This is a genomic window from Streptomyces sp. NRRL S-1813, assembly GCF_000719605.1.
Classification (GTDB): Bacteria; Actinomycetota; Actinomycetes; order Streptomycetales; family Streptomycetaceae; genus Streptomyces; species Streptomyces decoyicus.
In genome coordinates this window covers 57,672-170,473 of the sequence record NZ_JOHB01000003.1, presented here as the reverse complement: position 1 = coordinate 170,473, position 112,802 = coordinate 57,672, and the positions used below count along the sequence as shown (strand labels likewise).

General features: G+C 71.6%; 98 protein-coding genes, 4 pseudogenes and 1 riboswitch (1 of these 103 only partly in view). Of the genes and pseudogenes, 56 read left to right on the top strand and 46 right to left on the bottom strand.

The window, feature by feature from the left end; genetic code table 11:
* Window positions 1-985 precede the first annotated feature (985 nt).
* From IF67_RS0107880 to IF67_RS0107870, 3 genes are all read left to right on the top strand, one after another.
* The gene (locus IF67_RS0107880) at window positions 986-1,942 is read left to right on the top strand and encodes a hypothetical protein (RefSeq protein WP_030983504.1); all 957 of its coding nucleotides are present in this window, start codon (window positions 986-988) and stop codon (window positions 1,940-1,942) included.
* A 211-nt stretch (window positions 1,943-2,153) separates the two neighbouring features.
* Entirely contained in the window at window positions 2,154-3,605 is a 1,452-nt protein-coding gene (locus IF67_RS0107875) for an amino acid permease (RefSeq protein ID WP_030983502.1), read from the top strand.
* 135 nt (window positions 3,606-3,740) lie between these two features.
* The gene (locus IF67_RS0107870) at window positions 3,741-4,628 is read left to right on the top strand and encodes a GNAT family N-acetyltransferase (RefSeq protein ID WP_030983500.1); all 888 of its coding nucleotides are present in this window, start codon (window positions 3,741-3,743) and stop codon (window positions 4,626-4,628) included.
* A 72-nt stretch (window positions 4,629-4,700) separates the two neighbouring features.
* On the opposite strand, the gene IF67_RS0107865 is transcribed toward IF67_RS0107870, so the two are convergent.
* The 3 genes from IF67_RS0107865 to IF67_RS0107855 all read right to left on the bottom strand — a co-directional run bounded on the left by IF67_RS0107865 (window position 4,701) and on the right by IF67_RS0107855 (window position 8,357).
* Complete coding sequence (locus IF67_RS0107865) at window positions 4,701-5,207, bottom strand: DinB family protein (RefSeq protein WP_030983498.1); 507 nt, start codon at window positions 5,205-5,207, stop codon at window positions 4,701-4,703.
* A gap of 431 nt (window positions 5,208-5,638) precedes the next feature.
* Window positions 5,639-5,833, bottom strand: a complete 195-nt coding sequence (locus IF67_RS0107860; RefSeq protein WP_030983496.1) for a hypothetical protein — start codon at window positions 5,831-5,833, stop codon at window positions 5,639-5,641.
* Window positions 5,834-5,954: 121 nt separating this feature from the next.
* Window positions 5,955-8,357: a SpoIIE family protein phosphatase gene (locus tag IF67_RS0107855; RefSeq protein WP_030983494.1), complete on the bottom strand. Its 2,403-nt coding sequence runs from the start codon at window positions 8,355-8,357 to the stop codon at window positions 5,955-5,957.
* 151 nt (window positions 8,358-8,508) lie between these two features.
* Here IF67_RS0107855 and IF67_RS0107850 point away from each other — a divergent pair, with 151 nt between their 5' ends.
* The gene (locus IF67_RS0107850) at window positions 8,509-9,294 is read left to right on the top strand and encodes a VOC family protein (protein WP_030983492.1); all 786 of its coding nucleotides are present in this window, start codon (window positions 8,509-8,511) and stop codon (window positions 9,292-9,294) included.
* Between the two features lie 89 nt (window positions 9,295-9,383).
* On the opposite strand, the gene IF67_RS0107845 is transcribed toward IF67_RS0107850, so the two are convergent.
* Entirely contained in the window at window positions 9,384-10,988 is a 1,605-nt protein-coding gene (locus tag IF67_RS0107845) for a S1 family peptidase (protein ID WP_051817773.1), read from the bottom strand.
* Between the two features lie 487 nt (window positions 10,989-11,475).
* Between IF67_RS0107845 and tdh the strand changes: the two genes are divergently transcribed.
* The 3 genes from tdh to IF67_RS0107830 all read left to right on the top strand — a co-directional run bounded on the left by tdh (window position 11,476) and on the right by IF67_RS0107830 (window position 14,747).
* A complete protein-coding gene (gene tdh / locus IF67_RS0107840) occupies window positions 11,476-12,504 on the top strand; it encodes an L-threonine 3-dehydrogenase (RefSeq protein ID WP_030983488.1) in 1,029 nt (342 codons plus the stop codon).
* A 66-nt stretch (window positions 12,505-12,570) separates the two neighbouring features.
* Window positions 12,571-13,803, top strand: a complete 1,233-nt coding sequence (locus IF67_RS0107835) for a glycine C-acetyltransferase (protein WP_030983486.1) — start codon at window positions 12,571-12,573, stop codon at window positions 13,801-13,803.
* Between the two features lie 35 nt (window positions 13,804-13,838).
* Window positions 13,839-14,747, top strand: a complete 909-nt coding sequence (locus tag IF67_RS0107830) for a LysR family transcriptional regulator (protein WP_030983481.1) — start codon at window positions 13,839-13,841, stop codon at window positions 14,745-14,747.
* A gap of 10 nt (window positions 14,748-14,757) precedes the next feature.
* Here the strand turns inward: IF67_RS0107830 and IF67_RS0107825 are convergent, their stop codons facing one another.
* Window positions 14,758-14,964 carry a PaaI family thioesterase gene (locus IF67_RS0107825; RefSeq protein ID WP_051817771.1) on the bottom strand — a complete coding sequence of 69 codons (207 nt, stop codon included), beginning with the start codon at window positions 14,962-14,964 and terminating at the stop codon, window positions 14,758-14,760.
* 174 nt (window positions 14,965-15,138) lie between these two features.
* On the opposite strand from IF67_RS0107825, the gene IF67_RS0107820 reads away from it, so the two are divergent.
* A complete protein-coding gene (locus IF67_RS0107820) occupies window positions 15,139-16,500 on the top strand; it encodes a chloride channel protein (protein ID WP_037838980.1) in 1,362 nt (453 codons plus the stop codon).
* Between the two features lie 8 nt (window positions 16,501-16,508).
* Here the strand turns inward: IF67_RS0107820 and IF67_RS0107815 are convergent, their stop codons facing one another.
* The gene (locus IF67_RS0107815; protein WP_030983473.1) at window positions 16,509-17,540 is read right to left on the bottom strand and encodes a PHP domain-containing protein; all 1,032 of its coding nucleotides are present in this window, start codon (window positions 17,538-17,540) and stop codon (window positions 16,509-16,511) included.
* A gap of 757 nt (window positions 17,541-18,297) precedes the next feature.
* On the opposite strand from IF67_RS0107815, the gene IF67_RS0107810 reads away from it, so the two are divergent.
* From IF67_RS0107810 to IF67_RS0107785, 8 genes and pseudogenes are all read left to right on the top strand, one after another.
* Window positions 18,298-18,525, top strand: a complete 228-nt coding sequence (locus IF67_RS0107810) for a hypothetical protein (protein ID WP_030983471.1) — start codon at window positions 18,298-18,300, stop codon at window positions 18,523-18,525.
* A 180-nt stretch (window positions 18,526-18,705) separates the two neighbouring features.
* Entirely contained in the window at window positions 18,706-19,512 is an 807-nt protein-coding gene (locus IF67_RS0107805) for an HlyD family efflux transporter periplasmic adaptor subunit (protein WP_030983469.1), read from the top strand.
* Window positions 19,509-21,794: an NHLP family bacteriocin export ABC transporter peptidase/permease/ATPase subunit gene (locus tag IF67_RS0107800; protein WP_030983467.1), complete on the top strand. Its 2,286-nt coding sequence runs from the start codon at window positions 19,509-19,511 to the stop codon at window positions 21,792-21,794. Before IF67_RS0107805 ends, IF67_RS0107800 begins: the two co-directional genes overlap by 4 nt.
* Window position 21,795: 1 nt before the next feature.
* Window positions 21,796-24,690, top strand: a complete 2,895-nt coding sequence (locus IF67_RS0107795; RefSeq protein ID WP_030983465.1) for an NHLP bacteriocin export ABC transporter permease/ATPase subunit — start codon at window positions 21,796-21,798, stop codon at window positions 24,688-24,690.
* Window positions 24,691-24,786: 96 nt separating this feature from the next.
* Entirely contained in the window at window positions 24,787-25,245 is a 459-nt protein-coding gene (locus tag IF67_RS0107790) for a cyclic nucleotide-binding domain-containing protein (RefSeq protein ID WP_030983463.1), read from the top strand.
* 266 nt (window positions 25,246-25,511) lie between these two features.
* Window positions 25,512-25,712, top strand: a pseudogene (locus tag IF67_RS44690) (iron chelate uptake ABC transporter family permease subunit); the annotation flags it as partial.
* Between the two features lie 55 nt (window positions 25,713-25,767).
* On the top strand, window positions 25,768-25,971 hold the full coding sequence (locus IF67_RS44685) for an iron chelate uptake ABC transporter family permease subunit (RefSeq protein WP_324608872.1): 204 nt from the start codon (window positions 25,768-25,770) through the stop codon (window positions 25,969-25,971).
* On the top strand, window positions 25,887-26,486 hold the full coding sequence (locus tag IF67_RS0107785; protein ID WP_324608871.1) for an ABC transporter ATP-binding protein: 600 nt from the start codon (window positions 25,887-25,889) through the stop codon (window positions 26,484-26,486). The genes IF67_RS44685 and IF67_RS0107785 overlap by 85 nt, the downstream gene beginning before the upstream one ends.
* A 63-nt stretch (window positions 26,487-26,549) precedes the next feature.
* Here the strand turns inward: IF67_RS0107785 and IF67_RS0107780 are convergent, their stop codons facing one another.
* Window positions 26,550-27,500: an L-tyrosine/L-tryptophan isonitrile synthase family protein gene (locus tag IF67_RS0107780; protein WP_078889343.1), complete on the bottom strand. Its 951-nt coding sequence runs from the start codon at window positions 27,498-27,500 to the stop codon at window positions 26,550-26,552.
* The gene (locus IF67_RS0107775) at window positions 27,497-28,762 is read right to left on the bottom strand and encodes a cytochrome P450 family protein (RefSeq protein WP_030983457.1); all 1,266 of its coding nucleotides are present in this window, start codon (window positions 28,760-28,762) and stop codon (window positions 27,497-27,499) included. Before IF67_RS0107775 ends, IF67_RS0107780 begins: the two co-directional genes overlap by 4 nt.
* A 290-nt stretch (window positions 28,763-29,052) precedes the next feature.
* Here IF67_RS0107775 and IF67_RS40235 point away from each other — a divergent pair, with 290 nt between their 5' ends.
* Genes IF67_RS40235 through IF67_RS0107760 form a run of 3 tightly spaced genes read left to right on the top strand, consistent with a single transcriptional unit; the run spans window position 29,053 to window position 32,158 of the window.
* A complete protein-coding gene (locus IF67_RS40235) occupies window positions 29,053-29,334 on the top strand; it encodes a hypothetical protein (protein WP_051817769.1) in 282 nt (93 codons plus the stop codon).
* Window positions 29,331-31,691, top strand: coding sequence for a heavy metal translocating P-type ATPase (locus tag IF67_RS0107765; RefSeq protein ID WP_030983453.1), 2,361 nt, complete (start codon window positions 29,331-29,333; stop codon window positions 31,689-31,691). The genes IF67_RS40235 and IF67_RS0107765 overlap by 4 nt, the downstream gene beginning before the upstream one ends.
* Window positions 31,688-32,158: a copper chaperone PCu(A)C gene (locus IF67_RS0107760; RefSeq protein ID WP_030983452.1), complete on the top strand. Its 471-nt coding sequence runs from the start codon at window positions 31,688-31,690 to the stop codon at window positions 32,156-32,158. Before IF67_RS0107765 ends, IF67_RS0107760 begins: the two co-directional genes overlap by 4 nt.
* 83 nt (window positions 32,159-32,241) lie before the next feature.
* On the opposite strand, the gene IF67_RS0107755 is transcribed toward IF67_RS0107760, so the two are convergent.
* Entirely contained in the window at window positions 32,242-32,835 is a 594-nt protein-coding gene (locus IF67_RS0107755) for a sigma-70 family RNA polymerase sigma factor (RefSeq protein ID WP_030983449.1), read from the bottom strand.
* A gap of 49 nt (window positions 32,836-32,884) precedes the next feature.
* Between IF67_RS0107755 and IF67_RS0107750 the strand changes: the two genes are divergently transcribed.
* Window positions 32,885-33,175, top strand: coding sequence for a zf-HC2 domain-containing protein (locus tag IF67_RS0107750; RefSeq protein WP_030983448.1), 291 nt, complete (start codon window positions 32,885-32,887; stop codon window positions 33,173-33,175).
* A gap of 213 nt (window positions 33,176-33,388) precedes the next feature.
* Here the strand turns inward: IF67_RS0107750 and IF67_RS0107745 are convergent, their stop codons facing one another.
* The 3 genes from IF67_RS0107745 to IF67_RS0107735 form a co-directional block, all read right to left on the bottom strand.
* Entirely contained in the window at window positions 33,389-34,144 is a 756-nt protein-coding gene (locus IF67_RS0107745) for a hypothetical protein (protein WP_030983446.1), read from the bottom strand.
* 279 nt (window positions 34,145-34,423) lie between these two features.
* Complete coding sequence (locus IF67_RS0107740; RefSeq protein ID WP_030983445.1) at window positions 34,424-34,639, bottom strand: ferredoxin; 216 nt, start codon at window positions 34,637-34,639, stop codon at window positions 34,424-34,426.
* Window positions 34,640-34,643: 4 nt separating this feature from the next.
* Window positions 34,644-35,837, bottom strand: coding sequence for a cytochrome P450 (locus tag IF67_RS0107735; protein WP_030983443.1), 1,194 nt, complete (start codon window positions 35,835-35,837; stop codon window positions 34,644-34,646).
* Between the two features lie 110 nt (window positions 35,838-35,947).
* On the opposite strand from IF67_RS0107735, the gene IF67_RS0107730 reads away from it, so the two are divergent.
* The 7 genes from IF67_RS0107730 (at window position 35,948) to IF67_RS0107700 (ending at window position 43,917) form a co-directional block, all read left to right on the top strand.
* The gene (locus IF67_RS0107730) at window positions 35,948-36,574 is read left to right on the top strand and encodes a TetR/AcrR family transcriptional regulator (RefSeq protein WP_051817767.1); all 627 of its coding nucleotides are present in this window, start codon (window positions 35,948-35,950) and stop codon (window positions 36,572-36,574) included.
* 159 nt (window positions 36,575-36,733) lie between these two features.
* Window positions 36,734-37,219, top strand: a complete 486-nt coding sequence (locus IF67_RS43595) for a hypothetical protein (protein ID WP_030983439.1) — start codon at window positions 36,734-36,736, stop codon at window positions 37,217-37,219.
* A 383-nt stretch (window positions 37,220-37,602) separates the two neighbouring features.
* Window positions 37,603-38,550: a 2,3-diaminopropionate biosynthesis protein SbnA gene (gene sbnA, locus IF67_RS42870; RefSeq protein WP_037838979.1), complete on the top strand. Its 948-nt coding sequence runs from the start codon at window positions 37,603-37,605 to the stop codon at window positions 38,548-38,550.
* A gap of 15 nt (window positions 38,551-38,565) precedes the next feature.
* On the top strand, window positions 38,566-39,567 hold the full coding sequence (gene sbnB, locus IF67_RS42865) for a 2,3-diaminopropionate biosynthesis protein SbnB (RefSeq protein ID WP_030983436.1): 1,002 nt from the start codon (window positions 38,566-38,568) through the stop codon (window positions 39,565-39,567).
* The gene (locus IF67_RS0107710; protein ID WP_234341012.1) at window positions 39,564-41,414 is read left to right on the top strand and encodes an FAD/NAD(P)-binding protein; all 1,851 of its coding nucleotides are present in this window, start codon (window positions 39,564-39,566) and stop codon (window positions 41,412-41,414) included. The genes sbnB and IF67_RS0107710 overlap by 4 nt, the downstream gene beginning before the upstream one ends.
* Complete coding sequence (locus tag IF67_RS0107705; protein WP_030983432.1) at window positions 41,411-42,613, top strand: trans-sulfuration enzyme family protein; 1,203 nt, start codon at window positions 41,411-41,413, stop codon at window positions 42,611-42,613. Before IF67_RS0107710 ends, IF67_RS0107705 begins: the two co-directional genes overlap by 4 nt.
* Entirely contained in the window at window positions 42,610-43,917 is a 1,308-nt protein-coding gene (locus tag IF67_RS0107700) for a benzoate/H(+) symporter BenE family transporter (RefSeq protein ID WP_030983430.1), read from the top strand. Before IF67_RS0107705 ends, IF67_RS0107700 begins: the two co-directional genes overlap by 4 nt.
* Before the next feature lie 139 nt (window positions 43,918-44,056).
* Here IF67_RS0107700 and IF67_RS0107695 read toward each other — a convergent pair whose 3' ends face one another.
* Window positions 44,057-45,193, bottom strand: coding sequence for an alkene reductase (locus IF67_RS0107695; protein WP_051817805.1), 1,137 nt, complete (start codon window positions 45,191-45,193; stop codon window positions 44,057-44,059).
* Between the two features lie 135 nt (window positions 45,194-45,328).
* Between IF67_RS0107695 and IF67_RS0107690 the strand changes: the two genes are divergently transcribed.
* On the top strand, window positions 45,329-46,213 hold the full coding sequence (locus tag IF67_RS0107690) for a sigma-70 family RNA polymerase sigma factor (RefSeq protein WP_030983427.1): 885 nt from the start codon (window positions 45,329-45,331) through the stop codon (window positions 46,211-46,213).
* 54 nt (window positions 46,214-46,267) lie between these two features.
* Here IF67_RS0107690 and IF67_RS0107685 read toward each other — a convergent pair whose 3' ends face one another.
* The 3 genes from IF67_RS0107685 to IF67_RS40230 form a co-directional block, all read right to left on the bottom strand.
* Complete coding sequence (locus tag IF67_RS0107685) at window positions 46,268-47,509, bottom strand: SPFH domain-containing protein (protein ID WP_030983425.1); 1,242 nt, start codon at window positions 47,507-47,509, stop codon at window positions 46,268-46,270.
* Between the two features lie 101 nt (window positions 47,510-47,610).
* Window positions 47,611-47,832, bottom strand: coding sequence for a hypothetical protein (locus tag IF67_RS0107680; RefSeq protein ID WP_030983423.1), 222 nt, complete (start codon window positions 47,830-47,832; stop codon window positions 47,611-47,613).
* A 133-nt stretch (window positions 47,833-47,965) separates the two neighbouring features.
* Entirely contained in the window at window positions 47,966-48,283 is a 318-nt protein-coding gene (locus IF67_RS40230; protein WP_030983421.1) for a hypothetical protein, read from the bottom strand.
* Between the two features lie 162 nt (window positions 48,284-48,445).
* Here IF67_RS40230 and IF67_RS40225 point away from each other — a divergent pair, with 162 nt between their 5' ends.
* Both IF67_RS40225 and IF67_RS0107665 read left to right on the top strand, forming a co-directional pair.
* Window positions 48,446-49,426, top strand: a complete 981-nt coding sequence (locus tag IF67_RS40225; RefSeq protein WP_051817764.1) for a hypothetical protein — start codon at window positions 48,446-48,448, stop codon at window positions 49,424-49,426.
* A 97-nt stretch (window positions 49,427-49,523) separates the two neighbouring features.
* Window positions 49,524-49,612: riboswitch (ZMP/ZTP riboswitch) on the top strand.
* A gap of 21 nt (window positions 49,613-49,633) precedes the next feature.
* Window positions 49,634-50,488, top strand: coding sequence for a bifunctional 5,10-methylenetetrahydrofolate dehydrogenase/5,10-methenyltetrahydrofolate cyclohydrolase (locus tag IF67_RS0107665; RefSeq protein WP_030983417.1), 855 nt, complete (start codon window positions 49,634-49,636; stop codon window positions 50,486-50,488).
* A 115-nt stretch (window positions 50,489-50,603) separates the two neighbouring features.
* On the opposite strand, the gene IF67_RS0107660 is transcribed toward IF67_RS0107665, so the two are convergent.
* On the bottom strand, window positions 50,604-51,773 hold the full coding sequence (locus tag IF67_RS0107660; RefSeq protein ID WP_030983415.1) for an NAD(P)/FAD-dependent oxidoreductase: 1,170 nt from the start codon (window positions 51,771-51,773) through the stop codon (window positions 50,604-50,606).
* A complete protein-coding gene (locus IF67_RS0107655) occupies window positions 51,770-52,090 on the bottom strand; it encodes a bifunctional 3-phenylpropionate/cinnamic acid dioxygenase ferredoxin subunit (protein WP_030983413.1) in 321 nt (106 codons plus the stop codon). Before IF67_RS0107655 ends, IF67_RS0107660 begins: the two co-directional genes overlap by 4 nt.
* Before the next feature lie 457 nt (window positions 52,091-52,547).
* Here IF67_RS0107655 and IF67_RS0107650 point away from each other — a divergent pair, with 457 nt between their 5' ends.
* The 5 genes from IF67_RS0107650 to IF67_RS0107630 all read left to right on the top strand — a co-directional run bounded on the left by IF67_RS0107650 (window position 52,548) and on the right by IF67_RS0107630 (window position 59,484).
* Window positions 52,548-53,633 (top strand): S-(hydroxymethyl)mycothiol dehydrogenase, encoded by a 1,086-nt coding sequence (locus IF67_RS0107650; protein WP_030983410.1) that lies wholly within the window; start codon window positions 52,548-52,550, stop codon window positions 53,631-53,633.
* Window positions 53,634-53,677: 44 nt separating this feature from the next.
* Window positions 53,678-56,137, top strand: coding sequence for a GcvT family protein (locus tag IF67_RS0107645; protein ID WP_030983407.1), 2,460 nt, complete (start codon window positions 53,678-53,680; stop codon window positions 56,135-56,137).
* A 66-nt stretch (window positions 56,138-56,203) separates the two neighbouring features.
* On the top strand, window positions 56,204-57,364 hold the full coding sequence (gene solA, locus IF67_RS0107640; protein ID WP_030983406.1) for an N-methyl-L-tryptophan oxidase: 1,161 nt from the start codon (window positions 56,204-56,206) through the stop codon (window positions 57,362-57,364).
* 10 nt (window positions 57,365-57,374) lie between these two features.
* Entirely contained in the window at window positions 57,375-58,562 is a 1,188-nt protein-coding gene (locus IF67_RS0107635) for an aromatic ring-hydroxylating oxygenase subunit alpha (protein WP_030983404.1), read from the top strand.
* A 142-nt stretch (window positions 58,563-58,704) separates the two neighbouring features.
* Window positions 58,705-59,484, top strand: a complete 780-nt coding sequence (locus tag IF67_RS0107630) for a FadR/GntR family transcriptional regulator (protein ID WP_030983401.1) — start codon at window positions 58,705-58,707, stop codon at window positions 59,482-59,484.
* A gap of 96 nt (window positions 59,485-59,580) precedes the next feature.
* Here the strand turns inward: IF67_RS0107630 and IF67_RS0107625 are convergent, their stop codons facing one another.
* Entirely contained in the window at window positions 59,581-61,254 is a 1,674-nt protein-coding gene (locus tag IF67_RS0107625) for an L-lactate permease (protein ID WP_030983399.1), read from the bottom strand.
* A 214-nt stretch (window positions 61,255-61,468) separates the two neighbouring features.
* Here IF67_RS0107625 and IF67_RS0107620 point away from each other — a divergent pair, with 214 nt between their 5' ends.
* The 4 genes from IF67_RS0107620 to IF67_RS0107605 all read left to right on the top strand — a co-directional run bounded on the left by IF67_RS0107620 (window position 61,469) and on the right by IF67_RS0107605 (window position 65,275).
* Entirely contained in the window at window positions 61,469-62,236 is a 768-nt protein-coding gene (locus tag IF67_RS0107620) for a (Fe-S)-binding protein (protein WP_030983398.1), read from the top strand.
* Window positions 62,233-63,804, top strand: a complete 1,572-nt coding sequence (locus tag IF67_RS0107615; RefSeq protein WP_234341011.1) for a lactate utilization protein B — start codon at window positions 62,233-62,235, stop codon at window positions 63,802-63,804. The genes IF67_RS0107620 and IF67_RS0107615 overlap by 4 nt, the downstream gene beginning before the upstream one ends.
* Window positions 63,801-64,439: a LutC/YkgG family protein gene (locus IF67_RS0107610; protein ID WP_030983394.1), complete on the top strand. Its 639-nt coding sequence runs from the start codon at window positions 63,801-63,803 to the stop codon at window positions 64,437-64,439. The genes IF67_RS0107615 and IF67_RS0107610 overlap by 4 nt, the downstream gene beginning before the upstream one ends.
* A 209-nt stretch (window positions 64,440-64,648) precedes the next feature.
* Window positions 64,649-65,275, top strand: a complete 627-nt coding sequence (locus tag IF67_RS0107605; RefSeq protein ID WP_030983392.1) for a GntR family transcriptional regulator — start codon at window positions 64,649-64,651, stop codon at window positions 65,273-65,275.
* 15 nt (window positions 65,276-65,290) lie between these two features.
* Here the strand turns inward: IF67_RS0107605 and IF67_RS0107600 are convergent, their stop codons facing one another.
* Together IF67_RS0107600 and IF67_RS0107595 are read right to left on the bottom strand one after the other, a co-directional pair.
* A complete protein-coding gene (locus IF67_RS0107600) occupies window positions 65,291-66,085 on the bottom strand; it encodes a carbon-nitrogen hydrolase family protein (protein ID WP_030983391.1) in 795 nt (264 codons plus the stop codon).
* A gap of 107 nt (window positions 66,086-66,192) precedes the next feature.
* Window positions 66,193-67,302 (bottom strand): annotated as a pseudogene (locus tag IF67_RS0107595) (MFS transporter); the annotation flags it as partial.
* On the opposite strand from IF67_RS0107595, the gene IF67_RS0107590 reads away from it, so the two are divergent.
* Window positions 67,299-67,937, top strand: a complete 639-nt coding sequence (locus IF67_RS0107590) for a DUF2848 domain-containing protein (protein ID WP_234341010.1) — start codon at window positions 67,299-67,301, stop codon at window positions 67,935-67,937. The pseudogene IF67_RS0107595 and the gene IF67_RS0107590 overlap by 4 nt on opposite strands.
* A gap of 112 nt (window positions 67,938-68,049) precedes the next feature.
* On the opposite strand, the gene aspA is transcribed toward IF67_RS0107590, so the two are convergent.
* The 7 genes from aspA to IF67_RS0107555 all read right to left on the bottom strand — a co-directional run bounded on the left by aspA (window position 68,050) and on the right by IF67_RS0107555 (window position 76,240).
* Window positions 68,050-69,471, bottom strand: coding sequence for an aspartate ammonia-lyase (gene aspA, locus IF67_RS0107585; RefSeq protein ID WP_030983386.1), 1,422 nt, complete (start codon window positions 69,469-69,471; stop codon window positions 68,050-68,052).
* Window positions 69,472-69,530: 59 nt separating this feature from the next.
* Window positions 69,531-70,562: an asparaginase gene (locus IF67_RS0107580; protein ID WP_030983385.1), complete on the bottom strand. Its 1,032-nt coding sequence runs from the start codon at window positions 70,560-70,562 to the stop codon at window positions 69,531-69,533.
* Window positions 70,559-72,181, bottom strand: coding sequence for an amino acid permease (locus IF67_RS0107575; protein ID WP_420708617.1), 1,623 nt, complete (start codon window positions 72,179-72,181; stop codon window positions 70,559-70,561). The genes IF67_RS0107580 and IF67_RS0107575 overlap by 4 nt, the downstream gene beginning before the upstream one ends.
* The gene (locus IF67_RS0107570) at window positions 72,178-72,915 is read right to left on the bottom strand and encodes a FadR/GntR family transcriptional regulator (protein ID WP_030983383.1); all 738 of its coding nucleotides are present in this window, start codon (window positions 72,913-72,915) and stop codon (window positions 72,178-72,180) included. Before IF67_RS0107570 ends, IF67_RS0107575 begins: the two co-directional genes overlap by 4 nt.
* A gap of 95 nt (window positions 72,916-73,010) precedes the next feature.
* Complete coding sequence (locus tag IF67_RS0107565; protein ID WP_051817760.1) at window positions 73,011-73,616, bottom strand: GNAT family N-acetyltransferase; 606 nt, start codon at window positions 73,614-73,616, stop codon at window positions 73,011-73,013.
* 140 nt (window positions 73,617-73,756) lie between these two features.
* On the bottom strand, window positions 73,757-74,449 hold the full coding sequence (locus IF67_RS0107560; RefSeq protein WP_030983381.1) for a response regulator: 693 nt from the start codon (window positions 74,447-74,449) through the stop codon (window positions 73,757-73,759).
* Window positions 74,450-74,563: 114 nt separating this feature from the next.
* Window positions 74,564-76,240, bottom strand: coding sequence for a sensor histidine kinase (locus tag IF67_RS0107555; protein ID WP_030983380.1), 1,677 nt, complete (start codon window positions 76,238-76,240; stop codon window positions 74,564-74,566).
* A 227-nt stretch (window positions 76,241-76,467) separates the two neighbouring features.
* Here IF67_RS0107555 and IF67_RS0107550 point away from each other — a divergent pair, with 227 nt between their 5' ends.
* Genes IF67_RS0107550 through IF67_RS0107540 form a run of 3 tightly spaced genes read left to right on the top strand, consistent with a single transcriptional unit; the run spans window position 76,468 to window position 79,234 of the window.
* Window positions 76,468-77,283, top strand: coding sequence for an ABC transporter ATP-binding protein (locus tag IF67_RS0107550; RefSeq protein WP_030983379.1), 816 nt, complete (start codon window positions 76,468-76,470; stop codon window positions 77,281-77,283).
* A complete protein-coding gene (locus IF67_RS0107545; RefSeq protein ID WP_030983378.1) occupies window positions 77,273-78,145 on the top strand; it encodes an ABC transporter permease in 873 nt (290 codons plus the stop codon). The genes IF67_RS0107550 and IF67_RS0107545 overlap by 11 nt, the downstream gene beginning before the upstream one ends.
* A gap of 60 nt (window positions 78,146-78,205) precedes the next feature.
* Complete coding sequence (locus IF67_RS0107540; RefSeq protein WP_030983377.1) at window positions 78,206-79,234, top strand: ABC transporter substrate-binding protein; 1,029 nt, start codon at window positions 78,206-78,208, stop codon at window positions 79,232-79,234.
* 39 nt (window positions 79,235-79,273) lie between these two features.
* Here the strand turns inward: IF67_RS0107540 and IF67_RS0107535 are convergent, their stop codons facing one another.
* Both IF67_RS0107535 and IF67_RS0107525 read right to left on the bottom strand, forming a co-directional pair.
* Entirely contained in the window at window positions 79,274-79,480 is a 207-nt protein-coding gene (locus IF67_RS0107535; protein ID WP_030983375.1) for a hypothetical protein, read from the bottom strand.
* Window positions 79,481-79,945: 465 nt separating this feature from the next.
* On the bottom strand, window positions 79,946-80,137 hold the full coding sequence (locus IF67_RS0107525) for a DUF6381 family protein (protein ID WP_030983374.1): 192 nt from the start codon (window positions 80,135-80,137) through the stop codon (window positions 79,946-79,948).
* Between the two features lie 478 nt (window positions 80,138-80,615).
* Here IF67_RS0107525 and IF67_RS0107520 point away from each other — a divergent pair, with 478 nt between their 5' ends.
* On the top strand, window positions 80,616-81,617 hold the full coding sequence (locus IF67_RS0107520) for a hypothetical protein (protein ID WP_234341009.1): 1,002 nt from the start codon (window positions 80,616-80,618) through the stop codon (window positions 81,615-81,617).
* Between the two features lie 211 nt (window positions 81,618-81,828).
* Here the strand turns inward: IF67_RS0107520 and IF67_RS0107515 are convergent, their stop codons facing one another.
* The gene (locus IF67_RS0107515) at window positions 81,829-82,326 is read right to left on the bottom strand and encodes a DUF6328 family protein (protein WP_030983370.1); all 498 of its coding nucleotides are present in this window, start codon (window positions 82,324-82,326) and stop codon (window positions 81,829-81,831) included.
* Window positions 82,327-82,334: 8 nt separating this feature from the next.
* Window positions 82,335-84,881, bottom strand: coding sequence for an ATP-dependent Clp protease ATP-binding subunit (locus IF67_RS0107510; RefSeq protein ID WP_030983368.1), 2,547 nt, complete (start codon window positions 84,879-84,881; stop codon window positions 82,335-82,337).
* A gap of 310 nt (window positions 84,882-85,191) precedes the next feature.
* Here IF67_RS0107510 and IF67_RS0107505 point away from each other — a divergent pair, with 310 nt between their 5' ends.
* Entirely contained in the window at window positions 85,192-86,388 is a 1,197-nt protein-coding gene (locus IF67_RS0107505; RefSeq protein ID WP_030983367.1) for a PP2C family protein-serine/threonine phosphatase, read from the top strand.
* A 29-nt stretch (window positions 86,389-86,417) separates the two neighbouring features.
* Here the strand turns inward: IF67_RS0107505 and IF67_RS0107500 are convergent, their stop codons facing one another.
* On the bottom strand, window positions 86,418-88,649 hold the full coding sequence (locus IF67_RS0107500) for an FUSC family protein (protein ID WP_158713054.1): 2,232 nt from the start codon (window positions 88,647-88,649) through the stop codon (window positions 86,418-86,420).
* Window positions 88,650-88,917: 268 nt separating this feature from the next.
* On the opposite strand from IF67_RS0107500, the gene IF67_RS0107495 reads away from it, so the two are divergent.
* A complete protein-coding gene (locus tag IF67_RS0107495; RefSeq protein WP_051817756.1) occupies window positions 88,918-89,523 on the top strand; it encodes a PadR family transcriptional regulator in 606 nt (201 codons plus the stop codon).
* A gap of 112 nt (window positions 89,524-89,635) precedes the next feature.
* Here IF67_RS0107495 and IF67_RS0107490 read toward each other — a convergent pair whose 3' ends face one another.
* Both IF67_RS0107490 and IF67_RS0107485 read right to left on the bottom strand, forming a co-directional pair.
* On the bottom strand, window positions 89,636-90,616 hold the full coding sequence (locus IF67_RS0107490; RefSeq protein WP_030983362.1) for an acyl-CoA dehydrogenase family protein: 981 nt from the start codon (window positions 90,614-90,616) through the stop codon (window positions 89,636-89,638).
* Window positions 90,616-91,785: an acyl-CoA dehydrogenase family protein gene (locus tag IF67_RS0107485; RefSeq protein ID WP_030983360.1), complete on the bottom strand. Its 1,170-nt coding sequence runs from the start codon at window positions 91,783-91,785 to the stop codon at window positions 90,616-90,618. The genes IF67_RS0107490 and IF67_RS0107485 overlap by 1 nt, the downstream gene beginning before the upstream one ends.
* A 211-nt stretch (window positions 91,786-91,996) precedes the next feature.
* Between IF67_RS0107485 and IF67_RS0107475 the strand changes: the two genes are divergently transcribed.
* Together IF67_RS0107475 and IF67_RS0107470 are read left to right on the top strand one after the other, a co-directional pair.
* The gene (locus IF67_RS0107475) at window positions 91,997-92,779 is read left to right on the top strand and encodes an SDR family oxidoreductase (protein WP_030983358.1); all 783 of its coding nucleotides are present in this window, start codon (window positions 91,997-91,999) and stop codon (window positions 92,777-92,779) included.
* Between the two features lie 135 nt (window positions 92,780-92,914).
* Window positions 92,915-94,072, top strand: coding sequence for an acetyl-CoA C-acetyltransferase (locus IF67_RS0107470; protein ID WP_030983357.1), 1,158 nt, complete (start codon window positions 92,915-92,917; stop codon window positions 94,070-94,072).
* Between the two features lie 13 nt (window positions 94,073-94,085).
* Here IF67_RS0107470 and IF67_RS0107465 read toward each other — a convergent pair whose 3' ends face one another.
* Genes IF67_RS0107465 through IF67_RS0107450 form a run of 4 tightly spaced genes read right to left on the bottom strand, consistent with a single transcriptional unit; the run spans window position 94,086 to window position 97,503 of the window.
* Window positions 94,086-95,147 (bottom strand): NAD(P)H-dependent flavin oxidoreductase, encoded by a 1,062-nt coding sequence (locus IF67_RS0107465; protein ID WP_051817754.1) that lies wholly within the window; start codon window positions 95,145-95,147, stop codon window positions 94,086-94,088.
* Window positions 95,144-95,890 carry a CoA-transferase subunit beta gene (locus IF67_RS0107460; protein WP_030983353.1) on the bottom strand — a complete coding sequence of 249 codons (747 nt, stop codon included), beginning with the start codon at window positions 95,888-95,890 and terminating at the stop codon, window positions 95,144-95,146. The genes IF67_RS0107465 and IF67_RS0107460 overlap by 4 nt, the downstream gene beginning before the upstream one ends.
* Window positions 95,887-96,726 (bottom strand): CoA transferase subunit A, encoded by an 840-nt coding sequence (locus IF67_RS0107455; RefSeq protein WP_030983351.1) that lies wholly within the window; start codon window positions 96,724-96,726, stop codon window positions 95,887-95,889. Before IF67_RS0107455 ends, IF67_RS0107460 begins: the two co-directional genes overlap by 4 nt.
* 3 nt (window positions 96,727-96,729) lie before the next feature.
* Window positions 96,730-97,503: an enoyl-CoA hydratase family protein gene (locus IF67_RS0107450; RefSeq protein WP_030983349.1), complete on the bottom strand. Its 774-nt coding sequence runs from the start codon at window positions 97,501-97,503 to the stop codon at window positions 96,730-96,732.
* An 82-nt stretch (window positions 97,504-97,585) separates the two neighbouring features.
* Here IF67_RS0107450 and IF67_RS0107445 point away from each other — a divergent pair, with 82 nt between their 5' ends.
* Complete coding sequence (locus tag IF67_RS0107445; protein ID WP_030983348.1) at window positions 97,586-98,392, top strand: SDR family oxidoreductase; 807 nt, start codon at window positions 97,586-97,588, stop codon at window positions 98,390-98,392.
* A 24-nt stretch (window positions 98,393-98,416) separates the two neighbouring features.
* Complete coding sequence (locus tag IF67_RS0107440) at window positions 98,417-99,334, top strand: SDR family oxidoreductase (protein ID WP_030983346.1); 918 nt, start codon at window positions 98,417-98,419, stop codon at window positions 99,332-99,334.
* Between the two features lie 9 nt (window positions 99,335-99,343).
* Here IF67_RS0107440 and IF67_RS0107435 read toward each other — a convergent pair whose 3' ends face one another.
* Window positions 99,344-99,958, bottom strand: a complete 615-nt coding sequence (locus IF67_RS0107435; RefSeq protein WP_158713053.1) for a hypothetical protein — start codon at window positions 99,956-99,958, stop codon at window positions 99,344-99,346.
* A 116-nt stretch (window positions 99,959-100,074) separates the two neighbouring features.
* Window positions 100,075-100,866, bottom strand: coding sequence for a uracil-DNA glycosylase (locus tag IF67_RS0107430; RefSeq protein ID WP_030983342.1), 792 nt, complete (start codon window positions 100,864-100,866; stop codon window positions 100,075-100,077).
* A 500-nt stretch (window positions 100,867-101,366) separates the two neighbouring features.
* On the opposite strand from IF67_RS0107430, the pseudogene IF67_RS46160 reads away from it, so the two are divergent.
* A pseudogene (locus IF67_RS46160) lies at window positions 101,367-101,600 on the top strand (MFS transporter); the annotation flags it as partial.
* Window positions 101,601-101,817: 217 nt separating this feature from the next.
* Here the strand turns inward: IF67_RS46160 and IF67_RS0107420 are convergent.
* From IF67_RS0107420 to IF67_RS0107410, 3 genes are all read right to left on the bottom strand, one after another.
* Window positions 101,818-102,516, bottom strand: coding sequence for a pyridoxamine 5'-phosphate oxidase family protein (locus tag IF67_RS0107420; protein ID WP_030983337.1), 699 nt, complete (start codon window positions 102,514-102,516; stop codon window positions 101,818-101,820).
* A gap of 233 nt (window positions 102,517-102,749) precedes the next feature.
* The gene (locus IF67_RS0107415; protein ID WP_234341008.1) at window positions 102,750-103,496 is read right to left on the bottom strand and encodes an MOSC domain-containing protein; all 747 of its coding nucleotides are present in this window, start codon (window positions 103,494-103,496) and stop codon (window positions 102,750-102,752) included.
* A 5-nt stretch (window positions 103,497-103,501) separates the two neighbouring features.
* On the bottom strand, window positions 103,502-104,119 hold the full coding sequence (locus IF67_RS0107410) for a LysE family translocator (protein ID WP_030983332.1): 618 nt from the start codon (window positions 104,117-104,119) through the stop codon (window positions 103,502-103,504).
* 238 nt (window positions 104,120-104,357) lie between these two features.
* On the opposite strand from IF67_RS0107410, the pseudogene IF67_RS41195 reads away from it, so the two are divergent.
* The 4 genes and pseudogenes from IF67_RS41195 to IF67_RS0107395 all read left to right on the top strand — a co-directional run.
* A pseudogene (locus tag IF67_RS41195) lies at window positions 104,358-104,543 on the top strand (FAD-dependent oxidoreductase); the annotation flags it as partial.
* Window positions 104,544-104,639: 96 nt separating this feature from the next.
* Window positions 104,640-104,885 (top strand): (2Fe-2S)-binding protein, encoded by a 246-nt coding sequence (locus IF67_RS38880; protein ID WP_037839010.1) that lies wholly within the window; start codon window positions 104,640-104,642, stop codon window positions 104,883-104,885.
* A gap of 39 nt (window positions 104,886-104,924) precedes the next feature.
* The gene (locus tag IF67_RS0107400; RefSeq protein WP_030983328.1) at window positions 104,925-105,926 is read left to right on the top strand and encodes a proline racemase family protein; all 1,002 of its coding nucleotides are present in this window, start codon (window positions 104,925-104,927) and stop codon (window positions 105,924-105,926) included.
* A 94-nt stretch (window positions 105,927-106,020) separates the two neighbouring features.
* On the top strand, window positions 106,021-106,737 hold the full coding sequence (locus IF67_RS0107395) for a GntR family transcriptional regulator (RefSeq protein WP_048828799.1): 717 nt from the start codon (window positions 106,021-106,023) through the stop codon (window positions 106,735-106,737).
* Window positions 106,738-106,754: 17 nt separating this feature from the next.
* Here the strand turns inward: IF67_RS0107395 and IF67_RS0107390 are convergent, their stop codons facing one another.
* On the bottom strand, window positions 106,755-108,140 hold the full coding sequence (locus IF67_RS0107390; protein WP_030983326.1) for an aminopeptidase P family protein: 1,386 nt from the start codon (window positions 108,138-108,140) through the stop codon (window positions 106,755-106,757).
* 156 nt (window positions 108,141-108,296) lie between these two features.
* On the opposite strand from IF67_RS0107390, the gene IF67_RS0107385 reads away from it, so the two are divergent.
* Window positions 108,297-110,624 carry a collagenase gene (locus IF67_RS0107385; protein WP_037838972.1) on the top strand — a complete coding sequence of 776 codons (2,328 nt, stop codon included), beginning with the start codon at window positions 108,297-108,299 and terminating at the stop codon, window positions 110,622-110,624.
* 129 nt (window positions 110,625-110,753) lie between these two features.
* Here IF67_RS0107385 and IF67_RS0107380 read toward each other — a convergent pair whose 3' ends face one another.
* A protein-coding gene (locus IF67_RS0107380; RefSeq protein WP_030983322.1) for a glycoside hydrolase family 65 protein crosses the window boundary here: on the bottom strand, window positions 110,754-112,802 show its 3' portion. It continues 354 nt past the right edge of the window; the window shows 2,049 of its 2,403 coding nt (coding positions 355-2,403); its start codon lies off the right edge, out of view; it ends in the stop codon at window positions 110,754-110,756.

Here is a 112,802-nt window from a genome sequence, read left to right as displayed (position 1 = left end):
GGCGGTGCTCGACGTTCAAGGGTGCTGAGTGCTGCGCAGCGATCGCGGCGCAGTGCGGTGGTGAGGCGGGGTGGCGACCACGCACTTGTGGTGCAGGTGCGCCCATCGGGGGCGATCGCTCCGCTCGTACCGCAAGAACGCTCGCGCCCATGCCCGTACCCAGCCGTGACGTGGTGTGAAGTCACGGCCTCCGGTCCAGACGAACGCTACATGTGATCGCGCGGTTCCGGAAAGTAGCATCCGCTAATTCGGTTGCTCTTGAGCCGATTTCATGTTTGCGCGTCGTCGACTCCGGTGGCGGATCGGCCTGTTGGGTCGGGCGGCCGCCGTTTCCCGCGACAAGTGCCTTGAGAATTCATTGAATGTTGTCGGTCCGGGTGCCCGCGGTGCTGTGGCGGGGCGGTGAAGGCCCCACTGGCGGGTCGGGGTCGGCCGCGCGGGGCGGCGCACGTCCCTCGGGGTGCACGGTTGCGGTCGCTGCGGGCGGCGCGCCCGCTCGTCCGGGCCCTGTGCCGCGATCCGACCGGCATGGCCGGAAAGCGTCCGTGAACTGGCCGAGGGCGGTGCGCTGTTGTGGGGCCGGCCCGGTCCGGACGGGAGGTCGTGCCGGGGATGGCGGGGGTGTGGCGCCCTTGTGGCCGAAGCGCCGGCTTCCATGGAAACGGTGGATACGGAGGGGTAATCAGCGACGATGTCCAGTTGTGAAGGCCCCGTGAGCATGTGAATATGCCAAATAAATGCGCGATGGTGGACGGAGTCGCAAAGTGGAGATGTTCGGTCGGCGGGGTCAGAAGTTGTTTCCTTTTCAATCTCATCGAGACTAAAAGGTGCGGAACCAGATATTCCAGGCTACTTGTTTTCGCAATGAGTTGAGGGTGAGTAGGGTGTGGCCCGCTGTCACTTGACCGGTGGCAGGGATCCGGCTGAATTCGGCGCAGCCGGAATCCGGTGTGGGGGATGACGCCTTCGTGACCGGGAGGGGACCATGGCGGCCGGCTCTTTCGAGGGGCAGTACGTGTGGAGTCCGGCTGCCGATGACCGGGCGCTGGCGCGCGCGTGTATGGACGTACGGACCGGACGGTACTTGAGCGCGCACGAGGCGCTGAAGGAAGCCCGGGAGGATTTCGAGGTGCGCGCCCACCGGTCCCTGGTACTGGCGTCCGTGGCGGCCGACTCGGACCTGGCGGAGCGCTGGCTGGCCGAGGAGCCGGGCCCCGAGGCCGCGTTGCTCTGGGCCCGGGTGGCGATGCTCCGTGCCCTGCGGATGGCCGATTCCGGTGACCGGCGGCAAGGCGCTCTGGCCCGGATAGCGCAGTCGGCATGCGAACGGGCTGCGAAGCTGCTCCCCAAGGACCCCACCCCCTGGGTGGCGCAGCTGGCGCTGACACGCCTCGACCGCCCGCAGGACCCCGCGCCGAAAGGGCTGCTGACCGCGCCGGCCGGGCCCTGGTACCTCTTCGCCCATATCCTCCGGCTCGACCCCTGGCACCGCGAGGCGCACCACCGCTTCCTGTCGTTCTTCTTCACCCGCTACGGCGGTTCGTCCGGCGCGAGCTGGGACGTTGCCGCGTTCCTGAGCCAGCGGGCCCCGGCCGCCTCGCCGCTGCGGCTGCTGCCGCTGGTGGCGCTGGTCGAGGACTACAACCCGTCCGAGCTGCTCGCGGACCGCACCTGGGAACAGCCCCAGTGGATCGCCACCGCCATGGGCAACTACCGGAACTGGCTTCCGCAGGTGGCCGGTTACCGTTTCACGCCGGTGCTGGATCTGGCCTATCTGGCGCATGCGCTGTTCATGGCGAAACGTGAATTCGAAGCGCGGGAAGTCTTCACGGCCATGGGGCCTTACGCCTCGCGTATGCCCTGGAGTGCCTTCGGTGATCCCGAGGAGCAATTGACCAGAGCCAGACGCTCCTGCGGCCTTCCCGTTCCCCATGACGGCTGATGCACGATGATTTCTCCTCCGCATGGGATGCATCGCCGTGAAAAGGCCCACTTATTCCGCCTCGCCCGTTGGATCAGCACCACCCGATCCATTTTCCCTCCGGTTCCCCAGAAAGGCTTTGGTTGTGTCCGAGCGTACGTCCCCAGCTCGCTCGAAAACCCCCCACGCGGCAGATCCCGGCACACTCGACGATGACGCCACGCTCCACGCCATGGGCTACCCGCGGAAACTCACCCGCAGATTCCGCGCGTTCGACAATTTCGCCATTTCCTTCACCATCATCAACATCATCTCCGGGATCTTCTCCTCCTTCGGCTTCGGTCTGAACGCCGGCGGCCCGCGGATCCTGGTCTTCGGCTGGATCGGTGTATCGATCATGGTGCTGTTCGTCGGCGCCGCGATGGGCGAGATCGCCTCCGCCTACCCGACCAGCGGAGCGCTCTACTTCTCGGCGGGCAAGCTGGCCAAGCGGCACAAGGGTGCCTGGTCCTGGTACACGGGCTGGCTGAACTTCGTGGGCCAGGTCGGCGGCACCGCCGCCACCAACTTCGCCGCCGCCACCTTCATCCAGGCATTCATCGCCATGCAGTGGCCGTCCTACGAACCGACACCGCAGCAGACGGTCGGCATCACCGCGGCCATCCTTCTCCTCCAGGCGCTGGCCAACACGTATACCGTGCGGCTGGTCGCCCTGGTGAACCGCATTTCCGTGTGGTGGCTGCTGGTCGGCATGGTGGTGATCGTCGGTGCACTGACCGTGATACCCGACCAGCACCAGTCGCCTTCGTTCGCGATGCACTTCGTCAACAACACCGGCTTCACCCATGCGATTTACGGCGGAATGCTGGGTCTGCTCGTCACCAGCTGGACCTTCACCGGCTTCGACGGCAGCTTCCACATGTCTGAAGAAACGGTGAAGGCCACCGTCAATGCGCCCAGGGGCATCATGCGGGCGATCAGTTACTCCGCGATCACCGGACTGATCCTCATGCTCGCGCTGGTGTATGCGATCCGTGACTACGGTCACGCCGCGAGCGCCGAGGCGCCGCCCGTGCAGATTCTCGTCGACGCCCTCGGCCAAAGCACCGCAGGGTTGCTGCTGTTGATCGTTATCGGCGCCATGCTGTTCTGCGGTCTTGCCAACATGACCAGCAATACCCGGCAGATCTTTGCCTTCTCCCGGGACGGCGCGATGCCCGGCTCCCGTTGGTGGCATTCGGTGTCCGCGCGCACCCGTACTCCCGTCAAGGCCGTCTGGCTCGCCGCGGCCTGCCCGCTGGTGCTGGTGCTGCCCGGCTGGTGGTCGCACACCGCCTTCACCGCGGTGGTGAGCGTCAACGTCGTCGGACTGTTCCTCGCCTACGCCGTGCCCATCTTCCTGCGGCTGCGGCTCGACGACTTCCAGGCGGGGCCGTGGAACCTGGGGCGCTACGGCAAGCCCGTCGCGGCGGTCGCCGTGGCCTGGATCCTGATCAGCAATGTGCTGTTCATGCTCCCCCAGGTTTCCCCGATCACCCCCGCCTCGTTCAACTACGCACCCATCGCGCTGGCGGTGGTGCTGATCATCGCCACCGTCTGGTGGTTCGCCACCGCCCGGCGGCGCTTCCAGGGACCGGTCAGCTACGGCCGGCCCGATGAGGTCGCCGCCATGGACCTGATCTAGAGCCTGTCCTACGGAGCATGGGCGGCTCGCACGGGCCGGCCGCACTGTCCCCGGCCGGCCCACCCGCGCGCCGCCACCGCCTCCGCACCGCTCCCGCTCGCCCCCTGACCCCACCAGAAGGGACGAACACCCGGCATGTCCACCCTCGGCAACGCCCCGGACCAGCAGCCCGTCACCGGCGAACTCGCCGTCACCACCGCCTCGTTGGAGGACTGGCACCAGGTGGCCCAGTGGGCCGCCGACGAAGACTGGAACCCCGGCCTCGGCGACACCGCCTGCTTCCACCCCACCGACCCCGCGGGCTTCTTCCTCGGACGCCGCGCCGGCCGCGCCGTCTCCGCGGTCTCGATCGTCACCTACTCGGACGCCTATGCGTTCCTCGGCTACTACCTCGTCCACCCCGACCACCGCGGGCAGGGCCTCGGACTCGCCACCTGGCGTGCCGCCTTCCCGCACGCCGGTGTCCGGACCGTGGGCCTCGACGCCGTCCCCGCCCAGCAAGCCACCTACCGGCGCGCCGGGTTCACCCCCGCCCACGACACCATCCGCTACGCCGGACGCCCCCTCCGCCCGGGCACACCGGCGCCGGCGGAGGCCGTACCCGTCACCGGCTCCCACCTCGACGCCGTCGCCGACTACGACCGGCGGTGCTTCCCCGCCGACCGCCGCGCCTTCGTCGCCCGCTGGCTGACGGCCCCCGGCCACACCGCGCGCGTGTATCTGCGCGACGGCGCGGTCGCGGGCTACGGCGTGCTCCGCCCGGCGCGCACCGGCCATCGCATCGGCCCGCTCTTCGCCGACACCGCCGAGGCCGCTGAGGCGCTCTTCGACACCCTCGTCGCGTCCGTCGACCCGGGCGGCGAGGTCTTCCTCGACGTCCCCGGGCCGCGGCACACCGCTCACACCCTGGCCACGGCCCGCGGCCTGGCTCCGCAGTCGCACACCGTCCGGATGTACAGCGGTCCGGTCCCGCCGGCGGAGCAGGAGCGGACCTTCGCCGTCACCAGCTTGGAGCTCGGCTGACCGTGGGCGGTGCCCCGTGGGGACGGCGACGGCCGTCCGCACCAGGGGGCACCGCCCGGCCGGGGGCACCGCTCACGGGCCGACCGTGCCGTCGATGGCCTCGCGGAGGAAGTCCGCATGGCCGTTGTGGCGGGCGTATTCGTGGATCAGGTGCAGCATCACCAGGCGCAGGGAGACATGTTCGCCCCAACGGGGCTGGTAGCCCGTGACATCGAGCGACGCGGCCGCCTGCTCGATCCGGCGGGCGTGTGCCACCTCCGTCTGCCAGGCGTCGAAAGCCTCCGCGCGGGTGGCCGTGCGCGCGTCGTACGCCACCTGGTAGTCGCCCTCGGCCGACCAGACGAGCGGGAGGTCCTCGCCGTTGATCACCCGGCGGAACCAGGTCCGCTCCACCTCTGCCATGTGCCGCACCAGGCCGAGCAGGGAGAGCGTGGAGGGCGGGCTCGCCTGGCGCCTGAGGTCCTCGTCGGAGAGGCCGTCGGTCTTCATGGCGAGCGTGGCCCGGTGGAAGTCGAGGTAGGAGCGCAGGGTCTCCCGCTCGCCCGCGCGTACGGGCGGGAAGAGGCGTTCGGTGGTCACGGGTGGTTCCTTTCCGCGGCGAGCCCCGGGCAGGACCCGGCCGGTCCGTTTCGCCGTGCTGAGCGGTGTCAGCACGGCGCGAGCCGTCTGTGGGGCTCAAGGGGAGGGACAGAGCGATACGCCGTAGGGGAGAGGACTCCCCGGGCGCTCCGGAGCGTGCCGACGAGGCGGCGCGGCGGCGGTCGAGGGGATCTTCCCGAGTGCCGCGGGCCGCCGCAAGCGGTTTACGGTGGGCGGCGGTGGCAGGTGGCCGCAGCACGGCGCGACCGACCGTCAACTCCGCGCGCCGAAGCGCCTGTTACGGCGAGAGCGGCGGCGCGGCATACGAGCGCGCGGGGCAGCCCGTCCGCGGGCCGGGCGCCTGCGCGCCTCCCACCGCGGAACGGGCCGTCCCTTCGCGCTCCGCGCCCGCTCGCCTCAGCTGCCGGTCGTCACGGCAGATACCGCTCGATGGCGGGGCCGGGACCCTCCTCGTCCATCAGGCGCCTGGCCCAGGCCAGGCTCTCGGGGGTGGGTTCGCGCCCGGACACCTTCACCAGGTCCTCCGGGTCGTAGGGCCGCTCGCTACCGGTGTACAGCTCGACCGGGCGCCGCTCGGCCGACTTATCCCTGCCATTGGTCGTCACAGGTCCTCCTCTGTCCGCGCCCGCCGAGTCGCCGGGACCTCGCTTGGTTCCATCATGGGACCGCGCCCGAACACCCGCACGATGTACGCCGGGCCGCATCGTGCCCGGACGTCCGGCGGCATCACCCCGCCGGGCGCGGGGCCCCGGGATAGTGCGGCGGAAACGCCTGCTCCGTCCAGATCGTCTTGCCGTACGGCGTGTAGCGCGTGCCCCAGCGCTGCACCAGCTGCGCGACGATGAAAAGCCCCCGGCCGCCCTCGTCATCGCTGGCGCTGTGCCGCAGGTGGGGGGAGGTGTGGCCGGTGTCCGACACCTCGGTCAGCAGGGTCCGGTCGCGCAGCAGCCGCAGATGCAGCGGCCCCGCCGCATGCCGTACGGCGTTGGTCACCAGCTCGCTGACCACGAGTTCCGTCGTATAGGACAGCTCCTCCAGGTCCCACTCCCGCAGCTGCCCGGTGGCCAGCTCGCGGGCCTTGCCCACCGCGGCCGGCTCCGCGGGCAGCTCCCAGGCCGCCACCTGCCGGGCGTCGAGCTCACGGGTGCGCACCAGCAGCAGGGCCGAGTCATCGACGGCAGGACCGTCCGGCAGCAGCTCCGCCAGCACGTGGATACACAGCTCGTCCAGCGGCCGACGGTGATCGCTCAGCACCCGGCCCAGGATCTCCAGGCCCTCGTCGACGTCCCGGTCCCGGCCCTCGACCAGCCCGTTCGTGAAAAGCGCGATCAGGCTGCCGGCCGGCAGCTCGATCTCCAGGGATTCGAACGGCAGGCCCCCGAGCCCCAGTGGGGGTCCGGCCGGCAGATCCGGGAAGTACAGACCGCCCTCCGCGTCGACGACGGCCGGCGGCAGATGACCGGCCCGCGCCATGGTGCACCGCCGCGACACCGGGTCGTAGACGGCGTAGAGGCAGGTCACGCCGGTGGCCACATCGTCCGGGCCGGCGTCCGTGCCGACCACGGCAGCCTGCTCCTCCGCGGTCTGTCCCACCAGGTCGTCCAGCCGGCTCAGCAGCTCGTCGGGGGACAGGTCCAGCCGGGCCAGGGCGCGTACGGTCGTGCGCAGCCGCCCCATGGTCGCCGCCGCCTGGAGGCCATGGCCGACCACGTCGCCGACGACCAGGCCGACCCGGGTACCCGAGAGACCGATGACATCGAACCAGTCGCCGCCGACCCCGGCCCGGTCGTCGCTCGGCAGATAGCGGTAGGCCTGGTCGACGGCGGACTGGTCCGGCAGATGCTGTGGCAGCAACGTGCGCTGGAGGGTGAGCGCGGCGGTGTGCTCCCGGGTGAAGCGGCGGGCGTTGTCCAGGCACACGGCCGTCCGGATGACCAGCTCGTCGGCGAGCTCGATCTCCTCCTTGTCGAAGCCCGACGGGGCGCCGCGGACAAAGGTGACCAGCCCCAGCAGGGTGCCGCCGGCCCGCAGCGGCACCACCATGGTGCCCTCCTCGCGCACCATGCCACCGGAGGACAGGCTGCGGTACTGGAGCGATCCCGGCGGGTACTCGATGCGGTGCGGGCCGGCCGGCGGGCCCGGGGTGTGCTCGGCGGTGCGGGTGGCGGCCCGCACCAGGGCCGGCAGGGTGCCGTCGGCCGCTTCCGGCTCCCCGCCGTGCAGTACGGACCGCAGCAGGTCGACGGTGACCATGGACGCGAAGTCCGGCACCACCACCTCCGTGATCTCCCGCGCGGTGAGGGTCATGTCGAGGGTGGTGCCGATCCGGGCGCCTGCCTCCACCAGGAGGTTCAGCCGGCGCTGTGCCTGGTAGCGGCCGCTGATGTCGAAAGCGTCCTCGCACACCCCGAGCACCCGGCCGTGGGCGTCCTGCAACCGGTAGTAGGAGCAGGACCAGACGTGATCGGGCCCCGGGTCGGAGGGCTGCTGGCCGACGAAGTGCAGATCGAGGATCGGTTCGCCGGTCTCCAGGACCTGGTGCATCACCGCGTCGAGGGTGCGCGGATACCCTTCGGTCACGAACTCACCGTCCGGGTACAGTTCATCGGCCCGGACGCCGAGGAATTCGTCCGACGCCAGCCCGATCTCCCGCACATACGCGGTATTCGCCCAGGTCAGTCGCAGTTCCGTGTCGTAGATCCCCAGGCCCACCGGAGACTGGGTGGCCAGGCCGTGCAGCATCGCCTGGCGGGACTCCCACATCCGGTGATCGTCCAGCTCGGCCGCCACCAGGACACGGGCGGGCCGCGCACCGCCGCCCCCGGAGACCTCGGCGAGCGGACAGATCGTGACGGCCATGTGCAGGATCCGGCCGTCCCGGTGGCGCACCGTGTGCGCCTCGCTGCCGCTCAGCGTGTCCTGTAGTGGCTGTGCGGCCGCGGAACCGGCCGGCAGCAACGACTCCAGGGAATGCCCGAGGATCTCCTCCGGGGTGTATCCGAGGAGTCGCTGGGCCGCCGGGCTCCACCCGATGATCCGATCCTGGGCGTCCAGAACCGCAGTGGCCGCCCTGGTGACGTCGAGGGGACCACGGAAGTCGGCGCTCTCCGCCGCGTTCCATGCGTTCATGGCATCAACCCAGCCCGGTTCGTATTTACAGCATCGAGCCTGATCAAGAGCGGCACAACTGCGCTGCGGCCGAGGGGACGCGCCCTTGGTGCGGCCCCGCCCCGTCGCTGGCAGAGTGGGAAGGGGCCCAGAGCAACAGGAGGCAGATGTGATGTCGGCCCATGGCCCGGCCACTGCGGTACGTGGCGCTCCCTGCTGGGTCAGCCTGATGGCCGGCGATCTACAGTCCGCGCAGAAGTTCTACGCCGCCGTCCTGGGCTGGCGTTTCCGTCCCGCCAGCCTCGGCGACGAGTTCTCCGTCGCGATCGCCGGCGGACAGCCGGTCGCCGGCATCGGTGCCCTCGCCCAGAGCTTCCAAGTGGCCGTGGCCTGGACCTCGTACTTCGCGGTGGAGAACGCCGACGACACCGCGGACCGGATCCGCGAGCGCGGGGGGACCGTCGCCGTCGGCCCCCTCAAGGTCGGCCCCGGACGCGCCGCCCTCGCCGCCGACCCCGACGGTGCCACCTTCGGCTTCTGGGAGGGCCAGACGCTGGCCTGGTCCGTCGGGCAGGGGGCCGCGCCCGCCATTCTCGAACTGCGCACCCGGGATGCCTTCGCCGCCGCCATCTTCTATGCGGAGGTCTTCGGCTGGGCCTCCGAGGAGCCGGGCGGCTGCGAGGTGACCTACGAGCACGACCAGGTGATCGTCCGGGATGGTACGCACACCGTCGCCACCCTGCGCGGCGGCGCGGTGGAGTCCGCCCCCGACCCGCGGGTGCGCCCCCGTTGGCACGTCCACTTCCCGGTCCGCGACATCGAGAAGGTGACGGCCGACGCGGTGGCCGCCGGCGGAACCGTCACCCCCGTGTCGCCGACCACGGACGGCAAGGGCTGTCAGGCCGTCATCCGTGACCCCGACGGTGGCCTGTTCACCGTCACCTCGCCCTCGGCCTGAGGGCCCGGCCCGCGCAACGGCCCCGCCCTCCTTCGTCGTCGAAGGGGACGGGGCCGATGGCGCAGAGGGATCCGGGGGATTCCCAGGGGTCAGTTCAGCGAGTCGCCGCTGCCGGCGGCTCCCGGGTCCTGGGCACCTGCACCGGCGTCTCCCGCACCGGCTCCGGCGTCTCCCGCACCGGCTCCGGCGTCTCCCGCACCGGCGCTTCCGGCTCCGGCGTCGCCCGCTCCGGCACCACCTGCTGCGGCGTCGCCCGCTCCTGCGCCACCTGCTGCGGCGTCACCGGCTCCTGCGCCACCTGCTGCGGCGTCGCCCGCTCCTGCGTCACCTGCGCCGCCTGCCGCGGCGTCACCGCCGCCCGCATCGCCGGCGCCGCCCGCGCCGCCGCCTCCGGCGCCGATCTCCGCACCCGTGGCCTTGAGCGCGTCGGTGACCGGCTGGAAGAAGGTCTCGCCGCCCGCGGTGCAGTCGCCGCTGCCACCGGAGGTCAGGCCGACGGCCGAGTCGTCGGAGAACATCGCGCCGCCGCTGTCGCCGGGCTCGGCACAGACATCCGTCTGTATGAGGCCGTTGACGATGTCGCCGTTGCCGTAGTTCACCGTGGCGTCAAGGCCGGTGACGGTGCCGTCGTGGAGGCCGGTGGTGCTGCCCGAGCGCTGCACCTTCATGCCGACGGCCGCCTCCGCGGCCTTGGTGATCTCCTGGGTGCTGCCGTTGCCCAGGTCGACCGCGCTCTGCGGCTTCGCCGCGGTGTCGTCGTAGGTGACCAGCGCGAAGTCGGTCTTCGGGAACTGGGAGTCGGACACCGTGCCCAGCGGCTGGCTGCCGCCCTGGTCCGCCGTCCAGGTCTTGGAGTCGTTGCCGCAGTGACCGGCCGTCAGGAAGGCCGGTGCGCCCTTGACCGTGACGTTGAAGCCCAGCGAGCAGCGTGCGTTGCCGCCGAAGATGGCACTGCCGCCGACCGGGCCCGCGGCCTGCTGCCCGCCGTCTCCGGCACCACCGGCTGCGTCTCCGGCACCACCGGCTGCGTCTCCCGCACCGCCGGCCGCGTCCCCGGCACCTCCGGCGCCCGCCGCGCCTCCGGCACCGCCGGCTGCGTCTCCGGCGCCACCGGCCCCGGCCGCGTTCCCGGCACCGCCCGCCGCCTGCCCGCCGTTGGCGCCGGCCGCACTCCCCGCGTTCCCACCGTCGTACCGCTTGAACTCGCCCTGAGACCGCTTGACGGTGACCATGCCCGCACCCATGCCACCCGTGGCCTTGTTGAGCGTGGCCATCTTTGCGCCGGTGACAGTTCTGTCGGCGAGCACCACGATCTTGTTGGTCTTCGGGTCGATCGACCACGCCGTGCCGGGCACCGAGGCGGAGTCGCGCAGGGTCTTCGCGCCGGCCTTCAGCGCGGTCATGCTGTTGTGCACGACCTTGGCGACGGCGCCCTTGGCCGTGACGCTCTTGGCGGCCTCCTCCGACAGCACGTTCATGACCAGATGGCCCTTCGCGCTGTCCAGGTACCAGCCGGCGCCGTTGTCCCCCAGGTCTGCCTTCAGGGACGCCGCCAGCTGCGTGGCGGAGTGGGCGCTGAGCGTCTTCGGGGCCGCCGGCTGGTCCGTGCTCGCGTTGGCGTTGGGGAGCAGGATCGCCGCGGCCCCGATGGCTGCCGCGGCGGCGCCGACCATGACGCCGGTCCGCTTGTTCACATGTCGGTGGCTCAATTCACTGACCTCCAGGGACGCACAGGAACGGGGCACACGGGGGGCTGCGGTGCGTCGCATCAGCACCCGTGTGTTGCTGCCACTCAGTCCTACGTAGCGAGGTGCACCCCGGTCTCACGGCCACTCACGTCGTGATGAATTCCGACGCTTGCGGTGGCGAACGTTTACACTCCCGGGCCGTCCGGCCGTCCCCGGCACGTCCCGGGGGGCCGCCCGCAGCACCTCGCGCGGACCGGGGGCACCGCCCTCCGGTCCGCGCGTCCGGCGAGGCTGCCGGGCTGGTCGGAGCGGGTGACGGCGCTCCGGCCCGGGGCCGTGAGCGCTGTTTCCTGTGGGGCGTAAAGGGCAGCTGTGGCCGCGCTTAAGAAATCCTCGATGGACCCGGCGGCCCATGTACGGAAGATTTCCTGACGAAGATCGGGCGGCCGGACCGGCCCCCGGCCGGTCACACTCACGTACGGGAGCCGCTGCGATGAAGGCACTGGTCAAGCAGAAGGCGGAGCCGGGACTCTGGCTCATGGACGTGCCGGAACCGGCCGTCGGTCCGGGCGACGTACTGATCAAGGTGCTGCGCACCGGCATCTGCGGCACGGACCTGCACATCCGGGCCTGGGACGGCTGGGCCCAGCAGGCCGTGGCCACCCCGATGACGATCGGCCATGAATTCGCCGGCGAGGTGGTGGAGACCGGCCGGGACGTCGCCGACATCAAGGCCGGTGACCTGGTCAGCGGCGAGGGGCACCTCGTCTGCGGCAAGTGCCGCAACTGTCAGGCCGGACGCCGCCATCTGTGCCGCGCCACCGTCGGCCTCGGCGTAGGCCGGGACGGTGCGTTCGCCGAGTACGTGGCGCTGCCCGCCGCCAATGTGTGGGTGCACCGCGTCCCCGTCGATCTCGATATCGCCGCCGTCTTCGACCCCTTCGGCAACGCCGTGCACACCGCGCTGTCGTTCCCGCTGGTCGGCGAGGACGTACTGATCACCGGCGCCGGGCCGATCGGCATCATGGCCGCGGCCGTCGCCCGGCACGCCGGCGCCCGCAATGTCGTGATCACGGACGTCAGCGAGCCGCGCCTCGAACTGGCCCGCAAGGTCGGCGTCAGCCTCGCTCTCAACGTCGCCGAGGCGACGATCGCCGACGGCCAGCGCGAACTGGGGCTGCGCGAGGGCTTCGACATCGGACTGGAGATGTCCGGCCGGCCCGAGGCGATGCGCGACATGATCGCCAACATGACGCACGGCGGCCGTATCGCCGTCCTCGGCCTGCCGTCCGAGCAGTTCCCCGTCGACTGGTCCAGGATCGTCACCTCCATGATCACGATCAAGGGCATCTACGGCCGGGAGATGTTCGAAACCTGGTACGCGATGTCCGTGCTGCTCGAAGGCGGCCTCGACCTCGCGCCCGTGATCACCGGCCGCTACTCGCACCAGGACTTCGACGCAGCCTTCGACGATGCCGCCAGTGGCCGCAGCGGCAAGATCATCCTCGACTGGACTGCCTGAAATTCCGGCTCGGCCGGCAAGAGCCGGTGGCTCACTCGCCCACCGCACTTTTTAAGGAGCACCCCCATGTACGACTCCGTACGCGATGAACTGCGCGGCACCCTCGACGAGATCCGCGCCGCCGGCCTGTACAAGCCCGAGCGCGTCATCGGCACCCCGCAGTCCGCCACCGTCGCGGTCACCGCAATGGGGTCTCCCCTGCTCGAGCGAAGCCGAGAACTTGGGGAAGGCAACCCCGGCGAGGTCCTCAACTTCTGCGCCAACAACTACCTCGGTCTCGCCGACCACCCCGAGGTCGTCGCGGCCGCTCACGAAGCGCTCGACCGCTGGGGCTACGGCCTCGCCTCGGTCCGCTTCATCTGCGGCACCCAGGAGGTCCACAAGGAGCTGGAACAGCGGATCTCCGGCTTCCTCGGCCAGGAGGACACCATCCTCTACTCCTCCTGCTTCGACGCCAACGGCGGCGTCTTCGAGACCCTGCTCGGCCCGGACGACGCGGTCATCTCCGACGCCCTCAACCACGCCTCCATCATCGACGGCATCCGCCTGTGCAAGGCCCGCCGCTTCCGCTATGCCAACCGCGACATGGCCGATCTGGAGCGTCAGTTGAAGGAGGCCGGCAGCGCCGGCCGCAAGCTCGTCGTCACCGACGGCGTCTTCTCCATGGACGGCTATCTGGCGCCGCTGGACGAGATCTGCGACCTGGCCGACCGCTACGGCGCCATGGTGATGGTCGACGACTCGCACGCGGTCGGCTTCGTCGGCGCCGGCGGCCGCGGCACCCCCGAGCTGCACGGCGTGATGGACCGCGTAGACATCATCACCGGCACCCTCGGCAAGGCCCTCGGCGGCGCCTCCGGCGGCTATGTCGCGGCCCGCGCGGAGATCGTCGCGCTGCTGCGCCAGCGCTCGCGCCCCTACCTCTTCTCCAACTCGCTCGCCCCGGTGATCGCGGCCGCCTCGCTCAAGGTGCTCGATCTGCTGGAGTCGGCCGGTGACCTGCGCGAACGCCTCAACGCCAACACCGCGCTGTTCCGCTCCCGGATGACCGAGGAAGGCTTCGACATCCTCCCGGGGGAGCACGCCATCGCCCCCGTCATGATCGGCGACGCGGGCGAGGCGGCCCGTATGGCGGAGCTGCTCCTGGAGCGCGGGGTGTACGTCATCGGCTTCTCCTACCCGGTGGTCCCGCAGGGCCAGGCGCGGATCCGCGTACAGCTGTCCGCCGCCCACTCCACCGAGGACGTCCACCGCGTGGTCGACGCCTTCGTCGACGCGCGGTCCGCGCTGGGGGACTGACGCCGCTCACGGGCGTGGCCTGAGAAACTGGAAGCATGATCGAAGCACGACGGCTGTACATCCTCCGCGCGGTGGCCGACCACCGTACGGTCACCGCCGCGGCCGCCGCGCTCTATCTCACGCCCTCGGCGGTGTCCCAGCAGCTGGCCGCGCTGGAACAGGAGACCGGACACCGTCTGGTGGAGCGCAGCGCCCGCGGCGTACGGCTGACCGCCGCGGGCGACATCCTGCTCACCCACGCCAACGCCGTCCTGGCCCAGCTGGAGCGCGCCGAGTCCGAGCTCGCCGCCTACGGCTCGGGCGAGGCCGGCACGGTCACCGTCGCGGCCTTCGCCACCGGCATCGGCCTGGTCGTCGCGCCCGCGCTCACCGGGCTCACCCGCACCGCCCCCGGCATCCGGGTCCGCGTCCAGGACGCCGAGGGCGATGCCAGCCTGCTCATGGTCCTCGACCGGCAGGTCGATGTGGCGGTCGCCGTCGAATACCGGGGCGCGCCCCGCGCCGACGATCCACGGCTGACCCGGGTCCCGCTCTACGCGGAGCCGTTCGACGCGGTGCTGCCGCCCGGCCACCGCCTCGCCGAGGTGGCGCAAGTAGCCCTGGCCGAACTCGCGGAGGACCCCTGGATCGGTCCCTACCCCGGCAACCCCTGCCATGACGTGGTCGTCCTGGCCTGCGAATACGCCGGTTTCCAGCCGCGGCTGGAGCACTCCTCCGACGACTTCCGGGCCGTGGTCGCCCTCGCCTCGGCCGCCGCGGGGGTGGCCCTCGTGCCGCGCTCGGCCCTGCGCGACATGGATCTCACCGGGGTGGTGGTCCGTCCCGTCGACGATGTGGCCCCCACCCGCCGGGTGTTCGCCGCCGTACGCCGGGGAGCCGAGGAACACCCCCTGCTCCGCCCGGTCCTGGCCGCGCTCCGGGAGGCGGCGGCGCCTCAGGGGTGAGCCGCTCCTGTCACGCCGCGTCCGGTGCCTCGTCCAGGGGGATGACCCGGGCCGTGGCGGTGGCGATGAGCCGCTCGGCGCCGTCGGTGAGCGCGGCCTCCAGGAAGGCGATATCGCCCACGCGGTGCACGACGCGTCCGGTGCCGAAGAGCCGGCCGGGGCGGACGGGCCGGAGGAAAGAGGCCGTCAGCTCCAGGGTGGACTGGAACTCGTTCATCAGGCTCCTCAGCCGGCTGTCCACGACGCCCGTGTGTTCTCCTCTCCTACCCCGCGAGGTCCCGGTACGGGCCCGGTCCACCCGAATGGCCATGCCCCGCGGGCGGCGCCCGGCATGCCGGGCGGGGCCGGTCATGGCAGGGTCGGCAGGGCGGCGGCAAGGGAGGCGGTGCGCATGTCGGTCGGCCCGGCCGGTCCGGTGGACAAGGCGTCGGCCACGGTGCCGGAGGATCCGTACGCGCTGGTGCGCACCAGTGGGTATCTGAAGCTCCTGCTGGTGGCGGCGCTGGTCGGCTTCCCGGTCTGTGCCGTCGCGTTCGGCTTTCTCGTGCTGGTCCACGAGCTGGAACCGCTGATCTACCAGGATCTGCCGCGGACGCTGGGCTTTGCCGGCACACCGATCTGGTGGCCGGTCCCGATGCTCGTGGTGGCCGGTCTCCTGGTCGGCCTGACCGTCCGTTACCTGCCGGGCCGCGGCGGCCATGAGCCGGCCGACGGACTGGCGCTCAGCGGCGCGCCCCCGCTCTCCGCGCTTCCCGGCATCGTGCTCGCGGCCCTGGCCTCCCTCAGCTTCGGAGCGGTGCTCGGCCCCGAGGCGCCGCTCATCGCCCTCGGCGGCGGGCTGGCCGCGGGCTCCGTACGGCTGCTGGGCCGGGGCATGACCTCCCAGGCCGTCGCGACGGTGGGTGCAGCCGGCAGCTTCGCGGCGGTCAGTGCGCTGCTCGGCTCGCCGCTCCTGGGCGCGTTCCTCCTGATGGAGGTGTCGGGGCTGGGCGGACCGATGCTCGGGATGATGCTGGTGCCCGGCCTGCTCGCGTCCGGCATCGGTGCGCTGGTCTTCACCGGCCTGGGGGACTGGACCGGTCTCGGTACGTACTCCCTCGCGCTGCACGACATCCCCAAGGCCGCGGAGCCGACGGTGGCGGAGTTCGGCTGGGCGTTGGTCATCGGGCTGGCCGCCGCGTTCCTCGCGGCCGGGGTGCGGTGGCTCTCGCGGTTCCTCAAGGGACATGTCGTCCGTCATCGCGTACCGGCCACGATGGTGATGGGCCTGGTGGTGGGGGCACTGGCGGTGGCGTTCGCCGCGGCCACCGGCAAGCCCGCCACCGAGATGCTCTATTCGGGCCAGTCGGCGCTGGGGTCGCTGTTCCGGGACAGCGCCGGCTACTCGGTGGCGACGCTGCTGCTGCTCATCCTGTGCAAGGGCCTGGCGTACTGCGCCTCGTTGAGCGCCTTCCGCGGCGGCCCCATCTTCCCCGCGCTGTTCCTCGGTGCGGCGGGTGGCGTGGTGTTGTCCCACCTTCCCGGCCTGTCGCTCACCCCGGCCTTTGCGATGGGCGTCGGCGCCATGTGTGTGGCCATGCTCCGGCTGCCGATGATCTCGGTGCTGCTGGCCACCCTGCTGCTGGGGAGGAGCGGTCTGACCGTGATGCCGCTGGTGATCGTCGCCGTGGTCGTCGCCTATGTCGTGGTGCTGCGGCTCACCCCGGCCACCGCTCCGGACGCGCCCCCCGCGGCTGCACCGCAGGCCGCCTGACGGCCCGTTCAGCGGCGCGGAGTCCGGCCCGTCCGGGTCCAGGCGGCCAACTGGCGCTCCGTCCAGGTGTTGATGACCCGGTCGGCGGCGACGCCGCACTCCTCGGCGCGGGCACAGCCGTAGATCTGCCAGTCCAGCTGGCCCGGGGCATGGGCGTCGCTGTCGATGGAGAAGAGGGTTCCGGCCTCCAACGCCTGGCGGAGCAGCCGGCGCGGGGGATCCAAGCGGTCGGGACGGCAGTTGATCTCGACGGCCGTGTGGTGCTCGGCGCAGGCAGCGAACACCTCCGCGGCGTCGAACTGTGACTCCGGGCGCAGCTTGCCGGTGATCTGCCGGCCGGTGCAGTGACCGAGCACGTCCACGAGCGGGTTGCGGACCGCGGCCAGCAGCCGCCGGGTCATCGGCGCCTTGTCCATCCGCAGTTTGGAGTGCACCGAGGCGACCACCACGTCCAACTGGTCCAGCAGCTCCGGCTCCTGGTCGAGGGAGCCGTCGTCGAGGATGTCGCACTCGATCCCGGTCAGCAGCCGGAACGGCGCCAGCCGCTGGTTCACCTCCGCCACCAGCGACAGCTGCCGCCGCAGCCGTGCGGCGGTCAGCCCGCGGGCGACGGTGAGCCGGGGGGAGTGGTCGGTCAGCACACACCATGCGTGGCCGAGGTCGCGGGCGGTGCGGGCCATCGTCTCGACCGGGCTGCCCCCGTCCGACCAGTCCGAGTGCAGATGGCAGTCGCCGCGCAGCGCCCGCCGCAGCCGCTGCCCCCGCTCCCCGTCGACCAGCGGGCCGCCCGCCTCCTCCTCCAGAGGGGACAGATAGGCGGGCCGTACGCCCGCGAGCGCCTCTTCCACGACGCGGGTGGTCTTGGGCCCCAGCCCATTGACCCGGCCCAGCGAGCCGTCCCGGGCGCGCCGCTCCACCTCGTCGGGGGGCATGGCCCCGATCACCGTGGCGGCCGTACGGAACGCCCGGACGCGATACGTCGCCGCCCCCTGCCGCTCCAGCAGAAAGGCGATCCGCTCCAGCGCCTCGACGGGGTCCACGGACGGCTCCTTTCCGGGGCACGGCCCCGCAGCGTCCTTTCACGGTGCCGCACGCCGTGGGCGGCTGCCACCGGGGTGTCGGTACCGCCGTCGCCAATCGCCCATTACCGACGGGTCCGAAGGCCCGCTGTTATGCGCCTATGTCCCTTCTCCGGCTACTCGATCCGTTTCCATGGGAATGGCGTACGGATAGTGCTGATGATTCCGTTCAATACGTTCAACGCGCCCGATGCCGCCCATGAACTCCGGGCGAATCGGGCACATTTCATGCCGGTGCAACATTCGGAGCGGTCCGTCGGGGGCGTGCGCCGGAGTTCCACGACCGTGCTGTGCTCAGGTGCCGTAAAAATTGGGAGCCTTCAAAGAATCTGCACACCGAATGCGCAGTCGGCACCTGCTCTCCAGCGACCCATCCCCACGCTGACCTGCACGTCAGCGGTTTGGTGCGGGAATGTCCTGTTCGTCGAATGAGGGGTTACCGGTGGGTCGGAAGTGAAACTGGAGAAGGTGTGAAGAAGCTGCCACCAAGTCATGGACGTGCGTGCACTTCAGGGAATTCAAGGGGGCGTGGGCGCCCGGATCAGCGGTTCTCGGATTAGCAGCACCACGCGCCCGCATGCTTTGATCCTTCGCACCGCGGAAGTCACACCATCGGCTCCCGATTTCGGGTACCGGACTGCCGCAGCCGCGGCCGGACCACCCCACCGGACGGTTCGGGCGCAGCTTTTTTCGAGATATTCATCCGAAGGGAAACATCATGAACTCCACCCCCCAGGTTCAGACCCAGGAAATCTCCGACGCCGACCTGGACAACGTGTCCGGTGGCCTCCTCAACGGCGTGGTCGGCACCGCCACCAACACCGTTGACTCCATCGCCCCGGTCTCGGGCGCCGTGGGCACCGCCACCGGCCTGGTCGACGGCGCCACCGGCCTGAACGCCTCGGGCGTCGTCGGCACCGCCAGCGGCCTGGTCTCCGGTCTCTGAGTCGATTTTTCTGTGCCGCTGAGCGGTACAGCCGGCTTTGAACGGTGACAACGGCAGGTCGGCGCCCCCTCCTTGCCGACATGCCGGGCCGAGTGCCCCGGATCCCTGGCTCAGCCCGGGACCGGGGCGCACGGCCGCCACCCGTCTGACACAGACCATTGCAGTTGAGGGAAGAGTGTCGTGCAGTTCCGCCAACAGGCCCTTTCCAAGCTGCAATCGCCCGAGGAAATCGATCTGCCGGTGCGCTTCGCCCGCCCCCAGGGCTGGCTCGTGCTGACCGTCACGGTCCTGTTCGTGATCGCCGCGTCCGTATGGGCGGTGACCGGCACCGTGTCGTCCACCCTCAGCGCACCCGGAATCCTCACGCACGGCCAGGGGAGCTACGTCCTGCAAAGCCCCGTCGCGGGCCAGGTCACCGCCGTGCTCGCCGAAGAAGGCAAGCGGGTGGCCGCCAACACCCCCGTGCTGAAGCTCCGCACCGCCCGGGGCACCACCGTCGTCCGCACACTCGCCGCCGGCCGGCTGACCACCATGGTCGCCACGATCGGCTCCGTCGTCACCACCGGTGCGGATGTGGCCTCCGTGGAGCGCGTGGCCCACCCCGGCGACCCCCTGACGGCGACGCTGTACGTACCGGCCGACAGCGGCGCCACCGTCCCCGTCGGCGCGGCCGTCGACCTCACCGTCCAGTCCGTGCCCAGCCAGCAGTACGGCGTGCTGCGCGGGCGGGTCAAGGCCGTCGGCAGGACCGCGCAGACCCGCCAGCGGATCGGTGCCTACCTGGGCAACAGCCAGCTCGGCGAGCAGTTCTCGCAGCACGGGCAGCCCCTCGCCGTCCTGGTGCAGCTCGACTCCGCCCCGCACAGTGGGTCCGGCTACGCCTGGTCGACCTCCGACGGCCCGCCGTACAAGATCGACTCCATGACGCCGGCCAGTGGCGCCGTCCATCTGGCCGCGCAGCACCCGATCGATTGGCTGCTGCCGTGACCGCACCCCACGACTCCGCAGCCCCGCAGCAGCTGCCGCCTCCCGGCCGCGGCCGGCACCGCCCGGAGCCCGCACCCGGTACGCGCCGCACCCGCCGCGCCGCGCCGCCCGCTCCGAAGCCCAAGAAGACGAAGTCCGTACGCACCCCCACCATCCTCCAGATGGAGGCCGTGGAATGCGGCGCCGCCTCGCTGGCCATGGTGCTCGCCCACCACGGACGGCATGTGCCGCTGGAGGAGCTGCGGATCGCCTGCGGTGTCTCCCGCGACGGCTCGCGCGCCAGCAATCTGCTCAAGGCCGCCCGCAGCTACGGGCTCCAGGCCAAGGGCATGCAGATGGAACCGGCGGCGCTCGCCGAAGTGCAGGCGCCGGCCATTCTGTTCTGGGAGTTCAACCACTACGTCGTCTACGACGGCCCCTGCCGCCGCTTCGGGCGTCGCGGCGTGCGCATCAACGACCCCGACAAGGGCCGCCGCTTCGTGGCGATGGAGGACTTCGACACCAGCTTCACCGGTGTCGCCCTGGTCTTCGAGCCGGGCGAGGACTTCCGCAAGGGCGGCCGCAAGCCCGGCGTCCTCGGCGCGGTGCCCGCCCGGATGCGCGGCACCACCGGCACCCTGCTCGCCGCGCTGCTCGCCAGCCTGCTGCTGGTCGCGGTCGGCGCGGCGGTGCCCGCGCTGAGCCGTACGTACATCGACATGTTCCTGATCGGCAACCAGACCTCGCTGCTGGGGCCGCTCTTCGCGTCGATGGCCGCGATGGTGGCGCTGACCGCCGTACTGACCGGTCTGCAACAGGCGAATCTGCTGCGCGGCCGCATCATCTCCTCCACCCTGACCAGCGCCCGGTTCCTGCGCCATCTGCTCAGACTCCCGGTCACCTTCTTCGCCCAGCGCAGCCCGGCCGACCTGGTCCAGCGGCTCCAGTCCAACGACGCGGTGGCCGAAACCCTGGCGCGCGACCTCGCCGCCGCAGGCGTGGACGGGATCGTCGTCATCCTCTACGCCGTCCTGCTGTGGACCTACGACCCCCAACTGACGGTCATCGGCGTGGGCATCGCCCTGCTCAACGTCGTCGCCATGCGGATCGTGATCCGGCTGCGGTCCACCCACACCCAGAAGCTGCGCGCCGACACGGCCCGGCTCACCAACACCTCCTACACCGGCCTCCAGCTCATCGAGACGATGAAGGCCACCGGCGGGGAGAACGGCTACTTCCGCCGCTGGGCCGGCCAGCACGCCACCACGCTGGAGGTGCAGCAGCGCCTCGGTGTGCCGAGCGCCGTGCTGGCCATGGTCGCGCCCACCCTGGCCACCCTCAACAGCGCACTGATCCTGTGGATCGGCGGACTGCGGGCGGTCGAGGGCCATATCTCCATCGGTCTGCTGGTCGCCTTCCAGGCGCTGGTGACCCGCTTCACCGCACCCATCACCCGGCTCAACGGCGTGGCGGGCCGCATCCAGGACTTCGCCGCCGACGTGGCCCGTCTCAAGGACGTCGAGAGCTTCCCCGTCGACACCCTCTACTCGCGTCCCGAGCCGGACGCCGACACCCGCAGGCTCAAGGGCCATGTGACGCTGGAGGACATCACCTTCGGCTACAGCCCGCTGGACAAACCGCTGCTCACCGGCTTCTCGCTGGCCGTCGGCCCCGGCCGGCAGGTCGCCCTCGTCGGCGGATCCGGCAGCGGCAAATCCACCGTCTCCCGGCTGATCTCCGGCCTCTACAGCCCCTGGGAAGGCGCCATCCGCATCGACGGACAGCGGCTGGAGGACCTCTCCCGCAGTGCGCTGGCCGCCTCCGTGTCCTTCGTCGACCAGGACATCTTCCTCTTCGAGGGCACGGTCCGCGACAACGTGGCGCTGTGGGACCCCTCGATACCGGACGACGCGGTCATCACCGCCCTCCAGGACGCCGCGCTCTACGACGATGTGATCGTCCGTCGCCCCGACGGCATCTACAGCCGGGTCGAGCAGGACGGCCGCAACTTCTCCGGCGGGCAGCGGCAGCGGCTGGAGATCGCCCGCGCACTGGTCCGGCGCCCCAGCATCCTGGTCCTCGACGAGGTCACCAGCGCACTGGACGCCCGGACCGAGCAGACCATCATGGACAACCTGCGGCGGCGCGGCTGCGCCTGCGTCGTCATCGCCCACCGGCTGAGCACGGTCCGCGACAGTGACGAGATCGTCGTCCTCGACCACGGCGTGGTCGTCGAACGCGGCCGGCACGAGGACCTGGTCGCCGCCGGGGGCCCGTACGCCGAGCTGGTCAAGGAGCACTGACGTGTCATCCGTACCCCCGCCCGCGCTCGTGGGACCGGGCGACACCGACGCGGTGACGCAGGCGCTGGGCAGCGTCGGCACGCCCGTCGACTGCACCGGGCTGCGCAACGTGCCCCTGGAGGGCCCGCATGTGCTGTGGCTCGTCACCGGCGGGTGGCTGGACCTCTTCGCGGTCGACGTCGCCCAGGAAGGGCACTGGCACTTCCTCGGCCGGCTCGAAGCGGGCACCCTGCTGCTCGGCCCGGTCGCGGGCCCGCAGCACACCCTGCTCGGCCGGCCGTCACAGGACTGCCGACTGCGCCGGATCCCGCTGCGCGAGCTGCCCCGGTACGAGTACGGCGAACAGTGGGACACCGGTTCCTACCCGCAGTACGGCACCCAGGGCGGCTACGGCCACGGCCCCGCGTACGGCGGCCAGGGCGAGGCACCCTCCGCGCTGGAGCACGCCTTTGCGCTGGGCACCGCCCGCAGCCTGGGCGTGCTGTTCGAGGCACCGCTCGACGGCCGGCCCGCCGACGAGGCGGTGGCCGACGACGACATCCTGTGGATGCCGGTGCCGCCCGGCAGCGTGCAGTACGGCGCCTCCTACAGCGCGGAGGCGGCCGGCGATCTGCTGGTGGACCCCGAGCTGTGGCAGCAGATGGTCAATCAGCAGTACCGGCTGCTGTCCGCCGTCGACCGCTGGATCGAGCACCTGGAACGCGCTCACGAGGACCGTACGGCGGCCGGCATCAAGGCGGGCGAGACCGTCCGCGAGCGGGCCGACCAGGCGCTGATCGCCTCCATCGGCCGCCAGGACCGGGCCGGTCGGGGCGGCACCGGGATGGACCGGGCCGGCGACGACGCCACCTTCGCGGTCTGCCGCACGGTGGCGGAGGCGGCCGGGATCACGCTCACCGAGCCGCCGAAGGGCGCCGCCGCCAACGACCGCATCACCCCCGTCGAACGGATCGCGGTCAGCTCGCGGATCCGCACCCGCGCCGTCCGGCTCCAGGGCCCCTGGTGGCGGACCGACACCGGCCCCCTGGTGGGCCACCGTGCCAAGTCCGGTGCCCCCGTGGCGCTGCTGTGGCGCCGCGGCCGCTACGAGGCGGTCAACCCGGCCTCCGGGCTGCGGATGCGCATCGGCAAGGACAACGCCGACGAACTCGAACCGCGCGCCGTCATGTTCTACCGCCCGCTGCCGGAGCGGCCCATGAACCTGTGGCGCCTGATGCGCTTCAGCCTGCGCGGCACACGGCTGGACCTGCGCAATCTGGCCCTCGCCGGATTGGTGACGGTCGGTCTCGGCGCCCTCGTGCCCATCGCGACCGGCAAGGTGCTCGGGGTGTACGTCCCGAGCGCCGACAAGAGCCTGATCGTCCAGGTCTCCCTGGCCGTCATCATCACCAGCGTCGTCTCCGCCGCCTTCATGCTGTTGCAGAACCTCACCGTGCTGCGGATGGAGGGCCGGATCGAGAGCGCGTTGCAGCCGGCCGTGTGGGACAGGCTGTTGCGGCTGCCGACCAAGTTCTTCACCGAACGCTCCACCGGAGAGCTGGCCAGCGCGGCGATGGGTATCAGCGCCATCCGGCGGGTGCTCTCCGGCCTCGGCCCGGTGGCCGTGCAGGCCACCACCGTCGGCGCGATGAACCTCGTGCTGCTGCTCCTCTACAGCGTGCCGCTGGCGCTGGCGGCCGTCGCCATGCTGCTCGTCATCGGTGCGGTGTTCCTCGCCATGGGCCTGTGGGAGCTGCGCTGGCAGCGGCGCCTGGTCAAGCTCGGGAACAAGCTCAACAACCAGGCGTTCCAGACCCTGCGCGGGCTGCCCAAGCTGCGGGTCGCCGCGGCCGAGAGCTTTGCCTACGCGGCCTGGGCCCGTGAGTTCGCCCGCTCCCGGGAGCTCCAGCAGAAGGCCGGCCGGATCAAGAACCTGACCACCGTGCTCAACGCGGTCTATCTGCCGCTCTGCTCGCTCGCCATGTTCATGCTGCTGGCCGGACCGGCCCGCGGCAGCATGTCGGCCGGCTCGTTCCTCACCTTCAACACCTCGGTGACCATGCTGCTGACCTCGGTCACCCAGATCACCGGCGCCTTCGTCTCGGCCGCCGCCGCACTGCCGATGTTCGAGCAGATCCAGCCGGTGCTGGACGAGAAGCCCGAAGTGCGCGGCGCCAGCGCCCAGCCCGGCGCGCTCTCCGGCGGCATCGAAGCCAGGAAGCTGTCCTTCCGCTACACCGACGACGGCCCGCTGGTCCTCGACGAGGTCTCGCTGCGGGTCGAGCCCGGCGAGTTCGTGGCCGTCGTCGGCCCGAGCGGCTGCGGCAAGTCGACCCTGCTCCGGCTCCTCATCGGCTTCGACAAGCCCTCCTCGGGCAATGTGCTCTACGACGGCCAGGACCTGGCCGCCCTGGACCAGGCGGCGGTGCGCCGCCAGTGCGGGGTCGTCCTCCAGAACGCGCAGCCCCTCACCGGATCGATCCTGGACTGCATCTGCGGCGCCGAGTCCTTCACCCAGGAAGAGGCCTGGGCGGCAGCCGAGATGGCGGGTCTGGCCGAGGACATCAAGCGGATGCCGATGGGGCTGCACACCATGATCTCCGGCGGTGGCGCCATCTCCGGCGGTCAGCGGCAGCGGCTGATGATCGCCCAGGCGCTGGTCCGCCGCCCGCGGATCCTGTTCTTCGACGAGGCCACCAGCGCCCTGGACAACGAGACCCAGCGCATCGTCAGCGACAGCACCCGCCGGCTCAGTGCCAGCCGTCTGGTGATCGCCCACCGGCTGTCCACGGTCATGGATGCCGACCGGGTGATCGTCATGGCGGAGGGCCGGATCGTCGAGCAGGGCCCCCCGGCCGAGCTGCTCGCCGACACGGGCGGCCGGCTGCACGATCTGGTGCGGCGTCAGCTGGCCTGAGCCCGCCGGGCCCCGGTCCGCCGCCCCGGCCGGTCGAGCCTTCCCGTCATCCCCGCGAAGCACCGCATATCGTGCAGGGAGCGAGCGGAGGATGCGATGGCCACCATCAGACACCTGTTCCATGAGATGCCGTCCGACCGGCGCCGGCAGCTGACCGATCTGGCCGTCGAGGTGTCGATGCCGCGTGCCACCCGCCTCTTCGAGGAGGGCCGGCGGGCGGACCGCTTCTGGATCATCCGCAGCGGCCAGGTCGTGCTCGACCAGCGCGTGCCGGGGCGCCGGGCGGCGGTCGTCGAAACCCTCGGACGGGACGAACTGCTCGGCTGGTCCTGGCTGTTCCCGCCCTACCTGTGGCACCTGGGAGCGGAGACCGTCGGCCCCGTGGAGGCCGTGGAGTTCGATGCCGGCGTGGTCCGCGCACTGTGCGAGTCCGATCCCGTCGTGGGCCGGGCGATGTACCGCTATGTTGCCGAGACGGTGGCCGACCGGCTGCACGGCACCCGCGTCCGCCTGCTGGATCTGTACGGCCCCCAGGGCAGTGGCCTCGACGCCTGACACGGCGCCGCTGTGCCGCGCCACCCCGGCCCGGCCGGCTTCCGGCCGGAAAAGGCCGCCCCCTCCTGGAACCGCCTCCGGGCCCCGGCCGACTACCTGGGCCGGGTCGCGTCTGCGGCCCGTCGGCCGCTGCGGCGGCAGCGGAGAAGACAGTGGCGCGGGGACGGACAAGGGCGCCCGCGGGTCCGGCTTTCCCGTGCGGTTCGCCGACTGCAAGGGCGACACCACCACCTTCGCCTCGGCGCCGCGCAAGATCGTCGCCAGCAATGCCGCTGCGCCTGGTGCTGGCCGGCGTCGGCATCGGACAGTTCCTGTCCGGCTTCACCAGCTACCCCGTGCTCCAGGCGGGCGACGAACAGCAGACCCGCAGTGTGCTGTTCTGGCTGATGGGCAGCCTGAGCGGCGCCACCTGGAACGTACTCTGGATGCCGGCCCTCGCGGTCGCCGCAGGCCTGTTGGCCCTCCAGGCACGGGCCCGCGCCATGAACGCGCTGATCATGGGCGACGAGACCGCGGCCGGGGGTGGGCGTGGATGTCACCCGGCTGCGGCGCGAGCGGTTCGTGGTGAGCAGTCTGCTGACCGGCGTCGTGGTCGCGGCCTCCGGAGCCATCGGCTTCGTGGGTCTGATGGTGCCGCATCTGTGCCGGCTGCACATCGGCGGCGACCACCGCCGGCTGCTGCGGTCGCCGCGCTGCCGCAGGAGCGCGGCAGCGACTTCGAGCTGACCGTACGCGAGGTGGTGACGATGGGCCGTACGCCCTACAAGCGGGCCTTCGCGGGCGAGGACCGCGCCGACCGGGAGAGCGTGGCCCGCGCTCTCGCCGCCGTCGGCCTGGCCGGACAGGGCGCCCGCCGGTTCTCCGCCCTGTCCGGGGGCGAGCGCCAACGGGCGCTGCTGGCAAGGGCGTTCGCCCAAAACCCGCATGTCCTGGTGCTGGACGAGCCCACCAACCACCTCGATGTACGGCACCAGGTCGAGCTGCTCGCGCTGCTGCGGGCGCAGCGCCGTACGACGCTGATCTCGCTGCACGATCTGAATGCCGCGGCATCCCTGTGCGACCGGCTGCATGTGCTGCACGGCGGGCGGCTGGTGGCGTCGGGTACGCCCCGCGCGGTGCTGACGCCCCAGCTGCCGGCCGAGGTGTTCGAGGTGCGCGCCGCGGTGACGGAACATCCCCTCACCGGCGACCCGTTGATCGCCTTCGACCACCGGGATCCGTTGCCCGCCGGGGACGGGTGAGGGGCGCCTGCCGGGAAGCGCCGTGACGGTCGCCTCCCGGCCCGCCCCCCGGCCCCGTCGCCCTCACCCGGCGACGAAGTGGCTCGGCCGCCCCCGGTGGAACACCGGCCGGCCGAGCCGTTCGGCATCCGCCCGGTGCAGCAACTCCCGCCTTCCGTGGGGGTGTTCGAGTACGCAGGCATGCCACGGCGTCAGCCACACATCGGGCGTGTCGAGCAGCCGTATGCCGAACTTCGCCGAGCCCCGGGGCTGCGGATGGATGGAGAGCCGGAACGCACCCGGGTGGTACCCGGCGATCAGCTCGCCCCAGGCGCGGCTGCGCTGCATCACCCCGTAGGCGCGGCGGCGGCAGTCGCGTTGCAGCGCCGAACGGGTACCCGCGAAGGAGACGGTGTCCTCGAAGAGGAACCGGGTGATGCCCTGATACAGCCGCCGGGTCGGTTCGTCGCTGCGGGTCAGGGACCGCAGGGTCTCCAGGGCCGGGGCGTGGTGCTCGTGGATCAGGGCCCGTTTGGCGTCGTGCGACAGCCGCTGCCCGTACACCTGGCGCAGGTCGAAGACGTCCAGCCGCGTCAGGCCCTCGTCGTGGATCAGCGCGCGCAGGGCGTCGGCATAGGCATCGATGTGGCGGTCGGGCACCTGGATGAGGTCGCTGAAGACGTGCCCGTCCGAGCAGATGACGATCCGCGCCCCGGGCGGGTGGACGGCCGCGATCCGGGCGCACAGGGCGTCCAGGAAGCGCAGTGCGAGCCGTTCGCCCTCGTCGGGGAGGTGGCCGAGCACCTTGGCGGGGTTGGGTGACTTGCAGGGGAAGCCCGGCAGGGTGAACACGATCGGCTCGCCCGCCGCCACCGGCCCGGCGAGCTGCCGTAGTTGCGCGGGGAACGCGTCGGGGGCGTCGCCGTGGCCGGTGTCCAGCGTGCGGCGGTACGGCAGGAGCGTGGCGAGCACCGCCGCACCACCGGCCGGGTGGCCGGCGGGCCTGCCGGGACGCGGCGGGGCCGGGCTGGTCAGCACGCGGCATCCGGACCGTGCGCGACCGGACAGGCGGCCGGCGTGCCGTAGACCACCGGCAGCCGGTCGACTCCGCGTGCCAGTACGGCCGGGATCCAGCTCAGCCCACTGTCCGGGACGGCCGGCCGCAGGTCGGGCAGCCGTCTCAGCAGGGTGCCCAGGGCGATCTGGAGCTCGATACGGGCGAGCGTGGCGCCGGGGCAGAAGTGGATGCCGTGGCCGAAGGCGAGATGCGGGTTGGGGGAGCGGTCGAAGTGGAGGGCGTCCGGGTCGGGGAACTGCCGGGCATCGCGGTTGGCCGCACACAGCGACACGATGACGGAGTCACCCGCCGGGATCCGCGTCCCGTGCAGATCGGCGTCCTCCGCGAAGAACCGCCAGGTCGTCAGCTCGAAGGCGCTGTCATGGCGCAGGAGTTCCTCGACGGCCCGGGGCAGCAGCTCCGGGCTCCCGGCCAGCGTCGCCAGCTGCGCGGGGTGGCGCAGCAGGGTGACCAGTGCCGTGGTGATCTGGTTCGTCACCGGTTCCTGTCCCGCGACCAGCAGCTGGAAGATCACCGAATCCAGCTCCTCCTGGCCGAGCCGGCCGTCGTCGCGGGCGGCCACCAGCCGGGAGAGCAGATCCTCGCCGTGCTCGTCGCGTTTGTGGACGACCAGATCGGCGATGTACTGCTGAAGTCCGCGCAGCCGTGCCTCGTACGCGGGGCGGCCCGGGTCCGCCGGTCCCACGGGCTGGACGACCTTGCCCCAGTCCCGGTCGAAGCGATCCTCGAACTCCCGTGGCAGCCCGATGACTTCGGCGAGCACCTGGAACGGGAAGCGTCCGGCGAACACCTCGACCAGATCAGCCTCGCCGGCGTCCGGGAGCCCGTCGAGCAGGGCATCGGCCATCGCCTGGAACCGGGGGCGGAGCCCCTCCACCCGCTGCGGCGCGAAGGCGTCGGTGATCAGTCGGCGCAGCGCGGTGTGCCGGGGCGGGTCCTGGTGGAGGAGATGCACCTGGAGCTGGGAGTGCTGGGGCTCCGGCATGATCGAGGCGCGGGCCCGCCAGGCCGCGTTGCCCCGCGAATGGTGCTTGCCCAGCCGGGTGTCGGTCAGCGCCTGATGAGCGGCTTCGTAGCCGGTGACCAGCCAGGCGCACACCCCGCTGGGGAAGCGCACCCGGTGGACCGGGCCACGCGCCCGCAGCTCGGCGTACATGGGATAGGGGTCGCGGGTGTACTCCGGCCCGTAGAGCTCTACGGGATCGGGCGGTGTGGACATGAGTCCTCCTCGACGGTGCCGGTCGGTGATGAACCGCGCCCGGACGGCGCGGCGTTGGAGAGGTCGGGCACCAGGCACGTCGAGTTCCCGCCGGGAGCCGGGGATTTCGGCCGGGCGGGGAGCGGGGCGGCGCAGAGGGTGCCGGTCGGCACGGCGCGGAGGCCGCTGCCCCATCCCAGTTAGTCGGGCCCGGGGGCCGGTGAGTTCCGGTACCGGAACAGGACAAACCTCACCCCCGACGAGCCCCCGATCGCCCGCTCGACGCCGCCTCCGCCTGCCACCATGACGCGATGTCCTGCTCTTCGGCCGACCGCACTCGGCCCCCTCTCCGCCAGACCGTCCAACGGCTGCTGCCCGCACGGCCGGTCCTCGGCTTCCTCGTGCTGCTGGCGCTGCTCGGCACGCTGTCGTACGTGGCCGGTGCCGCCGCCGGCCCGGTGGCCCCGGATCTGCACCCGGCCGGCGGCACCCGTACCGGAGGCGGCACGCCCGCCGATGACGGGGACATGGGCGGTATGCACGGCATGGGCGCCGCGGCCCCCCGCCCGGTGACGGTGGGAGCACCGCGATGACGGCGCAGCCCCGGCCCGAGCCCCCGTCGCCGTACCTCGCGGAGCCGGGCCCGCCCCGCACCACCACCCTCACGATCGGCGGCATGACCTGCGCCGCCTGTGTGGGCCGGGTCGAGAAGAAACTCGGCCGGCTGGACGGCGTCGCCGCCTCGGTGAACCTCGCCACCGGCCGGGCCACGGTCAGCCACCCCGCGGCGGTGTCCGTCGCCGACCTCGTCACCACCGTCGAGGCGGCCGGATTCACCGCGCAGCTTCCCGAGCCCGCCCCGGCGCCGGACGCGGAAGACCGGCCGACGCCCGCCGGCCGCCCGGACGACCGGGACGACGGCGCCCGCGCCGAGCGGCACCGGCTGCTGGTGACCACCCTGCTCTCGCTCCCCGTCCTGGTGTTGTCGATGGTGCCCGGCTGGCAGTTCCGCGACTGGCAGTGGCTGTGTTTCGTGCTCGCCGCGCCCGTCGCCGTATGGGGCGCCGCCCCCTTCCACGCCCGTGCGCTGCGCGGTCTGCGGCACGGGGCCGCGACCATGGACACCCTGGTCTCGCTCGGTGTCGTCGCCTCCTTCACCTGGTCCGCCTATGCGCTGTTCTTCGGCGGGGCCGGGGCGCCGGGGATGACGATGCCGTTCAGCCTGCTGCCCGCCGCCGGCGACGGGACTGCCCACCTCTACCTCGAAGCCGCCGTCGGCGTACCGCTGTTCGTGCTGGCCGGGCGGCGGATGGAGGCCAGGGCCCGGCGCGGCACCGGGGCCGCGCTGCGCGCCCTGGCCGAACTCGCCGCCAAGGACGTCGCCGTACGGACGGCGGACGGTAAGCGGCGCATCGCGGTGGACCGGCTGCGGGTCGGTGACCGCTTCCTGGTGAGGCCCGGGGAACGGGTCGCCACCGACGGCACCGTCGTCGAGGGCAGCTCCGCCCTGGATCTGTCCCTGATCAGCGGAGAGAGCCGACCCGTCGAGGCCGGTCCGGGCACGGCGGCCGTCGGCGGCGCGGTCAACTCCGGTGGTCTGCTGGAGGTACGGGCCGACGCGGTGGGCGCGGACACCCAGCTCGCCCGGATCACCCGGCTCGTCGAGGACGCCCAGACCGGCAAGACCAAGGTCCAGCGGCTCGCCGACGCGGTGGCCGCCGTCTTCGTTCCCGCCGTACTGACCGTCTCCGTCAGCGTCCTGGGCTTCTGGCTCGGCGCCGGCGCCGACCCGCAGGCGGCGGTCACCGCCGCGGTGGCCGTCCTCGTCGTCGCCTGCCCCTGCGCGCTGGGGCTGGCCACCCCGACGGCGCTGCTGGCCGCCACCGGCCGGGGCGCCCAGCTCGGGATCCTGGTCCGCGGGCCGGAGGCGCTGGAGCGGCTGCGCCGTATCGACACCGTCGTCCTCGACAAGACCGGCACCCTCACCACCGGCCGGATGGGCGTCACCGCACTCACCGCACGCACCGGCGGCCTCGACGCCACGGAGGCGCTGCGGCTGGCCGCCATCGTCGAGCAGGGCTCCGAGCATCCGCTGGCCCGCGCCGTCGGCGCAGCCGCCGCCGAACGGCTGCCCGGCCAACCACTGCCGCCCGTAGCGGACTTCGGTGCCACACCCGGGTACGGCGTACACGGCACGGCGGACCGGCACCGCGTGGAGGTCACCCGGCCCGGCGACCTCACGGGCCTGCCGGCTCCGCTGCCGCACGCGGTGCACACCGCAGAGACGGCCGGGCACACCGCCGTCCTGGTCGTCGTCGACGGCACCCCGGAGGCCGTCATCGCGGTCGGCGACGCATTGCGCCCCGACAGCTACCGCGCCGTCGACCATCTGCGCCGCCTGGGGCTGCGGCCCGTCCTGGCCACCGGCGACCGCGCCGCCACCGCCCGTGCGGTGGCCGGCCATCTCGCCATCACCGAGATCCATGCCGGGGCCCGCCCCGAGGACAAGGCCGCCCTCGTCACCACCCTCAAGGAGCAGGGCGGCCGGGTCGCCGTCGTCGGCGACGGCGTCAACGACGCGGCGGCCCTTGCCCTCGCAGACCTCGGCATCGCCATGGGCAGCGGCACCGACGCCGCGATCGGCGCCGCCGATGTCACCCTCGTACGCGAGGATCTCCAGGCCATCGCCGATGCGGTACGCCTGGCCCGGCGCACCCTGGGCACCATCCGCACCAACCTCGTCTGGGCCTTCGGCTACAACCTCGTCACCGTGCCGCTCGCCGCCGTCGGCCTGCTCAGTCCGATGTTGGCGGCCGCCGCGATGTCCGCCAGCTCACTGCTCGTCGTGGGCAACAGCCTCCGGCTGCGCGGCTGGCGGCCGGGCGGGCCCGCCCGATCGGCCCGCCGCCCCCACAGCCGCCGGACCCGACCCCGTGGGGAGACGTCATGAAACGGCCGTCCGTCCCGTCCGTCGCCGTACCGCTGCTCACCTGCCTGGTGACCCTCGGCACGCTCACCGCATGGACCGCCACCGGCAACGCGGGCAGGCCGGCGGAGCTCAGCGTCACCGAGGGCCGGGTGCTGATCCCTACGGGAACCGAGGCCACCGCCGCGTTCTTCACCCTCCGCAACACCGGCGGCGCCGATGACGTCCTGACCGGCGTCACCGGCCCCGCCGGTCATCGCGCGATGCTCGGCCGCACCGTCGACATCGGGCACAACGCCCGGAGCATGGCGATGGTCCGCGCCGCCACCATCCCGGCCGGCGGCGCGCTGACCATGACGCCGACCACCCTGGACATCATGGTCAGCCCACCGCCACGCCTCGCGCCCGGCGACCGGCTCACCTTCACGCTGCACTTCCGCGACAGCCCACCACGGACCGTAGAGGCACGGGCGGTACGTCCCGGCCGGTGATCCCGCCGGGCCGGACACACCACGGGGCTCATGGACATGCCCTGGCCCGTCCATGAGCCCCGTCGCCTCCCGCACGCGGCCCGTCAGGCCACGGCACCCGCGAAAGCGCGCGGCTCCTCGGCCGGTTGGGGGCGCTCCGCTTCCGTCAGCCGTGCGACCAGCGTCTCCCGGGCGCGCGCCACCCGGGAGCGCACCGTCCCCACGGGGCAGCCCATCACCCCGGCCGCCGCCGCGTACGGAAGCCCCAGCAACTGCGTGAGCACAAACGCCTCCCGCCGCTGCGGCGCCAGCGCCGCCAGCAGTTCGGCCAGTGCGACGCCCTCGTCGAATCCCGGTACGCCCCGCGGCTGCATCCGCTCCGCGGCCGTCTGCCAGTCGTCCGTCGCGGCCAGCCGCGGCCGCACCGCATGGGACCGGATACGGTCCGCCACCACCCGCCGGGCGATGGTCAGCAGCCAGGTCCGTGCCGACGACCGGCCCTCGAACCGCGGCAGACTGCGCAGCGCCCGGACATAGGTGTCCTGCACCAGGTCGTCGGCCGCCTGCGGATCACCGCTGAGATGCGTCACATAGCGCCGCACATCGAGCTGAGTGGCCCGCACGAACTGCTCCACGGCCCGCTCGTCCCCGCTACGGGCGGCCAGCGCCCAGCCCGTCACCGCCTCGTCATCCCGCATCGTGCGACCGCCCCTCGCCGCACACCCGCGCGTCGGGGAGGATGGCCGCATGCTCTGCTCGCGCATCCGTACGGCACTCTCCGCCCGCCTCGACGGCGAGGAACTGCCCCCCGGGCTCTCCCCCCGCCGGCTCGACGACCATCTCACCGGCTGCCGGGACTGCCGGCGGTGGGACGCGCAGGCACGGGCCCTGACGGCCGGCCTCGGCCGCGCCACCGCACACCCCGAAGACGACCCGGCGGCCGCCGATGCGCTGCTCGCCCGGCTGCGGTCGGTCTCCGCAGGACCGGGAGCGGTATCTCCCGGTACGACGGACAACGGCGGCACACGGGCCGGCTGACGCGGTGGCCCGGGGGCGCCCGCGCCCTTCGGCCGGTGCGCCGGGAGCGGATGCGGGCAGCAGTGCCACCGGCATCCGGACAGGAAGCATCATCTGGAGTCCTTCGCATGATCCGGTCGCCGCGCGCGGCGGGACCGGTGACGTCGAAGCCGGGGCGCCGGCGGGCGCGCTCGGCGCCCGGCCGTCCGCCGGCTCAGGAAATCGACCGTGCTGTCAGCCGACAGCCGGCTCATGCGGCGGACCCCGCAACGACCTCGTATGCGCCAGCAGCAGCCGCACCACACGCCGCGGCTCCTGACGGGCGGCGCGGACGGCGGGGCGCGGCTCGGGCAACAGGACCCGCAGGACCAGCACCAACGGCGCGAACAGCCGGGCCGACACACTCCGTACGAGCCGGAACGCCGCCCGCTCGCCGCCCCACAGCCACCCCGCACTGAGCAGGGCGACCAGCAGGTGGGCCGCCAGCATTCCGGTCGCACTGCCGTGCATCCCCGGCATCGGATCCGTGGGGGCCATGCTGCCCATGTGCTCCATGCCGCCCATGTCCGGCATCCGGCTCGCATGATCGCTGGAGGACATGGCCGCCATCTGCTGATGCATCAGACGCAGCAGCTGCGCGCTGTCCTGGCCGGAGAGCCGCGTCCCCTGTGCGCCGCACAGCCAGGCCTGCGACCACTGCTGCGCGAGCGAACGCCCGCCGCCCGCGGAATGCGCGACCGCCTGGCCGAACGAGAAGGCAGTGTGCAGGGCCGCCTGAGTACCGACGGTCAGCAACCCCACCATCAGCGGCCCGCGTTCCCGGCCCGCACAGCACCAGGCACCGGCCGCGGTCCCGACCCCGGCGACGAGCAGTATCCACGCGGGGATCACGGCATCCGACATCGCCATGTGCCCCAGCGCGGCGAGCAGCACACAGACCGCCGCGAACACCGCGGCCCGTAGCCCCCTGAGAACCTGCCCCGCATCCATGACAGGCCCATCGTTGCACCCCCGCCCTCCAGCGGAACGACAGGGGCCCCGACCTGCTGCATCGGCCGGGATCCGGCGCGACCGCACGGCGCGACCGTACGAAGCGGATGCGGTCCCGGCCCGAACTTCTCGGCCCGCCCCTCCGATGACCCGCCAGGGACGTCAGCAGCCCTCATCCAGCCGCAAACGGGGCGCGGTCGGTCACCCGCCACGCCCCGTCAGCCGCTGCCGGCCCCTACTGCCACCGAGCCTCTGACCCGGTCACCAGGGCCGGGGCCCCTAGGGCCGGGGCCCGACGACCTCCGCACCGTCCCGGACGGTGATGGCGACGGCCGGGCAGACATCGGCGGCGTCCAAGGCGCGCTCGTCCTCGTCGATCCGTTCCTTCAGCGGACGGGCATGCTCACCGTCCAGGACGAACAGGTCGGGCGCGATGGCGGCGCAGGACCCCGAGGCCATGCACTGCTGCGGGTCGATCACCACCTTCCAGGTCATCAGCTCACCACCCCACCGGCATGACCCGCGGACCGCGCACCAGCATCTGGCTCTTCCACACCACATCGCCGGCCGGCCGCAGTTCAGGGAACCGGGTGATCAGGGCGATGAGCGCCTCCTGAAGCTCCAGACGGGCCAGCGGCGCGCCCAGACAGTGATGGACACCGTGCCCGAACCCGAGGTGCTGGTTGGTCCCGCCCCGGGAGATGTCCAGCGTCCCCGGCGAGTCGAAGCGCAGCGCATCCCGGTTGGCGGCGCCCACCGCCACCAGGACCGGGGTGCCGGCCCGCACCAGCGTCCCGCCGACCTCGACGTCCTCCGTCGCATAACGGGGCTGGCTCGCGCCACTGCCCAGCGGTACGAACCGCAGTAACTCCTCCACCGCCCCGTTGATCAGCTCAGGCTGTGCGCGCAGCAGGGCGAGCTGGCCCGGGTGATCCAGCAGCGCCAGCACGAAGTTGGGGATCTGTGTGGCGGTGGTCTCGTGCCCGGCGACCAGAATCCCGACGCACAGGTCGACGAGTTCGAGCTCGGAGAGCCGGTCGTTGACATCCCGGGCATCGATGAGCGCCGTCATCAGATCGTCCTGCGGCGCGCGCCGGTGCTCCTCGATCAACTGCGCCATGTAGGAGCGGAGTTCTTCAAGATTGGCGTCGAATTCCGCCGCGGTCAGCGAACTTGTCGACAGTGCGGCATCGCTCCACACCCGGAACCGCGGCCGGTCCTCGGCCGGCACACCGAGCAGCCGGCAGATCACGGCGACGGGGATGGGCAGCGCATAACGGTCCACCAGGTCGGCGGGCGGGCCGGCCGCCGCCAGCTCGTCGAGCAGCTCGTTGGCCAGCTGCTTGACCTGCGGCCTGAGCTTCTCGACCTGGCGGACGGTGAACGCCTTGGCCACCAGCGTGCGCAGCCGGGTGTGATCGGGCGGGTCCATGCCCAGGATGCCGCTGTCGCGGCGCCCTTCGGACTGCCGGGGCTCGTCGTGCAGGGCGCCCGCGGCGCGGCTGAAGCGCCGGTCGCCGAGAACGAACCGGGCCTCGGCGTACCGGGTGACGAGCCAGGCGGGCTCGCCGTAGGTCATCCGCACCTTCAGCAGCCCGGGACGGTTGCGGGCCTGCTCGTACTCATCGGAAAGCTCAAGGCTCTCGGGGACATTGAAGGGGTAGGAGAGGGGTGCTGTGTCGGCTGTGGTCATGGTGACCTCCCTTGTGTAAGCACCTGCTTACATAAGGTAGGCCGCCCCGCCGGGACGGTCAACGATGCATGCTGGCCGTCACCGTGACGGGCCAACGGAGAGGAGCGGCGATGGCGGAGTCCCCGCAGCACGGCGCGGCGAGCACCCACCGCCGGGACGCACAGGGCACCCGGCTGCGGTTGCTCGATGCCGCCTCGGAGCTGTTCGCCGAGCGTGGCTACGAACGGGCGACGGTGCGCGACATCGCGGCCCGCGCCGGGGCCAATCAGGCCCTGCTGTTCCGCTACTTCGGGTCGAAGAAGGCCCTGTTCGGCGAGGTGATGGCGCGTGGCGGCCAGGAGCAGCTGCGCACCACCCCCGCCGAGCGGCTGTTCGAGGTGGCGCTGCGCGGCATGCTGGCCGGCGGCGGGGAGGGCGCCGACCGCTCGCTGGAGGTGTGTCTGCGCTCCATCGGCGGCAGTGACGAGATCGCGGACGCGCTACGGGGGCTGGGGGAGGAGTACGCGGCGGTGCTCGCCACGCTCTCCGAGTCCGACACCGGGAGCCTGCGCGGCGATCTGGCACTGTCCTGGCTGCTGGGAATCGGCCTGATGCGTGTGGTGGTCGGCAAGGAGCCGCTGGCGAGCGCCGACCCGGACACGGTGTGCAGGCTCGTCGTGGGCGCCCTGGGGGGAATGTTGGAGAGCCTGCCGCAGGGCGGTAAGGCCGACGGGGAAAGCGGTGGTATTCCGGAGTGAACCGGCGGGACCACGGCGTGGGCCGTTGCGGTCCGTGCTGCGTTCCGTGCTGCGTTCCAGTGACTCTGCGGCGGGTCGCAAGTCGGTGGACAAAACCCCCCTTATTGTCGCTTTTGCAGAGAATATTCATTTTCTGCACAGTCGAGTGAAGGTGGGAACATGCTCCGTTCGATCCCTCGCGGCCTTGCAGTGGCCGGCCTGGCCGCGGCTGCCCTGGTGGTGCCGACGGCAGGCGCCGCCACCGCCGCAACCCCGATCCCCAACACCTCGCACAGTGCCAAGTGCTACTCGCACCACTGTGACAGGGGCCACTACGGCGACCGGTATCACAACCGACACCACAACCGCCACCACAACCGTCACCACGGCCACCACCACGGTCGCTTCGGGCACGGCGGCCACGACGGCTACGACGGCTTCGGCCGCGACAGCAGCCGCCGCGACGGCTTCGGCCGCGACGGCCGTGACAGCGGATACGAGCGCGACGGCCGTGACAGCGGATACGAGCGCGACGGCTTCGGGCGCGACGGACTGGGCCGCGACGGACTGGGCCGCGACGGACTGGGCCGCGACGGCAACGCCCGCGACGGCTTCGGCACGGGCAAGGACGGGCTGCTCGGCCTCGGGCTGCTCGGGCTGCTCTAGGACCCGTCAGGTAGTCACGCAGGGGCCCGGGATGCTGATCCCGGGCCCCTCTGCATGCCGCGCCGCGTTCCGGCCGCGCGGATAAAAGGAGCCTTGCATTCCGCGGGCCGCCCCCGCAGCATTTCACTCATCAACGTTTTTTGGCGTCAGGTGAATCGTTGTCATGGGGCTTGCGAAGTGGCAGGATTGCCCTGTCGCATCGCGAATGGGGGATTTGCGGCCACTGGGGGACGGGGGGAAGGGTCCCTTCTGCGTAGCGCGCACCTGACCCGTGCGCCGACCAACAAGCCCATGGGCGATCTCGCTGCTGCGAGTGTGCAGCTCTGCGCTGCCCATTTTCAACGGTTTGGATTCTGGTGATAGCGGAAGAAGTTTATGATCTGGTGCTGGATGATCTCTTCATCCGGCTCGACCAACTGGTGCCTGGGAGTTCAGTCTTCCTCAAACTGGAAGGTCTCAATCCTGCCGGTTCGGTAAAGCTGAAGACCGCCGTCGCGCTGGTAGCGGCGGCTGAGGAATCCGGTCGCTGCTTTCCACGGACCCGGCTGATCGAGTCGACGTCGGGAAACCTCGGCGTCGCCCTGGCGATGGTGTGCGCGGCAAAGGGCTACCCACTGACCTGTGTCACGGACCCCAACGCCAATGTCCAGTCGAGGCGCCTGATGGAGGTCCTCGGCGCCGAAGTGGTCGTCATCGACGTCCGGGACGCCCACGGCGGCTATCTGCAATCGCGCATCGATTACATCGGCGAGCGTCTGCGCCGTGATCCCGATCTCCACTGGCTGAACCAGTACGCCAACCCGGCCGGGCCGCAGGCGCACCGGGACCGCACCGGCCGGGCGATCCTGGAGGAGATCGGTCATATCGACTACGCGTTCATCGGGGCCGGGACGACGGGAACGCTGATGGGCTGCGCGGAGTACCTCCGCCGGCACAGCCCCGCCACCCGGATCATCGCGGTGGACGCCGTGGGCTCCGTGACCTTCGGCGGGCCGGCCGCCCGCCGTCACATTCCGGGCCTGGGGACGAGCAGGCGCCCGGAAATAGTGAACACGCGGAATATCGACGATGTGGTGCTCGTCCCCGAATCGGATTCCGTCGAGATGTGCAGGATGCTGGCCGAAGAACGCGGACTGCTTCTGGGGGGGTCGACCGGAACAGTTCTGTCCGCTGTGCATGACGCGGCAAAGAACATCCCGGACGGCAGCGTCGTGGTGGCGATTTCACCGGACTTCGGCGATCGCTATCTGGAGACCATCTACAACGACGCATGGGTGGCGGAACGCTGGCCCGGCATATCCGGCCGGCAGATGTCTCAGGCACCTGCCTGAGAAGGGGGAATCTTCATGTTCAACTTCGAGATAGTTGCCGGAGAGACGGTTCGTCACGTTCTCGACGACAAGCGCGCAGACGTTCTCGGTATTGTGCGCAGCGCCTATCAGGCACATGAGTCCGGAGATTCCATCAATCCGGACAGCTACTTTCTCCGATTCCCGGATAAGCCGGATTCCCGGATCATTGCGCTGCCCGCCTTTCTGGGGGCCGATGTTCAGTTAGCCGGTATCAAGTGGATCGCGAGCTTCCCGGGCAACACACGCATCGGAGCCCCGCGGGCATCGGCCGTTCTCCTGCTGAACGACTACGAGACCGGGTATCCGATCGCCTGTCTGGAAGCCGCGAGCATCAGCTCGGCACGCACCGCCGCCTCCGCGGCCGTCGCGGCGACCGCACTCCGCCCGGACGGCTTCGGGGGGACCCGGATCGCCGTCGTGGGCGGGGGAGTCATCGCGCGCAACATCTGCGACTACCTGGCCGTCGCGGGCTGCGTCCCGGACTCGTACCTCGTCCACGATCTCGACGAGACGTCCGGACAGGCCCTGGCCGACCACGTGCGCACCACCCAGAACTGTCCGGCCGTCTTCACCACCGACCTCGATGACGCGCTGCGGGCCGACACCGTCGTGTTCGCCACGACCGCGCTGGAGCCCTACGTCAGCACGCCGTTCAAGCCCGGTCAGGTCGTTCTCCACGTCTCCCTGCGGGACCTCGCCCCGGAGGTGGTCCTCGCGGCGGACAACGTCCTCGACGACATCGACCACTGCCTCAAGGCGCAGACGTCACCGCACCTCGCCGAGCAGCGCTCAGGCTCCCGTGAGTTCGTGAACGGAACCCTCGCCGGAGTCCTGAACGGTGAGGTGACGCTCTCCCCGGACCGCCCGGTGATCTTCTCGCCGTTCGGCCTGGGCGTGCTCGACCTGGCCGTCGGGGCGTTCGTCCTCGGTGAGGCCCGCAAGGACGGCACCGCCATCGAGGTGCCCAACTTCTTCGGGGAGACCCGCCGGTGGTGAACCACATACCCCGCACCGTTGCGATCGTGGGCGCCGGATCGCGCGGTCTGGGCGTCTTCGAACGGCTGGTCGCGCACAGCCTGGACCGGCCGGACCCGCTCACCGTTCACCTCATCGACCCCCAGCCCTTCGGCGCCGGGTTCCACCTGCCGGGGCAGCCCGACCACCTCCTGCTCAACACCGTCTGCGCACAGCTGACGGCCTTTGCCGACGCGGAGATGGTGGACGGGCCCGTACCGCTGCCCGGTCCCTCGCTCCACGACTGGTGCCGGCGCCGGGACCTGCGGCTGGCGGACGACGGCTACACCGTGCGCGCGGGCGAAGGCCGGGAGATCCAGCCGAACGACTTCCTGCCGCGCAGGCTCCTGAGCGAATATCTCGTCTGGGCGGCGGAGGAGATCGCCGCCGCGGCGCCCGAGAGCCTCACGCTGGTCCGGCACCGTACGACGGCCGTCGACATCCTCCCCGGTACGTCGGACACCGAGACGGTGGTCCTCGCCGACGGCAGCCGGATCGCCGCGGACGCCGTGTTCGTCACCGTCGGGCACCACACGCTCTACCGGCCCGCGGCACCCGCACCCGACCCACGACTGGTCACCCGCCCCTACCCGTTGCCCGCGGCGCTCGACAGCATCGGGCCGGGCGAACGCGTGGCCGTCCTCGGCATGGGGCTGACCGCCATGGACGTGATCGCCACGCTGACACTCGGCCGTGGCGGCAAGCACACGACGGACGAGCACGGGATGCGCTATCTGCCCAGCGGGCGGGAGCCGTCGATCGTGCTCACCAACCGCTCCGGGCTGCCCTCGCGCAGCCGCCCCCGCCTCCACCCGGGTCGGGTGCGCTGCGCACCGCTGGCACTGACCACGGACCGTCTCGACGCGATCCGTGCCCGCCACGCGGACCGGCGGCTCCGCTTCACCGACGACGTCCTGCCGCTCATCGAGGCCGAGATGGAACTCGCCTACTACCGCGCCGTGCTGGCCCGGGAGACGGGCGACGCCGTGAGCGCGGGGCGGGAGCTCACCCGGCGCTGCGCCGGGGCAGGCCACGAGCGGGTGCTGGCGGAACTGCGTGCACAGTTCGGGCCCACCCCGGTCCCGGCGATCCTGTCAGCGGACCTCGCGGACCGGCGGTGGCCGGGGTACGAGGCCTACCTCGACTGGTTCACCGCCGAGGTCGGCACCGATCTGGCCGAGGCGAGGGAAGGCCTCGGTGTGAGCCCGTTGAAGGAGGCCCTGGAGGTCCTCCGCGACCACCGCGATGTCCTGCGGGCGGTCATCGACGCGCCGGGCGTCGACGACGCGTCCTTGGCCACGTTCTTCGGGGAGTTCGCCCCGCTGGTGAACCGGCTGGTGATCGGCCCGCAGCTCGACCGGTCGGCAGAGCTGCTCTCCCTGATCGACGCGGGGGTCGTCCGGCTCGGCCCCGGCCCGCAGCCGAAGATCGTCGCACCGGCCGGAGCGGGCCCCTGGCGGCTGGAATCCACCTGCCTGGCCCAGCCGTTGCGGATGGAGGCCGACCACGTGGTGCAGGCGCACGTGGCCGAACCCGGTGCGGACCGGACGCCCGGGTCCCTGCTCGGCACGCTCGTCTCCGCGGGCCGCCTCCGCACCCTCGCCCACCGCGGGGCCACGGTGCCCGGCCTCGATGTCACCCGCCGGGGCCAGGGCGTCGACCGCACGGGCGCCCCGCAGCCCCGCCTGTTCCTCCTCGGTCCGCACACCGAGGGATCCAGCTACTACAACCACTATGTGCCCTCGCCCGGCGTGCCCTCCCGTGCACTGCTGGACGCGGAACTCGCCCTGGGCACAGCTCTGCCGGCACTGATGACGAGGAAGCGATGAACAACAGCGAGACCTTCACCCCGTGGACGCAGGAGTACCGGCCCGAGACGCGCGCCGCGCAGGGCGACGGCTGGCGCTGTCCGACCACCGGCGCCGTGCCGCCTCCGATCGGGCTGGGAGCGACCTACGCGCGCGACAACGAGTACCGTGCGCCCGCCGGGCTGGCGTACCTGCGGGACCAGGGAACACCGGGGTACGAGCAGGTCGAGAACGTCGTGGCGGGACTGGAGGGCGGTTCGGACGCGCTCGTCTTCTCGTCCGGTATGGCGGCCGCCACCTCCGTCTTCCAGGTGCTGCCCGCCGGCGCGCGGGTGGTGGTTCCGCAGACCATGTACTTCGGACTCACCAAGTGGCTCAGGGAGTTCGGCCCCCAGCGCGGTCTGGAGGTCGTGCAGGTGCCGATGAACGACCTGGACGCGGTGGCCGCCGCCGTGACCGCCGCCCCGACCGCGCTGGTATGGGCGGAATCCCCGGCGAACCCCACCTGGACGGTGACGGATATCGCCGCGTGCGCCGAGATCGCGCACCGGGCCGGCGCCCTGTTCGGCGTCGACAACACCGTCCCCACCCCGGTGCACTCCAAGCCGTTCGCGCTCGGCGCCGACCTGATCATGCATTCGGGCACCAAGTACCTCAACGGCCATACGGATGTCGTCGCCGGACTGCTCGTCAAGGCGCCGGAGAGCACGGAGGCCAGGGACGCGATCTGGGAGCGGCTCCAGCTGCACCGCCGGCTGACCGGACCGATCCTCGGCCCGCTGGAGACCTACCTCCTCATGCGGGGCATCCGCACGCTCTTCCCCCGTATGCGCCAGATCTCCGCCACCGCGATGGCGGTGGCCGAGCACTTCGCCCAGCACCCCCTCATCCGGCGTGTCGCCTACCCGGGCCTGGCCACCGACCCCGGGCACGAGATCGCCGCCCGCCAGATGACCGGGGGATTCAGTGGCATGCTCTCCCTGCACGTCGACGGTGCATGGCAGCAGTCCCTGCGGACCTCGAACCACTGCGAACTCTTCATCCGTGCCACCTCGTTGGGCGGCGTGGAGAGCCTGATCGAACACCGCTACACCTTCGAGGGGCCGGGTAGTACCTCGCCGAAGGACATGCTGCGCCTGTCCATAGGTCTGGAGAGCCCCGCAGACCTCGTCGCCGACCTCGAACAGGCCCTTGAAAAGGCCGCTAAGGAAGACCGTTGAGTTCCAAGACCCCCACTCCTCACCCCGACGCCGCACCGCCGGACTCCTCCCCGCCGGCGGGCGCCGCGGTGCCGGAGGGCGCCGTCGAGCCCCCGGCCGCGGGGCCGGGGCGCCGGCCCGGCTTCGTGCGCGACGCCTCACTGTCCGCCGTGCTGGCGGGCTTCGTCGCCGTCGTCGTGTCCTACTCGGGCCCGCTCGTCATCGTGCTCGCGGCGGCATCCGCCGGACATCTGAACACCGCCCAGACCAGCTCATGGGTGTGGGCCATCTCCATCGGCAGCGGCCTGACCTGCATCGCACTGAGCCTGCGCACCAAGATGCCGGTGATCACCGCTTGGTCGACACCGGGCGCCGCCCTGCTGGTCACGAGCCTGGGCGCCTACTCCTACGCCGAAGCCATCGGCGCGTTCCTCATCACCGGACTGGTGATCACCCTGGTCGGCCTGACCGGGGTGTTCGGGTGGCTGATGCGGCAGGTGCCCACCGCCGTGGTCTCCGCCATGCTCGCCGGCATCCTGTTCTCCTTCGGCACAGGAGTCTTCACCTCCCTCAAGACCGCACCGCTCATTGCCGGTTCGGTGCTGCTCGCCTACCTCCTGGCGAAACGGTGGCTGCCGCGGTACGCCGTGCTGGTCGCCCTGGCGGCGGGCGTCGCGGCCGGCGCGGTCAGCTCCCGGCTGGACATCCACCTGGACCGGATCGAACTGGCCAAGCCGGTGCTGACGACCCCGGAGTTCTCGCTCGCCTCCCTCATCGGCATCGCGGTACCGATGATCCTGGCGACGCTCGCCTCGCAGAACGCACCGGGCATGGCCGTGCTCACCGCATCCGGCTACCGGCCCAAGGACCGCCTCCTGATCGGTTCCACGGGCCTGGTCTCCACGGTCCTGGCCCCGTTCGGCTCCCACGCCATCAACCTCGCGGCGATCACCGCCGCGATCTGCACCGGCCCCGAGTCCCACCGCGACCCGCGGCGCCGGTACGTGGCGGGAGTCTCCTGCGGCGCGTTCTACCTCCTCATCGGGGCGTTCGGCTCGACGCTGGTGGTGCTCTTCGCGGGCCTGCCCAAGGAACTGGTGGCGGCGGTCGCCGGAGTCGCGCTGTTCGGCGCCCTGGCCGGCGGCCTGACCGGGGCGGTGAAGGAGGAGAAGGACCGCGAGGCGGCCCTGATCACCTTCCTCGCCACCGCGTCCGGCGTCACCCTCTTCGGCATCGGATCCGCCTTCTGGGGCCTGCTCTTCGGAGTCGTCGCCCACCTCGTCCTGACCCGCTGGCGCCGTACGTCCACGGAATCCGTCACGTGATCTGAGCGGTCCGTTCCCCGGCGGCAGCCACGGCGCCACCGAGGCCCGCACGGGCTGCCGGGCACCTTTGCGTGTCCGGCAGCCTGCGCCGCCGGCAGGGGCCGTTGGCCGCCAGGGGCGTCCTGCCCTTCCCCAGCCCTCATCGCCGTTCGAGCAGGGAAGCCTCCATCCCGCTCATGGGGTAGTCGACGTAGCCGTCGGCCCCGCCCGCGTAGTACGTGGCAGGGTCGCCGACGGCCGGCTCGCGATGCAGCGCGAAGCGGGTGACGAGGTCGGGGTTGGCGATGAAGTGCGTGGCGAAGGAGACGGCGTCGGCGATCCCGGCGTCGATGACGGCGTTCCCTGACGCGCGGTCGAAGCCGTTGTTCGCGATCAGGGGACCGTCGAACTGCCGCCGGTAGCGCGCGATCGCCGCGAAGTCGGGCGTGCCGGCCGCAGCGATGCGGTCCCGTCCCCGCAGGTGCAGGTAGGCCACGGGACGGTCGTTGAGCTCCCTCACCAGTGCGTCGTAGTCGGCGAGTGTCTCCTCGTCGGCACGGAAGCGGTCCCCCTCGGTCCAGTACGGCCCCAGACGGACGCCGACGCGCCGTCCGCTCCATGGCAGGGCGACCGCGTCGAAGATCTCCAGCAGCAGACGCCGCCGGCCCGTACGGTCGCCGCCGTATGCGTCGGTGCGGTGATTGAGCCGCGGGTTGAGGAACTGAGGGATCAGGAACGAACCGAGGGCACCGATCTCCACCCCGTCGAACCCCGCACGTCGGGCATGGGCCGAGGCGGCACGGAAGTCGGCGACCGTGGCCGTGATGTCGGCGGTGGTCATCTCCCGTGGAGTGACGGACTCCTTGAATCCGCCGGCGGTGAAGCACCTCGTGTGGGGATTGATCGCGGACGGTCCGCCGGGCAGCTCTCCTCCCAGGTGATCGGGGTGCGAGGCGGCGCCGGTGTGCCAGAGCTGGAGCACGATACGGCCGCCGAGGGCATGCACGACGTCGGTGACCCGCCGCCACCCGGCGACCTGCTCCTCGCGGTAGATGCCGGGAACGTTCACAAAGCCGATGGCCCGTTCGCTGACCCAGGTCCCCTCGGTAATGATCAGTCCGGCGGTGGCCCGCTGGCCGTAGTAGGCGGCATGCAACTGCGTGGGTACCAGCCCGTCGTTGGCGGCACGGCCCCGGGTGACCGGGGCCATCACGACGCGGTTGGGCAACAGGAAGTCCCCGAGGTCCGCGCGCCGCAGCAGCGGCTGGTCGAGGGCGTTCGGCAGAGTGCTGCTCATGGTGTGTTCCTCCTCGTCATCAGGGCCGGGGCGGTTGCCGGGCCGGAACCTCGGCCGGGCAGCGTGCTTCCCGGTCACCTTGCGTCCGTGGTGCGCGTCATCAAGGTGACGGAGCACGACGAGGAAAGGTGACCGATGGACGAGCAGCACCGGCTGGCGGAACGGTTCGAGACGCATCGCAGCCACTTGCGAGCGGTCGCCTACCGGATGCTGGGCTCCCTCAGCGATGCGGACGACGCCGTTCAGGAAGCCTGGCTACGGCTCAGCCGCGTCGACAGCAGCACCGTCGAGAACCTGGCCGGATGGCTGACGACGGTCGTGTCGCGGGTGTGCCTCGACATGCTGCGTTCCCGGACCTCACGACGGGAGGAGCCGGTCGGGCAGCACGTGCCCGATCCGGTTCAGGACGCCGGTGACGGGAGCGGCCCGGAACCGGAAGCCTTGCTGGTCGACTCTGTCGGCCGCGCACTGCTCGTGGTGCTGGACACCCTGGCCCCCGCCGAGCGGGTCGCGTTCGTACTGCACGACATGTTCGCCGTGCCGTTCGACCGGATCGCTCCCCTCGTGGAGCGCTCACCGGTGACCACGAAGAAGCTCGCCAGCCGCGCGCGCCACAAGGTCCAAGGCACCCCCGCAGTTCCCGCCGCCGACCTCGCCCGGCAACGGAAGGTGGTCGACGCCTTTCTCGCCGCCTCGCGCGGCGGCGACCTCGATGCGCTGCTGGCGGTGCTCGCCCCCGACGTCGTGCGCCGCGCCGACCCCGCCGCCCTGCCGCCGGGTGCGGCGACAGAGGTCCGCGGCGCGCACTCCGTGGCCGAGGGGACCCTTGTCTTCGGGCGGAGGTCACGGTTCGCGGCACCGGCGCTCGTGAACGGGACCGTGGGGATCGTCGTGGCCCCGCGTGGACGGCTGCTCCTCGCCCTCACCCTCACCGTCGAGGGCGAAAAGGTCACCGAGTACGAGGTGATCGCCGACCCCGCCCGGCTTCGGCAGCTCGACCTGGCCGTCCTCGACGCCTGACCGGCCGACACGGCCCGCAGGGCGCGAGGGTCCGGGCCAGGCCCGGATTTCCGGTCAGGACGAGTCGGCCGACCCCGCGCCGTCCCGCTTCAGATTCGTCACTTTCTGGGGCAGCGGCCCCGCCCCGTCGGCGAGCGGGGGAGTGGAGCCGGGAGTGCTGGTCCCTTGCTTGAGGCTGTCGAGAATGGCCAGCCCCTGGCCGACGATGCCGGAGGCGATCTCGTTCACCCCGTCGGTGCCGTTGAGGACGGTCAGCCGGGAGCCGGAGAGGCCCTCGGCCGCGGCCTTGGCGAGTGCGGGGAGGTTCTCGATGGTGCGGTTGGCGGCGATCAGCTCCTGGTTGCCGTCCCGCAGGGAGCCCGCGAGGGCGGTGTTCGCATCGGCCCGTGCCTGGGCGACGGCCCGCTCGGTGTAGGCGCGGGCATCCGCCTCGAAGCGGACCTGGTCACGCTGTGCCTCGGCCAGCGTGCGCAGCCGGTAGGCCTCGGCGTCCGCCGGGCGGCGCACCTCGGCCTCCAGCCGCTGGGCGGCGAGTGAGGCCTGCCGCTGGGCCAGCGAGGTCTGCTCCTCGATGACCTCCTGCGAGGCCCTGGCCTGCGACAGCGGACCGGCCTGTGCGGCGCGGGCGTTGTACTGCTCGGTCTCGGCGAGGAACCCGGCCCGCTTGATCGCGGTGTCCCGCTCGTACTCGGCCTTGAGCGCCGCCGCCTGCTGTTCCCGCTCGGTGGCTTCCTGGTCGGCCTTGGCCTGTGCGATCCGGGCCGCGCTGGCGACCGCCGCGGCATGCGGGGCGGCGAGATTGGTGATGTAGCCGGAGGTGTCGGCGATCTCCTGGATCTGGAGGGCGTCGACGACGATGCCGAGCTTCTCCATCTCGGAGTGGCTGCCCTCCTTGACCTCCTGGGCGACCCGGTCCCGCTCCCGGATGATCTGCTCGACGGTCAGCCCGCCGACGATCGACCGCAGGTGACCGGCGAAGATCCGGCCCACCAGCTCCTCCATCGTGGTCTGCTCGTCCAGGAACCGCCGCGCGGCGTTGGCGATCGAGGTCTGGTCGTCACCGACCTTGAAGACGGCGACTGCCCGGACTCCGATCCGGATGCCCTGCTGGGTGACGCAGTCCTCGGAGATCTCCGCCTCCCGCAGCGACAGCGCCAGCACGCTCGCCTTCTGCTTGACGGGCATGACCCAGCAGCCATGACCCGTGACGATACGGAATTGGGCGTCCCCGGTCCGGCGCTTCGAGCCGGAGATCAACAGCGCCTCGTTCGGCGCAGGAACATGCCAGAACAACATCGGAAGGCTCCTGGTCCGGTGGAACCGGCCTCGGTCGGTGCGGGGACGGCTGCGGTTGACGGAACGCTCACGTGGCCGGCCACGGTCCTCCGGGCGGCCGCTCACGCGGGCAACGGCGCGACGATCACCGACCGCGCCGAGGTGTGGTCCACCACGATGACCTGTGTATGGCGGCTGATGGGCTCGCGGGACCAGGCGGCGAAGGCCTCGCTCCCGCCGCGTACGGGCAGCAACACCTCGCCCGGACCGTCGGTCGGGATCGAAACGGTCACCCGCCCGATCACCCCGATCGGGCTGAAGTCCGTCTCATCCGTCGCGCTCACCCGGGCTCCGTCGCTGGTCAAAGCCGCTGCCGGCGCACGAGCCGGGCAGCGGGACATCCTCGACAACTCCACGGTACTCCGGCCGGGGCGACGCTTCAGGCCGCCGGCCGGGGAGCCTTCGGCGTCACCGGTTTCAGGCGTCGAGACGGGCGGTACGGGCCGCCGGGACGGACTTTCTCGGCGGCAGTACATCGGGCGCACGATGGGGCCGGAGGGCCGTGAGGGCGGTCTCGGTCTCCTCCATCAGCGCGCGGTAGGAGACCAGTCGCTGCCACTCCGGATCGGCGACCCCGGGCACAGTGGCGGCGCGCGCCGTCCACTGCTTCACCAGCCCGGCGTACACCGGTGTCTGCCTGATGATCTCCGAGGTGATCCACCGCGGCATGTGCCCGGGGCGCGGGAGGGGGGTCTGTCCGTGACCTGCGACGGTGCCGGAAGAGGGGTCGCTCATGGCCGTAGAAACGATTCTTCCTCGCTGGAGTCACTGCGTATTTTTGCAGCGGCCCGTACTGATGCCGTGGAGGCAAGGGCATATCTCTCTCGAATATCACCTTATGCAGTGATCTATAGCTGGGAAGCGGTCCAATCCGGGCGAGGAAACGTTGTCGCAGTCATGGAACCGAGGGAGTTGTGGGAGCGCCATGCCGTACTCGCACAGGCGTTTTGCAGCAGCGATGACGAGGTCCGCCGTACGCAGGGACTCCTTGACGAGGCCGAGGCCCGCCGCTCGCGGACCCTGGCCGCCTTCGCCGTGACCGTGGGCAGCGACGCGGTGGTGGCGGAGCTGCTCGGCCTGGAAGAGCGCGAAGTGCGCCTGGCCCGCCGCACGGTGGGCAAGGAAGACGCCCGCGCGGTTGCCCAGAGCCTGCTCGCCCAGGCCCCGCGCGAGCAGCCCCCGGCCCAGCAGGCCGCCACGCACCCGGCCACGCCCCCCGCGCAGCAGCCCGCACCCCCCACGCCCCTCGCGACCCATGCCACGGCCCCGCCAACGGCGGCCCCGGCCCCCGCCCCCCAGCTCACCGAGCCCGCCTGGGCCCCCGCCCTGGACGCGGTCCTGATGAGCAGCTGGCACAACGGAGTTGACCTCACCGCCCTCGCCGCCGAACTGGGTCTCGATGTCCGGCTCCTTGTCGCACGCGCCCAACAGCTGTCCGCCGAAAGCCGTCCGGCCCAGCAGGCCCCACCGGACCGCACGGGCCGGCACCGCCGGATGGTCAATCTCCCGCCCTCCCCACCGGCCGAGAGCGCCCATCCGGCCTGGCGCGAGCGGCCGCCGCAGTCCCCACGGGAGCCGTACGAGCAGGAGCCCTGGAAGCAGCAGCCGTACCAGAACTACCCGGACCAGCAGGAGTATCAGGACTACCGGGTGTACGAGGAGCATTCACAGCAGCACCAACATCACGGGCACCACCCACACCAGCACCCGCACCAACACCAAGCACCGCACCAGCAGTATCAACAGCCCCCTCATCCCACGTGGGATGCCAATGCCATCACCGCCGCCCAGCACGACTGGGACGGCATCCTCAGCCAGTGGGAGGCCACCACCTCCACCACTCCGCCCCTCTCCGCACCTGGTCAGGGAGGTGTGTGAGGGGCCCGGTCCCGCGGGCCGCCGAGGTGCACGACGAGCGCCGTGACGCCGATGCCCGACGCCGCCCCCAGGAGTCTTCCGGCGTCGATTACAGTGGGCGGCGGGCCGTGACTGGCGCTTGGGTGGAGTACCACCGGGGAGCGGCTCGGCCACTTCTGGCCGGTGCCGCGCGCCTGGGCGATCCGACGCGACGCTCAGGAGTACTCCATGTCCGAGACCGCCCGCCTCATGGACGGCAGCGCACTGGCCCGCCGCATCGTCGAACAGGCCGCGGAACGCGCGGCGGACCTCACCCGGCAGACCGGAACGTCCCCGTGCCTGGCAACCGTACTGGTGGGCGACGACCCCGCCTCGGTGACGTACGTCCGCATGAAGCGCACCCGTTGCGAGAAGGCCGGGATCCGCTCCCGGCACATCGCGCTCCCCGCCGCCACCACGACCGCGGAGCTGGTCGACACGATCACCGCGCTGTCCCACGACCCCGACGTGCACGGCATCCTTCTCCAGCACCCGGCCGGCCCGCACATCGACGAGCGCGCCGCCTTCGAGGCCATCGCCCCCGAGAAGGACGTCGACGGCGTCACCTGCCACTCCTTCGCCGCGATGAGCTTCGGCCTGGACGGCTTCGCCTCCTGCACGCCCGGCGGCATCCTCCGCCTCCTGGATCACTACGACGTCGACCTGGCCGGCAAGCATGCCGTCGTGGTCGGCCGCAGCGCGATTCTCGGCAAGCCCGTCGGGATGCTGCTGCTCGCCCGCAACGCCACCGTCACCTACTGCCACTCCCGCACCACCGACCTCGCGTCGATCACCAAGGAGGCCGATGTCCTGGTCGCCGCAGTGGGGCGGCCCCGCTTCCTGCACGGCGAGCACCTCAAGCCCGGAGCCGTGGTGATCGATGCCGGCTCCAACCCCGGCAACATCGGTGACGTGGACTTCGACTCGGCGCGCACCCGCGCCTCCCTGATCACCCCGGTCCCCGGCGGCGTCGGCCCGATGACCATCGCCACCCTGCTCACCCAGACCGTCGATGCCGCCACCGCCCAGCTGAAGGCGGTCTGACCGCCACGCGCCCACGTTGCTTTTCTTCCCACGTTTTTGGCTGTCCCGCAACGGCGACAAACACCATGGCGGGACAGCCGAAAACGTGGGCAAGGCCACATACGTGGGGCGAAGATCAGGCCGTGGCCGCCTGAGCGCGGCCGATTTCGCGGCGGAGGCGCATGAAAGGGCGCGGACGGTTGAGGGCCAGCGCCGCGGTCACGCGTCCGTCGCGTTCGTAGCAGGCGAGGAAGCTGCGGTCGTCGGGGGAGCCTTCGACGATGCGCGGGGTGTCCGTGGGCAGTCGCCGGCCGGCGAACTGGAGGCGTACGCCGTACTGGTCGGACCAGAAGTACGGCAGGTTCCGGTGGGTCGCGACGGTGCTGCCGGCCAGCAGGTTCTGCGCGGCGACGGCGGCCTGTTCGGTGGCGCTGGTCCAGTGTTCGGCGCGGGTGCCGTTCACCCTGGCGACGTCGCCGACGGCCACGACGGCGGGCAGCGGGGTGGCGCAGCCCGCGTCGCACAGCACCCCGTCGTCGAGCGGGAGTCCGGAGTCCGCCAGCCAGGCGGCGTTGGGGCGTACGCCGATGCCGATGACGACCACCTCGGCGGGGAGCAGCCGGCCGTCGGCCAGTTCGACCCCGGTGACGCGGTTCTCGGTGCCGCCGCTGTGCAGCCGGGCGACACCGGTCCCGGTGAGCAGGGTGACGCCGTGGTCCGCATGGAGAGCGGAGCAGATCCCGGCCATCGTGTCGCCGAGTTGGGGGACGAGGGGGAGCGGGGCGGCCTCGACCACGGTGACGTCGTGGCCGAGGGCGGCGCAGGACGAGGCGACCTCGGCACCGATGAAGCCGCCGCCGATCACCACCACCCTGACCGGGCCCGAGGCCAGCTCCGCGCGCAGCGCCTGGGCGTCGTCGAGGGTGCGCAGGGTGTGGGCTCCGGTGGGTGCCGGGCCGGGGAGGAGGCGCGGAGTGGCGCCGGTGGCGATGACCACGCCGTCGGTGGTCAGGGACCGGCCACCATCGAGGAGCACGGTGCGTCCGCCGGTGTCGAGTCCGGTGGCCCGGGTGCCCAGCAGCCATTCGGCGTCCAGCTCGGCGATCTCCTCGGCGTCGGCCAGGGCCAGTTGACCCTGGTCGGCGGTGGCGCCGGTGAGGAAGTCCTTGGACAGCGGCGGCCTGTCGTAGGGGCCGTGGCACTCGTCCCCGACGATCACCAGGCGTCCGTCGAACCCTTGGGAGCGCAGGGCCCGCGCGGCGTACAGGCCGGCCAGCGAGGCCCCGATGACAGCGACCGACTTCATGCGGCGTTGCCCTCCTCGGCGGCGTGGTGGACGTAGATCATGCCGTTGTCGACGGTCACGGGGTGGGTGCGCACGGCCCGCCGGGCGGGCAGGCAGGTCGGCGCTCCGGTGCGGAGATCGAACGAGGCGGCGTGCAGGGGGCATTCGACCAGGCAGCCTTCCAGCCAGCCGTCCGACAGTGAGGCGTCCTGGTGGGTGCAGGTGTCGTCGATGGCGTACAGCTGTCCGTCGGTGTGGAAGACGGCGATCGGCGGTGCGGTGTCGATGCGTACGGACTCGCCTGTCGGCAGGTCGGCGAGAGGGCAGACAGGAATCACGGGACCCCCCTGTTACTGATCGGTATCATCGAGTTTCGCGGTGCGCACGATGAAGCGCTATGCGCAACAGAATCCCGATGGGGAGCGGATGCGTCAAGGGATCCCCGGAATTGCCGGACCGTCGCATCCCGCGCGACGGATCGGTGATCGGGGTGCCGGTGTGCCGGCGCCCGCCCGCCGGCCGGACGAGGGGCGGCTGCCCGGGGGCGCCAGGTGCGCGGCTGTCGCGGCCGAGGGGCTGTCGCGGCGGCTGGGATACGCCTGTTGACCTGGTGGCAGGCGGGAAAATGGAGGCGCCGCTGGAGCGGGGGGATTTGACTCCGGAGCTGTGCCCAGGGGCGTAACGAGTCCTTTACCAAGAGTCGGCCCGTACCTCTTGACGGTGCCGATCCGGCGTTCCCACTATGTCTCTCATCGCGCAACCAGTCGTGCAGTGCGCAACACTGAGGGGTAGGGCATGCCACACGAAGTCCATGCCGTCGTCGCGGCGAAACAAGGCGCGCCGGTCGAGCTTCAGACGATTCTGGTGCCGGATCCCGGCCCGGGAGAAGTGCTCGTCGCCGTGCAGGCCTGCGGTGTCTGCCATACCGATCTGCACTACCGGGACGGTGCGGTCAACGACGAATTCCCTTTTCTGCTCGGCCATGAGGCGGCCGGTGTCATCGAGTCCGTCGGCCCCGGCGTCACCGGCCTTGCCCCTGGTGACTACGTGGTCCTCGCCTGGCGGGCGCCCTGCGGCAACTGCCGCTCCTGTCGTCGCGGACGGCCGTGGTACTGCTTCGACTCGGGCAACGCCACCCAGCCGATGACCCTGCGGGACGGCACTCCGCTCGCCGCCGCGCTCGGCATCGGGGCGTTCGCCGAGAAGACCCTGGTCGCCGCCGGGCAGGCGGTCAAGGTGGACCCCAACGCCCGCCCCGAAGCCGCCGGTCTGATCGGCTGCGGAGTGATGGCGGGGTACGGCGCTGCCGTGCACACCGGGGCGGTGGGCAGCGGTGACACCGTCGCCGTCATCGGCTGCGGCGGGGTCGGCAATGCGGCGATCGCCGGTGCCTCGATCGCCGGAGCCCGCCGGATCATCGCGGTCGACATCGACGACCGGAAGCTGGACGGTGCCACCCGCTTCGGTGCCACCCACACCGTCAACTCCCGTGGTACGGACCCCATCGAGGCGGTCCGGGGACTCACCGGCGGTCATGGCGCCGATGTGGTGATCGACGCGGTCGGCCGCCCCGAGACCTACCGGCAGGGCTTCTACATGCGCGACCTCGCCGGGACCCTGGTCCAGGTCGGCGTCCCCGAACCGGACATGCGCATCGAGCTGCCGCTCATCGACCTCTTCTCGCGCGGCGGCGCCCTGAAGTCCTCCTGGTACGGCGACTGCCTGCCCAGCCGCGACTTCCCCGTACTCATCGACCGTTACCTCAGCGGACGGCTCGACCTCGACGGATTTGTCACCGAGACGATCGCCCTGGACGAGGTGGAATCCGCATTCGACAAGATGCGCGACGGCCGGGTACTGCGCTCCGTCGTGCTCCTGTAACGGCGTCACCCACAGTCGGCCACCCGACCAGCAGGAGGAGGGTCATGTCCCGCACGCCCGCAAACAGTTCCCGTGTGGTTGTCATCGGTGCCGGCATCGTCGGCTGTTCGCTCGCCGACGAGCTGACCGCCCGCGGCTGGACCGAGGTCACCGTCCTCGAACAGGGCCCGCTGCCGGCCCCCGGCGGCTCCACCTCGCACGCACCCGGCCTGGTCTTCCAGACCGGCCCGTCCAAGACCATGACGGAGTTCGCCGCCTACACCGTCCGGAAGTTCAGCTCCCTGGAGGTGGACGGGCTGCCCTGCTTCCACCCGGTCGGCGGCCTGGAGGTCGCCACCACCGAGGCCCGCTGGGCCGATCTGCACCGCAAGGCCGGACTTGCCGCCTCCTGGGGCGTACGCGGTGAACTGCTCACCCCGCAGCAGTGCAAGCAGCTCTGGCCGATGCTGGACGAGACCAAGCTCCACGGCGGCTTCCACACCGCCGACGACGGCCTGGCCCGCGCGGTGCTCGCCTGCCGCGCGCAGATCGCACGGGCCGAGAGCCGCGGCGCCCGCTTCCTGGAGCGGCACACCGTCACCGGAATCGAGCAGGAGGACGGCCGCGTCACCGGCGTCGTCACCGACCGCGGCACCTTCCCCGCCGACCATGTCGTCTCGGCCGCCGGCTTCTGGGGCCCGGTGATCGGAGCGATGGCCGGGGTGGACGTACCGCTGCTGCCGCTGGCCCACCAGTACGCGACCACCGAGCCGCTGCCCGAGCTCGACGGCGTCAACGATTCCCGTATGGAGGCGAGCAAGCCGATCCTGCGCTTCCAGGACCGCGACCTCTACTTCCGCGAGCACACCGACCGGATCGGCATCGGCTCCTACGCCCACCGTCCGATGCCCGTCGACCCCTTCACCCTTCCCGCCTTCGACGAGGCTCCCGTCATGCCGTCCTCGCTGCCCTTCACCGAGGACGACTTCGCACCGAGCTGGCAGGACAGTGTCGGACTGCTGCCCGCGCTGGGCGCCTCGCGGGTGTCCGAGGGCTTCAACGGTGTCTTCTCCTTCACCCCCGACGGGATGCCGGTCCTCGGCGAGTCCCGTGCACTGCGGGGATTCTGGCTGGCCGAGGCGGTCTGGGTCACCCACTCCGCGGGCGTCGCCAAGGCCGTCGCAGAATGGATGACGGACGGCCGGCCCGCGACCGACATCCACGAATGCGACCTCTACCGCTTCGAGGACGCCCAGCGCTCGCCCGCCTATATCGCCGACCGCGGCGCCCAGAGCTTCATCGAGGTCTATGACGTCATCCACCCGCTACAGCCCATGGAGCAGCCGCGGCCGCTGCGCACCAGCCCCTTCTACGCGCGGCAGCAGGAGCTCGGCGCGTACTTCCTGGAGGGCGGTGGCTGGGAGCGCCCGCACTGGTACGAGGCCAACGCCCCGCTCGCGGAGGGGCTCCGGCTCCCCGAGCGTGACGCCTGGTCGGCGCGCTACTGGTCGCCGATCGCCGCCGCCGAAGCCAGGGCCACCCGCGAAAAGGTCGCCCTGTACGACATGACCCCGCTGCGCAGGCTGGAGGTCACCGGGCCCGGCGCCCTCGCCTTCCTCCAGCGCATGACCAGCAACAATCTCGCCAAGAAGCCGGGCGCGGTCACCTACACCCTGCTCCTGGACGAGACCGGCGGCATCCGCTCCGACCTCACCGTCGCCCGGCTTGCCCCGGACCGCTTCCAGGTCGGCGCCAACAGCGGATCCGACCTCGACTGGCTGCTGAGGCACGCCCCGGACGAGGGGGTCCAGGTCCGTGACATCACCTCCGGCACCTGCTGCATCGGCGTCTGGGGCCCGCTCGCCCGCGACCTGGTCCAGCCGCTCACCCGCGACGACTTCTCCCACCAGGCCTTCGGCTACTTCAAGGCCAGGCACACCTACCTCGGTCATGTACCGGTCACCGCGATGCGCCTCAGTTACGTCGGGGAACTCGGCTGGGAGCTGTACACCACGGCCGATATGGGGCTGCGGCTGTGGGACACGCTCTGGGAGGCGGGCCGGGAGCACGGGGTGATCGCCGCCGGGCGCAGCGCCTTCAACAGCCTTCGCCTGGAGAAGGGTTACCGCGCCTGGGGCCATGACATGACCACCGAGCACAACCCGTACGAGGCCGGCGTCGGCTTCGCCGTCCGCCCCGCCAAGGGCGATTTCCTCGGCCGCGACGCACTGGAGGGCCGAAGCGAGGGGACCGCGGCGCGCAAGCTCAGCTGCCTCACCCTCGACGACCCCGATGCCGTCGTCCTCGGCAAGGAACCGGTCCACGTCGACGGCCGGCCGGCCGGCTACGTCACCTCCGCCGCCTACGGCTACACCCTCGGCCGGGGCATCGCCTACGCCTGGCTGCCGGCCGCCGCGGCGGCCCCCGGTACCGCCGTGCACATCGAGTACTTCGGTGAGAAGATCCCCGCGACCGTCGCCCAAGAGCCCCTCTTCGATCCGCAGATGGAGCGTATCCGCAGGTAGGCCGGTCCGTGACCCCGTGACCCCGTGATCCGCTCCCCGCCCTCCGTACGCAGAAGGAGCAACCGCATGGCTCCCACCTACGACGTCATCGTCCTCGGCCTCGGCGGCATGGGCAGCGCCGCCGCCCACCACCTCGCCGCCCGCGGTGCCCGGGTCCTGGGCCTGGAGAAGTTCGGCCCGGTGCACAACCGGGGCTCCAGCCACGGCGGTTCCCGTATCACCCGGCAGTCCTACTTCGAGGACCCCGCCTACGTACCGCTGCTGCTGCGCTCCTACGAGCTGTACGAGAAGCTGGAGCGGGACAGCGGCCGGGAGATCGCCACCCTCTGCGGCGGGGTGATGATCGGCCGCCCCGACAGCCGCACCGTCCGCGGCAGCCTGGAATCCGCCCGCCGGTGGGACCTCCCGCACGAGATGCTCGACCCCAAGGAGATCCGCCGCCGCTTCCCGACGCTCACCCCCGCCGAGGACGAGGTCGCGCTGTACGAGGCACGGGCGGGCCTGGTCCGGCCGGAGTACACCGTCGCCGCACATGTCCAGCTCGCCACCCAGGACGGCGCCGAGCTGCACTTCGAGGAGCCGGTCACCCGCTGGGAGGAGCTGCCCGGCGGCGCCGGGGTCCGCGTCCACACTCCCGAGAACACCTACACCGCGGGGCAGTTGGTGATCTGCCCGGGAGCCTGGGCGCCCCAGCTGCTCACCGACCTGGGTGTGCCGTTCACCATCGAACGGCAGGTCATGTACTGGTTCGCCCCCGACGGCGGCACCGCGCCCTTCGTCCCCGAGCGGCACCCGATCTACATCTGGGAGGACGCGCAGGGCGTCCAGGTCTACGGCTTCCCGTCGATCGACGGCCCCGACGGCGGCGCGAAGGTCGCCTTCTTCCGCAGGGGCACCGTCTGCACACCGGAGACCATCGAGCGCACCGTGCACGACCACGAGGTGCGTGCCATGGCCGACCAGATGAGCCCGCGCATCCCTGCCCTGCCCGGCCGCTTCCTCAAGGCCGCCACCTGCATGTACTCCAACACCCCCGACGAGCACTTCGTGATCACCCGGCACCCCGCACACCCGGAGACCGTGACCGTCGCCTGCGGATTCTCCGGACACGGCTTCAAGTTCGTCCCCGTGGTCGGGGAGATCGTCGCCGATCTCGCGCTGACCGGGGCCACCGCGCACCCCATCGAGCTTTTCGACCCGCGCCGGCCCGCTGCCGCGGCCGCTTGAGGAGACCGCCATGACGACCACCCACACCGAGTCCGCACCGGCCCCGGCCTCCACCCCCGCGGCCTCCACCCCCACGGCCGGTACCTCCCCGAGCCTGATCGCCACCCTCGCCGGGCACCACTACACCGACCCCGACATCTTCCGCCAGGAGCAGGAGAAGATCTTCGAGCGGCTGTGGTTCTGCGCGGTACGCAGCGCCGACCTGGAGAAGCCCGGCGCCTTCCGTACGGTCCGGGTCGGCCGGGAGAGCGTACTGATCACCCGCAACCGCGGCGGCGAGCTGCGCGCCTTCCTCAACATCTGCCGACACCGCGGCGCACAGCTGTGCACCGAGGAGTCCGGCGAGGTCCGCCGCAACCTCCAGTGCCCCTATCACGCCTGGACCTACGACCTCGACGGCCGCCTGGTGGCCGCCCCCAACCTCCAGAAGATGCCGGACATCGACCGCACCGAACGGGGACTGGTCACCGTCCCCCTCCGCGAATGGCTCGGCTACGCCTGGGTGTGCCTGGCCGACGAGCCGCCCTCCTTCGAGGACTCGGTGATCGGCGCGGCCGTCGAGCGGCTGGGGGACGCCGCCTCCCTCGACCGCTACCGCACCGAAGGACTCGCCCTCGGCAAGCGCCTCACCTATGACGTGCGCGCCAACTGGAAGCTCATCATCGAGAACTTCATGGAGTGCTACCACTGCGGCACCATCCACCCCGAACTCACCGAGGTGCTCCCGGAGTTCGCCGACGGTTTCGCCGCCCAGTACTACGTCGGGCACGGTGCGTCCTTCGCCGACGAGGCCACCGGATTCACCGTGGACGGCACCGACGGCTTCGGCCGGCTCCCCGGCATCGAGGACACCCAGGACCGCCGCTACTACGCGATCACCGTCCGGCCGCAGGTGTTCGTCAACCTCGTCCCGGACCATGTCATCGTCCACCGGATGTTCCCGATGGCCCCGGACCGCACCGTCGTCGAATGCGACTGGCTGTATCTGCCCGAGGTCGTCGACTCCGGTGCCGATGTCTCCAAGTCCGTCGAGCTCTTCCACCGCGTCAACACCCAGGACTTCGACGCCTGCGAACGCACCCAGCCGGCCATGAGCTCCCGCGCCTACCGCGCCGGCGGGGTCCTGGTACCCAGCGAGCACCACATCGGCGCCTTCCACCACTGGGTCACCGACCACCTGGAGGGGGAGCGTGCCTGATTTGTTCCTCAGGGGCCGCTGAGGGGTTGCATGGCCCGACCGGCGGAACAAACGCTCTGAGCCCCGGCCATATGGTCCGACCACACGCCCTGTGTGACATAGTTTTGGCAAGGGAGCACGGGGCCGAGCCGGGGAGTGGTGGATGTCTGCCGAATGGCGACCTGTGCGGCAGTCGCGCACACATGAGCTCGTGCTGGAGCGCATCGAGGAACGGGTGCTCGCGGGAGAGCTCAAGGCGGGGGACCGATTGCCGCCCGAGCGCGAGCTGGCACCGGTACTCGGCGTCAGCCGGTCCGCGCTGCGCGAGGCGCTGCGGGTGCTGGAGACGATCGGGGTGCTGGTCGCGCAGGCGGGCCGCGGGCCGGACGCGGGGGCGCGGATCGTACGGAACCCGGACGACGCGCTCGGCCGGCTGCTGCGCCTGCACTTCGCCTTGGGGAGCTACAGCCTGCACGACGTGCTGGAGGCCCGGGTGGTGCTGGAGCGTTCCAGTTTCGAGGCGGCCGCGGAACACGCTCCGGCGGAGGACCTCGACGAGGCCGAAGCGCTCCTGGTGCGTATGCAGGAGCCCGAGGTGGGCGTCGCCGATTTCAACGACCTGGACACCCGGTTCCATGTCGCCATCGCCCGTAGCTCGGGCAATCAGCTCACCTCCACGCTCACTTCGGCCGTACGGGAGTCGGTGCGTCCGCTGATCCTGCGGGCGCTGGAGACGGCGGAGGACTGGCCGGCCACGGCGGGTGCGCTGAACGCCGAGCACACCGAACTGCTGCGTCTGGTGCGTGCGGGCAAGGGCGCGAAGGCGGCCGACCTGGTCGAGGCGCATATCCGTGGTTTCCATGGCACGTTGGTCGATGAGAAGCCCCAGGTGGAGCAGGCAGGCACGGCGGACGAGGTGGGTCGGGAAGGCCGGGAAGGCTGAGTCGGCAGGGCGGCCGAGTCCCAGGCCCGTAGGCGGAACCGGGACAGGACCGGCATGAGGGGGCGGGCCCGCTCCGCCCCCTCCTCGCCCGTTCCCCTACGGCAGCATCCAGGACAGCACCGGAAGCGACTGGAGCGCGACCAGGACGCACAGGACCGCCAGCATCGCGACGCTGTATCCGGCGACCTTGCGCAGCAGGATCCGCTCGGTGCCAGGCTGTTCCACGGCGGTCGCCGCGATGGTCAGGTTCTGCGGGCTGATGAGTTTGCCGACGACGCCGCCGGTGGTGTTGGCGGCCACCAGCAGGGTCGGGTCGATGCCCGCGGCCTTGCCCGCGGTCTGCTGGAGCGTGGCGAACAGGGCGTTCGACGAGGTGTCCGAGCCGGTGACGGCGGTGCCGAGCCAGCCGAGGACCGGGGAGAGCACGGCGAAGAAGCCGCCGGTGGCGGCGAGCCAGGTGCCGATGGCGAGGGTCTGTCCCGACTGGTTCATGACGTAGCTCAGGGCCAGCACGGTGGCGACCGTGGCGATGGCGGTCCGCATGTTCCGCAGGGTGCGCCCGGCGCAGGACAGTCCGATGCGTGCGCTCATCGGGAAGCGGTCGGAGTCCTTCGCGCGGCTGTAGATCAGCATCACGAGGAGGCCGGAGAGGAGTAGCAGGGTGCCGGGATTGCCCAGGACCTCCAGTTTGTAGACCGCGCTGCCCGCGGGGGAGCCGTCGGCGGCCAGGAGATTGCCGTACAGGCCGGGCCAGTTGAGCTGGAGGGTGAGGGCGCCGAGCAGCTTGGGCACGTCGAGTGCGCCGAGGTGGAGCTTGGCGAGCGCGAAGACCGCGATCACCAGGACGTACGGCAGGACGGCGAGGGAGACGCGGCGGCCGGTGAGCGGTTCGGCCTCGACCAGGGAGCGCTGGTCGTCCGGTGTCGTGGGGGACCAGAAGCGCAGCATGATCACGGCGGCGCCGAAACCGGCGAGCGCGGCGACGACATCGGTGAGCTCGTACGCGAAGTGGGCCGAGCACCAGAACTGGGCGAGGGCGAACACCGCCCCGGTGACCAGGGCGATGGGCCACAGCTGGCGCAGCCCGCGGCGCCCGTCGACGAGGAAGAGCAGGAGCTGCGGGACGAAGAGGGCGAGCAGCGGGCTCTGACGGCCGATGACGCCGGCGAGGTCCTCGGCCGGTATGCCGGTGAGGGTGCCCGCGGTGGTGATGGGGATGGCCATGGCGCCGAAGGCGACGGGCGCGGTGTTGGCGACCAGGACGGTCACGGCCGAGGTGAGCCGCGGCAGCCCGAGCGCCATCAGCATGGCGGCGGTGATCGCGACGGGGGCGCCGAACCCGGCGAGGGCTTCGAGGAGTCCGCCGAAGCAGAACGCGATGAGCATGGCCTGGATGCGCAGATCGCCGCGGCCGACGGAGTTGAAGGAGCGGCGCAGATCCTCGAAGCGGTTGCCGGCCACGGTGAGTTCGTAGAACCAGATGGCCGACACGACGATCAGCATCACCGGGAAGAGGCCGAAGGCCAGCCCCTGGGTGGCGGACAGAACGCCGAGCTGGAGGGGCATCCCGTAGCCGAGGACCGCGACCAGCAGCGCGGCCAGCAGGGCGCCGAGGGCGGAGTGCAGCGCGGGGCGCCGGGCCGCCATCAGCAGCACGAAGAAGGTCGCCAGGGGGACCAGACCCAGTAGCGCGGTGGCGGTGAGGCTGTCCCCGACGGCGGCCACGTCGGGGGTGTAGGCCGCCAGGGCGGCGGGTGGTGTGGTGGCCACGGAGTGCTCCTCATCGAGTCATCGAGTTCTGCGCGCCGTCCGGCCTGTCGGAATGTCCCGTTCCCGGCGAGGGCGGCGCGCCCGGTGGCTGAGAATCGGCCCTCAGTAGCCCATTGAAGATGTCGCATGTCAATAAGGTCGGACCAAACTGCGCCCTTACTTTTCTTCGTCGGTCCGAAGCGAGTATGGTCGGACCATAAGCGAGGGAGGTTCCATGCGCATCGCGCTCTTCGCCACCTGCCTGGGAGACACGCTCTTCCCGGAAGCGGTGAAATCCACCGCGGTCCTGCTGGCCCGTCTGGGGCATGACGTGGTGTTCCCGCCGCAGCAGACCTGCTGTGGCCAGATGCACGTCAACACCGGCTATCAGCGGGAGCCGGTGCCGCTGGTGCGGAACTTCGCCGAGCAGTTCGGCGACCCGTCGATCGAGGCGGTGGTGATGCCGTCCGGGTCGTGTGCGGGCTCGGTCCGTCATCAGCACGAGATCGTCGCCGACCGGTACGGGGACGCCGCGCTGCGCGCCGGGGTCGCCGGCGTGAAGACGAAGACGTACGAGCTGTCCGAGTTCCTCGTCGACGTTCTCGACGCGACCGACGTCGGCGCGTACTTCCCGCACCGGGTGACCTACCACCCCACCTGCCATTCGCTGCGGATGCTGCGGGTCGGCGAGAAGCCGCTGCGGCTGCTGCGCGCCGTCGAGGGCATCGACCTGGTGGAACTTCCCGAGGCCGACGCATGCTGCGGGTTCGGCGGCACCTTCGCGGTCAAGAACGCCGGCACGTCCTCCGCGATGCTGCGGGACAAGATGGACCACATCGCCGGCACCGGCGCCGAGGTGTGCACCGCGGGCGACTCGTCCTGTCTGATGCACATCGGCGGCGGCCTCTCACGCATCAAGTCCGGTACGCGGACCCTGCACTTGGCGCAGATCCTCGCGTCCACCCGCACCGCGCCGTACGCCCTGACGGAGGCCGCCCGATGAGCATGCCGACCGGCCCCTCGACGCGTGGCACCTTCCTCGGCATGCCGGCCGTCCCCCCGCGCTCCCCGTACGGGACGGGCCATCTGCGCGGCGAGCGCACCTTCCCCGAGGCGGCCCAGGACGAGCTGGGCAACGAGCAGCTGCGCCGCAACCTGGGCAGGGCCACCCACTCCATCCGCGCCAAGCGCCTGGACGTCACCGGTGAACTGCCCGACTGGGAGCAACTGCGCGACGCCGGCTCCGCGATCAAGACCGACACCATGAACCGGCTGCCCGAACTGCTGGAGCAGCTGGAGCGGAAGGTCACCGAACACGGCGGCACCGTCCACTGGGCGCGCGACGGCGTCGAGGCGAACGAGATCGTCACCCGGCTGGTCAGGCGGACCGGCGGCGACGAGGTCCTCAAGGTCAAGTCGATGGCCACCCAGGAGATCGGCCTCAACGAGCACCTGGAGAGCCAGGGGATCGCCGCCCTGGAAACCGACCTGGCCGAGCTGATCGTGCAGCTCGCCGACGACCGTCCTTCGCACATCCTGGTCCCCGCGATCCACCGCAACCGCGACGAGATCCGGGAGATCTTCCTCCGCCGGATCCCCGGCGTCGACCCCGCGCTGGGCGCCGCCCCCGCCGAACTGGCCGCCGTGGCACGTGCGTATCTGCGCGAGAAGTTCATGACGGCCAAGGTGGCCGTCTCCGGCGCCAACTTCGGGATCGCCGAGACCGGCACCCTGTCCGTGGTCGAGTCCGAGGGCAACGGCAGGATGTGCCTGACCCTGCCCCAGACGCTGATCACCGTCATGGGCATCGAGAAGGTGCTGCCGCGCTTCCAGGACCTGGAGGTCTTCCTCCAGCTGCTCCCGCGCTCCTCGACCGGTGAGCGGATGAACCCGTACACCTCGCTGTGGACGGGCGTGACGCCGGGCGACGGTCCGCAGGAGTTCCACCTCGTGCTGCTCGACAACGGGCGGACGGCGGCGCTCGCGGACACGATCGGGCGCGAGGCGCTCAACTGCATCCGCTGCTCGGCCTGCCTCAATGTCTGCCCGGTGTACGAGCGGACCGGCGGCCACGCCTACGGATCGACCTACCCCGGCCCGATCGGCGCGGTGCTCACCCCGCAGCTCGCCGGTATGCACGCCGCCGAGGACGACCCCAACAGCTCGCTTCCGTACGCCTCCAGTCTGTGCGGAGCCTGCTTCGACGCCTGCCCGGTGAAGATCGACATTCCGTCGCTGCTGGTCGAGCTGCGGCACCAGCACACCGAGGAGTCCGGCACGACCGCGGAGGGGCTGGCGATGAAGGCCGCCGCCGCGGTCATGAAGCGGCCGAAGCTGTTCACGGCCGCACAGAGGACGGCGGGACTCGGGCGCGTACTGGCGGGCCGCGACGGCACGTTCTCCCGTCTGCCCCCGCCGTTCCAGGGCTGGAGCGACAGCCGCGACACTCCGGCCCCGCCCCAGCAGTCCTTCCGCTCCTGGTTCGCCTCCGCCGAGGGCGCGGCCACGATGCGGGCGGCGGCGGAGGAAGGCGCACGGCACACCGACGACGATCCGCAGGAGGCGCAGTGACCACGACCGCACGGGAGACGGTGCTCCGACGCGTCCAGGACGCGCTGGCCCGCTCCGACCGGCCCGAGGTGACCGTCCCCCGCGGCTACCGCACCGGCCGGACCCTCCTTGACGGGGAGCGGCTCGCCCTCTTCGTCGACCGGCTCGTCGACTACAAGGCGCAGGTGCGCACCTGCACGGCCGGTGCCACCGCGACGGTGATCGCCGAGGTGCTCCGGGCGCGCGGGGCACGGAAGATCGGGGTCCCTCCGGGGCTCGACCCGGCCTGGCTGGCCGGGTACGACGTGGAGATCCGCACCGACTCCCCGGACCTTCCGGCGCCCCGGCTCGACGTGCTGGACGGGGTGGTGACGGCCTCCGCCGTCAGCTGCGCCGAGACCGGCACGATCTTCCTGGACGGCGCCGCGGCGGACCAGGGACGGCGCGCGCTGACCCTCGTCCCCGACCTGCATGTGTGCGTCGTCGACCTGTCGTCGGTGCGGACCGGCGTGCCGGAGGCGCTGGCGGAGCTCGTGCCGGAGCATCCGACCACACTGATCAGCGGCCCTTCGGCCACCTCCGACATCGAGCTGGAGCGGGTGGAGGGCGTGCACGGCCCGCGCACCCTGGAGGTGGTGATCCGTACCGACGTGTGAGCGGTTCCGGTGTGCCGCACCGCGGCCCGTTCGACCGGCCACTGACGCTCCCCCCCCGGGGCCCCGGCGGTGCGGGGCAGCGGCCGCGCCCGGGGACACCTGGCGGCCCGTCAGGAACGGTGAGCACCGCGCGTCGCGGCGGTCGCCCACCATGTAGCCTGCGCATACGGGTTGTATGCAGTTTCCAGTGGCGCAGGGGAGAGCGGGCGATGCAGTCGGGGCGTGAGAAGGCCTACGCGTATCTCAAGGAGAGCGTGCTGACCGACCCGGAGATGCAGGACCGGTTCCTGTCCGAGCAGGAGATCGCGGACCGGATCGGTGTCTCCCGCACCCCGATCCGCGAGGCCCTGCTGCTGCTTGCCGCCGAGGATCTGGTGCGGCTGGTCCCCAAGCGCGGGGCGCATATCGCCCCGCTGTCCGGCCGCGAGATCCGGGAGCTGATGGAGATGCGCGGCCTGATCGAGCGCTTCGCCGCGGAGCGCACGACCGACCGAGGCACCGCACCCGTCGACGAGATGGCCGACATCCTGGCCCACCAGGACACCCTGCGGGGCGAGGACTCCACCAAGGAGTTCATCGCCGCCGACCACCGTTTCCACGCGACCCTCGTCGCCGCCGTCGGCAACACCCTGATGAGCCGCCAGTACGACGCCCTGCGCAGCCGTCAGATCCGGGCCGGCGTCCTCGCCCTCTACCGCTCGGGCAACCGCCAGGACGATGTGCTCGCCGAACACCGCCGGATCCTCGACGGCTTGGTGGCCGGGGATGCCAAGGCCGCCTGTGCGGCCATCGACAGCCACATCCAGGCGACCCAGCGCATCCTCCTGGCCGCTTGACCTCGCGGGGCGGGGCTACAACTGCCGGTTGTCCAGCACCGCCACGGCCCGCCGGATCCGCGCGGTCTCCTCGGTGTCCACGTCCCCGACCAGCAGATCGGGCGCGCTGCCCAGCTGGGCGCGGACGGTGCCGTCGGGGCCGATCAGTGCGGTGTGCCCGACGCCGTTCGGTGCCTCGGCGGGGGCCTCCGGATCGACCTGCGGGTCCGGGGCGGCCTGGTCGACGGCCGCGAGCCAGACCGTCGCGTCCAGGGCGCGCGCCCGCACCAGCAGATCCCACTGCGCGCGCTTGCCCGGCCCCGCGGCCCAGGAAGCGGGCAGCAACGACACCGTCGCCCCTGCGTCCGCATGCGCCCGGAAGAGCTCCGGGAACCGCAGGTCGTAACACGTCGCCAGGCCCACCCGGACACCGTCGACATCGATGGTGACCACCCGGTTGCCCGGGGCGACCGTGTCGGACTCCCGGAATCCGAAGGCGTCATACAGATGGATCTTGTCGTAGGACTCCTCGACCTCGGGGCCGGTGGCCAGCAGGGTGTTGGCGACCCGCCCGCCGGACGCGGGGGTGAACATGCCGGCCACCACGGTCACCCCCGTCTCCCGGGCAACCGCTCGCACCCCCTCGGCCCACGGCCCGTCCAGCGGCTCGGCCACCGGCGCGAGCGGTACCCCGAACCGCACCATGGCCGCCTCGGGAAGGACCGTCAGCCGGGCCCCCTCGCGCGCCGCGCGACGGACCTGGTCCTGGACGTACGCGAGGTTCTCCTTCGGATCGGTCGATGCGGTCATCTGGCACAGCGCGATGCGCATACGGATCTCTCTTCTCTCGTGCCTTCGGTGCCTTCGGGACCCGGTGCCGGGCGGCCGTCTCAGCGGCCGGGTGCTCCCCGCACCATCCTCCCCGGCGACTGCCCGGTGCCCTTCGCCAGGCGGGCGTACTCCTCGTCCTCATCGTGCGCCGGATCCCGCCCCAGCAGCACGCCCACGATGGTGACCACGGCGGTCCCGGCCAGGTACAGCGCCAGTGGCAGCCAGCTGCCGAACGAGCCCAGCAGCGCGGTGAACAGCAGCGGCGCCACGGCCCCGCCGATCACCCCGGCGAGTGTGTACGCCAGTGAGGAGCCGGTGTAGCGCAACCTCGGGGTGAACTGCTCGGCGACGAATGCGGCCTGCGGCCCGTACAGCAGGGAGTGGATCGCCAGTGCCACCACGACCCCCAGCACCAGCAGCCCCCAGGAACCGGTGTCCGCCATGGGGAAGAACACGAACGGCCACGCCGCCGCCGCGACCGCACCGCCGAGATACATCCGGCGCCGGTTCCAGCGGTCCGACGGCGCCCCGGCCAGCGGGATCAGCACGATCTGCAACGCCGAGCCGATCAGTACGGCCGCCAGCGCCTGCCCGCGGGGCAGCCCCAGCTGCTCGGTCGCATAGGTGAGGACGAAGACGGTGAACATCGCATAGAGCACGTCCGGCGCCACCCGGCTGAGGATCGCGGCCACCAGGGCCCGCGGCTGGGTCGTGAACACCTCGCGGACCGGCGCCGCGGGCCGGTCGCCGCTCGCCTGCATGGCCCGGAAGACCGGGGTCTCCTCCAGCCGCACCCGGATCCACAGCCCGAAGACCACCAGGACACCGGAGAGCAGAAAGGCGATCCGCCAGCCCCAGGCCAGGAACTGCTGCTCGGACAGCAGCGAGCCGAGGGCCGCCAGCACGCCGTTGGCCATCAGATTTCCGACGGGCGGGCCGATCTGCGCCGCCGATGCCCAGAAGCCGCGCCTGCGGGAGTCCCCGTACTCACTGGTCAGCAGCACGGCGCCGCCCCACTCGCCGCCGACCCCGACGCCCTGGGCGAAGCGCAGCAGGACCAGCAGGACCGGCGCGGCCGGGCCGATGGCGGCCTGGGTGGGCAGCAGGCCGATCAGCAGGGTCGCGGTACCGATCAGCATCAGCGTCGCCACCAGCACCTTCTTGCGGCCGATGACATCCCCGAGCCGCCCGAAGACGAATCCGCCGAGCGGCCGTGAGCCTGCTCAACGCCGGTTACGCCGGCCGCAGCCAGGACGATGTGGCCGCCCATGTCGCGGAACTGGCCGAACTCGGCGTGCCCGCACCGTCCACCACCCCTGCCCTCTACCCCGTCGCGCCATACCTGGGTCAGCAGACCACCCGGGTGCCGGTCCAGCACGCCCGTACCTCGGGCGAGGCGGAGTGGGCGCTCGTCGTGGACGACACCGGAGATCTGCTGCTCACCGCGGCCTGCGACCACACCGACCGCGCACTGGAGGCGCACGGCGTGGCCTGGAGCAAGAACGCCGGGCCCGATGTGCTCGCCCGCACGGCATGGCGCCTGGCCGAGGTCGCCGACCGCCTCGACACCCTGACCCTGCGCGCCTGGGTGACCCCTGTCGGCGGCGGCGAGGAGCTCCTCGTCCAGGACGGTACGGCGGGCGAGCTGCTCCCGCCCGGCTACTGGACCGAGGTCCTGCGCGAGCGCGGCGAGCTGCGGCCCGGCACGGTCCTGATCTCGGGGACGATCCCGATGCGCGAGGGCGTCGACCAGTTCGCGGCCCGCTGGCGCGTCGAACTCGCCGACCCGGCGACCGGCAATGTCATCACGCTCGCCTACGACGTCGTTCCGATGCCGGAACCGATCGGCTGACCCCGCGCCGCGCACCGTAACGGCCGGGTCCACGGCCAAGGCCGGGCCGGCACCCCGAGGGGGCGCCGGCCCGGCCCGTCGGGGACCGTCCCGGTCCCGGGTCCGCCGCGGCTCAGACGGCGAGCACGTCCCCGCCCGTGCCGGCGATTTCCTCCGGGCGCAGCAGGGCGGCGAGCCGGTCGGCCGGGAGCAGCCCCTGTTCCAGGACCAGTTCGGCAACGCCGCGTCCGGTGGCGAGGGCCTCCTTGGCGATCGCGGTGGCCGCGGTGTAGCCGATGTGCGGGTTGAGGGCGGTGACCAGCCCGATGGAGTTCTCCACGCTTGCGCGCAGCGTCTCGGTGTTGGCGGTGATGCCCGCGACACAGCGCTCGGCGAGGGTGCGGCAGGCGGCCCCGAGGTGGGTGATGCTCTCCGAGAGGGAGTGCAGGATCACCGGCTCGAAGGCATTGAGCTGGAGCTGGCCCGCCTCGGCGGCCATGGTGATGGTGACGTCGTTGCCGATGACCTCGAAGGCGACCTGGTTGACGACCTCGGGGATCACCGGGTTGACCTTGCCGGGCATGATGCTCGAACCGGCCTGTACCGGCGGCAGGTTGATCTCCGCAAGGCCGGCCCGCGGGCCGGAGGAGAGCAGCCGCAGATCGTTGCAGCTCTTGGAGAGCTTGACGGCGACGCGCTTGAGGACACCCGACAGATGGACGAACGCCCCGCAGTCCTGGGTGGCCTCGACGAGGTTGGCGGCGGTGACCAGGGGCAGACCGGTCAGGGCGGCCAGGCGCTTGCGCGCCGCTTCGGCGTAGCCCTTGGGGGCGTTGAGGCCGGTGCCGATGGCGGTGGCGCCGAGGTTGATCTCGTGGATGAGCAGGACGGCCTCCGCCAGCCGGCTCTGGTCCTCCTCCAGCATCACCGCGTACGCCGAGAACTCCTGGCCGAGGGTCATCGGCACCGCGTCCTGGAGCTGGGTGCGCCCCATCTTGAGGATGTCGCGGAACTCCTCGGCCTTGGCGGCGAAGGCCTCGCGCAGCACGGTCATCGCCTCGAGGAGTTCCCGTACGGCGATGATCGTGGCGACGTTGACGGCCGTCGGGTAGACGTCGTTCGTCGACTGGCTGAGGTTGACATGCTCGTTGGGGTGCAGACGGTGGTAGTCGCCCTTGGCGTGCCCCAGGATCTCCAGCGCCCGGTTGGCGATCACCTCGTTGGCGTTCATGTTCGTCGACGTACCGGCACCGCCCTGGATGACATCGACGATGAACTCGTCGTGCAACGGCCCGCCGGCCCGGATCTCCCGGCAGGCGTCGGCGATGGCGTCGGCCCGCTCCGGATCGAGCAGCCCCAGGTCTTCGTTGGCCCGGGCCGCGGCTTCCTTGACGGCGGCGAGCGCATTGATCAGGTGCGGGTAGGTGGAGATCGGCGTACCGGTGATGGGGAAGTTCTCCACGGCCCGCAGGGTGTGCACGCCCCAGTAGGCGTCGGCGGGTATCTCGCGATCGCCGAGCAGATCGTGTTCGCGGCGGTGGCCGGCGGCAGTCATGGTGCAGGTGGTCCTTTGTGAGGTGGGGCAGGGGAGGGGACGACTGAGGTGACGGGGTGTCAGATGTCCTGTGGGGTCAGGGAATCCGTCGCGTGGAGCGTCCCGACCGGAGCGCCACCGCCGATGACGGGTGTGGTGGCGAAGGCGGCGAGGACGTCGGGGTCGACCCCGCAGTGCGCCAGGGCCGCCGCCGTCACCGGCATCCGGGCGCGGTCGGCGCCGTCGGCTATCTTCACGCCGACGGCCCGCCCGTCCGGCAGCGCCGCGACCTGCACCCCCTCGAAACCGTCCTTGGCGAGCAGCCCGGGCACCGCCCGTACCAGGCGGGCAACGTCCCGGCCGCTGCCGGAGACCATCTCCGGGTGCTCGCGCATGGCGTGCGCGACCCGGCCCTCGTCGGTGCCGGGGGCGGCCGTCGCCAGCCGGGCCGCGGCCCGGGTCAGACCGTGCAGGGAGACGGAGAACAGCGGGGCGCCGCAGCCGTCGACCGTGACCCGGGCGATGCCCTGGCCGGTGAGGTCCTCCACCGTCGCGGCGAGTTCCCGCTGCAACGGGTGCCCGGGGGCGAGGTAGTCGTCCAGGCGCCAGTCCCGGGTGCGGGCCGTCAGGAGCATGGCGGCGTGCTTGCCCGAGCAGTTCTGCGCGAGGCGGGTGGGCCCGAGGCCGCGGCGGATCCACGCGTCCCGTACGGCGGGGTCGTACGGCAGATCGGGGACGTTGCGCAGGTCGTCCTCGGTCAGTTGGCCGAGGGTCAGGATGTTCCGGGCGCCGGCCAGGTGCCGCTCCTCACCGGAGTGGCTGGCCGCGACCAGGGCCAGCGCCTCGTCGTCCAGCGGCGGCAGCCCCGCGCGCAGCAGACCGACCGCCTGGAGAGGCTTGAGCGCCGAGCGCGGGTAGAACGCGGCCTCGATGTCGCCCGCCTGGAACGCCACGCTCCCGTCGGCCGCCAGCACCACGACCGAGCCGTGGTGGACGCCCTCGACGAGCCCTCCGCGCACCACATGGGCGACGGGGACGTGGGCCGGTACGCGGAGCGCGGGCGGTTCGCCCGGAGTGCGGTGCGGCGGCAGGGTGGTGGTGCTCTGACTCATGATCCGTTCTCGGTGCTTTCGGTGCTGTTGCTGTCTTCGGTGCTGTTGCTGTCTTCGGTGCTGTTGGTGTCTTCGGAGTGCGGGGTGCTGCCGCTGCCCGTCGCGCGCTCGGCGACGTCGGGGGCCGGCTGCCCGCCGCTCTCGCGCGCCGCCGCGTCCCGGAGGGTGCCGACCCGGCCCCGTACCAGGAACCAGCCCCCGACCAGGGCCGCCACGATCGCGGGCAGCGACAGCACGGTCGTACGGCCGGCTCCGCCGTCGGCCCACATCAACACCAGGACGAGGGCGAGAAAGGCCAGCGTGACGCACTCGGTCCAGGGCGATCCGGGGAGCCGGTAGCCGGGGCGGACGAGCAGCCCGGCCCGCGTCTTCCGCCAGAAGAGCAGATGGCAGACCATGATCATTGCCCAGGTGCTGAGGATGCCGATCGCCGCGAAGTTCAGCACGATCTCGAACGCCTGGCTCGGGACGACGTAGTTGAGCCCCACGCCCAGTACGCACACTCCCGAGGTGAGCAGAATGCCGCCGTAGGGGACCTGGCTGCGGCTCATCACCCCGGTGAACCGCGGCGCGGAGCCGGACATCGCCATCGAGCGCAGAATGCGCCCGGTGGAGTAGAGGCCGGAGTTGAGGCTGGACATCGCGGCGGTGAGCACGACGAGGTTCATCACGCCGCCCGCGGCCGGTATCCCGACACGGGACAGCACGGTGACGAAGGGGCTCTCGGCGGCCGAGTACGAGTTCCAGGGCAGCAGCATCGCCAGCAGCACCACCGAGCCGACGTAGAACAGCGCCACCCGCCACATGATGGAGTTGATCGCCCTTGGCATGATCTTCTCCGGCTCCGCGGTCTCGCCGGCCGTGACACCGACCAGCTCGACCGAGGCGTAGGCGAACACCACACCCTGGATGACCAGCAGCATCGCCAGGGTCCCGGTCGGGAAGAGCCCGCCGTGGTCGGCGATCAGCGAGGGGCCGGGGGAGTGGCCGGCCACCGGGTGCTGGGTGACCAGCAGAAAGATGCCGATCAGCATGAAGACGACCAGCGCTCCGACCTTGACGATCGCGAACCAGAATTCCAGCTCGCCGAAGATCTTCACGGAGATGAGGTTCACGGTCAGCACGACCGCGAGCGCGATCAGCGCGATCACCCACTGCGGGATGTCGGAGAGCATGCCCCAGTAGTGTGTATAGGTCGCCACCGCCGTGATGTCCGCGATCCCGGTGGTCGCCCAGTTCAGGAAGTACATCCAGCCCGCGACGAACGCCCCCTTCTCGCCGAGGAATTCCCGCGCGTACGACACGAACGCACCCGAGGACGGCCGGTGCAGCACCAGCTCGCCCAGCGCGCGCACCACCAGGAACGCGAACAGACCGCAGACCGCGTACGCCACCGCCAGCGACGGCCCGGCGCCGGCGAGCCGGCCGCCCGCGCCCAGGAAGAGCCCGGTGCCGATGGCCCCGCCGATCGCGATCATGTTGACGTGCCGGGAGGTGAGGGACTTCTGGTACCCGGCGTCACCGGCGTCCACATGCCCGCCCGACGGCCGCTGTGCGGCGTCCTGTCCTGCTCCCTGTTGCTGCTGCCGTTCCGCCTGCCGGAGGGATTGCTCGCTCACGCGTGATCCTCGTCTTCCGTGGAGGGGGTCGTACGGTGTTGCGGCCGCACGATGGTGGTCAGCGTCGTCTCGACGCGTGCGAGGTGGTGCCGCATGGCGTCCACCGCGTCGTTCTCGGAGCTGTCGACGAGTGCCTCGACGATCGCCCGGTGTTCCCGGTTCGACTGCTCGCGCCGGCCGCCGAGCTCGTTGAGGAAGGCCGACTGGCGGGCCAGCGCATCGCGGATCTCCTCGATGACCCTGCGGAAGACCGGATTGCGCGCCGCCTGCGCGACGGCGAGATGGAAGAGGGAATCCATCGCCACCCATGCGGTGGTGTCGGTCTCCTGCTCCATTCGCTCCAGCAGATGGGTCAGCTGATCGAGGTCCTCCGGCGTACGGCGCACCGCCGCGTACCCGGCCACCGGGATCTCCACATGCCGGCGCACCTCGAGGAGGTCGCTCGCCGCGTAGTCGCCGAAGGTGGGGTCCGCCACCGCGCCGTCCGAGACGACGAAGGTGCCCTTGCCGGTACGCGAGACCGTCAGCCCCATTGTCTGGAGCGCGCGCAGTGCTTCCCGGAGCACGGGTCTGCTCACTTCCAGCCGCCGGCAGAGCTCCGCCTCGGAGGGGAGCTTGTCCCCGACCGCGTAGTCGCCCCGCTCGATGGCGCCGCGCAAGTGGTGCAGGACCGCTTCCATCGCGCTGATCCGCCGGGGCACATCGCCAGCTGTCTGGCTGTCTGACAGGTTCACCCGTGGATCGTCAGTTCCCGCGGGGGGAACTGTCAAGAGGTGGGGCGCGGGGGATTCCCGGTGGGCCGGCCCCGTGTCCCTTCGTGACGACGCCGCTACTGCGGGTGCGGCGCCTGCTGCTCCGGCTGCCCGGTTCCGCGGAAGTCCAGCATGTAGAAGACCTTGTCGTAGCGGCGGCCGCCCATGGCGACGAAGTCGGGGAGGCGGCCGTATTCGCTGAAGCCGAGCGACCGGTAGAGGTCCAGTGCCCGGGTGTTGTCGGCCCGTGCGTCCAGGGTGAGGACCTCGATCCCCGCATCCCGGGCGTCCTCGACCAGAGCGCTGGTCAACGACCGGCCGATGCCTTGGCCATGAGCCTCGGGCGCCACCGCGAGCTTCTCCAGATCCGCGTGCTGCCGGTTGGTCGGACGGGCATAGCGCAGCCAGTACCCCAGCCCGACCAGCCGGCCGCCCGCATACGCCGCACGCAGCGCCCCGTCCCCGGACCGTGCGGCGCGCAGCACGCGGTCGACGAGCTCCGCCACCTCGTCCACGGGGGGCGGGTCGACCCAGCCGAGCGGCGCACCGCCGCGGACCAGGTCCGCCAGGATCCGGTGCGCCGACGCGGCGAAGCCGGCCGCCGACTCCGGATCGGCAGTCAGTCGTATCGCGTCGAGGATGACGGGCCCGGGGCCCGTCCCACTGGTTGTCACTGCATTCATGATCGGCAGCCTAGGCGGGTCCGCACGGTCCCGTCCGGCTCGTGCTCCTGGCGGACTCGGCCTCGCGGATTCTGCGGATTGCGCGGATTCCGCGGGGACTGCCGGGCGGCCGGCCGTACGGACCGTCGTGACCGGGCCGGTCAGTGTGCGTCCGCCCATCGGTAGCGGTGCTCGGGGCGTCCGGTGTCCCCGTATTTGAGGGTCAGGGTGATGTGGCCGCCGCGTTCGAGGTGTTTGAGGTAGCGCTGGGCCGTGGAGCGGCTGACACCGGCGCGTTCGGCGACCTCGTGGGCGGACAGTGGGTGTCCGGCCGCGCCCAGGACCCGGCGGATCAGATCGACGGTCGCCGCCGAGTGGCCCTTGGGGAGCTCCGTGTGCGGGGAGTCGGTGGTCCTGAAGGCGCCGAAGATGCGGTCCACCTGCTCCTGGCCGGCCTCGCCGCGGCCGCCGACCCCCTCCACGGTCCGGCGCAGCGTCGCGTAGCCGTCGAGCTTGGCGCGCAGTCCGGAGAAGCCGAACGGCTTGACGAGATATTGCAGCGCACCGCAGCGCATCGCGTCCTGGACCGTGGCGACATCGCGGGCCGCGGTCACCATGATCACGTCGGCGCGGTGGCCGAGCTGCCGCAGCCGCCGCACCAGCGCCAGGCCGGTTTCATCGGGCAGATAGTGGTCGAGCAGCACCAGATCGACATGGGTGCGCTCCAGGGTGGCCAGGGCCTGGGCGGCGGTGTGGGCGCGGCCGGTGATCCGGAAGCCGGGTACCTGGGACACATACGCGGCATTGATCTCGGCGACGTGGAAGTCGTCGTCCACGACCAGCACATCGATCATCGTGGCGCTCCGCCGGCCAGGGGTCTTCGCCCCTGCGGCGCCGCGCGCCCGTGGCGCCGCGGCCGTCGTCGCATTCCTGTCACCGTGGTCTCCCCTTCACCAGTGTTTCCTCCTTCACCGTGGCTCTCCTGCCGCCGTGAGCCGGCGCTCCGGGGAGTCGTCCTGCCGGGCGAGCGCCTCGGGGAGGACGACGGTGAAGACCGCGCCGCCGCCCGCGCGGGCGGTCACCCGGGCCATCCCGCCGTAGCGCTCGGCGAGCCGGCGCACCAGCGCGAGGCCGATGCCGCGGCCGCGGTGGAAGGCCGCCGGGTGCGCGGACGACGGGGCCCCGGCGGCGGGCGGGGCGGCCTTGGAGGACCAGCCCTCGGCGAAGATCCGCTCCCGCAGCCGCGGCGGCACCCCCGGCCCCGTGTCCGAGACCCGCAATACGGCCGTGGTGCGCTCGGCCCGCAGCTCCACCTCGACGAACGGCTCGTCGCAGCGGCGCTCCGCGGTGGCGTCCAGCGCGTTGTCGATGAGATTGCCCAGCACGGTCACCAGATCGCGCGGATCGACCACCGCATCGGGCAGCAGCGTCGCGGACGACACCCGCAGCGACACCCCGCGCTCGGCCGCGACGGCCGCCTTGCCGACGAGCAGCGCCGACAGCAGCGGATCGTGCACCCGCTCCGCGATCTGCTCCGCGGACGTCCGCTGCGCACTGGCCACTTCGCTGACGAACTCCACCGCCTTTTCGTGCCGGCCGAGTTCCAGCAGCCCGCGCACGGTGTGCAGTTGATTGGCATGCTCGTGGTCCTGGGCCCGCAGGGCGTCCAGCAGCCCCTGTGTGCTGTCCAGTTCACGGCCGAGCAGCTCCAGCTCGGTGCGGTCCCGCAGGGTCACCACCGCCCCGCCGTCCTGGGTCGGCATACGGTTGGCGACCAGCACCCGCCCGCCGCTGACGGCCAGCAGATCCGCGCCGTCCACCCGCCCGGCCAGCACATCCGTCGTCCGGCCCGGCGGCAGCACCTCGTCCAACGCCCGGCCGGCCGCCCGCGCGTCCAGGCCCAGCAACCGCGCGGCCTCGTCATTGACCAGCCGGATGCGGCCGCGCCGGTCGAAGGCGACGACGCCCTCACGGATGCCGTGCAGCATCGCCTCCCGCTCGTCGAGCAGCGCGGAGATATCGGCGAACGCCACACCGTGCGTACGGCGCCGCAGTCTCCGGGAGAGCGCGACCGCGGCCAGCACACCGACGGCCAGTGCGGCGCCCGCGTAGCGCAGCAGTCCGGGAATGGTGCCGAACAGCCGCCCGCGGACGCTCTCGTAGGCGATACCGACGGACACCGCGCCGACGATCCGGCCGTGGCCATCGCGCAGCGGCACCTTGGCGCGGGCCGACCGCCCCAGTGTGCCGGTGTCGATCTGGCGCACCTGCCGCCCGGCGAGGGTCCGGCTCGGATCGGTGGAGACATGCCGCCCGATCTCGTCGGTGTGGGTGTGGGACCAGCGCACTCCGCGGGTGTCCATCACGACGATGTACAGCGCCCCGGTCGCGGTACGGATCCGCTCCGCGTCGGCCTGCACCGGCCCGTGCACCGTCGGCCCGGTGGCGACCAGCTCCCGGGCGAGGTCCGGGTCGGCGGCGGTGGTCTGGGCGATGGACAGTGCCCGGCGCATCGCCTGGTCGTCCAGCTCGGAGCTGAGCGGGGCGAGGAACAGGCTGGTGGCGAGCACCATGACCCCGGTGGTGAGGGCCACTTGCGCGGTCAGCACCTGCGCAAAGACCCGTCGGGGCCAGCGGATCCGCATCGGGTCTCCCTTGTCTCCGGCCCTCCGCCCTTTGCGGAACCGAATCTTCCATTTTCATCTCGTGGTGCCCGCACCGTAAGCCGTGTGTGAGCGCGCGCACACCCCCTGGTGAGGACTTAGCCGTTCTAGCGTGAGCAGAACGAGCACAACAGGGTTTGCGCGCAGAAAGGTCGCTTGCGCCCACAAGGCTGCCGCTGTGGCCCGGATCACTCCTAACCTCCCGAGCCATGAACAGCCACACGAGCCCCGCTATCGAACTGCGGGGTACGAGCAAGGCATTCCGGACTCCCTCGGGGGCGCTGCACACCGCCGTCCGGGATCTGGATCTGGTCGTCGAACGCGGTGAGTTCGTCGCGGTCGTCGGCCCCACCGGGTGCGGTAAGTCCACCACGCTGACGCTGGTCAGCGGGCTGGAAGAGCCCACGGAAGGCGAGGTGCTGGTCGCCGGTGAGCCGGTCCGCGGCATCGGCGACAAGATCGGGTTCGTCTTCCAGCAGGACGCGGTCTTCCCGTGGCGCACCGTGCTGTCGAATGTGATGGCCGGGCCCCGGTTCCGCGGCGTACCGAAGGCCGAGGCCCGGCAGCGGGCGCGGGAGTGGCTCGCCCGGGTCGGGCTCACGGCCTTCGAGGACCGCTATCCGCACCAGCTCTCGGGCGGGCAGCGCAAACGTGTCGCGCTCGCCGCGACCTTCGTCAACGACCCCGAACTCCTCCTCATGGACGAGCCGTTCTCCGCCCTCGATGTGCAGACCCGGGCGCTGATGTCGGACGAGCTGCTGGAGCTGTGGTCGGGGACCGGCGCCTCCGTCGTCTTCGTCACCCACGACCTGGAGGAATCCATCGCCCTCGCCGACAAGGTCGTGGTCATGACCGCAGGACCGGCCACCGTCAAGGAGGTCTTCGAGATCGATCTGCCGCGTCCCCGCAAGGTCGAGACCGTCCGGCTGGAGCCCCGGTTCATCGAGATCTACCGGGAGATCTGGTCCTCGCTCGGCGAAGAGGTCCGGATCACCCGCGAGAGGGGTGCCGCGGATGCCGCCTGAGACCGTCACCGTGGCCAAGTCCCCGGCCGGAACGGGCCGTACGGACCGTTCGCAGGCCAGGGCGCGCGCCGCGCGTCACCACAAACTCCTGGTCCACGGCACCAGGGTGCTGCTGCTCGTCGGGCTGATCGGTCTGTGGGAGGGGCTGGCCCGCGCCGCCGTCATCGATCCGTTCAACTTCTCCATGCCCTCCAGGATCTGGGACCAGATGAGCCAGTGGGCGCTGCACGGCACCCCGCAGGGCTCGCTGTGGGAGCAGATCTGGTACACGCTCTACGAAGCGCTGCTCGGCTGGATCATCGGCGTCATCGGCGGTGTGGTGCTGGGGATCGCGCTCGGCCGGATCCGCTTCCTGGCCGATGTGCTCGGCCCGTACATCAAGGTGCTCAACGCGCTGCCGCGGATCGTCCTGGCCCCCATCTTCCTCATCTGGTTCGGCCTCGGACCGGCCTCCAAGGTCGCCTCCGCCGTCGTCCTCGTCTTCTTCCCGGTCTTCTTCAACGCCTTCCAGGGCGCCCGGGAGGTCGACCGCGACCTGGTCGCCAACTCCCGCATCCTCGGCGCGAGCAACCGCCAGGTCACCTTGCAGGTGGTGATCCCCTCCGCCACCTCATGGATCTTCACCAGCCTGCACGTCAGCTTCGGCTTCGCGCTGATCGGCGCGATCGTCGGCGAGTACATCGGGGCGACCAAGGGCCTCGGCCTGCTGGTCTCGGCGTCCCAGGGCACCTTCAACGCGGCCGGTGTGTACGCCGCCATGGTGATCCTCGCCGTCGTCGCCCTGCTCGCCGAAGGGCTGCTGGCGTTCCTCGAACGGCGGCTCTTCCGCTGGAAGCCGGCCGATGCCGCCGACGGCCGCTGAACCGCTGAACCCCGGCCCCTCCAGACCGCTTTCCTCTTTCCCTCTCACAAGGACGTGACCATGCGTACCCCGCTGAAGCTCTCGGCCGCCGTGGCCGCCGCCGCCCTCGCCCTGACCACCCTCACCGCCTGCGGCGGCTCCTCGGCCGCCGGCCCCGACGACAAGAACGGCAAGATCAAGATCATGGTGGGCGGCCTCGACAAGGTCATCTATCTGCCCGCGAGACTCACCCAGCAGCTGGGCTATTTCGAGGACGAAGGCGTCCACGTCACGCTGCTGACCGAACCGGCCGGTGTGCAGGCCACCACCTCGCTGGTCTCCGGCGACGTCCAGGGCGTCGTCGGCTTCTACGACCACACCCTCGATCTCCAGGTCAAGGGCAAGCAGGTGGAATCGGTGGTGCAGCTCGCGCACGCCCCCGGTGAGGTCGAAGTCGTTTCCCACAAGGCGGCAGGCGACCTCACCTCGGCCAAGGACTTCAAGGGCAAGAAGCTCGGCGTCACCGGCCTCGGCTCGTCCACCGACTTCCTGACCAAATACCTCGCGGTCAAGAACGGCGTGCAGACGAACGAGTTCACCCCGGTGGCGGTCGGCGCCGGACAGACCTTCATCTCGGCCCTCCAACAGGGCTCGATCCAGGGCGGGATGACGACGGACCCGACGGTCGCGCAGATCCTGGACAAGAAGCTCGGCACGGTCCTCATCGACATGCGCACCCCCGAGGGCTCGCAGAAGGCGCTCGGCGGCCCGTACCCGTCCTCCAGCCTCTACATGAACACCGACTGGGTGAACAGCCACAAGGACACCGTGCGGAAGCTGGCCCGCGCCCTGGTGAAGACCCTCAAGTGGATGTCCACGCACACCCCCGAGCAGATCGCCGCGAAGATGCCGTCCGACTACGCCCAGGGCGGCAAGGAACTGTACGCCCAGGCCATCAAGGACACCCTGCCCATGTTCACCGAGGACGGTGTGATGCCGGCCGACGGCCCCGCAACCGTCGAACGCGTCCTGAAGGCCTTCAACCCCAACCTCAAGAACGCCACGGTGGACCTGAAGAAGACCTACACCACCGAATTCGTCAAGAAATAGGGTGGACCGGAGAACCGGCGGACGGCACCGCAGCGCGGCTCATACGAAGTTGACCCCCGCCCGGCCCGGCAACGGATCGTCCACCAGCTGCCACAGCGGTACGGCGTAGTTGCCGAAGCCGTAGCGGCAGCCGAAGTGCAGGCCCAGCACACGGTGGTCGGTGAGGCCGATGACGGGTGAGCCGCTGTTGCCGCCCAGCGTGGAACAGCCGTGTGTGCTGACGCTCCGGTCGACGGCATACCGCACCTACCCGGCACCGTCGCGCCCCTCCCGTCGCTCAGCTGCGCCGAAGCGGGAACGACGGCCCGGACGCCGTACCGGCCACTGCCCCACCGGCCCGTGGGGAATCTGATGGGATCATGCGATATCCGCTTCCCGGTGGCGCTGACCGCCGCCCGGTGCCCACCCCGAAGCCACTCGACCAGCCGCGCGCACCGGCGGCGCCCCGTCCGCGGCGGGACCGTTCAGGCGGTTGGGCGCATCGGCGTGTTCACACGCCGACGGGCTGGATATGCCGCCCGCCCAGAGCCCGAATCTGTATCTGGCCGGCCGGCCCGCCGACGCATTTCTGGAGCAGCGGCCGTTCACGGTGTGAGGGACGGGCGCGGCGGCCGCGCACGCCGTGGCGCACAGAGACGGGACGCGGCGCCGGGCGCGCGTCCCGTCCACGGATCACCCCATTCTTCCGCTGCCGGGCGAGAACGTGGGGCCCTACTCGGCGGGGTAAATGTCTCCGCTGGCCATACCGCTTTCCTGCTCGCTCTGGGACGCGAGCCTGCGGGCCTTCTCCTGGAGCCGCTTGCGCTCCTCCGGGTCGCCGGACCGTTCCGCGGCCGCCTGCAATTCCTGGGCCTTGTCGCGCATCTGCTGGATTCGTCCGCGTGATTCTCCTGTGGCGTTCATGATCTGTCCTCGAAACGCTGTAGAGGGAGCTGCACCTACCAGGCAATCAGGCTCGGCGGCTCTCGGCACGTCGAAGAGTCACGTTCCGCGAGGGCACATATCCGGCTGTAATCAGTGGGGGCGGAGAGGTGCCGGGACAGGTGCCGCGACGCCCGATTCCGGGGATCGCGGAACGGTCCCGAACCGACCGGACCGAGCCGGCCGGGTCCCTCGGTCCGGGGCCGCCGATGCGCGACCGCCGACCGCGGCGCGCCCGGCCGTACCGGCGTGTCTCCACCGGATGGCCTTCCTGAATGGCGAGGGCACACAGAAGGGACGTTGGCTGAACCACAGCACTCTCAACGTCCGCCGAGTGTCAGCGCTTCTGGTGTTTGACGCTCCCCTCGTTCAGTGGAGTCCCTCCATGACATCCGAACCAGCTCTTTGTGGGGGCGACGCCGGACTGTCCTCGACAGAACCCGGCGAGCACTTTCCGCCCATGACCCATGAGAAAAACTCGGCCCACACCCTTTTGTGGGAGGCAGTCACCAATCGGCCCTTGGAGGAAGTCGCCGCCCTGGTGGAACTGCTCAAGCGCAGCGGCGACGTTCCCAACCCGGGCGATGAAGCCCTTCGCATGGCAGTGGTCGCCCGTCCGGTGAGCGAGGTCGCCGCGCTCTTCGACATGCTGCGGGCCACCCCGCACACCGCGGAATCGAGCTATGAGGCGCTGCGCGCGGTGGCCGTCGACAGATCCGTCGAGGAGGTGGCGCAGCTGATCGAGCTGTTCGACCGGACGAAGGCCGGCGCCGCCGGTGTCCACGCCATGGCCGATCACTTCCCGGCCGGCCCCGGGGACCCCTTCGAACCAGAACCCCAGCCCACCGCGTCCATGCATGTGCTCGACCCCGATGTGCGCCCCCTGGGCGCCAACGGGCAGCCGCTGAACACCGCGCACCGCGAGTCCGCCATGGGCCAGCCGCCCCAGCGCGCGCCCTGGGCCCAGCCGCCTGCCCGCACCATGCCGCAGGGCAGCCCGCCGTGGGCCTCCTCGGGGGCCTCCTCGGGCGACGAGGGCCGGCCGCCGGGCTACGCCGTCTCCGGTGTGCTGAGGTCCGTCCTGCGCTGGCCCGCGGCCGTGGCCCTGGCGCTGTGCGGTCTGAGCCATCTGCCCGTGAACTCGTCGCATCTCCAGGGCGCCCAGACGACCGCCGGGCTCTCGATGGCCATCGCCATCGTCTACCTGCTGCTGGCCGGCTGGCTGGCGATGCGCGACACCGCCCTGGTCTGGACGGTGAGCGCCGCCGCGGCGATGATCATCATCGCCCTGCACGCGCTGTCCCGGGCCGGCGTCTTCGCGCCCATGGGCAGCGGCCTGGGAGAAACGGGCATGTGGCCCGAGCTGATGGCCGTGGGACTGGCGATCGTCAGCGCCGGGCTCGCGGGCGCGGCGCTGCTCTACCGCCCGCGCCGGATGGGTCCGGCCGCCGCGCGCGCCTAGCCGGCGACGGCGCAACGGCCGCCAAGGGCGCGGGCCGAGACCCAGATCAGGGTCTCGGCCCGCGCCCTTGGCGGCCGTTGACGCACGGGGCGGCGGGGCGCATCGGGCGGCGGGGCGCCGGCACCACAGGGGCACGAGAGGTCCGGGCACCGGACGCGCCCGTGGTGTGCCCCGCTCCCAGCGCTCGCACCGCCCGGTCTGCTCGCTCCGCTCAGTCCCTGGCCGAATACCGGTGCAGAATCCAGGCGGGCAGCACGAACCAGCAGACCACGAACCAGACGACCATCCCTGTGACAACCCAGGGAACGGCGGCATTGTGCAGGGCGATGCGCAGGATCAGCAGCAGCGCGGAGGCGACCGTCCCCAGCAGGAGGACGATGCCGAGCAGGGCCAGGCGTGAGGCCCACATCACCGTCTCGGGCTTCAACCGGTGGCCGGTGACCAGCCGGTGAAAGGTCACCGTGCCGATCAGCGCGCCGGTCGTGGCCGCCCCCAGCAGGACCGTCACCACGTAGATGGCCTTGTCGGTGGGCTCCAGCGTGGTGAAGCGCGGGGTGAAGGCGACGGTGAGCAGAAACGCGAAGAGGATCTGCACCCCGGTCTGGATCACCCGCACCTCTTGCAGCAGTTCGTTCCACCGCCGGTCGGCCCGCTCTTCCGGCGACTCGTCGCGCCCCTCGGACGTGTCACGAGGGCCCAGCGCCGCCACCCCGGCTCCTACCGTTTCTCGTCGATGCGGAACGCCAGCTCGTCGTCCTTCACCTCGACCCGCACCTCGCCCCCGGCCGTCAGCGCACCGTCCAGCAGCAGCCGCGAGAGCGCATTGTCGACCTCGCGCTGGATGGTGCGCCGCAGCGGCCGGGCCCCGTATTCGGGCTGATGGCCGCGGTGGGTGAGCCAGTCCACGGCGCCGGGCGTGAACTCGACGGAGATGTCCTGGGCGCGCAGCCTGCGGGTGGTCCCGTCGAGCAGCAGGGTGGTGATCTGCCGCAACTGGTCGTCGGTCAGCCGGCGGAAGACGATGATCTCGTCGAGCCGGTTGAGGAACTCCGGGCGGAAGTGTTCGCGCAAGGAGCCGAGCGCCCGTTCCCGCGCGCCGTCGCCCCCGTCGGCCCCCGTGCTGTCCGGGCCGAAGCCGAGCACTCCGCGGCCGCCGCTGAGCGCCTCGGAGCCGAGGTTGCTCGTCATCACGACGACGGTGTTCTTGAAGTCGACCCGACGACCCTGGGAGTCGGTCAGATGCCCGTCGTCGAGGACCTGGAGCAGGATGTTGAAGACATCGGGGTGAGCCTTTTCCACCTCGTCGAGCAGCAGCAGCGCATACGGGTGGTGGCGCACCGCCTCGGTGAGCTGTCCCGCGTCCTCATGACCGACGTATCCCGGGGGAGCACCGACCAGCCGGCTGACCGTGTGCCGCTCCTGATACTCGCTCATGTCCAGCCGCACCATGCGGTCCTCGGTGCCGAACAGCGCCTCGGCGAGCGCGCGGGCCAGCTCGGTCTTGCCCACACCCGTCGGGCCGAGGAAGAGGAAGCTGCCGATCGGGCGGTCGGGGTCGGCAAGTCCGGCCCGCGACCGCAGGATCGCCTCGGAGACGGCCGTGACCGCGTCGTCCTGGCCGATCACCCGGGTGTGCAGCCGCTCCTCCAGCCCGAGCAGCAGCTCCTTCTCCTCCTGGGTCAGACTGCTCACGGGCACACCGGTCTGCCGCGACACGATCTCGGCGATGTCCTCCGCGGTGACCTGCACGATCCGGCCGTCGCTCAGCGGCTCGCCCCGGCCGGCCTCGATCCGCGCGGCGAGTGCGGCGATCCGGTCACGCAGCTCGGTGGCCCGCTCGTACTGCTCGGCGGCGACCGCCTGGTCCTTGTCCCGCACCAGCTGCTCCCGCTCGCGTTCCAGGTCGCGTACGTCGGTGGCCTTGGCGCCGGAACGGAGCCTGACCCGTGCGCCCGCCTGGTCGAGCAGGTCGATCGCCTTGTCGGGAAGGAAGCGGTGGGCGATATAGCGGTCCGAGAGCTCGACCGCCGCGAGCAGCGCCTCGTTCGTGTAGCGCACCTGGTGATGGGCTTCGTAGCGGTCCTGTAGCCCGCGCAGAATCTCCACCGTGTCGGAGACATCGGGCTCGGGCACGAGAATGGGCTGGAAGCGGCGGGCCAGCGCGGCGTCCTTCTCGATGTTCCGCCGGTACTCCTCCAGGGTGGTGGCGCCGATGACATGCATCTCGCCGCGTGCCAGGGCGGGCTTGAGCATATTGCTCGCCTCAAGCGACCCGCCGTCTCCGCTGCCCCCGCCGGCACCGACGACCGTGTGCAGTTCGTCGATGAACACGATCAGCGACTCGGGGTGCGCGCGGACCTCCTCGATGATGCCGTTCAGCCGCTCCTCGAAGTCACCGCGGTAGCGGGTGCCGGCGACGACCGCCGTCAGATCCAGGGCGACGACACGCCGTCCCGCCAGGTTCTCGGGGATGTCCCCGTCGGCGAGGCGCTGCGCCAGGCCCTCGACGATCGCGGTCTTGCCCACCCCCGCGTCACCGACCAGCACCGGGTTGTTCTTGCCCCGGCGCGAGAGCACCTCGATGGTCTGCTCGATCTGCTCCTCGCGGCCGATGACCGGATCGATCCGGCCCGCCCGCGCCAGGTCGGTCAGATCACGGCTGTACTTGTCCAGGGTCGGCGTGTCGTGCTTCGGCGGGGCGCCGTGCTCGGGCCCCGCGTGCTGGCCTCCGAGGCTGCCCTGCGGTGCGGCCTGCGGATCGAAGTGGGCGAGGTTCAGGATGCGCCCCGCTGCCGAGTCCATGTTGGCCGCCAGCGCGTCCAGCACATGCTCCGGGCCGATGTACGAGGCCCCGTTGTCCCGCGCCAGATCGTGCGCGCCCAGCAGGGCCCGCTTGACCGCGGGGGTCACGGCGACGCTGGCCTGCTTCGGCCCCGAACCCGCGCCGCGGTCGATCTCGGCCGCCAGCGTGTCGGGATCCGCCCCCGCCTGTTGCAGCATGCGGCGGGTCGGTTCGGCGGCGAGGGCGGCCCGCAGGAGGTGCTCGGTACCGAGTTCCGGACTGCCGTGCTCGGCGGCGTAGGCGGCTGCGGAGGTCACCAGATCCCGGGCGGGCCCGCTCATCATGCGGGCGATGTCCGCCTGCCGGGGCGCGGGCTGCCCCGGCTCGCCGCTCGCGGACTGCGCGGCACCGAAGAAGCGCGCGAGGAAGTCACCGAACGAGTCCGGGCCGTAACCCTCCGGACCCATGAATCCGTTGCCCATGTGTGTCCGTTCCGCTGTCACGGCGGTACCGCGACATGCTGCCTTGTCGGGTTCCTTGTGCTGTGGCTACGTGCTCCTGCCGGCGGGTGCCCGCGAGAGGCGACGCCACACGTCGTACACGGCTTCACTGCTTCAGGATCAGGTCCCGCAACCCCATCCGCACCCGGGCAGGCCGGAGCCCGGCAACCCCGCGGCCGGGCCCGTGCCGGAACGCCCCGGCTCCGCCGTATGGCGCTCCCGGATGGCGCGGGCGCCCGGAAGAGATTTGGCTCGCAGTGCCCGGAGGGATGGTGCGCGGAGGGAAGCGGGGATGGCCGTCGAGAGTGTTCCGGCCGGTGACGGCGAACGCCTGCTTCAGGACTTCCTGACGGCCGTCCACACCGCGCCCCCATCGCACTTCCTCGCCCTGGTCGATCGCTACGCCGCCCAGATCGGACTGCGCCGGGTGGCCCTCTACCTCGTCGACCTCCAGCAGCGTCAGTTGACACCCCTCGACGGCGGGGAACGGCTCCTGGTGGACGAGTCGCCGGCCGGCTGGTCCTATCGCACGCTCGGGCTCCGCGTCGAGGAGAGCGCCGGCGGCCCGCTGACCGTCTGGCTGCCGCTGGTCGACGGTGCGGACCGGCTGGGGGTGGTGGGGATGCACGTCGATGCGCTGGACAGCGCCCTGCTGCGCCGCTGCCGGACGCTGGTCTCGGTCCTGTCCATGGCGATCACCTCCCAGCGGGCCGTCAGCGACCACTTGGTGCAGCGGGCCCGTACGGACACGATGACGCTGCCCGCCGAGCTGGTGCGCTCCCTTCTGCCCCCGCGGACCGTCGCCAGCGCACAGGCCGTGTCGACCGCCGTCCTGGAGCCCGCCTACGAGCTGGGCGGGGACGCCTTCGACCATGCACTGACCGAGTCGGCGCTGCATGCGGTGATTCTCGACGCGATGGGCCACAATCTCGCCTCGGGGCTGACGACATCGATCGCGATGGCCGGCTGCCGCAGCGCACGGCGGATGGGCGCCGCCCTGCCCGACCTCGTCAAGACGGTGGACGAGGTGCTCGCCGAGTGGCTGCCCGAGCAGTACTGCACCGGCATCGCCGCCCGGCTGGATCTCACCAGCGGGGTGCTGACCTGGTGCAACTGCGGCCATCCGCCACCGCTGTTGATCCGCGACCACCAGGTCCTGGAAAAGGCGCTGGAGCGCCCCGGCGAACCCCCGATGGGCATGCCCGCCGCGCTCGGCGACGCCCCGCGCACGGTCCACCGGGCGGCGCTGGAGCCGGGGGACCGGGTGCTGCTCTACACCGATGGCGTGACCGAGGCCCGCACGGCCGGTGGCGGCCGCTTCGGCCTGGAGGCCTTCACCGACTCCATCATCCGTGCCACCGCGGCCGGCGAACTCGCCTCCGAAGCGCTCCGCCAGCTGATCCACGCCATTTTGGAGAGCCAGGACGAGAGACTGAGCGACGACGCCACGATCCTGCTGCTCGAATGGCGGCCGCCCGGGGCGCGGTGAACCGGGCACCCCCGGTCGGCGGCGTGGCGTCACATCTCCTTGTGGATCCGGTTCAGATCGGCGGTGAGCCCATCGAGCCAGATCACCGAGTCCAGGAGGAGAGCGGCGGCCAGCGCCCGGGTGTCCCGGTCCGGACTCTCGCGCGCGATGGCCGGGGTCACCGCCAACAGGGCGCGGATGTCGAGTGGCCGGGCCTCTTCCCAGGCCATCGCGCCGTCCGTGCGGAGATGCCGGGCGAGGGAACGGTAGTCGGCCGCCGTCCGGTCGGCCGCATGCCGCAACCAGGCGCCGACCTCGTGCGCGGTGATCCGGCCGGGCCGGCCGGGCAGCAGCCGTTCGCCGCGCCGCGCGTCCGACCCGGCGACCAGCAGCGCGGGCCAGTCCGGCTGCCTGGCGGTCTCCTCCCGCAGCTCGCAGTGGTACTGGGCCAGGCTCTCCTGCGCCAGCGTGAGGGCACGGTTGATCACGAAGCAGTCGGTGCTGCCGGAGCGTTCGACGACCCGGGCGGTGGTGTGCCCGATGGCGTCGGCGATGGCCGAGCACAGTCCTGCCATGCTTCTGCGCACCTCCCGGCCCGCGCCCCGCGGCCAGGCCACCAGCCCGCAGGCCAGCCCGATGAGACTGCCGACCAGCACATCCACCAGCCGGACCGGGGCCAGCTGCCAGGTGACGGGGGAGACCTGCGCGAACAGCGTGGCCACGACCAGCGTGAACCCGCCCTGCGCCCAGGCCAGCCCGCGCAGCGGCCCCACGGTGAACGCCACCAGCATCACCAGCGGCAGCACGACCGCGTAGACCGTGTTCCGGTCGTGGACCAGCGCCAGCAGCCCGCCGGCCAGTATCGCGCCGACCAGTGTGCCGCTCAGCGCCTGGCGGACCGCGGACCACGTCTCCAGGCTGGTGGTACGGGTGAGCGTGAGCGTCGCCAGCAGGACCCAGAAGCCGTGCTGGAGGTCGAGGAGTCCGGCGATGGCCCGCGCGGTGGCCAGGCCGAGCGCGAAGCGGCAGGCGTTCTGGAAGATCACCGAGCGGGGGGTGAGATGCGTGGTCAGCCGCTGCCACCACAGCTGGTGGGTATGCGCCTGCGCATAGGCGAAGGCGTGCCCGGCGGGGCTCCGTTCGACGGACCGGTCGCCGAGCAGCAGCCGGGTGGCCAGCGCGAGAACGACGGCGCAGTCGGCGGCCTGCACCACCTGGGACCGGCGGCGCAGATAGACCAGCCGGTCGTCGGCGCTGAGCCGCTCCAGGGTGTCCACGGCCCGGTGGGCCCGCACGGGGTTCAGCTCACTCTGGAGGGCCGCCGCGGAGGGGCCCTCGCCGGACAGCAGCCGCTTGCCGCGCCGCAGTGCGTCCGCCGCCTCACGGGCGGCGGCGCTGATGCCCTGGAGCAGCACCACCGTCTCCGGGTGGTAGACGTCGTGCGGCCCGGCCGCGGTGTGCAGGGCTTCCAGTCGCGCCAGCAAGGTGCGGACACCCTCGGTGGCGTGCGCCATGGCCTTGTGGGTGAGGGTGGGGGAGGCGGGCAGATCGGCGGGCGGCACACGGGACGGACGCAGGGCGTCCCCGGTCCGGTGCGCCCGTGCGAGCGCCTCCACGGGGAGGGGCCCGCCGTGGTGGTCGGCCAGGTCCGCGGCGGCGTCGGCGGCGTCGGCCAGCAGCCGGCAGAAGGGCGGAGTGTCCGGTTCGGGCAGCACAAAGCGCTGGGCCAGCGCGAGCAGGACGGCTCCCAGCAGGAAGCCGGACAACCGCTGGCCCAGGGCGTCCGGGGCATAGGGCGGGAAGCACGGCAGGATGTAGAGCAGCTGCATCCCGGGTGCCGCCCCGGCGATCCGCGGTCCGGTGGTGCCCGCGTACGCCACCACGAAGCCGATGACGAGCATGCCGAGGACGGCGGCCCAGGTCTGCACGGCGAGCAGTGTGCCCAGCGTGACGAGCGCCAGCCCGGCCGGGATCGCCGTCAGGACGGTCGTGGCGCGCTGGCGCCCGGATCCCGGGATCCGGGCCAGCACGCCGAGGGCCACCACGGTGAACGTGGCGTAGACGGACATGACGGTCAGGCCGAGCGCGTAGCGGCAGAGGTAGAAGGCCACGCACGAGCCCGCCGTCACCCGGACCGCGTTGCCGACCACGGAGCGGTGTCCGCGCAGGCCGTGTCTGCCGTGCTCCAGCAGACAGCGCAGTCTGCGCAGCACCGCCCCGGCGGGCCCGCCGGCCGACTGCCGCGGCCCGGACCGCGGGGAAGCTCCCTGTAGCGGGCTCACCTCTCCACTATTGGCCAGCGGGTCCGGGTCCGCACCGCGCGGGCGCCCCGGCGGCTGCGTGGAGGTGGCGGACGGCGGCCGACCCGCGTCCACCAGCCCGGAGCGGTTCCTGCGGCACTGCCGCCCCGGGCCCGGAAGCGCCCGGTACTTCGAACAGAAGTACCTCTCGCAAGAAGACCGGGACCACCACAGGAAGGCACGGGCCGCGGAGGGGAGTTGGCGATCTCCGCGGCGGGCCTGCGCGGACGCGGACCGTAGACTGCGGCACGTGACGGAGAAGAAGGCGGGCGCCGTGAACACCGGAGACGCGGAGCGGCCTGCGCTGCCGGCCACCAGCTGGGCGGTGCTGGGCCTGCTCTCCTTCGGTGAGGAGCTCTCCGGCTACGACCTGAAGAAATGGTCGAACGGGTCGCTGCGCCTCTTCTACTGGAGCCCGTCCTTCAGCCAGATCTACGGCGAACTGAAGCGCCTGGAGAAGGTCGGTTACGTCAGCTCCCGGATGGTCGCCCAGGAGACCGGCAACCGCGACAAGCGGGTCTATGTGATCACCGACGAGGGGATGGCGGCGGTCCGTCACTGGGCGCGCGAGGCGCCGGTGGAACCTCCCGTCCTCAAGCACGGGGTGATGCTGCGGCTGTGGCTCGGTCATCTGCTGGAGGCCGACCGGATGCGTGAAGTGCTGGGCCGCCACCGGGAGTACGCGGAGACGATGCGGCAGCGCGCCGAGGTGGACGTCGCGGGCGCCCACGCCGACGAGGCCTGGGCCTACCCCTCGCTCGTCCTGAAGTGGTCGGAGCGGTACTACACCGCTGAGCGGGATCTGGCCGATGCCATGCTGGCCGACCTGGAGGAGCGGGACCGCAGGCACCTGTAGGGGTGTGGGGCGGACGCCGACTCGCTCTGCGGGACGGGCGGATTCCTGAGCCCGTGAAGCGGCGACGCGGGTCCGTCGTCCGAGACGCCGGACGACGGTGACACGTCCGCGGTCAGCCGGCGAGGACGCGGGCGCGGCAGTCGGCCGGAGTTCCCCACGCGTCCCGCAGCGGGCGGGCCTTGCGGATCCACAGCGAGAGGTCCAGCTCCTCCGTGTAACCGAGGGCGCCGTGCAGTTGCAGTGCCGTACGCGCCGCGGCGTAACCGGCCTCGCCCGCCGCGACCTTCGCCGCCGCCACCTCCCGGCCTGCCGACGGGGCGCCCGCCGCCAGCGCCAGGGCCGCCGCATACACCAGCGGCTGGGCGAACTCCAGCCCGATGAGGGTGTCCGCCAGCCGGTGCTTGACCGCCTGGAATGAGCCGATGGGCACCTGGAACTGGGTGCGCCGCTCGGCATGGGCCACCGTCGCCGCGAGCAGGGCCCGGCCGAGGCCGAGGGACTGCGCGGCAGTGGCGAGCCGTGCGACATCGACGGCGTGCGCGGCGGCCGCGGTCACCGCGGGGCCCCTGGCCAGGACAGTGCCGCCGAGCGGCCGGGCCAGCCGTCGGGCCGGATCGAGGGAGGGCTGCACGGGGCCGTGGGTGTCCGCACGGCGCACCGTGTCGCCCTGGACGACGAGGACGGCATCGGCGGCATCGGCGTCCAGCGCGTAGGGGGTTCCGGCGCACAGGCTGACCAGGGCGTCGCCCGCGGCGATCCGCGGCAGCCACACCCCGGCCCCGGCCTCCTCGCCGAGACGCTCCAGGAACGCGGCCGCCGCCACTGTCTCCACCAGCGGGCCCGGCACCGCGTGGCGTCCCAACTCCACGAAGGACAGGGCGAGTTCGACAGGCAGCGATCCCATTCCCCGGTGCCGCTCGGGAACGGCGAGCGCGAACACGTCCGCCGCCGCGACCCGCGCCCACAGCTCACGTCCGGGCTTCTGCTCCCCGGCCGCCCAGGCGCGCACCACGGCCGGTGTGCCGGACGCCCCCAGCATGCCGTCCAGCGTGCGGGCGAACTCCCGCTGCTCATCGGTCAGGAGGAACCGCATCACCTGCGCCCCTTCGGCAGGCCGAGCAGCCGCTCGGCGACGATGTCGCGCTGGATCTCGTTGGTGCCGGCATAGACCGGCCCGGCGAGCGAGAAGGTGTACCCGTCGGCCCAACTCCCGTGCGCGGGTGCCTCGTCGGCCTCGTCGGCGAGCATGCCGTACGGGCCGAGCAGGTCCAGGGCGGTCTCGTGCAGGGCGATGTCCAGCTCGGACCAGAAGACCTTGTTGAGGCTCGACTCGGCGCCGATCGACCCGCCGGCGGCGAGCCGTGAAGCGTTGGCGTAGGTGAACAGCTGGTAGGCGCGGGCGCCGATCAGCGCGTCGGCCACCCGCGCGGCCAGGGCCGGGTCCGCCGCCTCGGGAGCCTCGCGCCACAGTGCGGTCAGCCGCTCGGCGGCCGCGGTGAAGCGGCCGGGGCTGCGCAGCGTCAGGCCGCGTTCGTTGCCCGCGGTGCTCATCGCGACCCGCCAGCCCTGCCCCGGCTCCCCGAGGACGTCCGCATCCGGCACGAAGACGTCATCGAGGAAGAGCTCGGCGAAGGCCGGCTTGCCGTCCAGGCGGCCGAGGGGGCGTACCGTCACGCCCGGTGCGTCCAGCGGGAACACCAGATAGCTCAGCCCCTGGTGCGGCCGGGCGGTGTCCGGGTCGCTGCGGAACAGCCCGAAGGCGCGATCGGCGAAGGCGGCCCGGGACGACCAGGTCTTCTGCCCGTTCAGCAGCCAGCCGCCGTCGGTCCGTACGGCGGTCGAGCGCAGCGACGCCAGATCCGATCCCGCCTCCGGCTCCGACCAGGCCTGCGCCCAGATGACCTCGCCGCGGGCCATGGGGCCGAGCATGCGGGCGCGTTGGGTGTCGGTGCCGTGCTCGAAGAGGGTGGGGGCGAGGAGGTTGATGCCGTTCTGGCCGACCCGCCCGGGGGCGCCCGCGGCGTAGTACTCCTCCTCGAAGAGCAGCCACTGGAGGAGCGAGGCGCCCCTGCCGCCGTACTCCTCGGGCCAGGAGACGACCGACCAGCGGTCCGCGGCGAGCCGGCGCTCCCACTCCCGGTGGGCGGCGAACCCCTCCGCGGTCTCCAGCGACGGCAGCGGTTCGGCCGGTACGTGCCGGGCGAGCCAGCCGCGGGCCTCGGTGCGGAACTCCTCGTCCACGGCGCTGACTTCGAGGTCCATCAGGCCCCCGCCTCTCGGGTGGCGGTCGCGACCGGCTCCTCCCGTTCGTCGTGCACGGGCTCGTCGTCGTGGGCAGCGGGCATCCGCCCTCCTTCCCTAACAAGTGTTTGGTAGATTAACGTACCGGCACGAGCAGCGTCGAGGCCTCCGCCACCGCCGAGCGCCTTCGGACCCCGATCCGCAGCCGGCTGCGGGAAGAGGAGGCCCACGGATGACACCGCCCCCCTACGTGCCCGGCCATCACCTGCTCGACGGCCGGACCGCCGTCATCACCGCGGCCGCCGGAGCCGGCATCGGCGGTGCCACCGCCCGCAGATTCCTGGAGGAAGGCGCCGGTGTCGTCCTCGGTGACGCCCATACGCGCCGGCTGAAGGAGACCGCCGAGGCGCTCGCGGAGGAGTTCGGCGCCGCCAAGGTCGCGTCCCTGCCCTGCGATGTCACCGACGAGGACCAGGTCAACGCCCTGCTGGCGAGCGCCGAGGAGCGCCATGGGCGCCTCGACATCGTGGTCAACAACGCCGGGCTCGGCGGCACCGCCGACCTCGTCGAGATGACCGACGCACAGTGGGCCAAGGTCCTCGATGTGACCCTGAACGGCACCTTCCGCTGCACCCGGGCCGCCCTGCGCCGGATGAAGGGCACCGGCAGCGGCGGCGTGATCGTCAACAATGCCTCGGTGGTCGGCTGGCGTGCCCAGCGCGGCCAGGCCCACTACGCCGCGGCGAAGGCCGGGGTGATGGCGCTGACCCGGTGCGCGGCCATGGAGGCCGCCGAGTACGGCGTGCGGATCAACGCGGTCGCCCCCAGCCTCGCGATGCACCCGCATCTGGCGAAGGTGACCACGCCCGAGCTGCTGGCGGAGCTCACCGAGCGGGAGGCGTTCGGCCGCTACGCCGAACCATGGGAAGTCGCCAATGTCATCGTCTTCCTGGCCGGCGACTACTCCTCGTACATGACCGGGGAAACGGTGTCCGTCAGCTCCCAGCATGCGTGAGGCGCGACGGGCGCGCCCGGCCGTGTGCCGCACCGCCCCGGTGAGGGCGCCCGCCGGCGCCCGTCGACCGCGCCGCCCTGCACCGCCTTGCGGAACCGGCCGCCACCTCCGCAGAATCTGACCAAGGAGACCACCATGTCCGAGGCCTATATCGTCGACGCGGTCCGCACCCCGGTGGGCAAGAAGGGCGGCGGGCTGTCGGCCGTCCACCCCGCCGACCTGGGCGCTCATGTGCTGACGGCGCTGATGGCGCGCAGCGGGGCCGACCCGGCCGCCGTCGAGGATGTCGTCTTCGGCTGCCTGGACACCGTGGGACCGCAGGCCGGGGACATCGCCCGGACGTGCTGGCTGGCCGCCGGACTGCCCGAGGAGGTGCCCGGCGTCACCGTCGACCGCCAGTGCGGCTCCTCGCAGCAGGCCGTGCACTTCGCGGCGCAGGGGGTGCTCTCCGGCACCCAGGACCTGGTCGTCGCGGGCGGGGTGCAGAACATGTCGCAGATCCCGATCGCCTTCGCCAGCCGGCAGGCCGCCGCTCCGCTGGGGCTGACCGAGGGCCCGTTCGCCGGATCCGCGGGCTGGCGGGCCCGCTACGGCGAGGCGCCCGTCAACCAGTTCCACGGCGCCGAACTCATCGCCGCCAAGTGGCACATCTCCCGTGAGGACATGGAGGAGTTCGCGCTCCGCTCGCACCAACGGGCCGTCCGCGCCCTCGACGAGGGCCGCTTCGACCGTGAGACCGTCCCCTTCGGTGAGGTCACCGCTGACGAAGGGCCGCGCCGCACCACCTCGTTGGAGAAGATGGCCGGGCTGCGGCCGGTCGTCGAGGGCGGCCGGCTGACCGCGGCGGTCTCCTCGCAGGTCTCCGACGGCGCCGCCGCCATGCTCCTCGCCTCCGAGCGGGCAGTGGCCGAGCACGGCCTCACCCCGCGGGCCCGTATCCACCATCTGTCGGTGCGCGGCGAGGACCCGATCCGGATGCTGTCCGCCCCGATCCCGGCGACGGCGTATGCGCTGAAGAAGGCGGGCATGCCGATCGACGCCATCGATCTGGTCGAGATCAACGAGGCGTTCGCGCCCGTGGTGCTGGCCTGGCTGAAGGAGACCGGTGCCGACCCCGAGCGGGTCAACGTCAACGGTGGCGCCATCGCCCTCGGCCATCCGCTCGGCGCGACCGGCGTCCGGCTGATGACGACGCTGCTGCACGAACTGGAGCGCACCGGCGGCCGGTTCGGGCTCCAGACCATGTGTGAGGGCGGCGGCCAGGCCAACGTCACCATCGTCGAGCGACTCTGACGCTGCATCAGGGCTACGGGGCCGGCAGCGCGGCCAGTGTCGCGCGCGCCTCGGTCATGATCCGGTCGACGAGTTCCGCGCAGGACGGCAGATCCTCGATCACCCCGGCGACCTGGCCGGAGGCCATCACCCCCAGATCGGTACGGCCCTCGACCATCGACGCCTTCAGCAGCATCGGGGTGTTCGCGGCCAGCAGGACCTGGCTCCAGGAGAGTTCCCTGCCGTGTTTCATCGCCAGGCCGTCGCGGACCATCTGTGCCCAGCTCAGGCCGGACAGCTTCCTGAACGACGCGGCCCGGCGGACCGCTTGGAGCAGCGCGGTGGTGCGCCCCGACCGCTCCAGCGCCTCGACCAGCTCGCTGCGCAGCATCCGGTGCGGCAGACCGTCGACCTTGGTGGTGACGGTGATGTCCTTGGCGGCCGCCGCCAGATAGCGGTCCTGCACGGCCTGCGGCACGGTGCTGTCCGACGTCAGCAGAAAGCGGGTACCCATGGCGACCCCGGCCGCGCCATAGGCGAGCGCCGCGACCAGGCCCCGGCCGTCGAAGAAGCCGCCCGCCGCGATCACCGGGATGTCGACCGCGTCCACGACCTGCGGAAGCAGCACGGTCGTGGCGACGCTCCCGGTGTGGCCGCCGCCCTCCCCGCCCTGGACGACGACCGCGTCCGCGCCCCAGGCTGCGACCTTCTCGGCATGGCGGCGGGCGCCGACGGACGGGATGACGACGACGCCCGCGTCCTTCAGCCGGGCGATCAGCTCACGCGAGGGGGCCAGGGCGAACGAGGCGACCCGTACGCCCTCCTCCACCAGCAGACGCACCCGCTCGCCCGCGTCTGCCGCGTCCGCCCGCAGGTTGACCCCGAAGGGCGCATCCGTGCGGGACGCGACCTCGCGGACCGCCGAGCGCAGTTGCCCGACGGTCATCGTGGCCGAGGCGAGAATCCCGAGTGCGCCCGCGTTGGCCGCCGCCGAGACCAGCCGGGGCCCCGCCACCCATCCCATGCCGGTCTGTACGAGCGGGTGGCGCACCCCGACGAGCTTCGTCAGCGGCGTCTCGATCCGGACGTCCGTCATGGCGTCGGCACCTCGCGGTCGCGCCGCCCCTCCGGGTCGAGGACCGTACGGATCAGCCGCAGCTCGGCCGGAGTGGGCTCCCGGGTGGGGGGCACCTCGTCGGGCAGCGCCAGCGCGAACCCGGTGGCCTCCTGGACCTCTTCGACCGAGACCCCGGGATGTACGGAGGCCAGCCGCATGGTGCGGTTCCGGGTCGCGAAGTCGAAGACGCCCAGGTCGGAGACGACGCGGGGAATGCGGTGGTAGCGGGTCGCGGACGGTCCGGCGGCGGCCGCGCTGTCGTACCCGACCCCGCTGATCATGTCGACCTTCTCGACGAAGACCCGCTTCGAGTGCTTCGGCACCCAGTAACTCACCGGATTGTTGAGGGTGTTGACCGGTGCGCCGCGGACGCCGAGGAGCTGGCGGGCGGGCCGCTGCCAGTCGCCGATGCAGGAGATGTTCTGGTTGCCGAAGCGGTCGAGCTGGCTTGCGCCCATCATCACATGGCGCCGGCCGCCGGAGACCATGGTGAGGTGCTGGCGGTAGGGCAGCCAGCCCTCGGCCGCCCCGTCGAGGCCGACGATCATCGCCTCACCGTCGGTGAGGAGCAGATCGGGGGAGAAGGTGCGCTGGGCGAGCCGGGCGCCGATCGACGGGATCAGGCCCATCGGGCTCGCGAGGACCTCGCCGTTGTCGCGCCAGGCGTCGGCGCAGGCGATCGCGCAGTACTCGGCACGGGTCGTCGTGGTGGCGGCGCTCACTGCTGCTCCTCGTGCCAGGTCTGGACTGCGGACTGGTAGGCCTTCTCGTCCCCGGACAGGAACCGCTCGGCGAACTGCGGCCAGGGCGTGGTCGCATAGAGCTTCTGGAAGGGCTCGTCGCGGCCGTAGTCCGGGACGCAGGAGGTGAAGTGCGCGCCGTTCGGGGTCTCGACGACGCCGGTGACCGCGTGCCGCTTGACCAGGAGGGTCTGCGGGACGGCCCCCGCGAAGTCGTCCACGAGCCGCTCGCAGGAGACATACGCCTCGTCCGCGGCCTCGCAGAACAGGTCGTCGAAGTACGGGTCGGGGCCCAGGTACTGGCCGTTTCCGCGCCGGTCGGCACGGTGGAGGTGGACCAGCGCCGCGTCCATGCGCAGGGCCGGCACCGCGACGAAGGTCTCGCCGTCCTCGTAGGGCGACGTGACGGTCTTCAGACCGGGGTTGACGCGCATCACGTCCGAGCCGAGGCCGGACCGTACGGGCAGGAACGGCAGCCGGTTGGCGGCGGCGTGCAGGCCCCACATGAACATCGCCTCGTCGATCTCCGTCAGCTCGAACGCGCCGCGCTGACGGGCCGCGCGGAAATGCGGTTCGAGGGGGATCGAGTCGAGGGTCGCGAACGCCGCGACGAGTCTGCGGATCCTGCCCGCGGCGGCGAGCAGACCGACATCGGGACCGCCGTACGAGACCACGGTCAGATCGGTGACATCGGAGCGGAGCAGCGCCCGCACCAGTGCCATCGGCTTCCGGCGGGAACCCCAGCCGCCGATGCCGAGGGTCATTCCGCTGCGCAGCCGGGAGACGACGTCCTCGGGCGTCATGGTCTTGTCGGTCACGGGTCAGGCCTCCTTCGTCGGTGTGCCGTCCGGCGCACCGAAGGTGTCGCGGACGCGGTCGGCGACTCCGCTGAGGTTCGCCTCGAAGGTGAAGCCCTGCTCGAAGCGGTAGCTGCGCCGTACGTCGACGGGGTCGATGCCGTTGAGGGCGGCCTTGGCCAGACGGAGGAGAAAGCCGTCCTTCTGTGCGATCTCCCGCGCCAAGTCCCGTGCCGCCTCGTGCAGTTCGGCGCGCGGGACGACCCGCCAGACGGAGCCGTGCGCGTGCAGTTCGGCGGCGGTGGCGGTCCGTGAGGTGTAGTAGAGCGCGCGCATCAGGTGCTGCGGGACGAGCCGGGCCAGATGGGTGGCCGCGCCGAGCGCGCCGCGGTCCAGTTCCGGGAGCCCGAAGGTGGCGTCGTCGCTGGCCACGATGGCATCCGCGTTCCCGACGAGGCCGATGCCACCGCCCAGACAGAAGCCGTGCACCGCCGCGACGACGGGGACCTCGCATTCGTAGACCGCCGAAAACGCCTCGGCGCAACCGCGGTTGGCGCCGATCAGGGCACCGTGCCCGCCGGATGCGGTGTCCCGTTGCATCTCCTTGATGTCGACCCCCGCGTTGAAGCCGCGGCCCTCCGCGGTGAGCACGACGCAGCGGACGGCGGGGTCACGGCCGGCCGCGCGCACGGCCGCGGCGAGGTCGTACCAGCCCTGTACGGGAAGGGCGTTGACCGGAGGGAAGCCGGCGGTGACGACGACGATGCCCTGGTCCGGCTCGGAGGTGGAGACACCCATGAGCAGATCAGCTACCTTTCCACCAAGCGTTTGTTAGGTAGCGAAGTTAGCAGCGGATGCTGCGCTGCGGGAGGGGTGCCCGTTGAGCCTGGCTCTCGATCTGTCCGGGCGGCTGGCCGTCGTCACCGGCGGCACCCGGGGCGTCGGCGCCGGCATCGCCCGCGCCTTCCTCCAGGCCGGTGCGGAGGTCGTGGTCTGCGCACGACGGCCACCGGACACTCCTGTCACGGCGGCCGGCCGCCAGGCGCACTTCCGCGCCCTCGACCTGCGCGACGCGGCCGCCGTACCCGCCTTCTTCGCCCAACTCGCGTCCGAGTACGGACGGTTGGACTGCCTCGTCAACAACGCGGGAGGCACGCCCTACCGGCTGCTGGGGGAGGCGGACGCCGCGCGGCACGCCCGGGTCGTCGAACTCAACCTCCTCGCGCCGCTGACCGCCTCGCTCGCCGCGTACGAGGTGATGCGGGACCGGCCGGGCGGCGGTTCGGTCCTCATGATCGGCAGCGTCAGCGGCAGCCGCCCCTCGCCCGGCACCGCCGCCTACGGCGCCGCCAAGGCCGGCCTGGACCACCTCGCCCGCTCCATGGCCGTCGAATGGGCCCCGAAGGTACGGGTCAACACCCTCGTCCTCGGCATGGTGCGCACCGAACGCGCCGGCCTGCACTACGGCGACGAGGCGGGCATCGCGGCCGTCGGCGCCACCGTCCCGCTCGGCCGGCTCGCCGAACCCGCCGAGATCGGCGACGCCTGCGTCTTCCTCGCCTCCGACCGCGCCGCGTATCTGACCGGCGCGAGTCTGCTCGTCCACGGCGGCGGGGAGCGCCCCGCCTTCCTCGACGCCGCCACCGTCAACCACCCCACCGCGCCCGACGCCACGAAGGACACCTGACATGACCGGAAAAGGAGCACGGACATGACCGGCACGGGGATCTGCACGGGACGCGTGGCCGCCGTCACCGGAGCCGGCCGTGGCCTCGGCCGCGCCCACGCCCTGGCCCTCGCCGCCGAAGGCGCCCAGGTCGTGGTGAACGACCTCGGGGTGGCTCCGGACGGTGCCGGCTCCTCGGCCGGTCCGGCCCAGCAGGTCGCCGACGAGATCCGGGCCCGCGGCGGCCGGGCCGTCGCCCACACCGGCGACATCACCACCACCGACGGCGCAGCCTCGCTCGTCGCCACCGCCCTGGACGCCTTCGGGCGCCTCGACACCCTCGTCAACAACGCCGGATTCCTGCGCGACCGGATGCTGGTCAACCTCGACGAGGACGACTGGGACGCCGTCATCCGCGTCCATCTCAAGGGCCACTTCCTGCCGCTGCGGCACGCCGCTGCGCACTGGCGGGCCGAGGCCAAGGCCGGCCGCAGGCCCGACGCCCGGATCATCAACACCAGTTCGGGCGCCGGGCTGCTCGGCAGCGTCGGCCAGGGCAACTACTCCGCCGCCAAGGCCGGCATCATCGGCCTCACCCTCGTCGCCGCCGCCGAACTGGCCCGCTACGGCGTGCAGGCCAACGCCCTCGCACCGGCCGCCCGTACCCGTATGACCGAGCAGACCTTCGCCGGGACGATGGCGGCGCCCGCCGAGGGGGAGTTCGACGCGATGGCCCCGGAGAACGTCTCCCCGCTGGTGGTCTGGCTGTCCTCGGCCGACAGCGCGGGGGTCACCGGCCGGGTTTTCGAGGCTCGGGCGGGCCGGATCACCGTGATGGAGGGGTGGCGCCCCGGCCCCACCGCGGACCGGAAGAGCCGCTGGACACCGGCCGAGGCGGGCGAGGCCGCCCGCGAGCTGCTGGCCGCCGCCGGGACCCCGCAACCGGTTTACGGCGCGCGGTGACGCGCGACGTCACGGCCCCGGACCGGGCGCCCCCGGCGGCCCTCCACGGCGTCCTTCAGCCGGAGAGCGTGGCACCGCCGCGCGCACGCAGCCGCGGCGCGCTGACCGCGAGCAGACCGAAGGCGCCGAGGAAGGCCAGCACGGACGTGCCGCGCAGGCCAGCCGGCCGGCCCCATAGCCGGCCGCGCCGACCCCGCAGGACAGCGCCAGGAAGATCACCCCGGCGTGGAACGGCGACAGCCCCCGCGCCTGTTGCAGATAGAGCGCCGAGAGCACCGCGATCAGGCAATAGACCACATTGGAGAGCGAACCCGCGAGGGTGATCACATCGAACTTCACCTTGCGGAAGAGCGACAGGTCGATCAACGGCTCCGGCGTGCGCCGTTCCACCACCACGAACAGCACGAGGGAGGCGATCCCGACCGCGACGGCGGCCAGGGTGGGCGCGAAGGCCCACCCCCAGCCCTGCCCCTGGTCGACCGCGAGCATCAGATCGAGCGCGAACCAGTCCATCTGCACGATGAGCATGGACAGTGCGGCAGCACAGATGACTGCCCGGTCCCGGTGGGAGAAGGTGCCGCCCGGCGCGGCTTCCTCGGCGTGGTCCGCCATGTGATGGCGCACGAGCACTCCTCGGCGGTAAACCCGTAACCAACCGGTCTGCGCAGCCGTCTTGGTTCTCAGGATGGAAGGCGGCGTCCGGCGCCGCATGGCGGCGCATCCCTGGTGCCCCTGGGGCGTCAGTCTCCGGAACCGGCCGGCCCCGCGAGGGCGGCGGCGCGTGCCAGCAGCTCGACGAGCATGCCGAAGGTGAGCCGGCCGGTGAACGTATTGCGCTGGCTGGGGTGGTAGCTCCCGAGCACCTGGAGTTCCCGCCGCCGCCCGGTGGCGGGCAGGGCCAGCCGTACGCCGTGGCCGAACGCGGGGCGGGGCCGGGGGAGCGGCCACCCTGCCTCGCCCAGTACGGGCAGCAGCGCCTGCCAGCCGAAGGCGCCCAGCGCCACGACCGTGCGCAGGCCGGGGCTGAGGAGTTCGAGCTCCGCCGACAGCCATGGCCGGCAGGTCTGCCGTTCGGCGGGTGTGGGCCTGTTCTCCGGCGGAGCACAGTGGACCGGTGCGGTGACCCGCACTCCGTACAGCTCCAGCCCGTCGCCCCGGTGCGTCGCGGTGGGCTGCGAGGCGAGACCGACCGCATGGAGGGCGGCGAACAGGAAGTCACCGGAGGCGTCCCCGGTGAACATCCGGCCGGTGCGATTGCCGCCGTGCGCGGCGGGTGCCAGCCCGACGATGGCCAGCGCCGCATCCGACGGCCCGAACCCCGGGACGGGACGCGCCCAGTACTCCTGGTCCCGGAACGCCGCACGCGGATGCGCGGCGACCTCCTCGCGCCATTCCACCAGCCGGGGACAGGCCCGGCACCCGGCCACCTGCGCATCGAGCTCCGCGAGCCCGCCGCACCGCCCCGCGTGAAAGGCGGGAAAGGCACTGTCCTCAGGTCCCGGCGGCGACTCCGCCGCCCCTGTCTCGTCCATCCCGCCACGCTAGAGGACCGACGCGAAGGGCGAGGGGTCACAGGCGGTCGGCGAGCGGATGACGTGCTGTCGTGCCGGCCCGGGTGCTCGGAAAACCTGGTTGCCGTGTTCGTGGCCCTGCGTCTATGGTCCTGGTCATCCGTCATCGAACAGAGGGAGTGGCGAGAGGCGCAACGAACACGGAAGAACCGTGATCAGCAGCTCTGCTGACGACTGATCAACGGTTGAGAGGGCCTTCCAGAGGCCGGAGTCGGACGAGATCCGACCACCCCTTCTCCGCTGCTGACAACAGGCAGCGTTCTTCGTCGAGTTCGTTCTGCGTACTCCCCTACCGGGCGATGCCCTGCACCACGGCACCGCTCGTCGATGACAAGGATTCCTCGTGGCTTCCCGTTCACCCCGACCTGCCCTCGACGCTGCCACCGCACCAGATCCGTCCGCCAGGACCCACGTGCTGGTCCTGACCCTCATGGCGGCGGTCTTCCTCTCCCTTCTCGTTCATCTGCGTGCTCGCCGTGATCGGCGAGATGTTCTCCCCGCGCGAGGGCGCCCGCTACTACGGCTGGTTCTCCCTCACCTTCGGCGCCGCCTCGCTCGCCGGCCCGGCCCTCGGCGGCATCCTGACCGACCTCGCCGGCTGGCGCTGGGTCTTCCTGGTCAACCTGCCTGTCGGGGCCGGGGCCGGGGCCGGGGTCCTGGTCATCGTCTCCGCGACGCTGCGCCTGCCGCCCGTCCGGCCCAGGAAGGCCCACATCGACTACGCCGGCGTTTTCCGGAAGGCCGCCGCTGACCCTGCGCCACTGGGTCGACGAGAACCTCCACCTCTTCGGCTGAGCCGACCCGCACATCGGCCCCCCGCCCCCGATAGGGCCGTACGGGTCCGAAGGCCGGCAAGACCGCCTTCGGACCCGTCGGCTTCGGTCGATCACCGGATCGGCTGCTGGGCATCGGTCATCTGGACCGGGGCTGGGCCGTGGGCGGGGGCGCGGCGCGGCCGGCGAGATGCGAAGGGGGTTCGATGCCCGCGGGCAGTGCGGGGTCCGGTTCCAGGGGACCCCAGGAGGTGTGCAGCGGAAGGACCCCCGCCCACAGGCCGAGTGCGGCGTCCGCGCCGTCCCCGTCGTCCGGCGGTCCGGTCCGGATCTTCACGGATGCCTCGTCGAGCGAGAGGGCGAGCAGCGCCGTCGCGGCGAGTTCCTTGCGGCTGGGGCGCCGGGCGTAGTCCCACTGGCCCGGCGTCGCCTGTTCGGTGAGACAGCGCAGACCGGCGAGCTTCTCGTCCGGGTCGGTGACCGGGCGGGGCGTGCCGAACACCATCGCACTGCGGTAGTTGACCCCGTGCTCGAACACCGAGCGGGCCAGCACCAGCCCGTCGACTTGCGTCACGGTCACGCAGACGCTCGCCCCGGGCGAGGCGGCCAGGCTGCGACTGGCAACCGACCCGTGGAAGTACAGCGTGGTGCCGTCCGCACCGTAGACCGTGGGAACGACCAGGGGCGTGCCGTCCACCATCACGCCGACATGGCAGAGGAACCCGGCAGCCAGCACGGTATCGAGCGCATCGCGGTCGAGACTGCCCTGCTCGCGCAGCCGGCGATGGCGTGTGCGCGCGGTCTCCCGGAGCTTCCTGGCAGGCGAGGGGGAGGTCATGACGGCCCTTCCGAGGGGGGACGACGGGGACCGGGGGCCCTCACGGCAGCGCGCCCACGCCAAGGACGCACCGCCCTCACGTCGGGTACCCGGCACTGTGCGGGATTCTACTGATTCCATGGCTGTCTGGCTAGGTAGCGCGTGAATTCGTTGCAACCACGCCTCTTGGCAACGAATTTCGTAGGTGTGGTGTGGTGTGTTGTGAGGTCGACGGTGTGACGACGGACCGCGCGTCAGATCAGCTCGACGGTGTCCCCGAGGCGTACCCCTCCCGGCTGGGTGACCGTGGCCAGGGCGTCCAGCCGCATGTCGTGTGCCTGCGCAATGGCTCGCAGGATCAGCGGGGAGTGCGGCAGGTCCTGCTGGGCCTCGTTGGTCATCACGCATCGCTCGCTGGCGCGCTCGAACCGTACGCACAGGGCGCCGCCGAGCCGGGCGGTGCCGCCGAACCACGCGTCCTCCACGAAGGGAGGCGTACCCGGTGGTGTCCGCACCAGCAGGTTCGGACGGAACCGGCGCTCGTCGACCGGCACGCCGGGGACGGCCGCGCGGACCCAGTCGAGGGTGGCGGTGGTCAGGACGCTGAGGGGGAGCTGGTCGAAGTGCGAGATCGTGCCCTCGCGGGCCACTTCGACGTCGTCCCGGTCCAGGTAGTGCCGCACATAGGAGGTCGGGTCCGGTACCGGCTCGCCGTCCGGGTCCAGCAGTTCGGGCACTGCCGTGGCCGCTCCTCCGGGGTACCGGGACCGCAGCCGCAACAGTCCCGGCATGCGCCGGAACCGGCGTGTGTTCTTGCCCGAGCCGAACTTGCCCTCCGTGTCCCGCACCGCGTAGAGCCGGTCGCCGACGAGGCCGCGGGCATCCACGGCGGCCTCGTCCAGCAGCTCACCGCCGGTGGACTTGATGGGGTACCGCCAGATCCGCTCGATCGTGCCCAGCGCCGCGCCCAATGCCCGCCCCTCCCGCGAGTCGACTGTCACTTGTGTCAGGTGGCTTCCGTGGCCACCCGCACCCCGAAGCCGATGAGCACCACTCCCGTCACGCGGTCCAGCAGCCGCCGGACGCGCGGCCGTTCGAAGACCGAGCGCGCCCGGGACACGAGGCAGGCATAAGAACCGAGCCAGGTCAGGGTCAGCGTCGCGTGCAGCAGAACCAGCAGGCCCATGCCGGCCGCCGTGGGCAGGCCTTGCGGGGCCAGGGTCGGCAGCAGGCCGGTGTAGAAGACGGCGATCTTCGGGTTGAGGATGTTGGTGATCAGGCCCGTCAGGTACGCGCGTCCCGAGCCGGTGGCCGTCGAGCCGGCGGTCCGCGGCGCGGAGCGGCGGCTCTGCCAGAGGGCCTGCAATCCGAGGAAGCCCAGGTACGCGGCGCCCAGGATCTTGACGACGAAGTATGCCTCCGCCGAGGCCGCGAGGATCGCCGCGAGCCCGACGACGGTGAACGCGCCCCACACGAGCAGCCCGGTGGTGATGCCGGCGGCGGTGCGCAGGGCCTCCGCCCTGCCGGAGGCGATCGCGCGCTTGGTGACCACGGCCATGTCCGGCCCCGGCACCACGGTCAACAGGGCGAGCACTCCGGCCGCCATGGCTGTCTGCGTCCACATGCGGCCAGTCTCCTTCGAAGCGATCACATCCGGGATATGACGCCGGTCACGGTAGGGGTGCCGGTCGCGGTCGGATGCCGGCGGCTCGGGGAGTGCCGGGACTCCGGACGCGGCGGTTCTCCGGACGCGGCGGTTCTCCGGTGCGGCCGGTCGGCCGCCCGCCTCCGACGCTGCCCGCCTCCGACGCGGTCCGCCAAGTCCCCTTTTCCGAGCCTGTGTTGTGTGACATATTACTGACGTGCCCACGAGACACAGACAGCCCCTGGACGCTCCGGATGTCGTCATCGTCGGGGCCGGAGTGGTCGGCGCCGCCTGCGCCTACTACGCCGGCCGGTCCGGCCTCTCCGTCGCCGTCGTCGACCGCGGACCCGTCGCGGGCGGCACCACCGGCACCGGTGAGGGGAATCTGCTCGTCTCCGACAAGGCCGTCGTCGAGGGCACTGCGGCGGGCCCGGTGCTGATCGGTGCCAGCCGTGAACGGGTCGGCTTCGACCGTACGCTCTCGTGGGGCGGAGCAGGGATGAGCGGGGCAGGGCCGGAGGGAGGGGAGCGCGCCGCCGCGCTCTGGGCGGCCGGTGTGCTCTCCTGGCGGACCACGCGGCGCGACGGGCGCCCGCGCAGGGCCTTCTGCGGCATCGGCTCCTGCTTCGACTGCCTGGCCACCGTCAACGGTCAGCCCAACCAGCGGGCCTGCCTGGTGCCGGCCCGGCCCGGGGATGCGATCACCACCCAGGAGGGACACGGGCGTGCCGATCTCGCCGTCTGACACCCATGACCTCGCCGGCCACCACTGAGAGGGCTCCCCATGCGCACCCGCCACGTCTTCCACGCCGTCGACTCCCACACCGAGGGCATGCCCACCCGTGTCATCACCGGTGGCGTCGGCACCCTGCCCGGCGCCACCATGGCCGAGCGCCGGCAGCATTTCGCCGCCCACCGCGACGACATCCGTACGCTCCTGATGTACGAGCCGCGCGGCCACGCCGCCATGAGCGGTGCGATCCTCCAGCCGCCGACCCGCCCCGACGCCGACTACGGCGTGCTGTTCATCGAGGTCTCCGGCTACCTCCCGATGTGCGGACACGGGACGATCGGCGTGGCCACCGTCCTTGTCGAGACCGGCATGGTGGAGGTCCAGGAACCCGTGACCACGGTGCGGCTGGACACCCCTGCCGGACTGGTCACCGCCGCGGTACAGGTGCGGGACGGGGCGGCCACGGCCGTCACCCTCACCAACGTGCCCGCGTTCTGCGCCGGACTCGACCGCAAGGTCACCGTCCCGGGCCACGGCACGATCGGCTACGACCTCGCCTACGGCGGCAACTTCTACGCGATCCTGCCGCTGGACAGCGTCGGACTGCCCTTCGACCGGGCCCGTAAGGACGACATCCTCGCCGCCGGACTCGCCCTCATGGACGCCGTGAACGCCGCCGACCGGCCGGTGCACCCCGAGGACGAGCGGATCGGCGGCCTCAAGCACGTCTACTTCGCCGCGCCGGGGTCGGACGCCACCCGCTCCCGGCACGCGATGGCCATCCACCCCGGATGGTTCGACCGCTCGCCGTGCGGAACGGGTACCTCCGCGCGGATGGCGCAGCTGCATGCACGCGGCGAACTCCCCCTCCACCAGGACTTCGTCAACGAGTCCTTCATCGGGACGGAGTTCACCGGCCGCCTCGTCACACAAACCACGGTCGCCGGGCGCCCGGCCGTCGTGCCCACGGTCACCGGACGGGCCTGGGTGACCGGCACCGCGCAGTACTTCCTCGACCCGTCCGATCCGTTTCCCGGGGGTTTTCTGCTGTGACCACCGGCTGTGGCGACGGCCGTTGACCGTGACCAGGGAGTTGGCGCAACGTGACATTGTACGCTGGCCCTCCGCGTCAACTTGAAGGAGCACGATGGGTGAACTCAAGCACCGCAGCCTGGTCACCGCTCAGGAGCGGCTGCGCGATCAGGTCGCCCATCAGCTGCGCGCGGCGCTGATCGCGGGGGAGCTCCGCCCGGGGTCGGTCTACTCGGCCCCGGGCCTCGCCGCGGACTTCGGTGTCTCCGCGACCCCGGTACGCGAGGCAATGCTCGACCTGGCCCGGGAAGGGCTGGTCGAACCGGTCCGCAACAAGGGCTTCCGGATCACCGAGGTGAGCGAGCGCGACCTCGACCAGTACACCGAGATCCGTGCCCTGATCGAGGTCCCGGTGGTCGGCCAGGTCACCCGCACCGCCGGCCGGGCACAGCTGGAGGCCCTCCGGCCGGCCGCCCTGGAGATCGTCGCGGCCGCCAGGGCGCACGACCTCATCGGCTACCTGGAGGCCGACCGCCGCTTCCACCTCGAACTGCTCGGCCTCAGCGGCAACGACCGCCTCGTCGAGACGGTCGGCGATCTGCGCAAGCGCTCCCGCCTCTACGGCCTCACCCGCCTCGACGAGCGCAACCAATTGCTGCCCTCGGCCGAGGAGCACGTGGAGCTGCTCGACGTGATGCTGACGGGCGACGCCGAGGCGGCCGAGTCCTGTATGGCCCGCCACCTCGGCCATGTCCGCTCGCTGTGGGCCCAGGGCCGTGACGAACCGCTGGTACCGCACCCACAGCGCGCGTCGGTCGTCCGCCAGGGCTGACGACCGACGCCGCCGGGTCAGGCCCGTCCGGTGAGGAGCCCTTCCATCCACTCCTCCACCCCGTCGGCGGTGCGCGGCAGCGCCGACGACATCAGCCGGGCCCCGTCCGCGGTGATCACCAGATCGTCCTCGATACGGATACCGATGCCGCGCAGTTCCGGTGGCAACGTCTCGTCGTCGGGCTGGAGATAGAGCCCCGGTTCGACCGTGAGGACCTGCCCTTCGGCCAGCACGCCGTCCAGATACTGATCCGCCCGCGCCCGGGCACAGTCATGCACATCGAGCCCGAGCATATGGCCCGAACTGCACAGCGTGTAACGCCGGTACAGGCCGCTGTCGGGGGCGAGTGCTTCCGCCGCCGGGACGGGAAGTACGCCCCAGTCGGCCAGCCCCTCGGCCAGGACGCCCGTACAGGCCCGGTGGAAGTCGCGGAAACTCGCCCCCGGTTTGAGGGCGGCGATACCCGCGTCCTGCGCGGCGAGCACCAGGTCGTACACCCGTCGCTGGACGGGGGAGAAGCGCCCGGAGAGCGGCAGGGTGCGGGTGATGTCGGCGGTGTACAGCGCTTCGGTCTCCACGCCCGCGTCCAGCAACAGCAACTGGCCGGGATCGAGCGGGCCGTCGTTGCGGATCCAGTGGAGCACACAGGCATGGGCGCCGGCGGCGGCGATGGTCTCGTACCCCGTGCCGTTGCCCTCGGCGCGGGCGCGCAGCTGGAAGACCCCCTCGATCCAGCGTTCGCCGCGCGGGTGGCGCAGCGCGGTGGGCAGGGACCGTACGACATCCTCGAAGCCGGTGGCGGTGTGATCGACGGCCTGCTGGAGCTGTGCCACCTCCCAGTCGTCCTTGACCAGCCGCAACTCGCTGAGTGTGCAGGCGAGTTCGGCGTCATGGGCGGCGTCACGGTCGGTCCGGTGGCGGACGAGGTCGTCCAGGTGCGCACAGCGGAGGCCGGTGAGCCGCCCGGCCTCGGTCAGATCGGGGCGGCGGCCCACCCAGAACTCGCCGTAGCGGCGGTCCCGGTAGAACTCGCCCCTGCCGTCCCGCGGTGACCGCGGCCGCAGATACAGCACCGCCTCCCCGTCCGGCTCCAGCACCAGGACATGCCCCGGCTGGTCCTCGCCCGTCAGCCCGGTCAGCCAGGCGTAGGCGCTGTGCGGGCGGAAGCGGTGATCGCAGTCGTGGGAACGGACCGTCAGCTCACCGGCGGGGACGAGCAGTCGTTCGCCGGGGAAGCGTGCGGTGAGCCGGGCCCGGCGGCCGGCGAACCGGTCGAAGCCCGGAACGCGGGACCCGTCGGGGAGCGGGGTGGCGGCCCACCCGCCGGTCATGAAGCCGGCGAGGGCGTCCGACACCGGCAAGTCATGGCTTCCGGTGTGGAGTTGAGGGGCGCGCGAGGTCATGTCGACACCTCCGGGAAAGAAAGTTACCTGAAGCCTTGTCAGTGCAATTTCACATTACTATGTTACGGGTCGCACCTCGTGGAGTGAAGGCCATGGCCCCACCCCCCCCGCACAACCCCCCACCCCCTCCCGGAGGTTCAGGTGTCACATCCGCGTATGCCGCGCAGGATCCTGCTGGCCGCGACGCTCGCCACCACCCTCGCCCTGCCGGCCGTCCAGGTGGCCCAGGCGGCACCCCACACGTCGGCCCTGCCCGTACAGCGGACCCAGGCGCAGCAGTCCGGGCACCGGCCCACTGCTCCCACGGCCAACCCCTTCGACCAGGTCCAACGCCTCGCCAGGACACCGAAGTCCGACCCCGCCCCGGCGCCGGCGCCGCGCACGGTGACAAAGAGAGGCCACATACCGGGCCCGCAGACCAGACCCTCCACCGCGCCGCACAGGCCGAGACCCGCCGTCGCGCCCTGCACTCTCGACGGCATCACCGGCCTGAGCCCCGAGCAGTTCGCGGACTTCCTCGCCGACCCGGCCGTCACGGCCGACGACTGCCTGCGCAACCTCGTCTGGACGTGGGACGCCCGGCTCATCCCCGTCATGTCCGACGCCCACGTCCAGGCCGTGGCCCGTCGCATCACCAGCCTTGCCGCCGCCCACGACGGCAAGAACAGCAGCCATCTGTATGAGATGTTCACGTATCTGCACGCAGTGGCCTACCAGGACTTCTCGCACGACGAGATCGACACCACCGACGCCCCCACCGTCGACGCCGTACGCCGCGCCGTCGACGCCTTCGGCTCCGCCGCCCGCACCTTCGACGTCACCCGGGCCAACGCGGACACCCTGCGCGAAGCCCTGAACGCCGCCAGCGCCCCGGGCCTGCGGCAGCATCAACTCGACCTGATCCAGCGGGTGCTGGCCACCATGGACGCGGCCCACCCCGCCACCCACAAGGACCAGGCCTGGGGCAACGCCGCCCTCGCCGCGCTCTCCGTCAACTACCTCGGCGTCTACCCCGGCAACAAGGACACCGCCTTCCAGTACGCGGTCGCCGCCGACCCCGGCTACCGCGCCGTCTTCAAGGCCTTCGCCGGGTACACCCACCTCAAGGGCACCCCCAATGCATGGGTCGTACGCGACGCGCTCGGGGAGTACGGCCGCTTCGGTCAGATCCCCTCCCTCAAGAAGGCCATCGTCGCCGACCTCGGAGCCCTCCTCCCCACCACCGTGGCGAACTTCGGCGAGGGCAGCGAACCCTGGGCCAAGGTCGCCACCTGGCTGGGCTTCTTCGACGCCTGCAAGCCGTACGGGGTGTGCAAGGAGGACATCGAAAAGCGGATCTTCCCGCGCACCTACTCCTACGACAACGGCGCCATCAAGGTCCGCACCGCCCTCGACCGCGCCGTCGTCGACCAGCTCTACTACGCGTCCAAGCAGGTCAGGGCCCAGTTCCACCGGGTGCTCGGCACCAGCGAGCCGCTCGCCGGCGACCCCAACACCACGCTCACCATCGTCCTGTACGCCTCGCGCGCCGACTACGAGGTCTACCACCCGCTGCTCACCGGCATGGGCACCAACAACGGCGGCGTCTACATCGAGCAGGGCGCGACCTTCTACACCTACCAGCGGCGCGTCCCCCAGGACTCCAGCCTCACCCTCGAAGAGCTCTTCCGGCACGAGTACGTCCACTACCTCAACGGCCGTTTCGCCGTCCCCGGCTTCTTCGGCGCAGGCCCCTGGTACGAGGGCGACCGCACCACCGCCATGGACGAGGGCAGCGCCGAGTTCTTCGACGGCTCGACCCGCGACAACGGCATTGCCGTGCGCCGGTCACTCGTGCGCGACATCATCGCGGACACCGCGGGCGGCAAACCCCGCATGACCGTCAACGAGTTCCTGCACGCGACGTACGACCACGACGGCTTCCGCTTCTACTCCTACGCCGGGACGTTCTTCGAGTTCCTGTGGCGCGAGCACCCGGCGCTGCTCCAGGAGATGTACCGGCATCTGCGCGCCGACGACCCGGCCGCGTTCGACTCCTGGCGCAACCGCATGGGGTCCGACGCGGGCATGCAGCAGCAGTACGACGCCTTCCTCGACGCGCAGATCGCCGCCGTCGACGACCTCTTCGTACCCAACACGACGTTCACCCCCAACGGCTCCCTGAAGTTCGCCACCCCCGCCGAGGTGCAGAGCGCGTTCGCCGCCGCCACCGCCAACACGCCCGCCTGCAAGGACGAGGGCGACCCGGGCCTCGGCCGGTTCCTCTGCACCGGCCGGATCACCGCCAATCTCGGCAACTCGGGCAGCCCCGACCAGGTCTTCAAGGACATGTCCGAAACCGTCGACTACTTCATCCTCGACCGCGCCAAGCCCGCCGCGAACAACTTCACCGATATGAACTGCTCCTTCGGCCCCACCGAGATCTGGCCCTCGGGCCGGGCCGGCAGCGCGGACTTCCGCTGTGAGGGCCCGTTGCGGCGGTGACTTGGCCGTCGAGCTCAGCGGTCGCACGGCCCGTCGTGCCGCGGACGGGCCGTGTCCGGGCGCGGCGCACCGGGCCCTCCCGGGCTCGCTCCGGCCCGCCGTCCGCCCGTCCGCCCGTCCGCCCGTCCGTCAGTCGTCGGGCAGATCGAGCCGGCGGGACGTACCGGGCGCGAGGGAGAACGAGCGGTCGCGCAGCTTCACCCGCACCGCGGCATTCTCGGACGCCGGTACCGCGATCCGCACCTGCTCGGCCCGGATGCGCAGATCGATGTCCCAGTGGCGCCGGAAGCGGATGCGGACCCCGAACTTCGAGAGCTCGGGCAGCGGCGCCGGGTCGAGCCACAGCGCCTGGTCGCGGGTCTCCAGGCCGGTCATCCCGCGCTGGACGAAGTCCAGGGTGCCGGCCATCGCCCCCAGATGGATGCCCTCCGCCGTGGTGCCGCCCTGGACGTCCGCCACATCCCCGGTCAGTGCCTCCTCGCAGTACGTCCAGGCGTCGGGGCGGTGGACACGGGCCAGGACCCAGGCGTGGACCAGGGCGCTGAGAGTGGAGCCGTGGCTGGTGCGGTGCAGGTAGTAGTCGACGGTGGCGTGCCAGATGTCGTCGTCGAGGGGGTGCCCGAGGGCGCGGAACACCGAGGCGAGTTCCGACGGCGAGAAGAGATAGCCGAGCATCAGCACATCGGCCTGTTTGGAGGCCTGGTAGCGGTTGGCCGTATCGCCCTCGGCCTCCAGGATCCGGTCCAGCCGGCGGATGTCGCCGTAGCGGTGCCGGTAGCCGTGCCAGTCGAGCTCGGCGAGGTCCCCGTATCCGGCGAACTGGCTGATCACTCCGCGGTGGTAGGGCACATGAAGCCGGTGGGCGATGTCCTCCCAGCGCTCGGGCTCGTCCGGGCACAGCTGAAGACGTTCGGACAGCTGCCGTTGCTCGGCCTCGGGGAGCGTGCGGCAGAGTTCGAGGGCACGCATCAGCACCCAGGCCGCCGTGACGTTGGTGTAGGCATTGTCGTCCACGCCCGGTTCGAGGGCTCCCGGATAGCCGTCGTGGTACTCGTCGGGACCGACGACCCCGCGGATGCGGTACCGGCCCAGGGCGGGGTCCCAGTCCGCGGCCGATGCCCAGAAGCGGGCGATCTGGAGCAGCATCTCCGCGCCCCTGGTGTGCAGGAACTCCGTGTCGCCGCTGGCCTGTCCGTACTGCCACACGTTGTAGGCGATCGCCGACCCGACGTGGTGCTGGAGCCGGGAATGATCGGGCAGCCAGTGCCCCGAGTGCGGATTGAGATGGAGCTCCTGGGTTTCCTCGCGGCCGTCCCCGGCGCTCTGCCACGGGTACATCGCCCCGGAACGGCCCGCTTCCCGTGCCGCGTGGCAGGCGGCGGGCAGCCGCCGGTGGCGGTAGTCGAGCAGGGCCCGGGAGACCTGGGGAAGGTGCAGATTCAAGAACGGCAGCACGAACAGCTCGTCCCAGAAGACATGCCCGCGGTACGACTCTCCGTGCAGGCCCCTCGCCGGCACCCCGACATCCAGCTCGGCGGTGTGCGGCGAGAGGGTCTGGAGAACGTGGAAGAGGTGCAGACGCAGAATCCGGCCGGCCTCTCCGGGGACCTCCAGCTTCGCCTGCCGCCACAGGTTCTCCCAGGCGCGGCGGTGCGACGCGCGCAACTGCCGGAAGTGCGGGGCCAGCACCACAGCGTCCACGGCCGCGTGTACCGGACTGTCGATCGCCGGGTCCCGGGAGGTGTACAGCGCCACCGTCTTGTCGACGACCGCGGGAGAGCCGGGGCTGACGGGCACCCACAGGGTCTGAGCGGCCTGTAGCGCGGTGAGTTGCGGGCGGGGCAGCACGCCCCGGCCGGAGGTGGCGCGGGTCCGGGCGGCCAGCGCGATACGGATGTCCGAGTCGAGGGTGCGGCAGCTCAGCCACACCGTGTCCCGCCGCTCGGTACCGGTGTCCCACCCCGTCAGATGCTGGTCCGCCAGCTCGCGGTAGCGCGCGACCCCGGCATTGCGCACCGCCCCGTCGATCCCGGACTCCACCTCCACCGTGCCCGCCCATCCGTGCGAGGCGAAACAGGTGCGCAGCGCGGCCAGATGGGGTTCTCCCATGTGCACCAGGCGGCATTGCTCCACGCTCAGGCGCCGGCCGGCCTCGTCCTCGTAGACCGACCAGCGGGT

What these genes read in the sequence shown, in the direction of transcription:
- IF67_RS0107880 (WP_030983504.1), top strand. Translation starts at nt 986, where the DNA reads ATGGCGGCCGGCTCTTTCGAGGGGCAGTACGTGTGGAGTCCGGCTGCC.
- IF67_RS0107875 (WP_030983502.1), top strand. Translation starts at nt 2,154, where the DNA reads ATGGGCTACCCGCGGAAACTCACCCGCAGATTCCGCGCGTTCGACAAT.
- IF67_RS0107870 (WP_030983500.1), top strand. Translation starts at nt 3,741, where the DNA reads ATGTCCACCCTCGGCAACGCCCCGGACCAGCAGCCCGTCACCGGCGAA.
- IF67_RS0107855 (WP_030983494.1), bottom strand. Translation starts at nt 8,357, where the DNA reads ATGAACGCATGGAACGCGGCGGAGAGCGCCGACTTCCGTGGTCCCCTC.
- IF67_RS0107850 (WP_030983492.1), top strand. Translation starts at nt 8,509, where the DNA reads ATGTCGGCCCATGGCCCGGCCACTGCGGTACGTGGCGCTCCCTGCTGG.
- tdh (WP_030983488.1), top strand. Translation starts at nt 11,476, where the DNA reads ATGAAGGCACTGGTCAAGCAGAAGGCGGAGCCGGGACTCTGGCTCATG.
- IF67_RS0107835 (WP_030983486.1), top strand. Translation starts at nt 12,571, where the DNA reads ATGTACGACTCCGTACGCGATGAACTGCGCGGCACCCTCGACGAGATC.
- IF67_RS0107830 (WP_030983481.1), top strand. Translation starts at nt 13,839, where the DNA reads ATGATCGAAGCACGACGGCTGTACATCCTCCGCGCGGTGGCCGACCAC.
- IF67_RS0107825 (WP_051817771.1), bottom strand. Translation starts at nt 14,964, where the DNA reads ATGAACGAGTTCCAGTCCACCCTGGAGCTGACGGCCTCTTTCCTCCGG.
- IF67_RS0107820 (WP_037838980.1), top strand. Translation starts at nt 15,139, where the DNA reads ATGTCGGTCGGCCCGGCCGGTCCGGTGGACAAGGCGTCGGCCACGGTG.
- IF67_RS0107810 (WP_030983471.1), top strand. Translation starts at nt 18,298, where the DNA reads ATGAACTCCACCCCCCAGGTTCAGACCCAGGAAATCTCCGACGCCGAC.
- IF67_RS0107790 (WP_030983463.1), top strand. Translation starts at nt 24,787, where the DNA reads ATGGCCACCATCAGACACCTGTTCCATGAGATGCCGTCCGACCGGCGC.
- IF67_RS0107775 (WP_030983457.1), bottom strand. Translation starts at nt 28,762, where the DNA reads ATGTCCACACCGCCCGATCCCGTAGAGCTCTACGGGCCGGAGTACACC.
- IF67_RS40235 (WP_051817769.1), top strand. Translation starts at nt 29,053, where the DNA reads ATGTCCTGCTCTTCGGCCGACCGCACTCGGCCCCCTCTCCGCCAGACC.
- IF67_RS0107765 (WP_030983453.1), top strand. Translation starts at nt 29,331, where the DNA reads ATGACGGCGCAGCCCCGGCCCGAGCCCCCGTCGCCGTACCTCGCGGAG.
- IF67_RS0107760 (WP_030983452.1), top strand. Translation starts at nt 31,688, where the DNA reads ATGAAACGGCCGTCCGTCCCGTCCGTCGCCGTACCGCTGCTCACCTGC.
- IF67_RS0107755 (WP_030983449.1), bottom strand. Translation starts at nt 32,835, where the DNA reads ATGCGGGATGACGAGGCGGTGACGGGCTGGGCGCTGGCCGCCCGTAGC.
- IF67_RS0107750 (WP_030983448.1), top strand. Translation starts at nt 32,885, where the DNA reads ATGCTCTGCTCGCGCATCCGTACGGCACTCTCCGCCCGCCTCGACGGC.
- IF67_RS0107745 (WP_030983446.1), bottom strand. Translation starts at nt 34,144, where the DNA reads ATGGATGCGGGGCAGGTTCTCAGGGGGCTACGGGCCGCGGTGTTCGCG.
- IF67_RS0107740 (WP_030983445.1), bottom strand. Translation starts at nt 34,639, where the DNA reads ATGACCTGGAAGGTGGTGATCGACCCGCAGCAGTGCATGGCCTCGGGG.
- IF67_RS0107735 (WP_030983443.1), bottom strand. Translation starts at nt 35,837, where the DNA reads ATGACCACAGCCGACACAGCACCCCTCTCCTACCCCTTCAATGTCCCC.
- IF67_RS0107730 (WP_051817767.1), top strand. Translation starts at nt 35,948, where the DNA reads ATGGCGGAGTCCCCGCAGCACGGCGCGGCGAGCACCCACCGCCGGGAC.
- IF67_RS43595 (WP_030983439.1), top strand. Translation starts at nt 36,734, where the DNA reads ATGCTCCGTTCGATCCCTCGCGGCCTTGCAGTGGCCGGCCTGGCCGCG.
- sbnB (WP_030983436.1), top strand. Translation starts at nt 38,566, where the DNA reads ATGTTCAACTTCGAGATAGTTGCCGGAGAGACGGTTCGTCACGTTCTC.
- IF67_RS0107705 (WP_030983432.1), top strand. Translation starts at nt 41,411, where the DNA reads ATGAACAACAGCGAGACCTTCACCCCGTGGACGCAGGAGTACCGGCCC.
- IF67_RS0107695 (WP_051817805.1), bottom strand. Translation starts at nt 45,193, where the DNA reads ATGAGCAGCACTCTGCCGAACGCCCTCGACCAGCCGCTGCTGCGGCGC.
- IF67_RS0107690 (WP_030983427.1), top strand. Translation starts at nt 45,329, where the DNA reads ATGGACGAGCAGCACCGGCTGGCGGAACGGTTCGAGACGCATCGCAGC.
- IF67_RS0107685 (WP_030983425.1), bottom strand. Translation starts at nt 47,509, where the DNA reads ATGTTGTTCTGGCATGTTCCTGCGCCGAACGAGGCGCTGTTGATCTCC.
- IF67_RS40230 (WP_030983421.1), bottom strand. Translation starts at nt 48,283, where the DNA reads ATGAGCGACCCCTCTTCCGGCACCGTCGCAGGTCACGGACAGACCCCC.
- IF67_RS40225 (WP_051817764.1), top strand. Translation starts at nt 48,446, where the DNA reads ATGGAACCGAGGGAGTTGTGGGAGCGCCATGCCGTACTCGCACAGGCG.
- IF67_RS0107665 (WP_030983417.1), top strand. Translation starts at nt 49,634, where the DNA reads ATGTCCGAGACCGCCCGCCTCATGGACGGCAGCGCACTGGCCCGCCGC.
- IF67_RS0107660 (WP_030983415.1), bottom strand. Translation starts at nt 51,773, where the DNA reads ATGAAGTCGGTCGCTGTCATCGGGGCCTCGCTGGCCGGCCTGTACGCC.
- IF67_RS0107650 (WP_030983410.1), top strand. Translation starts at nt 52,548, where the DNA reads ATGCCACACGAAGTCCATGCCGTCGTCGCGGCGAAACAAGGCGCGCCG.
- IF67_RS0107645 (WP_030983407.1), top strand. Translation starts at nt 53,678, where the DNA reads ATGTCCCGCACGCCCGCAAACAGTTCCCGTGTGGTTGTCATCGGTGCC.
- solA (WP_030983406.1), top strand. Translation starts at nt 56,204, where the DNA reads ATGGCTCCCACCTACGACGTCATCGTCCTCGGCCTCGGCGGCATGGGC.
- IF67_RS0107635 (WP_030983404.1), top strand. Translation starts at nt 57,375, where the DNA reads ATGACGACCACCCACACCGAGTCCGCACCGGCCCCGGCCTCCACCCCC.
- IF67_RS0107630 (WP_030983401.1), top strand. Translation starts at nt 58,705, where the DNA reads ATGTCTGCCGAATGGCGACCTGTGCGGCAGTCGCGCACACATGAGCTC.
- IF67_RS0107620 (WP_030983398.1), top strand. Translation starts at nt 61,469, where the DNA reads ATGCGCATCGCGCTCTTCGCCACCTGCCTGGGAGACACGCTCTTCCCG.
- IF67_RS0107615 (WP_234341011.1), top strand. Translation starts at nt 62,233, where the DNA reads ATGAGCATGCCGACCGGCCCCTCGACGCGTGGCACCTTCCTCGGCATG.
- IF67_RS0107605 (WP_030983392.1), top strand. Translation starts at nt 64,649, where the DNA reads ATGCAGTCGGGGCGTGAGAAGGCCTACGCGTATCTCAAGGAGAGCGTG.
- IF67_RS0107600 (WP_030983391.1), bottom strand. Translation starts at nt 66,085, where the DNA reads ATGCGCATCGCGCTGTGCCAGATGACCGCATCGACCGATCCGAAGGAG.
- aspA (WP_030983386.1), bottom strand. Translation starts at nt 69,471, where the DNA reads ATGACTGCCGCCGGCCACCGCCGCGAACACGATCTGCTCGGCGATCGC.
- IF67_RS0107580 (WP_030983385.1), bottom strand. Translation starts at nt 70,562, where the DNA reads ATGAGTCAGAGCACCACCACCCTGCCGCCGCACCGCACTCCGGGCGAA.
- IF67_RS0107565 (WP_051817760.1), bottom strand. Translation starts at nt 73,616, where the DNA reads ATGAATGCAGTGACAACCAGTGGGACGGGCCCCGGGCCCGTCATCCTC.
- IF67_RS0107560 (WP_030983381.1), bottom strand. Translation starts at nt 74,449, where the DNA reads ATGATCGATGTGCTGGTCGTGGACGACGACTTCCACGTCGCCGAGATC.
- IF67_RS0107555 (WP_030983380.1), bottom strand. Translation starts at nt 76,240, where the DNA reads ATGCGGATCCGCTGGCCCCGACGGGTCTTTGCGCAGGTGCTGACCGCG.
- IF67_RS0107550 (WP_030983379.1), top strand. Translation starts at nt 76,468, where the DNA reads ATGAACAGCCACACGAGCCCCGCTATCGAACTGCGGGGTACGAGCAAG.
- IF67_RS0107545 (WP_030983378.1), top strand. Translation starts at nt 77,273, where the DNA reads ATGCCGCCTGAGACCGTCACCGTGGCCAAGTCCCCGGCCGGAACGGGC.
- IF67_RS0107540 (WP_030983377.1), top strand. Translation starts at nt 78,206, where the DNA reads ATGCGTACCCCGCTGAAGCTCTCGGCCGCCGTGGCCGCCGCCGCCCTC.
- IF67_RS0107525 (WP_030983374.1), bottom strand. Translation starts at nt 80,137, where the DNA reads ATGAACGCCACAGGAGAATCACGCGGACGAATCCAGCAGATGCGCGAC.
- IF67_RS0107520 (WP_234341009.1), top strand. Translation starts at nt 80,616, where the DNA reads ATGACCCATGAGAAAAACTCGGCCCACACCCTTTTGTGGGAGGCAGTC.
- IF67_RS0107510 (WP_030983368.1), bottom strand. Translation starts at nt 84,881, where the DNA reads ATGGGCAACGGATTCATGGGTCCGGAGGGTTACGGCCCGGACTCGTTC.
- IF67_RS0107505 (WP_030983367.1), top strand. Translation starts at nt 85,192, where the DNA reads ATGGCCGTCGAGAGTGTTCCGGCCGGTGACGGCGAACGCCTGCTTCAG.
- IF67_RS0107490 (WP_030983362.1), bottom strand. Translation starts at nt 90,616, where the DNA reads ATGCGGTTCCTCCTGACCGATGAGCAGCGGGAGTTCGCCCGCACGCTG.
- IF67_RS0107485 (WP_030983360.1), bottom strand. Translation starts at nt 91,785, where the DNA reads ATGGACCTCGAAGTCAGCGCCGTGGACGAGGAGTTCCGCACCGAGGCC.
- IF67_RS0107475 (WP_030983358.1), top strand. Translation starts at nt 91,997, where the DNA reads ATGACACCGCCCCCCTACGTGCCCGGCCATCACCTGCTCGACGGCCGG.
- IF67_RS0107470 (WP_030983357.1), top strand. Translation starts at nt 92,915, where the DNA reads ATGTCCGAGGCCTATATCGTCGACGCGGTCCGCACCCCGGTGGGCAAG.
- IF67_RS0107465 (WP_051817754.1), bottom strand. Translation starts at nt 95,147, where the DNA reads ATGACGGACGTCCGGATCGAGACGCCGCTGACGAAGCTCGTCGGGGTG.
- IF67_RS0107450 (WP_030983349.1), bottom strand. Translation starts at nt 97,503, where the DNA reads ATGGGTGTCTCCACCTCCGAGCCGGACCAGGGCATCGTCGTCGTCACC.
- IF67_RS0107440 (WP_030983346.1), top strand. Translation starts at nt 98,417, where the DNA reads ATGACCGGCACGGGGATCTGCACGGGACGCGTGGCCGCCGTCACCGGA.
- IF67_RS0107430 (WP_030983342.1), bottom strand. Translation starts at nt 100,866, where the DNA reads ATGGACGAGACAGGGGCGGCGGAGTCGCCGCCGGGACCTGAGGACAGT.
- IF67_RS0107420 (WP_030983337.1), bottom strand. Translation starts at nt 102,516, where the DNA reads ATGACCTCCCCCTCGCCTGCCAGGAAGCTCCGGGAGACCGCGCGCACA.
- IF67_RS0107410 (WP_030983332.1), bottom strand. Translation starts at nt 104,119, where the DNA reads ATGTGGACGCAGACAGCCATGGCGGCCGGAGTGCTCGCCCTGTTGACC.
- IF67_RS38880 (WP_037839010.1), top strand. Translation starts at nt 104,640, where the DNA reads ATGAGCGGGGCAGGGCCGGAGGGAGGGGAGCGCGCCGCCGCGCTCTGG.
- IF67_RS0107400 (WP_030983328.1), top strand. Translation starts at nt 104,925, where the DNA reads ATGCGCACCCGCCACGTCTTCCACGCCGTCGACTCCCACACCGAGGGC.
- IF67_RS0107395 (WP_048828799.1), top strand. Translation starts at nt 106,021, where the DNA reads ATGGGTGAACTCAAGCACCGCAGCCTGGTCACCGCTCAGGAGCGGCTG.
- IF67_RS0107390 (WP_030983326.1), bottom strand. Translation starts at nt 108,140, where the DNA reads ATGACCTCGCGCGCCCCTCAACTCCACACCGGAAGCCATGACTTGCCG.
- IF67_RS0107385 (WP_037838972.1), top strand. Translation starts at nt 108,297, where the DNA reads ATGCCGCGCAGGATCCTGCTGGCCGCGACGCTCGCCACCACCCTCGCC.